Origin of the sequence: Streptomyces sp. SN-593, assembly GCF_016756395.1 — a bacterium.
Taxonomy (GTDB): domain Bacteria; phylum Actinomycetota; class Actinomycetes; order Streptomycetales; family Streptomycetaceae; genus Actinacidiphila; species Actinacidiphila reveromycinica.
Genome location: NZ_AP018365.1, coordinates 57,672 through 169,882 on the forward strand (window position 1 = coordinate 57,672; position 112,211 = coordinate 169,882).

106 protein-coding genes, 1 pseudogene and 1 riboswitch (1 of these 108 only partly in view) are annotated in these 112,211 nt (G+C 75.3%); of the genes and pseudogenes, 55 read left to right on the forward strand and 52 right to left on the reverse strand.

Annotated elements, in window-relative coordinates:
- Positions 1-90: 90 nt before the first annotated feature.
- Positions 91-1,119 (reverse strand): L-threonine 3-dehydrogenase, encoded by a 1,029-nt coding sequence (gene tdh / locus RVR_RS00240; RefSeq protein ID WP_202231830.1) that lies wholly within the window; start codon positions 1,117-1,119, stop codon positions 91-93.
- Between the two features lie 96 nt (positions 1,120-1,215).
- A complete protein-coding gene (locus RVR_RS00245; protein WP_202231831.1) occupies positions 1,216-2,565 on the reverse strand; it encodes an aspartate aminotransferase type Ic in 1,350 nt (449 codons plus the stop codon).
- A gap of 286 nt (positions 2,566-2,851) precedes the next feature.
- On the opposite strand from RVR_RS00245, the gene RVR_RS00250 reads away from it, so the two are divergent.
- From RVR_RS00250 to RVR_RS00270, 5 genes are all read left to right on the forward strand, one after another.
- The gene (locus tag RVR_RS00250) at positions 2,852-3,019 is read left to right on the forward strand and encodes a hypothetical protein (protein WP_202231832.1); all 168 of its coding nucleotides are present in this window, start codon (positions 2,852-2,854) and stop codon (positions 3,017-3,019) included.
- A 139-nt stretch (positions 3,020-3,158) separates the two neighbouring features.
- Positions 3,159-3,557, forward strand: coding sequence for a PPOX class F420-dependent oxidoreductase (locus RVR_RS00255; protein ID WP_202231833.1), 399 nt, complete (start codon positions 3,159-3,161; stop codon positions 3,555-3,557).
- 563 nt (positions 3,558-4,120) lie between these two features.
- Entirely contained in the window at positions 4,121-7,477 is a 3,357-nt protein-coding gene (locus tag RVR_RS00260) for a lectin (RefSeq protein ID WP_237404481.1), read from the forward strand.
- A gap of 310 nt (positions 7,478-7,787) precedes the next feature.
- Positions 7,788-8,900: a PP2C family protein-serine/threonine phosphatase gene (locus RVR_RS00265; protein WP_202231835.1), complete on the forward strand. Its 1,113-nt coding sequence runs from the start codon at positions 7,788-7,790 to the stop codon at positions 8,898-8,900.
- Positions 8,901-8,958: 58 nt separating this feature from the next.
- A complete protein-coding gene (locus tag RVR_RS00270; protein WP_202231836.1) occupies positions 8,959-9,951 on the forward strand; it encodes an aminoglycoside phosphotransferase family protein in 993 nt (330 codons plus the stop codon).
- A gap of 98 nt (positions 9,952-10,049) precedes the next feature.
- Here the strand turns inward: RVR_RS00270 and RVR_RS00275 are convergent, their stop codons facing one another.
- Entirely contained in the window at positions 10,050-10,457 is a 408-nt protein-coding gene (locus RVR_RS00275; RefSeq protein WP_202231837.1) for a RidA family protein, read from the reverse strand.
- Positions 10,458-10,677: 220 nt separating this feature from the next.
- Here RVR_RS00275 and RVR_RS00280 point away from each other — a divergent pair, with 220 nt between their 5' ends.
- From RVR_RS00280 to RVR_RS00290, 3 genes are all read left to right on the forward strand, one after another.
- On the forward strand, positions 10,678-11,700 hold the full coding sequence (locus RVR_RS00280) for a zinc-dependent alcohol dehydrogenase family protein (RefSeq protein WP_202231838.1): 1,023 nt from the start codon (positions 10,678-10,680) through the stop codon (positions 11,698-11,700).
- 194 nt (positions 11,701-11,894) lie between these two features.
- Complete coding sequence (locus tag RVR_RS00285; RefSeq protein ID WP_202231839.1) at positions 11,895-12,743, forward strand: DUF3626 domain-containing protein; 849 nt, start codon at positions 11,895-11,897, stop codon at positions 12,741-12,743.
- A gap of 947 nt (positions 12,744-13,690) precedes the next feature.
- A complete protein-coding gene (locus RVR_RS00290; RefSeq protein ID WP_202231840.1) occupies positions 13,691-16,939 on the forward strand; it encodes a hypothetical protein in 3,249 nt (1,082 codons plus the stop codon).
- Positions 16,940-17,023: 84 nt separating this feature from the next.
- Here RVR_RS00290 and RVR_RS00295 read toward each other — a convergent pair whose 3' ends face one another.
- Entirely contained in the window at positions 17,024-17,827 is an 804-nt protein-coding gene (locus RVR_RS00295) for an RICIN domain-containing protein (RefSeq protein ID WP_202231841.1), read from the reverse strand.
- A gap of 835 nt (positions 17,828-18,662) precedes the next feature.
- Positions 18,663-19,244, reverse strand: a complete 582-nt coding sequence (locus RVR_RS00300) for a TetR/AcrR family transcriptional regulator (protein WP_202231842.1) — start codon at positions 19,242-19,244, stop codon at positions 18,663-18,665.
- A gap of 80 nt (positions 19,245-19,324) precedes the next feature.
- On the opposite strand from RVR_RS00300, the gene RVR_RS00305 reads away from it, so the two are divergent.
- Positions 19,325-20,137: an oxidoreductase gene (locus RVR_RS00305; RefSeq protein ID WP_202238273.1), complete on the forward strand. Its 813-nt coding sequence runs from the start codon at positions 19,325-19,327 to the stop codon at positions 20,135-20,137.
- Positions 20,138-20,242: 105 nt separating this feature from the next.
- Here RVR_RS00305 and RVR_RS00310 read toward each other — a convergent pair whose 3' ends face one another.
- Together RVR_RS00310 and RVR_RS00315 are read right to left on the reverse strand one after the other, a co-directional pair.
- Positions 20,243-21,094: a helix-turn-helix transcriptional regulator gene (locus tag RVR_RS00310; RefSeq protein ID WP_202231843.1), complete on the reverse strand. Its 852-nt coding sequence runs from the start codon at positions 21,092-21,094 to the stop codon at positions 20,243-20,245.
- 254 nt (positions 21,095-21,348) lie between these two features.
- Complete coding sequence (locus tag RVR_RS00315) at positions 21,349-22,896, reverse strand: MFS transporter (protein WP_202231844.1); 1,548 nt, start codon at positions 22,894-22,896, stop codon at positions 21,349-21,351.
- Positions 22,897-22,995: 99 nt separating this feature from the next.
- Between RVR_RS00315 and RVR_RS00320 the strand changes: the two genes are divergently transcribed.
- The gene (locus tag RVR_RS00320) at positions 22,996-23,616 is read left to right on the forward strand and encodes a TetR/AcrR family transcriptional regulator (RefSeq protein ID WP_202231845.1); all 621 of its coding nucleotides are present in this window, start codon (positions 22,996-22,998) and stop codon (positions 23,614-23,616) included.
- Between the two features lie 81 nt (positions 23,617-23,697).
- Here RVR_RS00320 and RVR_RS00325 read toward each other — a convergent pair whose 3' ends face one another.
- The gene (locus RVR_RS00325) at positions 23,698-24,459 is read right to left on the reverse strand and encodes an SDR family oxidoreductase (RefSeq protein ID WP_202231846.1); all 762 of its coding nucleotides are present in this window, start codon (positions 24,457-24,459) and stop codon (positions 23,698-23,700) included.
- A 190-nt stretch (positions 24,460-24,649) separates the two neighbouring features.
- On the opposite strand from RVR_RS00325, the gene RVR_RS00330 reads away from it, so the two are divergent.
- Positions 24,650-25,525: a helix-turn-helix transcriptional regulator gene (locus RVR_RS00330; protein WP_202231847.1), complete on the forward strand. Its 876-nt coding sequence runs from the start codon at positions 24,650-24,652 to the stop codon at positions 25,523-25,525.
- 132 nt (positions 25,526-25,657) lie between these two features.
- Here RVR_RS00330 and RVR_RS00335 read toward each other — a convergent pair whose 3' ends face one another.
- The 3 genes from RVR_RS00335 to RVR_RS00345 all read right to left on the reverse strand — a co-directional run bounded on the left by RVR_RS00335 (position 25,658) and on the right by RVR_RS00345 (position 28,979).
- Positions 25,658-26,473, reverse strand: a complete 816-nt coding sequence (locus RVR_RS00335; RefSeq protein ID WP_202231848.1) for a VOC family protein — start codon at positions 26,471-26,473, stop codon at positions 25,658-25,660.
- 413 nt (positions 26,474-26,886) lie between these two features.
- The gene (locus RVR_RS00340; protein WP_237404482.1) at positions 26,887-27,720 is read right to left on the reverse strand and encodes a hypothetical protein; all 834 of its coding nucleotides are present in this window, start codon (positions 27,718-27,720) and stop codon (positions 26,887-26,889) included.
- Positions 27,720-28,979, reverse strand: a complete 1,260-nt coding sequence (locus RVR_RS00345; protein WP_202231849.1) for a VWA domain-containing protein — start codon at positions 28,977-28,979, stop codon at positions 27,720-27,722. Before RVR_RS00345 ends, RVR_RS00340 begins: the two co-directional genes overlap by 1 nt.
- Positions 28,980-29,193: 214 nt before the next feature.
- Between RVR_RS00345 and RVR_RS00350 the strand changes: the two genes are divergently transcribed.
- From RVR_RS00350 to RVR_RS00370, 5 genes are all read left to right on the forward strand, one after another.
- Positions 29,194-29,928, forward strand: coding sequence for a DUF4232 domain-containing protein (locus RVR_RS00350; RefSeq protein ID WP_202231850.1), 735 nt, complete (start codon positions 29,194-29,196; stop codon positions 29,926-29,928).
- Entirely contained in the window at positions 29,925-30,605 is a 681-nt protein-coding gene (locus RVR_RS00355; RefSeq protein ID WP_237404483.1) for a class F sortase, read from the forward strand. Before RVR_RS00350 ends, RVR_RS00355 begins: the two co-directional genes overlap by 4 nt.
- Before the next feature lie 95 nt (positions 30,606-30,700).
- Positions 30,701-31,189 carry an RNA polymerase sigma factor gene (locus RVR_RS00360; RefSeq protein ID WP_237405189.1) on the forward strand — a complete coding sequence of 163 codons (489 nt, stop codon included), beginning with the start codon at positions 30,701-30,703 and terminating at the stop codon, positions 31,187-31,189.
- Positions 31,173-32,075, forward strand: coding sequence for a DUF4232 domain-containing protein (locus RVR_RS00365; RefSeq protein WP_202231851.1), 903 nt, complete (start codon positions 31,173-31,175; stop codon positions 32,073-32,075). The genes RVR_RS00360 and RVR_RS00365 overlap by 17 nt, the downstream gene beginning before the upstream one ends.
- Positions 32,076-32,487: 412 nt before the next feature.
- Positions 32,488-33,564: a PP2C family protein-serine/threonine phosphatase gene (locus RVR_RS00370; RefSeq protein ID WP_237405190.1), complete on the forward strand. Its 1,077-nt coding sequence runs from the start codon at positions 32,488-32,490 to the stop codon at positions 33,562-33,564.
- Here the strand turns inward: RVR_RS00370 and RVR_RS00375 are convergent.
- The 3 genes from RVR_RS00375 to RVR_RS00385 form a co-directional block, all read right to left on the reverse strand.
- On the reverse strand, positions 33,521-34,231 hold the full coding sequence (locus RVR_RS00375; protein ID WP_202231852.1) for a ribonuclease H family protein: 711 nt from the start codon (positions 34,229-34,231) through the stop codon (positions 33,521-33,523). The two genes, RVR_RS00370 and RVR_RS00375, sit on opposite strands and share 44 nt — an antisense overlap.
- A 135-nt stretch (positions 34,232-34,366) precedes the next feature.
- Complete coding sequence (locus RVR_RS00380) at positions 34,367-35,734, reverse strand: NAD(P)/FAD-dependent oxidoreductase (RefSeq protein WP_202231853.1); 1,368 nt, start codon at positions 35,732-35,734, stop codon at positions 34,367-34,369.
- A gap of 169 nt (positions 35,735-35,903) precedes the next feature.
- A complete protein-coding gene (locus RVR_RS00385) occupies positions 35,904-36,866 on the reverse strand; it encodes a quinone oxidoreductase family protein (protein WP_202231854.1) in 963 nt (320 codons plus the stop codon).
- A gap of 210 nt (positions 36,867-37,076) precedes the next feature.
- Here RVR_RS00385 and RVR_RS00390 point away from each other — a divergent pair, with 210 nt between their 5' ends.
- On the forward strand, positions 37,077-38,282 hold the full coding sequence (locus tag RVR_RS00390) for an IS110 family RNA-guided transposase (RefSeq protein WP_202231855.1): 1,206 nt from the start codon (positions 37,077-37,079) through the stop codon (positions 38,280-38,282).
- Between the two features lie 105 nt (positions 38,283-38,387).
- Entirely contained in the window at positions 38,388-39,002 is a 615-nt protein-coding gene (locus tag RVR_RS00395) for a MarR family winged helix-turn-helix transcriptional regulator (protein ID WP_202231856.1), read from the forward strand.
- A gap of 113 nt (positions 39,003-39,115) precedes the next feature.
- Here RVR_RS00395 and RVR_RS00400 read toward each other — a convergent pair whose 3' ends face one another.
- Entirely contained in the window at positions 39,116-40,108 is a 993-nt protein-coding gene (locus tag RVR_RS00400) for a quinone oxidoreductase family protein (RefSeq protein WP_202231857.1), read from the reverse strand.
- A gap of 136 nt (positions 40,109-40,244) precedes the next feature.
- On the opposite strand from RVR_RS00400, the gene RVR_RS00405 reads away from it, so the two are divergent.
- Together RVR_RS00405 and paaK are read left to right on the forward strand one after the other, a co-directional pair.
- The gene (locus RVR_RS00405) at positions 40,245-40,997 is read left to right on the forward strand and encodes a CGNR zinc finger domain-containing protein (RefSeq protein ID WP_202231858.1); all 753 of its coding nucleotides are present in this window, start codon (positions 40,245-40,247) and stop codon (positions 40,995-40,997) included.
- Positions 40,998-41,261: 264 nt separating this feature from the next.
- On the forward strand, positions 41,262-42,578 hold the full coding sequence (paaK, locus tag RVR_RS00410) for a phenylacetate--CoA ligase PaaK (RefSeq protein ID WP_202231859.1): 1,317 nt from the start codon (positions 41,262-41,264) through the stop codon (positions 42,576-42,578).
- 158 nt (positions 42,579-42,736) lie between these two features.
- Here the strand turns inward: paaK and RVR_RS00415 are convergent, their stop codons facing one another.
- The 3 genes from RVR_RS00415 to RVR_RS00425 all read right to left on the reverse strand — a co-directional run bounded on the left by RVR_RS00415 (position 42,737) and on the right by RVR_RS00425 (position 44,685).
- On the reverse strand, positions 42,737-42,988 hold the full coding sequence (locus RVR_RS00415) for a DUF6480 family protein (protein WP_202231860.1): 252 nt from the start codon (positions 42,986-42,988) through the stop codon (positions 42,737-42,739).
- Positions 42,989-43,174: 186 nt separating this feature from the next.
- A complete protein-coding gene (locus tag RVR_RS00420; protein WP_237404484.1) occupies positions 43,175-44,365 on the reverse strand; it encodes an SPFH domain-containing protein in 1,191 nt (396 codons plus the stop codon).
- A gap of 89 nt (positions 44,366-44,454) precedes the next feature.
- On the reverse strand, positions 44,455-44,685 hold the full coding sequence (locus RVR_RS00425; RefSeq protein WP_202231861.1) for a hypothetical protein: 231 nt from the start codon (positions 44,683-44,685) through the stop codon (positions 44,455-44,457).
- Between the two features lie 360 nt (positions 44,686-45,045).
- Here RVR_RS00425 and nhaA point away from each other — a divergent pair, with 360 nt between their 5' ends.
- Entirely contained in the window at positions 45,046-46,962 is a 1,917-nt protein-coding gene (nhaA, locus tag RVR_RS00430) for a Na+/H+ antiporter NhaA (RefSeq protein ID WP_202231862.1), read from the forward strand.
- 273 nt (positions 46,963-47,235) lie between these two features.
- Here nhaA and RVR_RS00435 read toward each other — a convergent pair whose 3' ends face one another.
- Positions 47,236-47,463: a DUF6296 family protein gene (locus RVR_RS00435; RefSeq protein ID WP_202231863.1), complete on the reverse strand. Its 228-nt coding sequence runs from the start codon at positions 47,461-47,463 to the stop codon at positions 47,236-47,238.
- 93 nt (positions 47,464-47,556) lie between these two features.
- Here RVR_RS00435 and RVR_RS00440 point away from each other — a divergent pair, with 93 nt between their 5' ends.
- Positions 47,557-48,432 carry an NAD-dependent protein deacetylase gene (locus tag RVR_RS00440; protein ID WP_202231864.1) on the forward strand — a complete coding sequence of 292 codons (876 nt, stop codon included), beginning with the start codon at positions 47,557-47,559 and terminating at the stop codon, positions 48,430-48,432.
- Positions 48,433-48,490: 58 nt separating this feature from the next.
- Here the strand turns inward: RVR_RS00440 and RVR_RS00445 are convergent, their stop codons facing one another.
- From RVR_RS00445 to RVR_RS00460, 4 genes are read right to left on the reverse strand one after another with little or no spacing between them, the layout of a single operon-like run.
- Positions 48,491-49,120, reverse strand: a complete 630-nt coding sequence (locus tag RVR_RS00445; RefSeq protein WP_202231865.1) for a response regulator — start codon at positions 49,118-49,120, stop codon at positions 48,491-48,493.
- Complete coding sequence (locus tag RVR_RS00450) at positions 49,117-50,655, reverse strand: sensor histidine kinase (protein WP_202231866.1); 1,539 nt, start codon at positions 50,653-50,655, stop codon at positions 49,117-49,119. Before RVR_RS00450 ends, RVR_RS00445 begins: the two co-directional genes overlap by 4 nt.
- 7 nt (positions 50,656-50,662) lie before the next feature.
- Positions 50,663-51,460, reverse strand: coding sequence for an ABC transporter permease (locus tag RVR_RS00455; RefSeq protein WP_202231867.1), 798 nt, complete (start codon positions 51,458-51,460; stop codon positions 50,663-50,665).
- Entirely contained in the window at positions 51,457-52,404 is a 948-nt protein-coding gene (locus RVR_RS00460) for an ABC transporter ATP-binding protein (protein WP_202231868.1), read from the reverse strand. Before RVR_RS00460 ends, RVR_RS00455 begins: the two co-directional genes overlap by 4 nt.
- A 671-nt stretch (positions 52,405-53,075) precedes the next feature.
- On the opposite strand from RVR_RS00460, the gene RVR_RS00465 reads away from it, so the two are divergent.
- Positions 53,076-53,975 carry a (2Fe-2S)-binding protein gene (locus RVR_RS00465; RefSeq protein ID WP_237404486.1) on the forward strand — a complete coding sequence of 300 codons (900 nt, stop codon included), beginning with the start codon at positions 53,076-53,078 and terminating at the stop codon, positions 53,973-53,975.
- 171 nt (positions 53,976-54,146) lie between these two features.
- Positions 54,147-55,220 (forward strand): Nickel transporter NicT, encoded by a 1,074-nt coding sequence (gene nicT / locus RVR_RS00470; RefSeq protein ID WP_202238278.1) that lies wholly within the window; start codon positions 54,147-54,149, stop codon positions 55,218-55,220.
- An 81-nt stretch (positions 55,221-55,301) separates the two neighbouring features.
- Here nicT and RVR_RS00475 read toward each other — a convergent pair whose 3' ends face one another.
- From RVR_RS00475 to RVR_RS00505, 7 genes are all read right to left on the reverse strand, one after another.
- On the reverse strand, positions 55,302-56,132 hold the full coding sequence (locus RVR_RS00475; protein WP_202231869.1) for a putative protein N(5)-glutamine methyltransferase: 831 nt from the start codon (positions 56,130-56,132) through the stop codon (positions 55,302-55,304).
- A gap of 190 nt (positions 56,133-56,322) precedes the next feature.
- On the reverse strand, positions 56,323-58,857 hold the full coding sequence (locus tag RVR_RS00480) for a glycoside hydrolase family 2 protein (RefSeq protein ID WP_202231870.1): 2,535 nt from the start codon (positions 58,855-58,857) through the stop codon (positions 56,323-56,325).
- A gap of 206 nt (positions 58,858-59,063) precedes the next feature.
- A complete protein-coding gene (locus RVR_RS00485; protein WP_202231871.1) occupies positions 59,064-59,957 on the reverse strand; it encodes a hypothetical protein in 894 nt (297 codons plus the stop codon).
- The gene (locus RVR_RS00490) at positions 59,954-61,375 is read right to left on the reverse strand and encodes a DUF58 domain-containing protein (protein WP_202231872.1); all 1,422 of its coding nucleotides are present in this window, start codon (positions 61,373-61,375) and stop codon (positions 59,954-59,956) included. Before RVR_RS00490 ends, RVR_RS00485 begins: the two co-directional genes overlap by 4 nt.
- Positions 61,372-62,388 (reverse strand): AAA family ATPase, encoded by a 1,017-nt coding sequence (locus RVR_RS00495; protein WP_202231873.1) that lies wholly within the window; start codon positions 62,386-62,388, stop codon positions 61,372-61,374. The genes RVR_RS00490 and RVR_RS00495 overlap by 4 nt, the downstream gene beginning before the upstream one ends.
- A 151-nt stretch (positions 62,389-62,539) precedes the next feature.
- Complete coding sequence (locus RVR_RS00500) at positions 62,540-63,067, reverse strand: hypothetical protein (RefSeq protein WP_202231874.1); 528 nt, start codon at positions 63,065-63,067, stop codon at positions 62,540-62,542.
- Positions 63,064-64,053 carry a DUF4129 domain-containing protein gene (locus RVR_RS00505; RefSeq protein WP_237404487.1) on the reverse strand — a complete coding sequence of 330 codons (990 nt, stop codon included), beginning with the start codon at positions 64,051-64,053 and terminating at the stop codon, positions 63,064-63,066. Before RVR_RS00505 ends, RVR_RS00500 begins: the two co-directional genes overlap by 4 nt.
- Before the next feature lie 167 nt (positions 64,054-64,220).
- Between RVR_RS00505 and glsA the strand changes: the two genes are divergently transcribed.
- From glsA to RVR_RS00530, 5 genes are all read left to right on the forward strand, one after another.
- On the forward strand, positions 64,221-65,606 hold the full coding sequence (gene glsA, locus RVR_RS00510; protein ID WP_202231876.1) for a glutaminase A: 1,386 nt from the start codon (positions 64,221-64,223) through the stop codon (positions 65,604-65,606).
- Positions 65,607-65,716: 110 nt separating this feature from the next.
- Positions 65,717-66,814, forward strand: a complete 1,098-nt coding sequence (locus RVR_RS00515) for a baeRF3 domain-containing protein (RefSeq protein WP_202238279.1) — start codon at positions 65,717-65,719, stop codon at positions 66,812-66,814.
- A 174-nt stretch (positions 66,815-66,988) separates the two neighbouring features.
- Positions 66,989-67,423 carry an XRE family transcriptional regulator gene (locus RVR_RS00520; protein WP_202231877.1) on the forward strand — a complete coding sequence of 145 codons (435 nt, stop codon included), beginning with the start codon at positions 66,989-66,991 and terminating at the stop codon, positions 67,421-67,423.
- A 186-nt stretch (positions 67,424-67,609) separates the two neighbouring features.
- Positions 67,610-68,182 carry a ParH-like protein gene (locus RVR_RS00525; protein ID WP_237404488.1) on the forward strand — a complete coding sequence of 191 codons (573 nt, stop codon included), beginning with the start codon at positions 67,610-67,612 and terminating at the stop codon, positions 68,180-68,182.
- The gene (locus RVR_RS00530) at positions 68,175-69,419 is read left to right on the forward strand and encodes an MAB_1171c family putative transporter (protein WP_202231878.1); all 1,245 of its coding nucleotides are present in this window, start codon (positions 68,175-68,177) and stop codon (positions 69,417-69,419) included. The genes RVR_RS00525 and RVR_RS00530 overlap by 8 nt, the downstream gene beginning before the upstream one ends.
- A 100-nt stretch (positions 69,420-69,519) precedes the next feature.
- Here the strand turns inward: RVR_RS00530 and RVR_RS00535 are convergent, their stop codons facing one another.
- A complete protein-coding gene (locus tag RVR_RS00535) occupies positions 69,520-70,092 on the reverse strand; it encodes an SRPBCC family protein (protein ID WP_202231879.1) in 573 nt (190 codons plus the stop codon).
- A gap of 223 nt (positions 70,093-70,315) precedes the next feature.
- Between RVR_RS00535 and RVR_RS00540 the strand changes: the two genes are divergently transcribed.
- Positions 70,316-70,780, forward strand: coding sequence for a universal stress protein (locus RVR_RS00540; protein WP_202231880.1), 465 nt, complete (start codon positions 70,316-70,318; stop codon positions 70,778-70,780).
- Positions 70,781-70,906: 126 nt separating this feature from the next.
- Here the strand turns inward: RVR_RS00540 and RVR_RS00545 are convergent, their stop codons facing one another.
- Together RVR_RS00545 and RVR_RS38505 are read right to left on the reverse strand one after the other, a co-directional pair.
- Positions 70,907-71,539 (reverse strand): winged helix-turn-helix domain-containing protein, encoded by a 633-nt coding sequence (locus RVR_RS00545; RefSeq protein ID WP_202231881.1) that lies wholly within the window; start codon positions 71,537-71,539, stop codon positions 70,907-70,909.
- Between the two features lie 108 nt (positions 71,540-71,647).
- Complete coding sequence (locus RVR_RS38505) at positions 71,648-71,776, reverse strand: hypothetical protein (protein WP_272933049.1); 129 nt, start codon at positions 71,774-71,776, stop codon at positions 71,648-71,650.
- Positions 71,777-71,940: 164 nt separating this feature from the next.
- Here RVR_RS38505 and RVR_RS00555 point away from each other — a divergent pair, with 164 nt between their 5' ends.
- Complete coding sequence (locus RVR_RS00555) at positions 71,941-72,081, forward strand: hypothetical protein (protein ID WP_202231883.1); 141 nt, start codon at positions 71,941-71,943, stop codon at positions 72,079-72,081.
- 44 nt (positions 72,082-72,125) lie between these two features.
- Here the strand turns inward: RVR_RS00555 and RVR_RS00560 are convergent, their stop codons facing one another.
- Positions 72,126-73,364 (reverse strand): acyl-CoA dehydrogenase family protein, encoded by a 1,239-nt coding sequence (locus RVR_RS00560; RefSeq protein ID WP_202231884.1) that lies wholly within the window; start codon positions 73,362-73,364, stop codon positions 72,126-72,128.
- Between the two features lie 216 nt (positions 73,365-73,580).
- Between RVR_RS00560 and RVR_RS00565 the strand changes: the two genes are divergently transcribed.
- From RVR_RS00565 to RVR_RS00590, 6 genes are all read left to right on the forward strand, one after another.
- Positions 73,581-74,228, forward strand: a complete 648-nt coding sequence (locus RVR_RS00565; RefSeq protein ID WP_202231885.1) for a TetR/AcrR family transcriptional regulator — start codon at positions 73,581-73,583, stop codon at positions 74,226-74,228.
- Between the two features lie 120 nt (positions 74,229-74,348).
- Positions 74,349-75,587 (forward strand): Mur ligase family protein, encoded by a 1,239-nt coding sequence (locus tag RVR_RS00570; RefSeq protein ID WP_202231886.1) that lies wholly within the window; start codon positions 74,349-74,351, stop codon positions 75,585-75,587.
- A gap of 86 nt (positions 75,588-75,673) precedes the next feature.
- Positions 75,674-76,402, forward strand: a complete 729-nt coding sequence (locus RVR_RS00575) for a type 1 glutamine amidotransferase (protein WP_202231887.1) — start codon at positions 75,674-75,676, stop codon at positions 76,400-76,402.
- A 170-nt stretch (positions 76,403-76,572) separates the two neighbouring features.
- A complete protein-coding gene (locus tag RVR_RS00580) occupies positions 76,573-77,598 on the forward strand; it encodes a 6-phosphofructokinase (RefSeq protein ID WP_202231888.1) in 1,026 nt (341 codons plus the stop codon).
- Positions 77,599-77,811: 213 nt separating this feature from the next.
- Positions 77,812-78,792: a cytochrome c oxidase assembly protein gene (locus RVR_RS00585; protein ID WP_237404489.1), complete on the forward strand. Its 981-nt coding sequence runs from the start codon at positions 77,812-77,814 to the stop codon at positions 78,790-78,792.
- Between the two features lie 85 nt (positions 78,793-78,877).
- The gene (locus RVR_RS00590; protein ID WP_202231889.1) at positions 78,878-79,852 is read left to right on the forward strand and encodes a hypothetical protein; all 975 of its coding nucleotides are present in this window, start codon (positions 78,878-78,880) and stop codon (positions 79,850-79,852) included.
- Between the two features lie 152 nt (positions 79,853-80,004).
- On the opposite strand, the gene RVR_RS00595 is transcribed toward RVR_RS00590, so the two are convergent.
- Positions 80,005-80,718, reverse strand: coding sequence for a TetR/AcrR family transcriptional regulator (locus RVR_RS00595; RefSeq protein WP_202231890.1), 714 nt, complete (start codon positions 80,716-80,718; stop codon positions 80,005-80,007).
- Between the two features lie 202 nt (positions 80,719-80,920).
- Here RVR_RS00595 and RVR_RS00600 point away from each other — a divergent pair, with 202 nt between their 5' ends.
- Both RVR_RS00600 and RVR_RS00605 read left to right on the forward strand, forming a co-directional pair.
- Positions 80,921-82,462, forward strand: coding sequence for an MFS transporter (locus tag RVR_RS00600; protein ID WP_202231891.1), 1,542 nt, complete (start codon positions 80,921-80,923; stop codon positions 82,460-82,462).
- Between the two features lie 174 nt (positions 82,463-82,636).
- A complete protein-coding gene (locus RVR_RS00605) occupies positions 82,637-83,683 on the forward strand; it encodes an NAD-dependent epimerase/dehydratase family protein (RefSeq protein WP_202231892.1) in 1,047 nt (348 codons plus the stop codon).
- A 233-nt stretch (positions 83,684-83,916) separates the two neighbouring features.
- Here RVR_RS00605 and RVR_RS00610 read toward each other — a convergent pair whose 3' ends face one another.
- Complete coding sequence (locus tag RVR_RS00610; RefSeq protein WP_237404490.1) at positions 83,917-84,708, reverse strand: DUF1707 SHOCT-like domain-containing protein; 792 nt, start codon at positions 84,706-84,708, stop codon at positions 83,917-83,919.
- 238 nt (positions 84,709-84,946) lie between these two features.
- On the opposite strand from RVR_RS00610, the gene RVR_RS00615 reads away from it, so the two are divergent.
- Positions 84,947-85,801, forward strand: coding sequence for a TIGR02452 family protein (locus tag RVR_RS00615; RefSeq protein WP_202231893.1), 855 nt, complete (start codon positions 84,947-84,949; stop codon positions 85,799-85,801).
- A gap of 62 nt (positions 85,802-85,863) precedes the next feature.
- A complete protein-coding gene (locus RVR_RS00620; protein WP_202231894.1) occupies positions 85,864-86,418 on the forward strand; it encodes a YbaK/EbsC family protein in 555 nt (184 codons plus the stop codon).
- A gap of 99 nt (positions 86,419-86,517) precedes the next feature.
- Here the strand turns inward: RVR_RS00620 and RVR_RS00625 are convergent, their stop codons facing one another.
- The 7 genes and pseudogenes from RVR_RS00625 to RVR_RS00655 all read right to left on the reverse strand — a co-directional run bounded on the left by RVR_RS00625 (position 86,518) and on the right by RVR_RS00655 (position 91,977).
- Positions 86,518-87,261, reverse strand: coding sequence for an urease accessory protein UreD (locus RVR_RS00625; protein ID WP_202238283.1), 744 nt, complete (start codon positions 87,259-87,261; stop codon positions 86,518-86,520).
- A gap of 257 nt (positions 87,262-87,518) precedes the next feature.
- On the reverse strand, positions 87,519-88,196 hold the full coding sequence (gene ureG, locus RVR_RS00630; protein WP_202231895.1) for an urease accessory protein UreG: 678 nt from the start codon (positions 88,194-88,196) through the stop codon (positions 87,519-87,521).
- Between the two features lie 180 nt (positions 88,197-88,376).
- Entirely contained in the window at positions 88,377-89,081 is a 705-nt protein-coding gene (locus tag RVR_RS00635; protein WP_202238284.1) for an urease accessory protein UreF, read from the reverse strand.
- Between the two features lie 6 nt (positions 89,082-89,087).
- A complete protein-coding gene (locus tag RVR_RS00640) occupies positions 89,088-90,827 on the reverse strand; it encodes an urease subunit alpha (RefSeq protein WP_202231896.1) in 1,740 nt (579 codons plus the stop codon).
- A 166-nt stretch (positions 90,828-90,993) separates the two neighbouring features.
- A pseudogene (locus RVR_RS37235) lies at positions 90,994-91,302 on the reverse strand (urease subunit beta); the annotation flags it as partial.
- A gap of 13 nt (positions 91,303-91,315) precedes the next feature.
- Positions 91,316-91,618, reverse strand: coding sequence for an urease subunit gamma (locus RVR_RS00650; protein WP_202231898.1), 303 nt, complete (start codon positions 91,616-91,618; stop codon positions 91,316-91,318).
- An 80-nt stretch (positions 91,619-91,698) separates the two neighbouring features.
- A complete protein-coding gene (locus RVR_RS00655) occupies positions 91,699-91,977 on the reverse strand; it encodes a type II toxin-antitoxin system Phd/YefM family antitoxin (protein ID WP_202231899.1) in 279 nt (92 codons plus the stop codon).
- 57 nt (positions 91,978-92,034) lie between these two features.
- Here RVR_RS00655 and RVR_RS00660 point away from each other — a divergent pair, with 57 nt between their 5' ends.
- From RVR_RS00660 to RVR_RS00670, 3 genes are all read left to right on the forward strand, one after another.
- Positions 92,035-92,730 (forward strand): ATP-dependent Clp protease proteolytic subunit, encoded by a 696-nt coding sequence (locus RVR_RS00660; protein ID WP_202231900.1) that lies wholly within the window; start codon positions 92,035-92,037, stop codon positions 92,728-92,730.
- 6 nt (positions 92,731-92,736) lie between these two features.
- Positions 92,737-93,111: a hypothetical protein gene (locus RVR_RS00665; protein ID WP_237404491.1), complete on the forward strand. Its 375-nt coding sequence runs from the start codon at positions 92,737-92,739 to the stop codon at positions 93,109-93,111.
- A 409-nt stretch (positions 93,112-93,520) separates the two neighbouring features.
- A riboswitch (cyclic di-AMP (ydaO/yuaA leader) is annotated at positions 93,521-93,646 on the forward strand.
- A gap of 3 nt (positions 93,647-93,649) precedes the next feature.
- The gene (locus RVR_RS00670) at positions 93,650-94,147 is read left to right on the forward strand and encodes a C40 family peptidase (RefSeq protein ID WP_202231901.1); all 498 of its coding nucleotides are present in this window, start codon (positions 93,650-93,652) and stop codon (positions 94,145-94,147) included.
- A 16-nt stretch (positions 94,148-94,163) separates the two neighbouring features.
- Here RVR_RS00670 and RVR_RS00675 read toward each other — a convergent pair whose 3' ends face one another.
- Both RVR_RS00675 and RVR_RS00680 read right to left on the reverse strand, forming a co-directional pair.
- Positions 94,164-95,051 carry an ABC transporter permease gene (locus RVR_RS00675; RefSeq protein WP_202231902.1) on the reverse strand — a complete coding sequence of 296 codons (888 nt, stop codon included), beginning with the start codon at positions 95,049-95,051 and terminating at the stop codon, positions 94,164-94,166.
- Positions 95,041-95,967: an ABC transporter ATP-binding protein gene (locus RVR_RS00680; RefSeq protein WP_202231903.1), complete on the reverse strand. Its 927-nt coding sequence runs from the start codon at positions 95,965-95,967 to the stop codon at positions 95,041-95,043. The genes RVR_RS00675 and RVR_RS00680 overlap by 11 nt, the downstream gene beginning before the upstream one ends.
- Positions 95,968-96,049: 82 nt before the next feature.
- Here RVR_RS00680 and RVR_RS00685 point away from each other — a divergent pair, with 82 nt between their 5' ends.
- Positions 96,050-96,769, forward strand: a complete 720-nt coding sequence (locus RVR_RS00685) for a TetR/AcrR family transcriptional regulator (protein WP_202231904.1) — start codon at positions 96,050-96,052, stop codon at positions 96,767-96,769.
- Between the two features lie 117 nt (positions 96,770-96,886).
- Here RVR_RS00685 and RVR_RS00690 read toward each other — a convergent pair whose 3' ends face one another.
- The 3 genes from RVR_RS00690 to RVR_RS00700 all read right to left on the reverse strand — a co-directional run bounded on the left by RVR_RS00690 (position 96,887) and on the right by RVR_RS00700 (position 99,487).
- On the reverse strand, positions 96,887-98,080 hold the full coding sequence (locus RVR_RS00690; protein WP_202231905.1) for a permease: 1,194 nt from the start codon (positions 98,078-98,080) through the stop codon (positions 96,887-96,889).
- 151 nt (positions 98,081-98,231) lie between these two features.
- The gene (locus RVR_RS00695; RefSeq protein ID WP_202231906.1) at positions 98,232-98,912 is read right to left on the reverse strand and encodes an ADP-ribosyltransferase; all 681 of its coding nucleotides are present in this window, start codon (positions 98,910-98,912) and stop codon (positions 98,232-98,234) included.
- Positions 98,913-99,058: 146 nt separating this feature from the next.
- Positions 99,059-99,487 carry an ATP-binding protein gene (locus tag RVR_RS00700; RefSeq protein WP_202231907.1) on the reverse strand — a complete coding sequence of 143 codons (429 nt, stop codon included), beginning with the start codon at positions 99,485-99,487 and terminating at the stop codon, positions 99,059-99,061.
- Between the two features lie 285 nt (positions 99,488-99,772).
- Here RVR_RS00700 and RVR_RS00705 point away from each other — a divergent pair, with 285 nt between their 5' ends.
- Together RVR_RS00705 and RVR_RS00710 are read left to right on the forward strand one after the other, a co-directional pair.
- A complete protein-coding gene (locus RVR_RS00705; RefSeq protein WP_202231908.1) occupies positions 99,773-100,627 on the forward strand; it encodes a helix-turn-helix domain-containing protein in 855 nt (284 codons plus the stop codon).
- On the forward strand, positions 100,624-100,875 hold the full coding sequence (locus tag RVR_RS00710) for a DUF397 domain-containing protein (RefSeq protein ID WP_202231909.1): 252 nt from the start codon (positions 100,624-100,626) through the stop codon (positions 100,873-100,875). Before RVR_RS00705 ends, RVR_RS00710 begins: the two co-directional genes overlap by 4 nt.
- Here the strand turns inward: RVR_RS00710 and RVR_RS00715 are convergent.
- Positions 100,847-102,067, reverse strand: a complete 1,221-nt coding sequence (locus RVR_RS00715) for an 8-amino-7-oxononanoate synthase (RefSeq protein WP_237404492.1) — start codon at positions 102,065-102,067, stop codon at positions 100,847-100,849. The two genes, RVR_RS00710 and RVR_RS00715, sit on opposite strands and share 29 nt — an antisense overlap.
- A gap of 120 nt (positions 102,068-102,187) precedes the next feature.
- Between RVR_RS00715 and bioB the strand changes: the two genes are divergently transcribed.
- Positions 102,188-103,432, forward strand: coding sequence for a biotin synthase BioB (gene bioB, locus RVR_RS00720; RefSeq protein ID WP_202231911.1), 1,245 nt, complete (start codon positions 102,188-102,190; stop codon positions 103,430-103,432).
- Positions 103,425-104,729, forward strand: coding sequence for an adenosylmethionine--8-amino-7-oxononanoate transaminase (locus RVR_RS00725; RefSeq protein WP_202231912.1), 1,305 nt, complete (start codon positions 103,425-103,427; stop codon positions 104,727-104,729). Before bioB ends, RVR_RS00725 begins: the two co-directional genes overlap by 8 nt.
- Positions 104,730-104,850: 121 nt before the next feature.
- Here RVR_RS00725 and RVR_RS00730 read toward each other — a convergent pair whose 3' ends face one another.
- A complete protein-coding gene (locus RVR_RS00730) occupies positions 104,851-105,783 on the reverse strand; it encodes an SDR family oxidoreductase (RefSeq protein WP_202231913.1) in 933 nt (310 codons plus the stop codon).
- A 240-nt stretch (positions 105,784-106,023) separates the two neighbouring features.
- Here RVR_RS00730 and RVR_RS00735 point away from each other — a divergent pair, with 240 nt between their 5' ends.
- Positions 106,024-106,902 (forward strand): helix-turn-helix transcriptional regulator, encoded by an 879-nt coding sequence (locus tag RVR_RS00735; RefSeq protein WP_202231914.1) that lies wholly within the window; start codon positions 106,024-106,026, stop codon positions 106,900-106,902.
- A gap of 88 nt (positions 106,903-106,990) precedes the next feature.
- On the forward strand, positions 106,991-107,722 hold the full coding sequence (bioD, locus tag RVR_RS00740) for a dethiobiotin synthase (protein WP_202231915.1): 732 nt from the start codon (positions 106,991-106,993) through the stop codon (positions 107,720-107,722).
- 105 nt (positions 107,723-107,827) lie between these two features.
- Here the strand turns inward: bioD and RVR_RS00745 are convergent, their stop codons facing one another.
- Together RVR_RS00745 and RVR_RS00750 are read right to left on the reverse strand one after the other, a co-directional pair.
- Complete coding sequence (locus tag RVR_RS00745) at positions 107,828-108,199, reverse strand: fic family toxin-antitoxin system, toxin component (protein WP_202231916.1); 372 nt, start codon at positions 108,197-108,199, stop codon at positions 107,828-107,830.
- The gene (locus RVR_RS00750) at positions 108,196-108,432 is read right to left on the reverse strand and encodes an antitoxin (RefSeq protein ID WP_202231917.1); all 237 of its coding nucleotides are present in this window, start codon (positions 108,430-108,432) and stop codon (positions 108,196-108,198) included. The genes RVR_RS00745 and RVR_RS00750 overlap by 4 nt, the downstream gene beginning before the upstream one ends.
- A gap of 165 nt (positions 108,433-108,597) precedes the next feature.
- Between RVR_RS00750 and RVR_RS00755 the strand changes: the two genes are divergently transcribed.
- From RVR_RS00755 to ctaD, 4 genes are all read left to right on the forward strand, one after another.
- Positions 108,598-109,020, forward strand: a complete 423-nt coding sequence (locus RVR_RS00755) for a GNAT family N-acetyltransferase (protein ID WP_202231918.1) — start codon at positions 108,598-108,600, stop codon at positions 109,018-109,020.
- Positions 109,021-109,497: 477 nt separating this feature from the next.
- Positions 109,498-110,856, forward strand: a complete 1,359-nt coding sequence (locus RVR_RS00760; RefSeq protein ID WP_202231919.1) for a hemolysin family protein — start codon at positions 109,498-109,500, stop codon at positions 110,854-110,856.
- Positions 110,853-111,869, forward strand: a complete 1,017-nt coding sequence (locus RVR_RS00765) for a hemolysin family protein (RefSeq protein WP_202231920.1) — start codon at positions 110,853-110,855, stop codon at positions 111,867-111,869. Before RVR_RS00760 ends, RVR_RS00765 begins: the two co-directional genes overlap by 4 nt.
- Positions 111,870-112,116: 247 nt before the next feature.
- Positions 112,117-112,211, forward strand: partial view of an aa3-type cytochrome oxidase subunit I gene (ctaD, locus tag RVR_RS00770; RefSeq protein ID WP_202231921.1) — the 5' portion only. Its footprint extends 1,642 nt past the window's final position; only the first 95 of its 1,737 coding nucleotides appear in the window; its start codon is at positions 112,117-112,119; its stop codon lies off the right edge, out of view.

Below are 112,211 nucleotides of genomic sequence, written 5' to 3' on the forward strand. Positions count from 1 at the left end.
GGGTGCAGGGGCTGGTGCGGGGGGGCGGGTCCCGGCGCTCGGCTCTCGGCTCTGGGCTCTCGGCTCTGGGCCGGGGCCGGGGTCGGGGGGTCAGGCGGTCCAGTCGAGGATGACCTTGCCGCAGCGGCCGCCCGCCGCCTCGTCGAACGCCTCCTCGAAGTCCTGGTACGGGTAGCGTCCGGTGATCACCGGGCTGAGGTCGAGGCCGCCTTCGAGCAGCACGGACATCGCGTACCAGGTCTCGTACATCTCCCGCCCGTAGATCCCCTTCAGGGTGATCATCGAGGTCACGACGCGGGCGACGTCAACCGGGAACTCCTCCGAGGGCAGCCCGAGCAGGGCGATCTTGCCGCCGTGGGTCATGTTGGCCACCATCGTGCGCAGCGCCTCGGGGCGGCCGGACATCTCCAGGCCGACGTCGAAGCCCTCGCGCAGCCCGAGCGCGCGCTTCCCCTCCTCGACACCGGAGGTGCGCACGTCCACCGCGAGGCTCACCCCGACCCGCTCGGCCAGCCGGAGCCGGTACGGGCTGACGTCGGTGATCACCACGTTGCGGGCGCCGGCGTGGCGCGCGACGGCGGCGGCCATGATGCCGATCGGCCCGGCGCCGGTGATCAGGACGTCCTCGCCGACGAGCGGGAAGGACAGCGCGGTGTGCACGGCGTTGCCGAACGGGTCGAAGATCGCGGCGACGTCCGGGTCCACCGGTACCCGGTGCACCCACACGTTCGCGGCCGGCAGGGTGACGTACTCGGCGAAGGCGCCGTCCCGGCCGATGCCGAGGCCGACGGTGCTGCGGCACAGGTGCCGGCGGCCGGCCAGGCAGTTGCGGCAGGTGCCGCAGACCAGGTGGCCCTCGCCGCTGACCCGGTCGCCCGGGGAGATGCCGGTCACGCCGGGTGCCACGTCCACGACGTCGCCGACGAACTCGTGCCCGAGCACCAGCGGGGTGCGCACCGCCTGTCGCGCCCACCCGTCGTACGCCCGGATGTGCAGGTCGGTGCCGCAGATGCCGGTGCGCAGCACCTTGATCAGCACCTCGCCGGGGCCGAGGACGGGCTCGGGCACGTCCGCGAGCCACAGGCCGGGCTCGGCCTTCGCTTTCACCAGTGCTTTCACGGCGGGCTCCTGGACCTCGCGGGGATCGCCGCGACACGTCCGCCGTGGCGGTCCCACCTTGGCCGTCCGCGCGGCGCCGGGTCCATCGAGGGTTTCTTAAGCCCGACCCAAGCTGGGCTTCATGATCCCCGCGGTGCGGGCCGGCGCGGCGCGATCAGGCAGGGCCCCGCCGGTCCGCTCACGCGTGTGCGGCGGCCGGTGCCCGTACCCGACCAGCCGGACGCACACCGCCAGGCCGCGCAGTGCCTGTTCCAGTTCCGGCAGGGACGGGTAGCTGGGGGCGATGCGGATGACGGCGTCGCGCGGGTCGTCGCCGTAGGGGTGGGTGGCGCCGGCCGGGGTGAGGGCGATACCGGCGTCGGCGGCGCGGCGCACGACCTCCTTGGCGCAGCCGTCGGGCACCTCCAGCGTGACGAAGTAGCCGCCGTCCGGGTCCGACCACGTGGCGAGGCCGGTGCCGCCGAGGCCGTCGCGCAGGCAGCGCTGCACCGCGTCGAACTTGGGCCGCAGCAGGGCGCGTTGGCGTTCCATGTGGGCACGGACGCCCTCCGCGTCACGCAGCAGGAGGGCGTGCCGAAGCTGGTTGACCTTGTCGGGGCCGATCGAGCGCTTGGCGCTGTGGCCCAGCAGCCACGCGACGTTCGCGGGCGACGCGCCGAAGAAGGCGACGCCCGAGCCGGCCGCGGTGATCTTCGAGGTGGAGCCGAAGACGAGGGCGCGGTCCGGGTGGCCGCTCGCCGCGCAGGCCGCGAGGAGGTCGGCCAGTTCGGCGGGCCGGTCGGTGAGGTGGTGCACCGCGTAGGCGTTGTCCCAGAAGATCCGGAAGTCCGGGGCCGCGGTCGGCATGGCGGCGAGCCGGGCGACGGTCGGCGGGGCGTAGGTCACGCCGGACGGGTTGCTGTACCGGGGCACGCACCAGATGCCCTTGACCGCCGGGTCCGTGGCGGCGAGCCGCTCGACGGCGTCCATGTCCGGACCGCCGGCGTCCATCGGCACCGGGAGCATCTCGATCCCGAACCGCTCGCACAGTGCGAAGTGCCGGTCGTAGCCGGGCACCGGGCAGAGGAACTTCACGGTGCCCTGGTCCACCCAGCGCGACGACGCGCCCGGCAGCACGCCGAGCAGCGCGTGCACGAGGCAGTCGTGCATCAGCTCCAGGCTGGAGTTCCCGGCGGCGATGAGCTGCGGCACCGGCACCTGGAGCAACTCCGCGAAGATCTCGCGCAGTTCGGTCAGCCCGGCGAGGCCGCCGTAGTTCCGCACGTCGGTGCCGTCGGCCGCGTGCCGGCGCTTCCCGGGCAGGGCGAGCAGCCCGTCCGACAGGTCCAGTTGCTCGGGCGACGGCTTCCCGCGCGTCAGGTCGAGCCGCAGCCGGAGCGCCTTCAGCGCGGCGTACTCCTCCCGGGCGCGCTCGAACTCACCGGCCGGTGTCAGGGTGCTGGTCATCTCGACGGTTCCTCGGTGGTGCGGAGGCGGACGGGTCGGGTTCGGGTCGTCGGCCCCCACCCTCGCAGAGGCCCGCACCGGCGGGCGAGCCGTTTTCCGGGCCGGTACGGCGCGGACGGCGGGCAGGCGGTGCGCGGCTGCGGGCAGGCCGGTGGGGATGCGCGGCTGCGGGCGGCGGCGCGGCGGATCGTGCGGGGCTGCGGGCGGGCCGGTGGGCCGGTGGGCATGAGGGCCGCCGCGGTCATACCGTGGGAGGTGTACCCACTTCCACCGGGAGGTGAGCGGGATGGACAAGCCCGCGGACAAGGACAGGAAGGCGCGGCAGGCCGCGAAGGACGAGCGCCGGGAGGACACGGGCGCCCAGGAGGCGCGTGAGGCGCCGGACCGCGGTGACGAGGAGCTCGTCGAGAACGAGGACCACTCGATGGAGTCGCTGAGGCGCGACGACCGCTGAGGGCGCGGCGCCCGCGGCGCTCGCCGCGGCGCGCCGCCGCTCCCGGCCCGGCGGCCGGCCCGAAGACGGCCATGGCGGCCGAGGACGGCCGGGGACGGCCGGGGACGGCCGGGGCGGAACCACCGAACCAGAGGCAGCGATGAGCGACACCCGTTCCCCGTTCGCACGCTTCGCCCGGCAGAAGACGATCCTGCTGACCACGTACCGACGCGACGGCACACCGGTCGGCACCCCGGTGAGCGTCGCCGTCGACGGGGACCGCGCGTACGTCCGCACGTTCGGCGCGGCCTGGAAGGTCGGGCGGCTGCGGAACGACCCGCGCGTGCGGATCGCACCGTCCACCGTCCGGGGCCGGCCGACCGGACCCGCCCTGGAGGCGCGCGCGAGGCTGCTCGAAGGCGCGGAGGCCGACCGCGCCGCGAAGGCGCTCGCCCGCAAGTACCCCTTCATGCACGGCGTCCTGGTCCCGTTCGTGCACCGTCGCAAGCACTGGGCGACCCTGCACTACGCCCTCACGGCGCCGGAGAGCGGCGCGTAGGGCCTGTCCGGCGGATCGTGCCGGTCGAGCTCGCGGCGCCCGGTGCCGTGCATCGCGGGGCGGAGAAACATCCTCGTACCGGGTCGTACGTGGGTGATTCGGCACCGCAGGGAGGTGCGGTGCCGGGCGCCGTGAGCCCGGCAGGATCCGCCGGACAGGCCCCAGGGCCGTAGGGCGGGAACACGCCCCGCCGGCCCGCCCGGCCGCGCACCGCGAGGGGCGCGCGGACGACCGCGACACGCGGTCCGACCTGAGCCGGAGCACGCGGCGCGCCGCCTTCCGGGCGCTGCGCGACACGCCCTGAGGGGGCGCGCGGGGCGGGCGCGACGTGAGTGAAGATCGCTCCGCGGTCATTGACACGCCCTCAGGGTCCGCGCTCTACTCATGCCTCGTGCAGATTGGCAACGTTGTCAGTTTGTGGAAACGACGCCGCTGTCGATCGAGGACGCCATCCGTCCCTGGCACACCCCTGTGTGACGCACGTATCGCGGAGGCAACCGATGGTCCCAGGACGGCGCCCCGACGGGTCCCGTTTCACCAGCAGATTCCGTCATCGCCTCGCCGTGGTGTCCCTTCTGGGCATCGCGGCGCTCCCGATCCAGTCCCTCGCCGGCGCCGAGGCGGCGTCCGGCCCGCAACTCGTCGCGGACCCGGCGGCGTTGATCAACCCGCTGATCGGCACCTCGGGTGCCGTCAACACCTTCCCCGGCCCGGACATGCCGTTCGGCATGATGCAGTGGGGTCCGGACACGACCCCCGACCGGACGCAGGGCGGCGGCTACGAGTACAAGGACAGCAAGATCTCGGGCTACAGCCTGACCCACGTCTCCGGTCCCGGCTGCGACGTCGCGGGCGACGTGCCGATCCTGCCGGTGACCGGCGCGCTGACGGGCAACCTGTCCGACCTGTCCTCGCAGTTCAGCCACGACGACGAGCAGACGGGCGTCGGCTACTACGGCGTCACCGACTCCGCCGGGATCAAGACCGAGTTGACCGACACCACCCGGGCGGGCCTGGGCCGCTTCACCTTCCCGGCCGGTGCCCAGTCCAACCTGCTGCTGAAGCTGAGCAGCGGCGCCTCGCAGGTGGACGGCACCCGGGTGCAGGTGGTCAGCGCCAACGAGGTGAGCGGGTCGGTCGACAGCGGCCACTTCTGCGGTGCGTCCAACCGCTACACGCTGCACTTCGACATCAAGTTCGACCAGCCGTTCACCGCCAGCGGCACCTGGGTCGGCAGCACCGTCAACCCCGACGCCACCAAGCTGAGCGAGGGCCGGCCGCAGCAGACACTCGCCACCCACGCCGACACCCCGCTGCACGAGCAGCACTTCACGGTGCCCGGCACCGCGAGCCCGAAGATCCACCCGAGCGGGAGCTCCGGCTCCTCCTCGTCGGCCTCCCCCTCGGCCTCCCCGTCGGCGAAGGGCGGCTCGGCAGCGCAGGACTCCGCCACCCCGTCGGCGGCGAACCCGCCCGTGACGGGCGCCAACGGCATGTACCTCACCTTCGACACCGCGAAGAAGTCGACCGTGACCGCGGCCGTCGGCATCTCCTACACCAGTGACGCGGGTGCCGCCTCGAACCTCAAGTCCGAGGTCAAGGGCTGGAACTTCGATGCCATGCGGCAGGCCAACCACACCGCGTGGAACGCCGTCCTGGACAAGGTGCGGATCGGCGGCGGCAGCCACGACCAGCAGGTGCAGTTCTACACCGCGCTCTACCACGCGCTGCTGCACCCGAACGTCTTCTCCGACGACGACGGCCAGTACATGGGCATGGACGACCAGGTCCACCAACTGGCCAAGGGCCAGAAGGCCCAGTACGCCAACTACTCGGGCTGGGACACCTACCGCTCCCAGACGCAGCTCATCGCGATGGTCGCGCCGCAGCAGACCGGTGACATCGTCACCTCGATGCTCAACGGCTACGACCAGACCGGTCTGCTGCCCAAGTGGGCGTCGAACAACGGCGAGAGCTACGTCATGGTCGGCGACCCGGCCACCTCGATCATCGCCGACGCGTACGCCTTCGGGGTGCGCAACTTCGACACCGCGCACGCGCTCTCGGCGATGGAGCACGAGGCGACCGTGCCGAACCAGGACCGCCCGGGCGAGGCGGTGCGCGACGCGAAGGGCTACCTGCCGCTGGACGGCACGTACTCCTGCTGCAACTTCTACGGCCCGGTCTCGACCCAACTGGAGTACGACAGCGCGGACTACGCGCTCGCGTCCTTCGCCAAGTCGCTCGGCAAGACCGCGGACTACACGAAGTTCGCCACCCGCGCGCAGGACTGGATGAACGTCTTCAACCCGCAGACGGGCTACCTCCAGGCCAAGAACTCCGACGGCCAGTTCGCCGGCGGCTTCACCCCGGGCACCTCGAACGGCTTCGTGGAGGGCACGTCGGCGCAGTACACGCCGATGGTGCCGTTCAACCTCCAGCAGCTTGTCACCGCGCGCGGCGGCACCGCGGCCTACGGGTCGTACCTCGACGGCCTGCTCGACGACATCGCGAACCCGTCGGGCACCAACGCCGACCTGAGCAACGAGCCGAGCCTGGAGATCCCCTGGGAGTACAACTACCTGGGGCAGCCGTGGAAGACGCAGGCGGCCGTGCGCGAGGCGCAGCAGGACCTCTACTTCAACGCGCCGGTCGGCTCGTTCGGCAACGACGACCTCGGCGCGATGAGCTCCTGGTACGTCTGGTCGTCGCTGGGCATGTACCCGGAGACGCCGGGCACCGACACCCTGGTGCTGGGCAGCCCGGTCTTCCCGGTCGCGAAGGTGACGCTCGGCAGCGGCAAGCAGGTGGCGATCAACGCCCCCCAGGCCGCCACGAACGCGCCGTATGTGCAGTCGCTCGACGTCAAGGGCAAGGCGTGGCAGCAGTCGTGGCTGACCTTCGACCAGTTCGGGAAGGCGGGCACGCTCGACTACTCCCTCGGCACGTCGCCGAACACCAGGTGGGGCGCGGCGGCCGGCGACGTCCCGCCGTCCGACACCACCGGCGGCGGGCGGGTGCTGGCCGCGACCGGTCCCAGCAGCGACGGCCTGATCGTGGCGCCCGGCGGCTCGGGCGACGCCACCTTGCAGCTCACCAACCTCGGCGACAAGGCGGTCACCGCGGACTGGACGGCCACCGCGCCGTCGGGGGTCACGCTCGGCACCTCCTCGGGCACGGTCACGGTGCCGCCCTCGGGCAGCGCGCAGGCCCAGGTCCCGGTGACCGCGGGTGACTCCGAGGGCACGTACGCCGTGTCCTTCGCGGTGACCGACCACAGCGGCGGCGCGGCCCTCGCGAACGCCTCGCTGCGGGTGTCGGTCGCCAAGCCGGGCGAGCTGTGGCCGTACGAGACGAACGAGGGCGTCTACCCCGACGCCGCGCACTTCTCCGGCGGATTCGACGACGGCGGCTGGGCGTACTCGCAGGACGCGCTCGCCGCGTCCGGGGTGACCAGCGGCGCGAAGGTCAGCGCCGACGGCCTCGACTACACCTGGCCGACCATCGCCTCGGGGCAGCCCGACAACCTGGAGGTGGCGGGCCAGACCCTGCCGCAGCCGGCGGGCACGCAGGGCGCGTACCTCGGGCTGCTCGGAGCGGCGGCCAACGCGCCGACCGACGGCAGCGGCGTGCCGGGCGCGCTGACGGTCACCTACACCGACGGCAGCACCACGAAGGCGACGGTGACCTTCTCCGACTGGACCCTGAACGGCGGCGGCAGCAAGCCGGTCGCGGGCGACACCACGGCCGTGACCACCGACTACCGCAACACCGCCAGCGGCGGGAAGGACGGCGTCAAGGCGTACGTCTTCGCGGTGAAGGTGCCGCTGGACGCGTCGAAGACGGTGGCGTCGGTGACGCTGCCGGTGACCGGTGCCTCGGGCACCGTCCACCTCTTCGCGGTCAGCTTCGGCGGATGACCGGACGCACGGTGTCCGGGTGATCCGACCCGGACACCGTCGGACGCCGGGCGCGCTCCCTTCCTCAGGGGCGCGCCCGGGCGCGTTCCGGCCCGCCCCCTCACGGCCCCCTCCTCACGGGCCCCTCCTCACGGGCCGGACCCGGCCGGCTCGCAGCGCCTTCCCCCTCCCCCACCGGCCGGCCCCGGCCGTGCCGGGCTTGCGGGGGTGCGACCAGCGGCTACGGTGGATGGGCGGATGCCTGTCGCGGGCACCGCGCGGGGCAGCGTGGTGTGGCCCCGGCGACCAGGCGCCATGAGGAGCACGGGCGATGGCGGTGCGGGCCGGATCGGCGGAGGCGTCCCGGATGCCCGGAACGCTCGCCTCGGTCGCGCTGGTGGCCGGCGCCCTCCTCGACGCGGTCGGTCCCGAGCCCTACGTGGGGCTGCCGCTGCTCGCCGCCGCCCCGCTCGTCTCCGCGGCCACCCTCTCCTTCCGTACCAGCGTGGTGTTCGCGGTGCTCGCCGCGCTCGCGTCGGTCGGACTGGACTTCGACCAGGAGCGCGCCTGGCTGGCGAGCCTGGTGGACCTGGCGGTGGTGACCGTGGTCGGGGTGATGGCGCTGGTGGTGAACGTGCTGATGGGCCGGCAGGTCAACGACCTCGCCCGGGCCACGGCGGTCGCGGAGGCGGCGCAGCGCGCGGTGCTGCCGCAGCCCCCGGCGCGGGCGGGGCCGCTGGCGGTGGCGTCGACGTACTCCGCGGCGCAGGCCGAGGCGCGGATCGGCGGGGACCTGTTCGCGGTGCAGGAGACGCCGTTCGGGGTGCGGATGATGATCGGGGACGTGCGGGGCAAGGGCATGCAGGCGGTCGGCGCGGTGTCCGTGGCCGTCGGCGCGTTCCGGCAGGAGGCGGAGCACGCGCCGAGCCTGCCCGAGCTGGCGCGCCGGATGGACGAGGCGCTGGCCCGCAACGCCGCCCGGGAGGGCGCCGACCAGCCGGCCGAGGAGTTCACCACGGCCCTGCTCGCCGAGGTGCCGCCCGACGGGAGGCGGCTGCTCGTGGTCAACCGCGGCCATCCCCCGCCCTACCTGGTGGCCGACGGGTCGATCGAGCCGCTGCTGCCGGCCGTGCCGGCGTTCCCGCTGGGCATGGGGCTGGCGCCGGCGCCGGCGGACGGGGACGTGCCGCCGGCCGACTGGTGGCCCCTGCCGCCCGGCGGCACCGTGCTGTTCGTCACCGACGGCGTCACCGAGGCGCGCAACCGCAGGGGCGTCTTCTACGACCCCTGCCGGTCGGGGCTCGCCGGGCGCCGCTTCGCCGAGCCGCGGGCCCTGGTCGACGCGCTCACCGAGGACGTGGACCGGTGGACCGGGCACACCCGGCAGGACGACATGGCGGTGCTCGCGGTGACCCGTGTCGCCGCGCCGCCCTCCGGCCCGTGAGCGCTTCGGCGGCGGAAAAGCCGTTGCGGGCGGTCCGGCGGCGCGCCACCATCCCCGGATGACCGGGAACGTGGACGACGACGGCGCAGGCGGTGGCGGGGAGGTCGGCGGTGTCGGCGGTGTCGGCGGCGGGGAACCGTCCGGGGACGGTGCGCCGGGACGTGACGGGCGGGCCGGGATCGACGCGGAGCTGGTCCGGCGGCTGATCGCCGCGCAGTTCCCGCGGTGGGCCGACCTGCCGGTGGCGCCGGTGCCCGTGGACGGCTGGGACAACCGGACCTACCGGCTGGGCGACACGATGACGGTGCGGCTGCCGACCGCCGAGGGCTACGTGCCGGCGGTGGACAAGGAGCACCGGTGGCTGCCGGTGCTCGCCCCCGCGCTGCCGCTCCCGGTGCCGCGGCTGCTCGCGCGGGGCGAACCGGGCTGCGGCTACCCCTACCCGTGGTCGGTGCGCGGCTGGCTGGAGGGCCGGACCGCGCGGCCCGAGCGGATCGCCGACCTCACCGCGTTCGCGGTGTCGCTGGCCGGGTTCCTCCGCGCGTTGCGACGCGTCGACGCCACCGGCGGCCCCGCGGCCGGCGCGCACAGCTTCCACCGCGGCGCGCCGCCCGCGTACTACGACGGCGAGACCCGCCGGGCGCTGGCCGCGCTGCGCGGCCGGATCGACACCGGCCGGGCGGAGCGGGTCTGGGACGAGGCGCTCGCCTCCGGCTGGGACCGGCCGCCGGTATGGTTCCACGGCGACATCGCCCACGGAAACCTGCTGGTCAAGGACGGCCGGCTGGCGGCGGTCATCGACTTCGGCACCTGCGGCGTCGGTGACCCGGCGTGCGACCTCGTCATCGCGTGGACCCTGTTCGACGGCCCCGCCCGGGCCGCGTTCCGCGCCGCCCTCGACCTCGACGACGCCACCTGGGCCCGGGCCCGCGGCTGGCTGGTCTGGAAGGCCCTGATCAGCATCGCCGAGCACCAGGCCACCGACCCGCCTCAGGCGGCCGAACACCACCGCGCCCTGGCCGCCCTCCTCGCCGACCCCGCCACCCCCTGACGCCGGCCGCACCCGACCTCCGGCGCCCCCGCCCGCCGCGCTTTCCGGGCCTGTCCCGCTGAGCGTGCCGGGCCCGCCACGCCTCGGGGCCCGCCGGATCAGTCCAGCGCCGCGGTGAGGTCGACCTCGACCAGTTGCCCGGCGAAGCCGAGCCGGGTGACGCCGAGCAGGGTGCTCGCGGTGGTGAACGCCGGGCCGAGCGCGGAGGCGGTGAGGCGTGCCCACGCCGCACCGAGGTCGGCCTGCTCGTCGGTGCACACGTAGACGACCGACCGGACCACGTCCTGCGGTCCGGCGCCGACAGCCGCCAGGGCGGCCAGACAGTTCGCGACAACCTGGTCGATCTGGGCGTCGAGCGACCCGGCGCCGACCACCGAGCCGTCCGGTGCGAGCGGGCACTGCCCGGCGAGGTGGGCGGTGCGGCCGGCCTCGACCACGGAGACGTGGTGGTAGCCGGGGGTCGGGTGGAGGTGGTCGGGGTTGATGCGGGTGATCTTCCTGCTCATGGCGGCGAGTGTGGCGAACGCGGGCGTGGCCCGCACCCGGTTTTCGCCCCTCCTCCGGAGCGCCGGGCGCGGGGCGGCCGCTCGAATGCCCCGGCGCGGCCGGGCCCGGGCCCGGTGCCGGGCGGTGGAGGGGAGGACGTACGCTCGGCCGGAGTGATCGCGGCGGGCTGGGTCCGCCGCGGCGCCGATCCCGTCGCGAGCAGAAAGCAAGGTGTGCATCATGCGCGGTGCCGTCCTCCACGCCCCCGGTGACGTGCGTCTGGACCAGCGCGAGGACCCGGCCGTCGTCGCCCCCACCGACGCGGTCATCCGCACCGTGGCCGCCTGCGTGTGCGGCTCGGACCTGTGGGGGTACCGCGGGGTGGACCCGGTCACCCGGCCGACCCCGATGGGCCACGAGTACGTCGGCGTCGTGGAGGAGGTCGGCGCGGACGTCGAGCTGGTGCGGCCCGGCCAGTTCGTCGTCGGGTCCTTCTTCGCCTCCGACAACACCTGCCCGAACTGCCTCAACGGCTACCAGAGCAACTGCCTGCACCGCCAGCCGCTCGGCGCGATCGGCTGCCAGGCCGAGTACGTGCGCATCCCGCTCGCCGACGGCACCCTGGTCGCCACTCCCGGTACGCCGGACGACGCGTTCATACCGAGCCTGCTGGCCTGCTCCGACGTCATGGGCACCGGCTGGTACGCGGCCCTGGCCGCCGAAGTCGGGCCCGGGAAGACCGTCGCGGTCGTCGGCGACGGCGCGGTGGGCCTGTGCGCCGTGATCGCCGCGAGGGAACTCGGCGCGGAGCGGATCGTCGCCATGAGCCGCCACGCGTCCCGGCAGCGCCTGGCCACGGAGTTCGGCGCCACCGACGTCGTCACCGAGCGCGGGGACGAGGGGATCGCCCGGATCAGGGAGATGACCGGCGGGATCGGCGCCGACGCGGTCCTGGAGTGCGTCGGCACCGAGCAGGCCATGGCGCAGGCGCTGCGCTCCGCGCGCCCCGGCGGCAACGTCGGCTTCGTCGGGGTGCCGCACGGCGTCGCCGTGGACGGCCGGGAGCTGTTCAACTCCCACGTGGCGCTGCGCGGCGGCCCCGCCCCGGTCCGCGCCTACCTGCCCGACCTGGTCGAGCGGGTACTGGACGGCCGGATCGACCCGGGCCGGGTCTTCGACCTGGACCTGCCGCTGGAGCAGGTCGCCGAGGGGTACCGCGCGATGGACGAGCGGCGGGCGATCAAGGCGCTGCTGCGGCCCTGACCAGTAGGTTCCCGCCGCCCGTCGCCCCCGTCTCGGTCAGCTCCGTGGGGCGGCGGGGCGGCGGGTGGCGGTCGGGGCGCGGCGGTCGGGGCGCGGGTCCGGGTGCAGCGCGGGGCGTACGGCGAGGGGCGTACGGGGCCCACGACGGGCAATTCGCTTGCGCCCCTCCCGTGACGCCCCGGCACACTGCGGGGATGACGATCAGCCACCTGCCGCACGCACCCGCACGGCGGGCCCTGCGGCACGTCGAGGCACGGTCGGCCGGCGGCCCGGTCGACCCGCTGCTGCGGGTGACGCTCAACTTCCACCCGGACCGGGCGCACCGGGGCCGGCACATCCTGGCCGGGCTGGCCGCCGACGGCGTCTACCGGTCGCAGTTCACGACGGGCACCGGTAACGGCGGCCTGACGGCGTACCCCGGCGGCGACCGGTGGCGCTGGGAGAGCCGGATCTTCGGCGGGGCCTACGACGAGGCGCCGCCCGAGCACCGGCCGGTGTACGGCGCGCTCGACTTCCGCCGCCGCACCACCGGCGGCGCGCCGCGGTTCGGCTCCGCGCACTTCCGGCTGACCGCGGCGGCCGTCGCGCGCACCACGTTCTGCTACCCCGACAGCTTCTGCGAGCCCTCCGACTTCGGGGTCGCGGGCCGTATGGCGCTGGTGGCGCTCGCCGAGGCGGACCGCAAGGACGCCCTGGACGACTACGTGGAGGCCCACGTGCACGGCCCGGTCCTGCTGGAGCGGGACGTCGAGGCGCTGGTGCTGGACGCCTGCCACCGCGGTACCGAGGTGGAGGAGCTGGCCAGGGCGCTGCCCTGCCCGCTGGAGTGGCACGCCGGCTTCCGGCTCACCGTGGCGGAACTGCGGCGCCGTCCGGACTTCCGGGGACCGCGCATCGTGGAGCTGGGGGCGCGGATCGCGGTCGGCGGGCGGCTCGACCCGTCCGTCGTCGCGGCGGCGGTCGCGCGCGGCGAGCACGACCCGCAGGACCTGAAGAAGGTCTGGCACTGCCTGGCCCGGTTCGGCGCCCCGGCCCCGCGGTAGCTCGGGGCGCGGCCCGCGGGCCGGTCCCATAGGGCCCGGACGGGCCGGACAGCCCCGGACAGCACGGACGGCCCGGACGTCCAGGACGGCCAGGACGGCCAGGACGGCCAGGACAGCACGGTGCGTGCTGACGCGGCGCCGACCACCGCATGACCAGCGGAGGACCGCGTGCGGGACACCGCCGAACACCTCCACGATGCCCCCCGTTGCCGCCCTCCGCGCGGTGCCGCGTTGATAGGATCGGGTCGAAGGCAAGGCGTCGGACGCGGGGGGCGGTTGCGGGCCTGCCGATACCGTGCGCCCACTGCTGGAGACCGGTACGCCCGCAGCCGTGACACGAGGGGGAGCGGTGGTGGCACGGTCGGGTGGAACCCGGAGGGCACCGGTGCGGGCGATGATCCCGCCGATCGGCCGCGGTGGCGTGCCCGGCGGTCCGGGTGCCTCGGGCGGCGAGGCCGTCCCGCGCGGCGGACGGGTGGCTCCCGACCGCACGGCCCGCGGACGGGCGTCGTCCCTTCCCCCGACAGTTGCATCCTGGCGGTGTGCCGCCCGGGGCCGTTCGGACCCCGCACCCCGGTGGCTTCGCCGACTCCGGTGCCGGCGACCGTGCTTGCTGCCGCCGGGCGGCCGGGCCGCCGGAAGAAGGCAGAGGGCCGCGCCACCCGGGCCCCGCGGGCCGGAGCAGCGCGCGGGCCTCGCTCCCGGCGGGGTGCCCGTCGCCGACACGGCCGGCGGGCGAAGGGAGTTCACGGCGGTGAACACCTCGGCGGATGGACGGCTCCGCTCCCCCGCGCCGCCGGTACACAGGGAACAGGCGGGGGAGGCCGCACCGTTGCGCCCGGTGTGACCTGGGTGGCGGCGGGAAGTCATACACCTGCGTTACTGTGCGAATCACGTGATGATCGGGTAATGGGTACATGTCGGCGAGCAGGATGCGGTGACGGTTGGTGAGACGGTGGATCGGCACGCGCCCGCGCCGGGGGGCGGACGAGGGGCGGCGGGAGCGGGCGGGGGCCGCGGGCGCGGCACCCGGGTCCGACGCGGCGGGCGGACCGGAGGCGGTGGACCCCGACAGCATCCACGTCGAGGAGATCGACGGCGTGCACGTGGTGCGCACGGTGGGCGAACCCGCCCCCGACCCCATGTCGATCGCCGAACTCGGCTACGCCATGGCCGCGCAGGACGGCACGACCGTCACGATCGTGGTCGGCACGCAGAGCGGGCGCGCCTGGACGGGCCTGGAGGAAGTGCTCGACGGGCAGCGGCGGGGATCGTTCCGCGAGGTGCTGCTGGTGCTGTCGTACGCCGCCACCGCCCACGGCGACCAGCCCGCCGTGGCGCGCCGGATCGTCGAACGGTGGGGCGTGCGCGTGGTCGCGCCGGACGGCGCGGCGCTGCTCGTCCCGGGCGGGTCGCTGTTCGTGCCGAGGCGCCCGGACGCGCAGGGCGCTCCGGGTGAGGGCGGCGGCGCGGCCGACCGGGGACGCGGCTGGTGGCGGTTCACGCCCGAGGGCGAACCCGAGCCGCTGGGGCGGCAGTTGCCGGCTCCGTCCTGGCAGGCGGAGCTGGACCGGCTGGCGGGCACCGTGACGGGCGAGACCGCGGTCCACCGGATTCCGGCCGGGATCGCGCTGCGCCCGCTGGACGCGCCGGCACCGCTGCCGGGCGACCTGGCGTTCGCCGTGCCGGTCGGCCCGGACCGGCCGGTGGTGCTGGTGGGCGCGCCCGGCGACGAGGTGGAACTGACCCCGCCCGACGTCGTGAGCGCCCTCGCGCTGCTGCCGCCCGCGCTCCGCACGGTGATCCGGCTCGCGCCCGGCGGCAACAGCGACCTGCTCGCGGCCGGCCAGTTGGCCGCCGACACCTTCGCCATCGAGGTGGAGGTGCTGACCGGCGCGCCCCTGATGACCGACGGGCTCACCCCCGACGGCGACACGCACCAGGTGCGCACCGTCCTGATCGGACAGGACGGGACGCCGGCGTGGCGGCCCTTCGTCGAGGCGGTCGTCTGCCGTCCGCGAGGCGACGGCCCGCCGGTGCCGCCGCTGCTGCTGCGCTGGCAGCCCCCGCTGCGCGGTGTCGGCACCGCGCGGACCGGGGTGCTGCGGCTCTCCGAGTCCTGGCAGGTCGCGGTCACCCGGGCCGGGCTGCGCGTCACCCGGATGAGCGCCACCGCGCCCGCGCTCGCCGAACGCCCGGTCGACGCCGATGCGCCCGCGATCGAACTGGGCACGCCGGGGCGCCCGATCGGCCCCGAGGCGCTGCCCGCCCTCCGCACACTGCTGGCCGCGCTGAGCGCCGAGGTGCGCGAGCGCGCGGTGCTCCACCTCTACGGCGACTGCGGCACCGAGCAGGCGCGCGAACTCAGCCGGGTGCTGACCGAACACGGCGTCAAGCGGCTGCGGACCAAGCCGCCCCAGCAGGTCCCGCGCCGCCCCCTTCCGGCGGCGGCGTCCCCCCGGGCCCTGGCGCCGGGCGCCCCCGCGGCCGCGCGCACCGCGCTTCCCGGCGGGGCGGTGCAGCCCTCGGCGGCCCCCGCGCCGTCCGGCCCGCACCGCCCGCCCCTGCCCGGCGAGCCCGTCACCACCCCGGCCGAGCTGCCGGGCCCTTCTCAGGGACCTCGTCGGCCGCCCGCGGCCCGTACGGCTCCCGGGGGCCCGGTGGACGCGGCCGCGGGCCCCGCCCTCGGCACGCGGGACCCGAACCGACCGGTCCCGGCGTATCCCGGTGCCGCCGTCCCGCCCGCCGATCCCGGACCGTACGGTGCCGCGTCGGCCGCACGAACGGGCGTGCCAGGGGCGCCTGTTCACCCCGAGGGTGCCGCTCCGGGCGGTCCGGCGGGCCCCACCGCCCTCCCGGGCCCGCGAACCGCGGCGTCGGGCCCGGCCGTTGCCCCGGCGCCGTCCGGGACCGACGGCCCGGCGCGCGTCACCGACGGGGAAGCCCGACGAACTGCCGCGCCCGGCATACCCGTTCAGCCTCCGGCCGCACCCGCGCCGTCCGGCCCGGGCGGACACGGCGGACCGGGTGGGCCGGGTGGACCGGGTGGACCGGCGGGTGCCGACGGGCCGCGAACGCCCGTGCCCACGCCGCCCGTCGCTCCCACGACCGCTTCCGCGGGACCGGGCACCGCGCCCGCCGACGCGTCCGTTGGCCCCATGCCCGTGGGGGCGGCCCCATCGGGGAGCAGGGACGGCGTCTCCGGCCGGCCCGACGCGACGGCGCAGCAGCGGACGGGCACCCCGCCGGCCCCGGCCCCGGCCCCGGCCTCCGCCCCGGCGGACACCGCTCCCCCACCGCCCGGCGGGACCGGTGAGCCGCAGCGGCCCGCGGCCGCCGAAAGCGGCGGTACGAAGCCGGCGTTCGTGCCGCCGGCGATGCGGCGGCCGGTGCTGATGCCGTCGTTCGGGCTGGGGCACCGCAGTTCCGCGGCCGAGCGGGACGCCTTCCGGGCGCTGGTGCCGGACGACGTCTGGCGCCGGCAGGAGGAGGCGGTCGCACGGATGCTGGGCCCGGCGGCCACCGGGAAGATGGCCGAGTGGGCGCCGAACCCCGTGGACGTCCTCGCCGTTCACCTCTACCTCACCGTGGCGGACGGCCCGCTCGGGCACCGCGCGCTCGGCGCAGCCCTGCGCGCGGGTGACCGGCACGTGCTGCCGTACCTCGCGTGCCTCGCGTCCGGGCTCGGGCGCATGGTCCCGTACCGGGGGCCGGCGTTCCGGAGCGGCGACGCGCTGGCGCCCGAGCGCACCGCCGCGGGCCGGCTGCTGCGCGCGCCCGGCCCGGTCAGCGCGCTGACGGCCAACCTGCGCGGTCCCTCCGCCACGACGCGCTACGCCGTCTGGTCGGAGAACGGCCGGCGGGTGCGCCTGGAGCGCGGCGGGGCGCAGGGGGACGGCGGCGGCACCGGGGCGGCGGACGAGGTGGTCTTCGCCCCCGGCGCCACGTTCCGTGTGCTCGGGGTGCACGAGGTGCGGGGCACCGAGGTGGTGCTGCTGCGCGACGCGTCGGCCGGCGTGGGCCCGGTCCCGGCGCCGGGTGCGGGTCCGGCACCGGCGCCGGGCGGGGTGGCCGAGCAGGACCGGGCCGCGCTGGCCGCCCTCACCGAGGCGCTGGAGGAGGGCGTGCCGTCCGGCAGCAGGGGGCGGGTCCGTCAGTGGCCCGCGCGCTGTGCCGGTCCGGCCGGCTGGGAGTGACGGCGGACGGCCGCCGGACGGAGGGCCGGCGCCCGACCGTCCGGCGGCCGTCGCGCGGCCGGGGCCGTCCGCGCCCTCATCCGTTCACTGGAAGCGCCAGCGGAAGTCGTCCTGGGTGTTCGTGCCGCACACGTCCTGCTCCAGCCGGGCGTCCTCACGTCCGGTGCCGACGCCGGGGACGTCGAGGCACAGGCCGCTGCTGAGGTCGCGGATCCAGTAGGTGCCGTCCGGGCGGGGGTCCAGCCACCACAACTGGTTGTCGTTCGTCGTGCGGTCGCAGGCGTACTCCTCGACGGGCGTGCCCGCCGGCTCGGCTCCGTAGTTCGGCAGGTCCATGCAGAGCCCGTCCTTGTGGTTGACGATCACGAACAGGCTGGCGCCGTTCGGACCGCCGCTCTTGGACGCCACCTGGAGGTCCCACAACTGGTTGTCGCCGGCGGTGCCGTCGCAGTCGTACTGGTTGACCGGGCCGTCGCTGGTCCCCTTGCCGTAGCCGGGGACGTCGGCGCACAGGCGGGTGGTCACGTTGACGATCAGCACCTGGGACGCGCTCGACGCGGCGTTCGCCAGGGCTCGCGCGTCGGCGGCGGTCGGCGCCTTCTTCGTCGCCGCCGGCTTGGACGTGGCCTTCGGCTGTGTCGTCTTCTTCGCCTTGGCCGCCGGCGAGGGCGTCCCGGTGGTGGCGGTGCGCGGGGTGGCGGAGGGGTGTGGGTGGGCGGACGCCTTGCCCGACGCGTGCGCCGGTGGCTTCGCGGTGGGTGAGGTGGTGGTGGGGGCCATGACCGGGATCGTCTGCGGGGGGATGTCGTTGCTCTGTGCGGCGGGGGCCGGGTCGTGGTGACGGAAGCCGCTGACCGCGAACGGCAGCGCGGCGCCGAGTGCCACCACGACGCCCACGGTGGCCAGGAGGGGCAACGACCGTGCGGCAGGTCCGCGTTGACCGGGCCGCCCGCTCCCCGACCCGCTCGCCGGTCCGGCCGCCGGACCGCCCACCGCACCGGTCTCGGGTCCGCCCGCCGCACCGCTCGCGGATCGGCCCGGCCCGCTGCGGGCGGGTCGGCCGGCGGCACCGCCGAGGAACCGACGCGGCGTGGCGGAGCCGGCTCTGCCCGCAGGTCCCGCCGCGGCGGCCCGGGGCGGTTTCTGCGGGCCCGCCGGCTCCGCCACGCCGGGCGACGCTCCCTCGCCGGGCGCTTCTCCCCCGCCGGACGGTTCCTGCGCGCCGGAGGGCTCCTGCACGCGGGACGGTGCGCCCGCCGCCTCCGCCGGAGCGGCGCCGCCGCCCGACGCCGTCCGCACGGGCACGGCCGGTGCGGGCACCGCCCTGGCCGGGGCCCGGCCGGCGGGCGCGGCCCGCCCCGGTGCGCCGGGAGCGGGTCCGTCCGGGGCCGCGGGCAGCGCGACCGCCCGGCGGACGGCCACCGCCGGGGCCTCGTCGTCACCCTCCGGCACGGGGCCGTCGTCGTCGGGGTCCCGGGGGGACCGCGAGGTGGGCATGCGTCGTCTCCGTAAGGTCTTCAGGCGGCCCGGGCGGGGCCGTACGGCGCTGGTTACGGCCATCTCACGGCCGACTCGGCGTCATCTTCCCCCACCGCGGGCGGTCCGGGCCCGGGAAAAGCCGAACTCCGTTCCGCGCGCGGGGCGTTCGGTGCGTGCCGCTCCCAACGGACCGGCTCGCGCACCGAATACGACGCGCCTTCGCCGGACAGTACGCCCGGCGCGCTCAGCCTATGGCGGCGGGGTACCGCAGCCCGTCGAAGAGCAGTCGGGTGATCCGCTCGGCGTCCTCGCGCCAGGCGCCGGTGGCCCGCAGGTTGCAGACGCCGCCCATCGCGCGCAGGACCGTGAGGCCGTCGGCGTCGGCGCGCAGGGTGCCGCTCGCGCGGCCCGCCGCGAGGAGGCGGTCGAGGCAGTCGGCCATCTGCGAGCGCGCGTCGTCGAAGACCGGCGAGTCCGTCGCCATGATGCCGGCCAGCGCCCCGGCCATGCCCTTGCCGACGGCCGCGTGTTCCACGAGCAGCAGCAGGAAGCGGTGCAGGGCCTCGGCTGGCGCGGACCGCTCCAGGAGCGTGTCGGGCGCGGCGCACAGCTCGGCGACCTCCTGCCGGTAGACCTCCTCGACCAGCGCCTCCCTCGTCTCGAAGTGCCGGTAGAGCGTGCCGACGGCGACGCCGGCGCTGCGGGCGATGTCCTCGATGTGCGCGTCGGCGCCCCCGTCGCCGGCGAGGAAGGCGTCGCGCGCCGCGGCGAGCAGGGCGTCCCGGTTGCGCCGCGCGTCGGCGCGCAGCGGACGTGACGAGGGCAACACGGCCTCCTAAGGTGAACCTGGTTCATGATAATTTCCGGAGTCCGGTTCACTTTATCCGAGGAGCAGCGGCCATGACCATGTCCGACAACGGGAACAGCGGCCTCGAACGGCATCCCGGGCCCAGTGGCCCGGACGGCCTCGACGGCCTGCGGGTGCTGGTCACCGGCGCCAGCCGCGGTATCGGGGCGGCCACCGCGCGCCGTTTCGCCGAGGCGGGCGCGCGGGTGCTCACCGCCTCCCGCACCGCCCCTCCGGAGGGCTTCCCGGGGACCCACCTCCCCGCGGACCTCACGACCGGGCCGGGTGTGGCGGACCTCGCCCGCCGGGTGCTCGACACCGTCGGCGGGGTGGACGTCCTGGTGGACAACGCGGGCGCGACGACCGGGGCAGTGCCCACGCTGGAGCGCACCGACGCGTCCTGGCAGGCCGACCTCGACATCAACCTGCTCGCCGCGGTCCGCCTCGACCGGGCCCTGGTGCCGGGGATGGTGGAGCGCGGCTCGGGCGTGGTCGTGCACGTCTCCTCGATCGCCAGCCGCGTCCCGCAGCCCTCGGACGCCTCGTACGCGGCCGCCAAGGCTGCGCTGAACGCCTACAGCCGCGAACTCGCCACCGCCGTGGGCCGGGACGGGGTGCGCGTGGTGTGCGTGCTGCCCGGCTTCGTGGTCACCGAGGGGTCGGACGCGCACCTCCAGCGGCTGGCCGACCGCCGGGGCACCGGTCTGGCCGAGGTGCGGCAGCAGATCGTGGACCACCTCGGCGTGCCCATGGGCCGCCCGGGCGACCCCGGGGACGTCGCGGAGATGATCGCCTTCCTGGCCTCCCCGCGCGCCAAGTGGATCACCGGCGCCGAGTTCCGGGTGGACGGCGGCATCATCCCCGCGGTGTGAACGCCCCGCGCAGCCCCCACCCGGCACCCGCCCGGCACCCGCCGCCCCGCCCGCTCCGGCCGCCCCCTCCGCCGGGGTCGACGCGAGGCGCCCGCCCCGCCGGGGTCAGCGCGAGGCGTCCATCCGCTGGGTGCCGACGACCGACAGCAGGCGCAGCGCCTCCTCGTCCGACGAGCCGGGTTCGGCGGTGTAGATCACCACCTGCTGGTCGCGGTCGGCGATGTCCAGGACGTCGCAGTTGACGGTGAGCGGGCCGACCAGCGGGTGCTGGAACGTCTTGCGCAGCATCGGTTCCGGGGCCACCTCGTGCAGGTCCCACAGCCTCCTGAACTCCTCGCTCCCGGTGAGGAGTTCGTCCACCAGTCCGGTGACCTCGGGAGCGTCGGGGTAGCGTGCGGCGGCGGCGCGCAGCCGCCGCGCCGAGGAGCGGGCGAACAGCCCCGCGTCGGAGACCCCGTACAGCCGCGGCCCGCCCTCGTCCGGGCCGAGGAAGAGCCGGCGCACCAGGTTGCGGTCGCGCGGCGGGCGGGCGGAGAAGTCCTCCATCAGGGCGGCCGCGAGGTCGTTCCAGGCCAGCACCTCTCCGGTCGCGGACGTGACGATCGCCGCGGCCTGCGGCAGCCGCCGCAGCAGGTCCAGGACGCTGCGGCGGACCTCGCGCGGGGGCCCGGCCGGCCGTGACCGCGGGGCGCCGGCGAGCTGGTGGAGGTGGTCGCGCTCGGCGTCCGACAGCCGCAGGGCGCGGGTGAGACCGGCCAGCACCTCGCGCGACGGCCGCGGGGCGCGGGCCTGTTCCAGGCGCGTGTAGTACTCCGTGGAGATGTACGCCAACTGCGCCACCTCCTCGCGGCGCAGCCCGGGCGTGCGCCGCCGCGACCCGGCCGGCAGTCCCACGTCGGCGGGGCCGATCCGCTCCCGCCTGCTCCGCAGGAAGTCGGCCAGTTCTCGTCGGTCCATGGCCCCAGTGTGTGCCGTGGGCGCCGCACGGGCCAGGTACCGCCGGTGCCTGGCTGCGCTCCGGCCGACGGCGCACCCCCGCACTCCCCCGCCGCTGTGCCGGACGGCCGGGCCGCGCGCGCCGGCCGGGGCCGGACGGGCGCCGCCTTCGAACGGGCGCCGCCGCCCGGACGGCGGACCCGGCCGGGAACGGGCCCGGCCGGGAACGGACCCGCTTCGGAGGAACCGGAGAGCCCCCGGGAGCGGGGCGCGCCTCAGGGGCGGCTCGGCTCGGGGGGCGGCTCGCTCAGGTCGATCGAGGACGACGCGAACTCCCCGGCGAGCCCGAGCGCCTCGTCCTCGCGCACCTCCGCGGCCGTGATCGTGCTGCCGCCGCTGGCGGCCCGCGGGACGCCGAAGGCCGCCATCAGCGCGGCGACCACGAAGAACAGTCCGCCCAGGCCGAACGTCCAGACGTAGGCGCTCTCGGTCGGCAGCGTGACGGACCCGGTCGGCAGCCGGTGCGTGGCGACCTGGCTCGCCAGGATGGTGACCACGAGCGCGCTGCCGACGGCGCCGCCGACGGTCCGCATGATCGAGTTGATGGAGTTGGCCACCCCGGTCTCGTGGGCGCCCACGTTCAGGACCAGGAGCGCCGGCATGGACGCGTAGGCGATCGCGATGGCCGCGTTGCAGATGACGACGCCGATGACGACCTCGGCGGTGGTCGCGTGCAGCACCGCCAGCAGCACCATGCCGACGGCGCCGATGGCGCAGGCGAGCAGCAGGACCAGCCGCGGGCCCGTGCGCGCCACGAGCCGGCCGGCCAGCGGCCCGGTGCACATCGAGACGATCGCGCCGGGGAGCATGAAGACGACGCTCGTGCGCAGGATCGACGCGTGGAAGCCGTACCCGGCCACCGCGTCCTGGGTCTCGACGAAGTAGGTGACCCCGAGGAAGACGCTGAACATCGCGAAGCCGATACACAGCGCGGCCAGGTTGGTGGCCAGCACGGGGCGGCGCGCCAGCAGCTCGTAGGCGACCAGCGGTTCGCGGGTGCGCCGCTGGAGCAGGACGAAGCCGACCAGCACCACGACGGAGGCGGCGAAGAGCCCGATCACCCGGACCGAGCCCCATCCCCACGCGTGACCCTGGGACAGCGGCAGGAGCAGGCAGACCAGCCCGAGGCCGAGCACCAGCGCGCCGCGGTAGTCGACGCGCCCGCCCTGGCCGGGCACCCGCGGGATCGCGCGCGCGGACAGCCCGAGGACCACCACGGTCATGCCGACGCACAGCCAGAAGATCCGCCGGTAGTCGGCGTCGCCCTGGGTCAGCAGGCCGGTCGCGACCAGCGCGATGCCGCTGCCGACGCCCAGCGCCGAGGCGGTGACCGCCATCGCACCGGTGAGCTTCTCCCTGGGCAGCGTCTGGCGCAGCACGCTGATCGCCAGCGGGAACAGGCCGAAGCTGGCGCCCTGGAGGACCCGGCCGAGGATGAGCAGTTCGATGCTGTGCGTGACGGCGGCCAGCAGGCTGCCGGCCAGGGTCACGACCAGTGCGGCGAGGATCACCCGCCGGTGCCCGAAGGCGTCGCCTATCCGGCCGAGCAGGGGTGTGACGGCGGAGGCGGTGAGCATCGTCGAGGTGGTGACCCATCCGACGGCGGTGGCCGAGGCGCCCAGTTGCGTGCCGATCTCCGGCAGCACCGGCACCACGAGCGTCTGGATCATCGAGAGGAGGAAGACCGCCGCCGCCATGGTCACCACGACGAGGCGCTCCGGGACCGCTGCCGCGGCCCCGGTCGAGGTCCGTTCATGAGGCATGGCTCCACCATAGCCAGCGGACTCGACACATGTCGATTATTGCCGACACCCGTGGAGAACGTCCTCGGTGGCACGCCTGGGAGGTCATAAGCTGGCGGTATGGCAGCAGACACCACCGGCGGCACGGTGCGGCGCCGCGACCGGCCGAGCAAGGGCGCGCTGCGCGAGGAGCGCATCCTTGACGCGACGCGCCGGCTGGTCACCGAGCGCTCGATGGCCGACATCACCATCGACGACATCGCCGCGGCGGCCGGGATCTCGCGGACGAGCTTCTACTTCTACTTCCCGACCAAGCAGGCGGTGCTCGCCGCGCTGATGGAGCAGGTCTGGGAGCGGTTCGGCCAGACCCACGGGTGGTTCGCCAGCAGCGGCCCGACCCGCGCCGACCTGCTCGACCAGCTTCGGCGCGTGGCCGAGATGTGGCAGGAGAACAGCAAGGTGCTCGCCTGCGCCATGCCCGGCGGGTTCGCCGTCGGCTACCGGCCGCTGGAGGAGTTCGTCGGCCGGGCCAAGCAGCGCTTCGTGGACGGGCTGGCGGAGAAGATCCGCCGGGACCGCGCCGCCGGCCTCGCCCCCGAGGGCGTCGACGCCGCCGTGCTCGCGCGCATGGTGGCGGTCGTCCGCGACCACCGGATCTCGGAGATCACCGACCTGCCCGAGGAGCAGCGGGAGGGCGCGCTGGACGAGCTGGCCACGGTCGTCCTGCGGATGATCTACTGACCCGCGCCCGCCCGGTCCCCGTACGCCGGGCGCCCCGCCCGCCCCGTGGTCGGGCCGGCCCGCGCGGCGCTCCCCTCCTGCTCAGTCCTTGCGGCCCAGAAGCGTCGACAGCGCCCGGGAGCGCTGCGCCACGAGGTCGTCGTAGGTGCCCTCCCGCTCGGCCCAACGGTGCATGCGGACCTTCTCGACCAGGATCTCGTGCGGGGTGGGCTCCTGGGCCAGCAGGGCCATGACCTCCGCGGCGAAGGCGTCGAGCGGCAGCGCCTGCGGGTTCACCTGCTCCTGGTCCGAGGTGGCCACCGCCGGGGGGACGAGTTCCGTGACGCCGACGCCGGTGCCGGCGAGCTGGGCGCGCAGCGCCTCGGAGTAGGCGTGCACCGCGGCCTTGGAGGCGGCGTAGGTCGGCATCGGCGGGAAGGGCAGGAAGGCGATGCCCGACGTGACGGTGACGAAGGTGCCGGCGCCGCGCCCGACCAGATGCGGGGTGAAGGCGTCGACGACCCGGATGGTGCCGAGCAGGTTGGTGTCGACCGTCGCCTTCGCGGCCTCGAAGTGCGCGGGGTCGCGCAGGTCCTCCAGGAGCATGACGCCCGACATGGTGACCACGGTGTCCAGCTCGGGGTGCAGGGCGAGCACGGCGTCGCGGGCGGCGGCCACGGAGGCGTCGTCGGTCACGTCGACCTCGAAGGTGCCGAAGCCCTCGGCCGACAGGTCGGCGAGCGCCTGCGCGTTGCGTCCGCCGACGGCCACGGTGCTGCCGGCCGCGGCGAACCGCCGGGCCAGTTCCCGGCCGATGCCGGAGGTGCCGCCGACGATGAGAACGGTGCGGTGGGCGAGATCCACGAGATGTCCCTTCGATCCGGGGCTGCCGCGGCGTTCCGGCCGGCGGTGCCCCTCCTCAGATGATCCCCGTCCGTTCCGGACGGCGACACCGCAAGTCTCGGCGGAGCGCGCGGGGCGGGGCAGAGCCCCGCTCTTCCCTGGTCCTGACAGGGCCCCCTTCGGCGGAGCCGCGGCGCACTACGGTGGCGGTATGAAGGACGGCGACTCCGAGAACCGGCTGGGCGGCTACCTGCGCGCCCGGCGCGAGCTGGTCACTCCCGCGCAGGCGGGGCTGCCGCCCGGCGGCAACCGGCGGGTGCCCGGCCTGCGCCGCGAGGAGGTCGCCCTGCTCGCCGGGATCAGTGCCGACTACTACCTCAGGCTGGAGCGGGGCCGGGACAAGAACCCCTCGGCGCAGGTCCTGGAGTCGCTGGCGCGGGTGCTGTGCCTCGACGACGTCGAGCGGACGTACCTGCTCGGCCTCGCCGCGGCCCGTCCCCGGGCAGCGCGGCGCAAGCGGCCCGAGCACGTGCCGGCGCGGGTGCACCACCTCCTCGCGCACCTGGACATCCCCGCGTTCGTGGAGGGCCGGGCCTTCGACGTGCTGGCGTCCAACGCCATGGCCGTCGCGCTGTCGCCGCGGCTGCGTCCCGGGGAGAACCGGCTGCGCTCCCTCTTCCTCGACCCCGAGGAGCAGGCGTTCCAGCAGGACTGGACGAAGGCCGCCGCCGGCTTCATCGCCGCGCTCCGCACCACCATCGGCGACGACACCGACAACCCCCGGTTCGTGGAGGTCGTCGGCGAGCTGGCGCTGTCCAGCCAGCGGTTCCGCACCCTGTGGGCGCGGCACGACGTGCGCGACCTGGCCGGCGGCACCACCACCGTGGTGCACCCCGTCGTCGGGGAGCTGCGGCTGCACCGCGACAAGCTCCCCGTCGACGACGTCATCCTCGTCGTGTACTACCCCGACAAGGACAGCGAGAGCGACGAGAGGATGGCGCTGCTCGCCGCGCTCGCGCGGTCGGCCTCCGAGGGGACCGCCGGGCCCCCGGCCGCTTCCCCCGCCCCGGACCCGAAGGCGCCCTGATTCCCGCGCCCGCGGCTGCGGGCGGCGGTCAGGGAGGACGCCGGTCGGGGGCCCTGGGCGGGCGGGGCTCCGGACGGCTCCCCCGGTGGGCACGGCTCCCCGGTACCGGCGGGCGGTCAGGCGGGGCGGCGGTCAGGCGGGGCGGCGCGCGGTGGTCACGGTGAACAGCCCGCCGTCGGGGTCGCGCAGCTCGGCGTAGGCACCCGCGTGGGTGGTGCCCCGGCCGACCAGGTGGCCGCCCAGGCCGAGGGCGGCGGCCACGCACGCCTCGGTGTCGCGCACCGGGAACTGGACGTCCCAGTGCGGCCGGACGGTGGGGTCCGGGTCTGCCTCGACCGCGCCGGAGCCGAGCCGCGCGACGACCGCGGCCCGGCTGCGCACGACGACCTCCTCGTGTTCGTAGTCGACGGTGCAGCCGTCCGGGGTGCCGTCGGCCCACTGGAGGACGCCGCCGTAGAAGATCGCGGCCTCGAAGGCGTCGCGGGTGCGCAGCCGCAGCACCACCGGCCCCTGGTCGTGCCAGGTCTCCCAGCCGGCGGGCAGCCGTCCGTCCCACACACCGAAGACGGCGCCGTCGCGGTCGGCCGCGACCAGCGCGCGGCCGGAGGCGAACGCGACCGGGCCGAGCGCGACGGTGGCGCTGCGCTCGCGGATACGGCCGGCGGCTTCGTCCACCTGGGGGACGAAGAAGAACGGGGTCCAGCCGACGGCGATCTGGAGGTCGGCGGCGAGCGCGCCGATGCCCGCGACCGGGCGGCCGTCGCTGAGCGCGACCGCGAAGTGGTCCCCCAGCGTGGTGTTGCGGAACTCCCAGCCGAGCACGCTGCCGTAGAACTTCTCGGCCGCCTGGAGGTCGCGTGCGGTGAGGTTGGCCCAGCAGGGAGCCCCGCGGGGCGCGTCGGGGGCGGTCGCGGTGGCGGAGGGCGCTGGTGGCTGCTCGCTCGTCACTGTGGTGTCGTTCCGTTCGTGGGACTGGGCGCTGCCGGGACGGGACCGGGTGCGTCGCCTCGCCTTCCCCGGTACGGCGTGGTCATGCCTCGCGGTGCGCCCGGGTTCCCGGATCGCGGGCGGACCGTGGGCGCGGCCGGTCGGCGCCTGCGCGCGGCCGGGGCCCGTCCAGGACCCGCCCGCGTGCAGGACGTTACCGGCTCCGGGCGGTGCGTGACCGCTCGGGGTGGGTCCGGCCGGCGGTGCGGCAGGGCGCCGGGGCCGAATACGCCGAGGGCCCGCCGTCCCGGGCGGGCCCTCGGCGGGTGGCGGGGGCGCGGTCGACCGGACGGGTCAGCGGTGCGGCCGGCCCGGGTCCCGCTGCGCACCGCCGACCCGGGCCGCGGGCGCCCGTCGGGCGCCCGCGCCGCCGCTCAGTCGCCGTACCCGTTCGGTTCCCGCGGCCGCTCCGGGCGGTCGTACGCCGGCGGACGGGGCGGGGCGGGCGGCCGCAGCGGGCCGCGGGCGAGCCGGTGGCCGCCGAAGGCCAGCAGCACCGCGAGCAGGCCGCCGCCCCCGGTCCACAGCCAGCGCGGCGACCACCAGGTGCCGGCCCAGCCGCCCGAGGGGGCGACCCGCGGGCCGTTGGCGGTGACCACCGGGGCCACCGAGCCGTCGACCGCCTGGCTGCCGGCGGTGCCGTCCGACGTGGCCTCGACGGCGGCCTGCACCGGCTGGCCGAGGTCGGTCGAGGGCAGGTCGAGCACCGTCACCCGGACGTAGTACGCGCCGCGCAGCGGGTCGTTCGCCCACGGCTCGGACCAGGCGCGGATGGTGCGCAGGTGGCAGACCAGGTCGACGGACGCCGCGGAGGCGGCGGCGGTGACGGTCTGGGCGCCGTAGCGGCAGGACTGGTGGCGGCGCAGGCCGTCGTAGACGTCGACCTGCCAGGTGGACGCGCCGTGCCGGGTGGAGGTGGTGGGGAAGGTGACGGTGGCGTGCACGGTGACGTGCTCGCCGGTGTCGGCGGGGAACTGCCAGTACAGGTAGTCGCCCGCGGAGGCGTCGGCCGTGGCGCGCACGCCCTGGTCGACGACGGTCGCGGTGCGGAAGTCGGTGCCGGCCTGGGTGGGTGGCGCGTCGGAGCCGGTGGCGGTGGGCGTGGGGTCGGGGCCGGCGGAGTCGTCGGCCGCGGCCGGTCCGGTCAGTGCGGTGAGCGCGGCCGCCGCCAGCAGGGTGGCGGTGCCCAGGAGCCGTACGGTGCGCATCAGCGGGTCCCCCCGGTGTTCATGCGCCAGCGGGCGGCCCAGCCGGTGAGCAGGCCGGCCACGGCGCCGGTGACGGCGAGCAGGCCGAGCAGCCACCATCCGCGGCCCAGGCCGAAGAAGGCGACGTCGGAGGGCTGGTCCGGGCTGTGCACGAGGTCGATGGACAGCTCGACCGGCAGCCCCGGGGTGGTCTTCACCGAGGCGGGCGCGGAGAAGGAGTTGCCGACCTGGAGGCACACGGTCTCGGCCGGGGTGTCGTCGTCGGCCTCCGGCTTCGGGTAGCGGATGCCGGCGGAGACGGCGTCGGTGCGTCCGGTGCCGCTCTCGTCGTCGCGGACGATCTCGCGGCCGTGCAGGGTGACGCCGCGCAGCAGCACGCCGTAGTCGGCGTTCACCGATCGGTCGTCGGAGACGGTGGCGGAGGCGCGCAGTTCCTGGCCGGGGCTGACCTCGACCCGGTACCAGCGGTTCTGGGAGAACGTCTCGCGGTCGGTGTACAGGCCGCGCTTGAGCACGGGCGCCGCCTCGCAGGTGCCGGCGCCCTGGACGGCGGTGGGGGTGACTGCGGTGTCGGTGCTGCGCTTGACCAGCTCCGTGACCTTGGTGGTGAGCTGCTGGCGGTGCTGGACGGTGGTGTAGGTGCCGCCGGTGGCCTCGGCGATGCAGCTGAGCTGGCTGCGGGTGTGGGTGTCGGGCACCAGCCCGAGGGTGTCGATGGTCAGGTCCACGCCCTGGGCGGCGATCTGCCGGGCGACGTCGCAGGGGTTGGCCGCGCAGGTGTCCTCACCATCGGTGATGAGCACCAGGCGGTGGGTGCCGTCGCCGCCCTGGATGTCCTTCGCGGCGGCGAGCAGGGCGGGGCCGATCGGGGTCCACCCGGTGGGCTGGAGGGTGGCGACGGCGCTCTTGGCCTGGTCGCGGTTGAGGGCGCCGACGGGGTAGAGCTGCTTGGTGTCCTTGCAGCCGGTCTGCCGGTCGTTGCCGGGGTAGTTCGCGCCCAGGGTGCGTATGCCGAGGTCGACGTCCTGGGGCGTGGAGTCCAGCACGTCGTCGAACGCCTGCTTCGCGGCGGACATCCGGGACTGCCCGTCGATGTCCTTGGCGCTCATCGAACCGCTGACGTCCAGGACGAGTTCGACCTTGGCGGTGGCCCCGGGGACCGGCTCCCCGGCGTGGGCGGTGGCCGGCACGAGGCCGCAGGCCAGTGCGGCCGTCAGCCCGCAGGCCGAGCCGACGGCCAGTAGCTTTCGGATGATCATCGGAGGATCGTAGTGAAGGGTGGGCCGATTCCCGAAGTCGGCTGGTCAGCACGGGCGTTGGGGCGGCCGGGCGGACTTTTACCTTTCTTTGCAACCCGGTCGGCGGCCGGGTCGTCTCTGCTCCCGATTCCGGACGACGGGTTCCGCGAGTCGCCCGGGGAAGCCCCGGGCGGGGCCTCGCCGAGAAGACATCCGGGAAGACAAGGAGCAGGACATGCGCAAGAGTTCACTCGCCGCGGGGGCCGCGGTGTTCGCGGCGGCCGTGCTGGGCGGGGCGCCGGCGATGGCGTCCTCACCCGTCGACGACGCGTCCGGCACCCCGATGTGCGGCACCTCGCAGCTCAGCGCCGCCCTCGGCGGCGGCGACGCGGGCGCCGGGAACCTCTACCGCTACCTGGTGATCACCAACACCGGCTCGACGACGTGCCACCTGACCGGGTATCCGGGCCTGTCGATGCTCGACGCGAACGGCCGGCAGATCGGCCAGCCCGCCACCCGCGACGCCCGGACCTACGCCGCGGTCGTGCTCCGGCCCGGCGCGGCGGCCAGCGACACCATCCACACGGTCAACCACCAGGGCACCTGCCTGCCGGCGTCCACGAAGCTGAAGGTCTACCCGCCGGGGAACACCGCGTCGCTGACCATCCCGGGCGCGATCACCGACTGCTACAACACCTTCGCCATCACCCCGCTGGCGGCGGGCAAGGGCGGGAACGACGGCGGTACCCCGACCACCCCGCCCTCCACGGCTCCGACCGCCGCGCCCTCCGCGGGCACCGGCGGCGCGCAGGTGCCGACGGTGCCCTCGGGCGCCCCCGACACGGGCCTGGCGGCCGTCTCGCACAGCAGTGACTCCACCGCGCTCGCCGCGACCGGCGCGGGTGTGGCCGCGGTCGGCGTGGCCGGCATCGCGGTGGCGCTGCGCCGCAAGGTGCGGGACGGCCGTTGAGCGCCCCGGCCGGCGTGACCGCCGTTCGCCAGGGCGCCGCCGGCCGCCGGACCCGCCGCGGGAGCGCCCTGTGCGCCCTCGCGGCGGGCCTGGCGCTGCTGTGCGGGTGCCAGTCGACCTCGCCCGCGCAGACCCCGTCCGACGGCGGGTCGGTGAGCCCGGCCGCCCCGGCCACCGCCTCCGCCCCGGCTCCGGCCGCGTCCGCGCGGCCGATGGCGCGTTCGGTGCCGTCGCGGCTGCGCATCCCGTCGATCGGCGTCGACACCTCCGTCATGGCGCTGGGTCTGGCGTCCGACGGCGAGGTGAAGGTGCCGCCGATCGCGAAGGACTCCCCCGCGGGCTGGTACGACGGCTCGCCGACCCCGGGCCAGCTCGGCCCGTCGGTGCTCCTCGGCCACGTCACGGTGGGCGCGTACGGCGACGGGGTCTTCCTGCACCTGGACCGCCTGCGGGCGGGCGACTCCGTGGCGGTGACCCGCGCGGACGGCTCGGTGGCGACCTTCGCCGTCGACCGCGTGCAGACCGTCGCGAAGTCCCGTTTCCCGACGTCGTCGGTGTACGGGAACGTGGACCACCCCGAACTGCGTCTCATCACGTGCGGCGGGACCCGGATCAGCGGGGGCGGCGGCTACCCGGACAACGTGATCGTGTACGCCTCGCTGGTCTCCGGGTCGTGAGCCGGATGGCGCCCGCCGGTCCGGCCGGGATGACCGGACCGGTACGGTCGGCGGAGCCCGCCGGGCAGGCACGACGACGAGCGAGGGGAGCGACCATCCGGTCTCAAGAGCGCGCGGCCTCCGAGCTGTTCGCGGCCCTGTACCCGCGGCTGGCGGGCTGGGTGCGCAAGCTGGTGGACGACGACGGGACCGCGCACGAGATCGCCGCCGAGGCGTTCACCAGGCTCTGGGCCCGCTGGACGAAGGTGGAGGAACCCAGCGGCTTCCTGTACGTGACCGCGGCGAACCTGGTGCGCGACCACTGGCGCAAACTGGAGCGCGAGCGGCGCGCGCTGCGCCGGGTGAAGACGGAGGAAGCGGTGAAGCAGCAGCCGGAGGCGGCCGACCCCACGGTGCGGATGCTCGTGCAGTCGCTGCCGGAGCGGCTGCGCGACCCGGCTCTGCTCTACTACTACGCGGACCTGCCCGTCCGCGAGGTGGCGGCCCTGCTGGGCCGCCGGGAGGGCACCGTCAAGGCCGACCTGCACGCCGCCCGCGAACTGCTGCGCGCGAAGCTCGGGGGGAACCATGACCGGATTTCCTGACGGCCCCGAGCTGCCCCCGGACGGCTCCGGCACCCCCGCGGATTCCGGCGGGCCCGACCGCCGCGACGAGGGCTCCGACCCCGTGGAGCGGCTGCTGCGGTCCCCGGGCGGCTATCTGGCGGCCCCGCCCGGCACGTTCGAGCGGGTCCGGCGCCGGGCCGCGCGGCGGCGAAGGGCGCGCGCCCTGGCCGGCGGCACCGCGGCCGCCGCCGTCATCGCCGGCGCGCTGTTCCTGACCGGGGTGATCGCTCCCGGCGGAGACGGCACGGTGGTGGGTCCGCCGGCCGACCGCTCCCTGGCCAGCGGGGTTCCCACCCCGTCCGGCCGCCCGACGCCCACGCCCGGCACCCCGAGCGCCACCGGCGGGCAGAGCACGCACACCCCCGCCGGCCGTCCTTCGGCCACGCCGTCGTCCGGCGCCGCCTCCAGTGCACCGGACGCCACCCCCACCACTCCCCCGACGTCGGCGGACACCGCCCCGATGTGCACCGCGGCACAACTGTCCGCGGGCCTGGGCGGCAGCGACGCGGGCGCGGGCAACCTCTACCGCTACCTCGTGATCACCAACAAGAGCGCCACCACCTGCCGCGTCGCCGGCTACCCGGGCCTGTCGCTGCTCGACGCGAACGGCCGGCAGATCGGCCAGCCCGCCACCCGCGACGCCCGCACGTACGCCGCGGTCGTGCTCCAGCCCGGCGCGGCGGCCAGCGACACCATCCACACGGTCAACCAGCAGGGCACCTGCCTGGCCGCGTCGGCGCAGCTGAGGATGTACCCGCCGGGCAGCAAGGCGTCGCTGACGTTCGACGGCCAGGTCACCGTCTGCGACGACACCTTCGAGATCACGCCCTTCGTCGCGGGCCGCACGGGCAACCCGCCGTCCTGAACGCGCCGCTCGCTTCGCACACGGGTACCGCATACTCCTGTGCGCACGGGCGCGCGGTGCGCGAAACTTTGACCAGGGCCACCGGACCGCGGGGCCCGGCCCGACGACAGGATGTGCGGATCGGCGGGCCGGCGGATGCGCGCGGGCCGACCGGGCGGACGGGGAAGGCGAGGTGAGCGCGCTGCGAGGATTCCGGGCCGAGCGCCGTGCTGCCCCCGGGCACCCGCGCGCCCCGCGCACGTCCGGCGGCATGCCCGGCGAGGGGGCCGCCGGCCTCATCCGCCCCGACCGCGCCGTGGACGCCGATGACGACGGCCCGGACCTGACCGACGCCCAGGGCAGCAGCCGCCTCCCGGTCGCCCTGGAGCGCCCCTCGGCCCCCCTGCCGCTGACGGTGCTGCCGTACGCGGTGATGGCGCTGGTGGCGCTGGTGGACGGGATCGGCGGGCAGAGCGTGGGCGCGCTGCCGCTGGTCTCCCTCGGCCCGGCCTTCGCCGGCCTGGTGGGTTCCTGGCAGCGCACGGCGGTGATCGGGGCGCTGGCGGTGGCCGTGGTGTGCGCGCTCGGCGAGGTCGACGGCCTGTTCGCCGAGCGCCGCGGGTTCGCCGCGATCGGGGCGGTGGTCGGCGTGACGGTCGCCGCGGTGATCGCCGCGGTCACCCGGCAGCGGCGCGAGGAGGAGTTGGCGAACGTCCGGTCGATCGCGGAGGTCGCCCAGCGGGTGCTGCTTCGGCCGGTGCCGCGCAGCGCCGGCCGGTTGCGGGCGGCCGTGTCGTACACCTCCGCCGTGACCGAGGCGCGGATCGGCGGCGACCTGTACGAGGTGGTGCCCACGCCCGCCGGGGTGCGGGTGGTCATCGGCGACGTGCAGGGCAAGGGACTGGAGGCGGTGGAGACCGCCGCGGTGGTGGTGGGCGCGTTCCGGGAGGCGGCCCACGACGAGGAGACCCTGGAGGGCGTCGGCGACCGGGTCCGGCGGGCGGCGGACCGCACGCTGCGCGGGGAGAAGTTCGTGACTGCGGTGATGGCGGAGATCGATCTGCGGGGCCGCACCACGCTGCTGAACTTCGGCCACCCGCCGCCGATGCTGCTGCACCCGGACGGGCGGGTGGACTTTCCCGAGCCCCCGCAGTACGCGCTGCCGCTCGGGCTGGGCCTGCGGCCGGACGACCTGCCGCCGCCGTTCGAGGTGGACTTCCGCCCCGGCGACCAGTTGCTGCTGTACACCGACGGCGTCACCGAGGCGCGGGACCCGGCCGGGGCCTTCTACCCGCTCGGCGAGCGGGCGTACCTGCTGCTCGCCGAGCGGGACCCGCAGCGCGCGCTGGAGGCGCTGCGGACGGACCTGATCGCGCACGCCCGCGGCCCGCTGCACGACGACGCGGCGATGCTGCTGCTGCGCTACCGGGAGCCGCGGGCGGCGATCGGTCCGGCTCCCGACCAGGTCAGCGGCACTCCGGATGGCCCCAGCCGTCCGGGGTCTTCGTGATCGGCTCGCCGGCGGCGTAGGGGCGCCCGCAGCTACGGCAGGTGCCGGCGTACCTCGCCTTGATGGTCCGGGCCGATCCCCCGCCGGCCGATCCGCCGCCGGCCGGGGCGGAGCCGGACGACGCGCCGCGCGCGCCGGACCGGGAGCCGCCCTTGGCGGGCTTGCGGCTGCTCGCGGGCGCGGGCGGCGGCGCCGGGGACCCCGCGGCACTGCCGGCCGGCTGCTGGGCGACGGCGGCCTGGCTGGCGGCCCGGTCGGCGAAGTCGTTGAGCCGGTCGCCGTCGACCTGGTGCGCGGGCACGTACCGGAACTCCACGGTGCGGCCGGCGAGGAGGGCGTCGATGCGGACCACCAGCTCCTGGTTGGCCACGGGCTTGCCGGCGGAGTTCTTCCACCCGTTGCGCTTCCAGCCCGGCAGCCAGGTGGTGACGGCCTTCATGGCGTACTGGGAGTCCATCCGGACCTCCAGCGGCACCGAGGGGTCGGCGGTCGTCAGCAGCCGTTCGAGGGCGGTGAGTTCGGCGACGTTGTTGGTCGCGGTGCCCAGCGGGCCCGCCTCCCATCGCTCGGGCTCGCCCGAGCCGTCTGCCATGACCCAGGCCCAGCCGGCCGGGCCCGGATTTCCTTTGGACGCGCCGTCACAGGCGGCGGTGATGCGGTCTGCCACGCTCCGATCATGCCATCCGGCGGGGGCCGCGCGGACCCGGGCCGGTCAGCCGCCCCGTGCCGACCGCCCTTCGCGGCCGGCACGGGGCGGGCCCGGGAGGGGCTCCGGCCCCCGCCTTCCGGGCCGGGGCGGGGCTCACTCCTGCTGCAAGTGGCCCGCCGCGGCGTGCTCGCGGACCTGCTCGGGCGTCAGGTAGGCGTCGGTGTACTCGAAGTCGCGCATCGCGGCCGGGGTGCGGGCCAGGAAGCCGATCCGCACGAAGTCGTCCCCGGCGACCGCGTTGAGCAGCCAGTTGGTGAGCACGCGGGTCTTGGCCACGTTGGTGCGCAGCGCCGACCAGTGGTAGCCGCGGGCGGCGGCCTGCGCGGGCATGCCGCGCAGCTCGACGCCGAGCGGCTTGGACACCGCGTCGCGGCCGCCGAGGTCGACCACGAGGCCCAGGTCGTGGTGCACGTAGGGCTTGAGCGGGCGGCCGCGCAGCGTCGCGATGACGTTGTCGGCCACGGCGCGGCCCTGGCGCATGGCGTGCTGGGCGGTGGGCGGGCAGACCGAGCCGTCCTCGTCCTTGGCGAGGTCGGGCACGGCGGCGGCGTCGCCCAGCGCGAAGACCCCGGAGCGGCCGGGCACCGTCATCTGGGCGGTCACCGCGAGGCGGCCGCGCACGGTCTCCGCGTCGAGCGTGCCGATCAGCGGGCTCGCGGTGACGCCGGCGGTCCAGATCAGCGTGCGGCACGGCAGCACCCGGCCGTCGGTCAGGGTGACCTCCTCGGGGCCGGCCTTGGCGACGGACACCCCGAGCGAGACGTCGATGCCGCGGTCCCGGAGGATCTTCTGCGCGCTCAGGCCGAGCTTGTCGCCGAGCTCCGGCATCAGCTTCGGTGCGATGTCGATCAGGTGCCACTTGATCTGGCGCGGGTCCAGCCGCGGGTAGCGGCACAGCGCGTTGCTGGTCAGCCGCTGGAGGCAGGCGGCGGTCTCGGTCCCGGCGTAGCCGCCGCCGACGACGACGAACTGGAGCCGGGAGGCGCGCTCGGCCTCGTCGTGGCTGGCGTCCGCGAGGTCGAGCTGTGCGATCACGTGGTCCCGGATGAACGCGGCCTCGGCGAGGGTCTTCATGCCGCGCGCGTTGTCCGCGAGTCCGGGGATGTCGAAGGTGCGGGTGACGCTGCCAGGTGCCAGCACGATGTGGTCGTACGGCTCGTTGACGACCTCGCCGGTGACCTTGCGGACCACGCAGACCTTGGCCTTGGTGTCCACGCCGACGGCGCCGCCCGGGATGATCCGGGTCCGGTACCTCCGGCTGCGGCGCAGCGACACCGCGATGGACTGCGGGGTGAGGATGCCGGAGGCGACCTGGGGGAGCAGGGGCAGGTAGAGCTGGTAGGAGAACGGCGTCACCAGGGCCAGGTCGGCCTCGTCGGAGCCGAGTCTGCGCTCCAGCCGCCGTACGCATTCCACCCCGGCGAAGCCGGCGCCCACCACGAGGATCTTCGGTCGTGCCACGATAGCTCTTCCCTTCTGCGGCCCGGCTGCTGTCCTTGACCATGCGCCTGCCCGCGGATCGCGGCCTCGCACCTCTGTCCTACCGCGAGGGCCGGAGGGCCGCCAGCCGAGGGAAGGGGACGGGCCGGGGGGCGGCGGCGCGGCGGGCGGCGGCCGGGCCGGGCAGCCGCTACGCGGTGGGCGTCAGCACCAGGCGGCGGCCGGGCTCGACGGGCGCGGTCCAGGCCCGCTCGACCTCGGCGAGCGGCACGGCGCGGGCCGCGGCACTGAGCGTGCCGGCGGCCAGTTCCTCGATGAGGGCCGGCAGTTCGGCGACGATGCCGGCCGCGGTGAGGGACCCCTGGCCGCTGCCCATGATCCGCAGGTTGGCCGCGCGGAGCACGAAGGACGGCAGGGTGATGTCCGCCCCGGCCGTGGAGCCGATCTGGATCCAGTCCAGCGCCGCGCTGCGGTCGGTCCTGCGGGTGAGCAGGGCGGGGATGGCCAGTTGGGTGGGCGCGCCCCAGGTGTAGTCGATGACCACGTCCACGTCGGCGGCGGCCTCGCCGAGGCGGGCCGCGGCCTGCTCGGGGTCGCCGGCCAGGGTGACCAGCGCGGTCGCGCCCAGGTCGGTGAGCGTCTCCAGCCGGCCCGCGTCGCGGCCCGCGGCGACCACCCGGGACGCACCGAGGTGGCGGGCGATCTGCACGGCCATCTGCCCGGCGTTGCCGGTCGCGCCGAGCACCAGCACGCTCTGCCCGGGCGTGAAGGAGACCCGGCGGCGCAGCGCCACCCAGGAGGACATCGCGGGGTTCATCGCGGCCGCGACCACCACCGGATCGGCCCCGTCCGGCAGGGGGACGGCGCGGCGCGGGTCGAGGAGCGCCTGATCGGCCATGGTGCCGGGTGCGTCGTCGTCGGCCACGAAGTACGCCCGGCGGCCGTCGGGCAGCCGGCCGACGGCGTCGACGCCGGGGATCAGCGGCAGGCGGCCGTCGCTGGTGTAGTGGCTGCCGTTCGCGCCGGAGCGGACCCGGGGGTGCAGTCCGGCGGCGAGCACGTCCACGAGGACCTGGTCGCCGGTCGGCTCGGGCGTGGCGAACTCCTCGTAACGGGGCGGGTGGTCGAACGATCGGACGACGGCGGCGCGCATGGCAGTTCCCTAAGAATGGTTGGCGGTCCGGGAGGACCGGGTATGGCTGATGGGGTTCTGCCGTTGATGGCTCCGAAGGAATGGCCGCCCGGTCCTCCGGGACGCTCCGACCACTGATTGAGAACTGCGGCCATCGCTGGTTAGGGACCTGTCGGCGGAGTGTTCTTCGGGCCACGGAAGTGCTGGTCACGGTGGAATGGAAGCGACGGGTTGAGCACTCGACAGGGCCGGATATGGGTCGGCATCGACGCGGGCAAGGGGCACCACTGGGCGGTGGCCCTGGACGCAGACGGCGAGACGCTGTTCTCGACGAAGGTGATCAACGACGAGGCCCAGATCCTCGCTCTCATCGAGACCGCCCGAGAGCGGGCCGACGAGATCCGCTGGGCGGTGGACATCTCCGGCCGAGCTTCCACGCTCCTGCTGGCCTTGCTGGTCGCCCACGGACAGAGCGTGGTCTACGTGCCGGGCCGCACGGTCAACCGGATGACCGGCGCGTACAAAGGCGAGGGGAAGACCGACGCCAAGGACGCGCGGGTCATCGCCGATCAGGCACGCATGCGCCCGAAGGGCTTCGCCGTTTTGGACACGCCTCCTGAGCTGGTCACCAGCCTGAGGGTGCTGACGAACTACCGGACCGACCTGATCGCCGACCGCGTTCGGCTGATCAACCGGCTTCGCGATCTGCTGGTGGGCATCTGCCCGGCCCTGGAGCGGGCCTTCGACTACTCCGCGGCCAAAGGCCCGGTCGTCATGCTGACCGAGTACCAGACCCCGGCTGCCCTGCGCCGCATCGGCGTCAAGCGTCTGACGACCTGGCTCGAACGCCGCAAGATCCGCAGCGCCGCCGACGTCGCCGCCAAGGCGGTCGAGGCCGCCCAGTCCCAGCAGATCGCACTGCCCGGCGAGAAACGGTCGGCGAAGCTGGTCTGCGACCTCGCCCACCAGCTCCTGGCCCTGGACGAGCGGATCAAGGACAACGACCGGGAGATCCGTGAGACCTTCCACACCGACGACCGCGCCGAGATCATAGAGTCCATGCCCGGCATGGGGCCCATCCTGGGCGCCGAGTTCATCGCCATCGTCGGCGACCTGTCCGGCTACCGCGACGCCGGCAGCCTCGCCTCGCACGCCGGCCTCGCCCCGGTCGCACGGGACTCCGGCCGCCGCACCGGCAACTACCACCGGCCCAAACGCTACAGCCGGCGCCTGCGCCGGGTGTTCTACATGGCTGCCCAGTCCGCGATGATGCGGCCGGGCCCGTCCCGGGACTACTACCTCAGGAAGCGAGGCGAGGGGCTGCTGCACACTCAGGCCCTGCTCTCGCTCGCCCGCCGCCGAGTCGACGTGCTGTGGGCGATGCTGCGTGACGGAAAGCCGTTCACCTCCGCCCCACCGGTCACACAAGCGGCTTGACTTCGTCATTGAGATTCCTTCGGGGCGGGGTGGGCGCCACGCAGTAGTACGTGGCACCAACCAAATTAGTTGGTGCCACGTACTACGTCAAGCTACGATGGCGGCATGCCCGACGACGACGCTCGCACCAGCGCATCGAAAGCCCCCACCGCCTCCACACCGGCACCCACACCCGCCGCACCCGCACCCGTCGCGTCGGCTGCCGCGCACGCGGCAGGCAGCGCGGACGGGGCGCCGGGCGGAGGCGCGGCAGCCGACAGGGGCGAGGACGGGGAGGCGGGCGGCGGCGGGGAGGGCCAGGTGACCGACTTCGGGATCACCGACAGCTTGGTGCAACTGTCGTTCCTGGTGCAGGGGACGCTGGGGAAGGTCGCGGCCGAGCACGGACTGTCGGTGGTGCAGTTGCGCCTGCTCGGAGTGCTCCGCGACCGCGAGCCCGGCATGCAGGCCCTCGCGCGGCACCTGGGGCTGGACAAGTCGAGCATGACCGGCCTGGTCGACCGGGCCGAGCGGCGCGGCCTGGTGCGCCGCACCACCTCGCCGCACGACGGGCGCGCCGTCCTGGTGTCGCTCACCGAGGAGGGCCACCGCCTCGCCCGCGCGGGCGCGGAGGACGCGGGCCGCCGCATCCAGGCCCTCACCGCGCGTCTCAGCGACGGGCAGCGCGCCGAGCTGTCCCTGCTGACCAGCACCGTCCTCGCCGGTACCTCGGAACTCTGACCGGCCCGGCGACCGCGTCGCGGGGCGGGGCCGGCGCCTCGGGGCGGGCGGGAGACCCGGGCCCGCCCGCGCGGAAGCCCGGCGGCCTCTCGCCGGGCCGGACCGGCGGCCATTCAGTCCTGCGCGGTGAGCACGATCTTGCCCCGGCTGGCCCGCTGTTCGAGCAGCGCGTGGGCGCGGGACGCCTGGTCGAGCGGGAAGGTGGCCTCCACGGGGACCCGATAGGTGCCGGCGGCCACACCGGCGGCGATCTCCCGCAGGTCGGGGCGGGGGTCGTAGCCGTGCTCGACGAGGCCGGTGAGCTGGAAGCCGTGGACGGACGCGTTCTTCGGGTAGAAGTCGCGGGTGTCCACGGTGCTGGGCCGCAGCGCCACGTTGGCCAGGGCCACCACCCGCCCCCCGAAGCCGACCTGGCGCAGGCTCTGCGCGAAGACGTCGCCGCCGACCGCGTCCAGGACGACGTCGGCCCCGCGCCCGCCGGTCAGCCGCAGGACCTCCTCGACGGCCGCCTCGCCCGGGAAGGCCGACGTGTCCAGGGCCTCGTGGGCGCCGAACCCCGCGGCCCAGCCCGCCTTCCCGGCGCTGCGCGCGGCGGCGATCACCCGGGCGCCGGTGTGCGCGGCGATCTGCACCGCGGCGGTGCCCACGCCGCTCGCGGCGGCCTGGACGACGACGGTCTCGCCCTCCTTGAGGCGCGCGAGCCGGTGCAGGCAGTACCACGCGGTGACCCAGGCGATGGGCATCCCCGCGGCCGCGTGCGGGTCCACCCCGTCCGGCAGCGGGACCACGCGGGTGGCGGGCACGGCGGCGAGTTCGGCGTAGAACCCCGGGGTGGCGCCGCCCATGGCCATCACGCGCGAGCCGGGCGCGAGGCCGGTCACGCCCTCCCCCACCGCGGCGACGGTGCCGGCCGCCTCCAGGCCGAGGACGAGCGGGAGCGGTCGGGCGCGGTGGTAGGTGCCGGCGCGGGCGAGGGCGTCGGCGCGGTTGACGCCGGCCGCCTCGACCCGGACCAGGACCTCGCCGGGGCCGGGCACGGGGTCCGGGACCTCGACGGGGGTGAGGACGTCCGGGCCGCCGAACGTGTCGATCCGAACCGCGCGCATGGGCCAGCCACCTGTCTCGTGTCGGCGTCGGGGCGCCGGTCGGTGCCGGGGCGAACGCGCCGGGCCCGGCCGCGCCGGTGAGGTCACCCCACTCTGCGACACCGCTTCAAAGAGTGTCAACTGCTACCTTCGGAGCATGGTGACAACGGGTTCGGCGGGTGAGGCGGCAGGTGGGGCGGGCGTGTCCGGGGTGCCGGACGCGGCGAGCGGCGAGAGCGGGCCGGGGTTCCGCTTCGTGGGCGGCCGGGTGTGCCTGGACTTCGTGGCCACCCTCGGCAAGCGTCACACGGACCCGGTGGAGCGGCTGCCCGACCCGGCGGCGCTCGCCCGGTGGTTCGCGGAGGCGGGGCTGCTGCCGTCCGGCACGGCGCCGCCGCAGGTCGGCGCCCCCGGGCTCGCCCAGGCGAGGGTGCTGCGCGAGGCGCTGAACCGCCTCGTCCGCGCGGCGATGGCGGGCCGGCCGTACGGCAGGACGGACATCGCCGTCGTCAACCGGGTGGCCGTGCTGCCGGACCTGGCACCGCAACTCGCGGGGGGCGAGCGGGCCCCCGGCGCGGGCGGTGCGGACGGCGTCGGGGGCCGGGTCTCCGGCGCGGACGACCCGCGGGTGCGCTGGCAGCACCGGGGGCCGGTCGCGGGGGCGGCGCTGGCCACGGTGGCACGCGACGGTGTGCTGCTGCTCGGCGGGCCGGTCGCGGCGCGGGTCAAGGAGTGCGGCAACCCGGCGTGCTCGCTGCTGTTCGTGGACGACTCCCAGGCCCGGCGGCGCCGCTGGTGCTCGATGGAGCGCTGCGGCAACCTCGCGAAGGTCGCCGGGTACCGCGCCCGGGCGCGCCGCGGCGAGGCCGCGCGCCCGGCGGCGGCCGGCGAGGGCGGGCCCCCGTCCTGACCGGAGCGAAGGGCGGGCCCCGGCCCCGGGCGGGACGCGGGCGGCCGCGTGCGGGGACCCCCGTACGGCGGCATTCGGGGACCCGCGTACGGCGGCGGGTGCACGCGGGTCGGGGGCTCCGGGGCGCGGATCAGGGCGGAGATCGGAGCCGGGATCAGGGCGGATCCTTGACAGCGGGAGCCGTTGCTGATTCGTTGGCTCCGAGGTCGAACCGAACGATCGGTCGGTCGGTGCGGAGGGGCCCGGAGTGCGAGGGAGAGTGGCATGAGCGGGAGCGTCCCGGACGAACTGCTGGACCCTGCGGAGCGGATGGGGCCCGACGAGCTGGCCGCGCTCCAGCTCAGCCGCCTGCAGGCGACGCTGCGCCACGCGTACGACCACGTGGAGCCGTACCGGCGCAAGTTCGACGCCGCCGGGGTGCGGCCCGAGGACTGCCGGAGCCTGGCGGACCTGGCGCGCTTCCCGTTCACCACGAAGGCGGACCTGCGGGCGGCGTACCCGTTCGGGATGTTCGCGGTGCCGATGGCCGAGGTCCGGCGGCTGCACGCGTCGAGCGGGACCACCGGGCTGCCGACCGTGGTCGGGTACACCGAGCACGACCTGTCCGTGTGGGCGGAGGTGGTGGCCCGCTCGATCCGGGCCGCCGGCGGCCGCCCCGGCCACAAGGTCCACGTGGCCTACGGCTACGGCCTGTTCACCGGCGGCCTGGGCGCGCACTACGGCGCCGAGCGGGCCGGCTGCACCGTGATCCCCGCGTCCGGCGGGATGACCGCCCGGCAGGTGCAGATCATCCAGGACTTCCGGCCGGAGATCATCATGATCACCCCCTCCTACATGCTGACGCTGCTGGAGGAGTTCGAACGCCAGGGCGTCGACCCGCGCGGCACCTCCCTGCGGGTGGGCGTCTTCGGCGCGGAGCCGTGGACGGAGGGGATGCGGGCCGAGATCGAGGAGCGGTTCGGCATCGACGCGGTGGACATCTACGGCCTGTCGGAGGTGATGGGCCCCGGGGTGGCGCAGGAGTTCGCCGAGGGCAAGGACGGCCTGCACATCTGGGAGGACCACTTCCTGCCGGAGGTGGTCGATCCCCTCACCGACGCCGTGATGGCGCCGGGCGAGAGCGGCGAGCTGGTGTTCACCTCGCTCACCAAGCAGGCGCTGCCGGTGATCCGGTACCGCACGCGGGACCTGACCCGGCTGCTGCCGGGCACCGCGCGCCCGGCGATGCGCCGGATGGAGAAGGTCACCGGCCGGTGCGACGACATGATCATCCTGCGCGGGGTGAACGTCTTCCCCAGCCAGATCGAGGAGATCGTGCTGCGCACCCCGGCGGTCGCCCCGCACTTCAGGATCGAGCTGACCCGGCCCGGCCGGATGGACCACATGGCGGTGCGGGTCGAGGCGCGGGTCGGCGCGGGGCCCGAGCAGCGGGCGGCGGCGGCCGCCGCGATCGCGCGCGGCGTGAAGGACGGCGTGGGGGTGACGGTCGATGTCACGGTGGTCGAGCCGGAGACGCTGGAGCGGTCGGTCGGCAAGATCCAGCGGGTCAAGGACCTGAGGGGCCTGCGCGGCGGGTCGTGAACGGCGGCCGCGGCGCGGCCCGGCCGCACCCCGCGCCGTCGGGCCGCGGTACCCCGTCGCGGGCCGCCGCCCCGCCGCCAGCCCGCCGCCCCGCCGGGAGCTGTCGCCGCGCCGGGGGCCGTCCTCCCGCCGGAGCCGTCGCCCCACCGGGGCCGTCGTCAGCCGGACGGCCAGAAGATCATCTGCACCGCCCAGCCGAGCAGCCCGGCGACGAAGAGCACGACCACCGCCATGATCAGGGCGATCGGCAGCGCGCCCCAGCCCCGGCTGAGCGGTTCGCGCTCCGGGCCGTCCAGCCCCGAGATGCCGGATTCCGCCGGCGGCGTCTGGCCGGGCCGCGGCCGGGCGTCCCCACTGACGCTCAGCCCTTCGTCGGCCACGTGCGGGTTGGTGTGGGCAGTCGTCGCCATCTCGGCACTCCGTCCGGTCGGGCCGTCCACGGGGAGGCCCCGGGAAGATTCCGTACGGAGGCCGCATACCCCATGAAAATCTGACGAATCACCCGTTGTGTCGGACCGTCCGACCCCGGACGGGCGCGGCGCCCGCACACCCCCGTGGAGGGGGCGGGCGGGCGCCGCACGTGCCGCGGAACCGGCTCAGTCGATCGAGACCGGACCGTCGGAGGAGGACGCGGACCCACCGCGCCCGCCCTTGGCGTCGGCCTGCCCGCGCAGGGCCAGCCCGGCGCCGGGCGCCTCACCGCCCTGCTCGCCGCCGAGGTTCTTGCGGACCGAGTCCAGGATGGTCAGACCCTGGCTGACCAGGCCCGCCGCGATCTCGCTGAGGCCGTCCGCGCCGTTGAGCACGTTGACGTTCGCTCCGGACAGGCCCGCCGACGCCTCCTTGACGATCTGCGGGAGCTGGTCGATGAGCATCCGGTCCAGCGCCACGCGGTCGTGCGACGCCGCAGCCGCGGCCTGGATCCGCATCCGCTCGGCGTCGGCGACGGCCAGCACCCTGATCCGCTCGGCCTCGGCCTCGGCGGGCTTGACGACCTCCGCGACCAGTTGCTGCTGGCGCAGTTCGGAGGCGCGCAGCGCCAGCTCGGTCTGCGCGGCGAGCACCTCCTGCTGGGCGTGCGCCTGGGCGAGGGGGCCGGCCTGGGCGGCCTGGGCCTGCGCCCGGTCCACCTCGGCGTTGTACTCGGCCTGTACGACGGCGGTCTGCCGCGCGTACTCGGCCTGGTTGCGCGCCGCGACCTGCTGCGCCTCCACCGACGCCTGGGTGGCCTGGGCCTGCGCGATCTGCGCCTGCCGCTGGATGGCGGCCTTGTGCGGCGCCGACATGGCGTCGATGTACCCGGTGTCGCCGTCGTCGATGGACTGGATCTGGAGCGAGTCCACGGTCAGGCCGATCTTGGCCATCTCCGACTTGGAGGTCTCCAGCACCTCGGTCGCCAGCTTCTGGCGCTCGGTGACGATCTCCTCCACCGTCATCGAGCCGATGATCGAGCGCAGGTGGCCGGCGAAGATCCGGCCGGTGAGTATCGCCATCTGGTCCTGGTCGGACAGGAAGCGCTGCCCGGCGTTGACGATGCTCTCGTGGTCGTTGCCGACCTTGAACGCGATGACCGCCTTGACCGTCAGCCCGATGCCCTGCCGGGTCACGCACTTCTCGGAGACCTCCGCCTCGCACATGGCGAGGGTGAGGAACCGGGTCTTGCGGAACACCGGGAGGACGAACTTGCCGTGGCCGGTCACCACCCGGAAAGGAGCGCCTCCCAGTCCCCGTCGGCCGCCCGAGATGAGCATCGCCTCATCGGGCGCCGGTACGCGATATCCCAACATCCATGATCTCCTTCTGTGCGCGGCTCAGCCGGTCCTTCGTGTGCGCACGTGCGCGGGACGCGCGGTACGTGCACGGTGACGTGCACGGCTCAGCCCGCCGGTGTGTCGACTCCGTCGAGCCACTCGATGACATCGACCTGGCGGCTGCCGCGGGATTCCACCACGAGCACGGTCGTGCCCTTGGGCAGTGGTTCGTCCGACCAGGCGAGAAAGGCTTCGGAGCCGCCTCGGACCCGCACCAGCACCTCGCCGGGACCGGCGGGTCCACGCGTGCCGATCAGCAGTTCCCCCGTGCAGCCGATCACGGCATCGTCTGCCATCCCCGGCCGCCCCCTCGTCGTCGTGGTGCGAATTCCGACCGTGGCCATCCTCCCACCCGGGACCCGTCAGGGATCACCGGCGGTCGCTACGGAATACGCCTGGCGCGGCCCGGCGGTTCCACCGGATCGTGGCGGGGATCACGCGGGGGCTGCGGCGCGGACGTGCGGGGTACGGCGACCGGACCGCACCGGCGGAATGATCGGTGCGCGCCGGCGGTTCGGGAGACTGCGGCACCGGCGGCACCGGTGCGGGCCCGGAGCGCGGTGCGCGCGTGCCCGGCGGCGCGCGGTTCGGGCGTGCCCGGCGGTGCCCGGACGTGCCAGGGTGGGATCAGCGCAGTTCACACAGTGGGAGGCTGGATGTTCCGGGGCTTCACGGCTCCCTTGCCGGATGAGGACGATCCGGACCGCAGCGAGCGGGACCGCGACAGCACGGCGTCGCCCTGGGCGTACATCCGCACCGAGACGGGCAGCGCCGCGGTGCTGCTCGCCGCGACGGTCGCGGCGCTGGTGTGGGTGAACGTGGCGCCGGGCGACTACGCCTCGGTGTGGGCGACCCGGCTGTCGGTGCAGTGGGGCGGCCACGGGGTCGACCTCGACCTGCGCGAGTGGGTCAACAGCGGTCTGATGACGCTGTTCTTCCTGGTCGTCGGGTTGGAGGCACGGCGCGAGTTCGACATGGGCGAGCTGCGCGACCGGCGCCGGATCGCGCTGCCGCTGCTGGCCGGGGTCTGCGGCATGGCGGTGCCGGTGGCGATCTACCTCGCGGTGAACTCCGGCGGGGACGCCCGGCACGGCTGGGGCACCGCGATGTCCACGGACACCGCCTTCGCGCTGGGCATGCTGGCACTGCTCGGCTCACGCTTCCCGCGCCGGCTGCACACCTTCATCCTCACCGTCGCGGTGGTCGACGACTTCGTGGCGCTCGCGGTGATCGCGGTCGCCTACAGCGAGCACATCGCCTGGACGCCGCTTGCGGTCGGCCTCGGGTTCCTGGTGGCGGCCGCGGTGGTCCGGCGCGCGGGGGTGCGGCGCGGCGGCCCGTACGCGGTGCTGGGGATCGGGGCGTGGACGGCGTTCGTGCACTCCGGGGTGGACCCGGTGGTCGTCGGCCTGATCATGGGCCTGCTGGCGTTCGCCTACCCGGCGCCGCGCGAGGCCCTGGAGCGGGCCAGCGGCCTGTTCCGGTCCTTCCGCGAGCAGCCCACTCCCGAACTGGAGCGGGAGGCGCGGCTGGGCCTGGCCTCCGCGCTGTCCCCCAACGACCGGCTCCAACGGCTGTGGCACCCGTGGTCCAGCTACGCGATCGTGCCGCTGTTCGCGCTCGCCAACGCGGGGATCGAGATCGACGGGTCGCTGCTGTCGCGGGCGTTCACCTCCCCGATCACGCTCGGCATCCTGCTGGCGTACGGCGTCGGCAAGCCGGTCGGCATCGTGGGGTCCACGGCGTTGGCCAGCCGGCTCAGCCGCGGCCGGATGCGCCCGCCGGTCGGCTGGGGCGCGGTGGCCGGCGGCGGCACCATCGCCGGGATCGGCTTCACCGTCTCGCTGCTGATCGCGACGCTGGCGTTCTCCGGGCGGCAGCTGGACGAGGCGAAGATCGGCGTGCTGAGCGCGGTGGTCTTCGCGATGCTCAGCACCTCCGCGGTCGCGCTGGCCACCTCCCGGCTGCCGGAGGCGCGGCGGGCCAGGGCGCTGCTGGGCACCGCGCAGTCCGTGGTGGACCTGGCCGAGCCGGTCGACCCCGAGCGCGACCACGTCCGCGGACCGCTGGACTCGCCGGTCACCGTGGTCGAGTACGGCGACTTCGAGTGCCCGTACTGCGGGCAGGCCGAGGACGTGGTGCGCGAGCTGCTCGCCGACTTCGGCGACGTCCGCTACGTCTGGCGCCATCTGCCGCTGACCGACGTGCACCCGCACGCGCAGCTCGCCGCCGAGGCGTCGGAGGCGGCCGCGTTGCAGGGCGGGTTCTGGCAGATGCGCGACCTGCTGATCACCAGTCAGGACGAGCTGGGCGTCAAGGACCTGGTCCGGCACGCCGAGCGGCTCGGGCTGGACCTGGACAGGTTCCGGCACGCGCTCAAGGCCCGCAAGGGCGCGGCGCGGGTCGCGCGGGACGTGGAGTCGGCCGACCTGAGCGGGGTCTCCGGCACGCCGACGTTCTTCATCAACGGCCGCCGGCACCACGGCGCGTACGACATCGCGAGCCTGTCCGCTGCCGTGGTGGCCGCGCGCGACCGCGCGGTCCTCGTGGACGGCGTGGGCCGCGACGCGTGAGCGGCGGCGGGGCGGCGGCCCGGCGACGGCAGCGGGTCCGGGAGGGCGGCGCGGCCGTGGGGACGGCCCCGCAGGGCCTCGGCAGGCGCCGGGCGGGCGACCGGGCGGGCAGCCGACCGGTCGGGGTGACGGCTCTCCCCCGCCCGGGGAACGGCGAACGGACGCGGCCGCGGCTCACGGACGGTCCGGCGCACGGCCGGGCCGGGCACAGCGGACGGCCGGGCCGGGCACGGCGCCCTCGCCGCGTCCCGCCCGGCCGTCGCCGGTGCCGGTTCAGGCCGCCCGGACCGCGTGCGGGGGCACCGGCTGCTGGTGGCCGCCGCTGGCCATCATCCGCACCTCGCCCTCGGCGCTGATCTCGGCCCGCACGATGCCGGTGTCGTCCTCGTAGACGGGGTAGCCGCCCGCGCCGGACGCGTCCGTGCGGTGAACGAGGACGACGTCGTCCTCGACCGCGGGCGCCTGGAATATCAGCTCGTAGACCGCGGGGTACTCGTCCATGGGCACACACCTCCCCAGGGGCAGTACTCCATCATCGCGCGGATCGCGCGGTTCCGCCTCTCGGGGCGCGCCGCGCGGACGTACCCTGCTGGCGTGGACACCGGTACCGAACCCCTGGAGCAGACCAGCGCGGCCGGGCAGGCCGCGCCGCTGGACGCGCTCGTGCCGCTGGCCGCGCGCGGCGGCGTGGTGGTGCTGAGCGGTGCCGGGCTGTCCACGGAGTCGGGCATCCCCGACTACCGCGGCGAGACCGGCCGGCGGCGGCGCGGCAGCCCGATGACGTACCAGGAGTTCACCGGCAGCGCGGACAACCGCCGCCGGTACTGGGCGCGCAGCCACGTCGGATGGCCGTCGATCGCCGGTGCCCGGCCCAACGCGGGCCACCGGGCGGTCACGAGGCTGGTGGCGGCCGGGCTGGTGGCGGGGGTCGTCACGCAGAACGTGGACGGCCTGCACGCCGCCGCGGGCACGCCGGACGCGGTGGAGCTGCACGGCACCCTGCACACGGTGGTCTGCATGGACTGCGGCGCCCGCGCCCCGCGCGCGGAGCTGGCAGACCGGCTGGACGCGGCGAACCCCGGGTTCCGGGCGCTGACCGCGCGGATCGTCGCCGACGGCGACGCTGAGCTGCCCGCCGACCATGTGGCGGCCTTCCGCCCGGTGGACTGCGCCGCGTGCGGCAGCGGCGTCCTCAAACCCGACGTGGTGTTCTTCGGCGAGCAGGTGCCGCTCCCCCGGGTCCGGGCCAGCTACGCGCTGGTGGACGCGGCGTCCCTGCTGCTCGTGGCCGGGTCCTCGCTGACGGTGATGTCGGGGCTGCGGTTCGCGCGCCACGCGGCGAAGCAGGGCACGCCGGTCGTGATCGTCAACCAGGGCGCCACCCGGGGCGACGACCTGGCGGCCCTCCGCCTCGACCTCCCGCTCGGCCCGGCCCTCACCGCGCTCGCCGACCGGCTCGCGCCCGGCTGACCGGACGCGCGGTGCGGACCCGGGGGTGGGCCGGAGGAGCCACGTCACCTCCTCACTGTCAGGTGAGCAGACCGGTGCGGTAGGCGGCGGCCACCGCCGCGGCGCGGTCGCGGACGCCGAGCTTGGCGTACAAGTGCAGCAGGTGGGTCTTGACGGTGGCCTCGCTGATGAACAGGTGCCGGGCCGCCTCTCGGTTGGTGGTGCCCGCCGCGACCAGCCGCAGCACCTCCAGCTCGCGGTCGGTGAGGGTCTGCGCGGGCGCGACGGGCTCGCGCACCCGGCCGATGAGCTTCTGCGCGACGGTGGGCGCGAGCACCGGCTGCCCCTGGTGGGCGGCGCGCACCGCGCGGACGAGTTCGTCGCGCGGCGCGTCCTTCAGCAGGTAGCCGGTGGCGCCCGCCTCGATCGCGGGCAGCACGTCGGCGTCGCTGTCGTACGTGGTGAGCACCAGCACGTGGACGGCGGGGGCACGCTCGCGCAGCAGGCCGATCGCCTCGACACCGCCCATTCGCGGCATCCGCAGGTCCATCAGCACCACGTCCACGCCGAGCGCGAGCGCCCGGTCCACGGCCTCGGCCCCGTCGGCGGCCTCGCCGGCGACCTCGAAGTCCGGGTCGCCGTCGAAGACACCGCGCAGGCCGTCCCTCACGACGGGGTGGTCGTCGGCGACGAGCAGGCGAATGGTCACAGGCCATTGTCCACGACGCCCGCCGTTCCGCCGCCCGCGCGGGTGTCCACGGGGCCGGACCGGCCGGCTTCACCACGACGCGGCGCGGGCGCGGTTGAGGGAAGCGGCGCGGGCGGCGGGTGGGGTACGGAGGACGGCAGGGGTGGCCGCTCGATCCCGGGCGGCATCGCGGGAGCCGTGGCCGGTCCGGGCAGGGGTGCGAGCGCGGGGACACCGGCGCTCAGCACCGTCCCGTCGCCCGGCGCGCTCTCGATCGTCAGCGAGCCGCCGACCTGGCGCAGCCGCCGGCGCATCGCGGTGAGCCCGAACCCGTGGCCGTCGGCGCGCTGTTCCGCGCGCTCGCGCGCATCGGCGTCGAAGCCGGCGCCGTCGTCGAGGACGTCGAGGACGACGACCTCGTGGGTGTAGGTGAGGGTCAGCCCGGCGCGGCGGGCGCCGGAGTGCTTGGCGATGTTGGCCAGCCCCTCCTGCGCGGTGCGGAACAGCACGACCTCCAGCGCGGGGGGCAGCGGCACCGCCTCGCCGCTCACCTCGACCCGCACCTCGATCCCCGAGGTCTCGGTCCACTGCTCGGCCAGGCCGCCGATGGCACCGGGCAGGTGGGCCGCGGTGTCCAGCGGCCCGGGCCGCATCGCCTGCACCGAGCGGCGGGCCTCGGCCAGCGACTCCCTGGCCAGCCGCCGGGCCGTTCCCAGGTGCCGCCCGCGGCGCTCGGGGTCGTCGTCGAACCGGTCCGCGGCCTCGAGTTGGGTGACGATGCCGGTCAGGCCCTGCGCGATCGTGTCGTGGATCTCGCCGGCCATCCGCTGCCGCTCGTCGAGGATGCCGGCCTCCCGGGCCTGCGTGATCAGCTGCGCCTGGAGGCCGGCGTTCTCCTCCATCGTCTCGTGCAGCCGCCGGTTGGCCTCGGCGAGTTCGTCGATCGTCCGCATCCGCCGCAGGCTGCGCTGGTCGTCGGCGATGACCTGGTGGACGACCACGCCGGCCAGCACCATGTTGACCACCAGGAGCGCGGCGTAGGCGCCGATGACACGGCCGTGCAGGTTGCCGGCGCCGCCGATCTGGCACAGCGCCATCGTCGCGGCGGTCACCGCCACGGCCGGCGGGCGCAGCCAGGTCGGCAGCACACCGGCGTGCAGGTAGCCGGTGAAGGCGAAGAACCCGTAGAACGGGCTGAGCAGGGCCAGGGCGACGATGAAGGCGGTCAGCCCGGCGTGGTAGGCGATCGCCCGACCCCGGCGCCGGGCGGGCGCCGGGTAGGGCACTTCCATGCGCCACATCCACAGCGCGGCGCCCGCGGACAGGACCGGCTGCCCCCACAGGTGCGCGCGGTCGTGTCCGCCCAGCGCCTCCGCCAGTGCCAGGGCGATCAGCAGGCCGCCGTAGGGCAGGTAGCGCTGGACCGGGAAGGACTCGTCGCCGGGCCGTGGTGCGTCCCGCGAGCCGGACCCGGTGGCCCCGGACCCGGCGGCCCGGGCGCGCCGTCCGGCCGGCTCCGGGACGGGGGCGGGCCGGGGCGCGCGCTTGGCGTTCACGGCCCCATCATTCCCAACGGAAGGAGCGCACCGCCACCAGGCTGCCGAGCACGGTGTACCCGGCCAGGACCAGCAGGTGCTGCCACAGGGCGCCGTCGCCGGACCACGCGGCCGTCACCGCGCCGAACGGGACGTAGGCGCCGGCCCCCCGCAGCGTGGGCGGCATCTCCGCGACGGGGAAGTACAGGCCGCTGAAGAAGAAGTTGACCACCATGACGGGCACGCCGCAGCCGGTGGCCGCGCTCGCGGTGGGCGCCAGCGCGGCGACCACCAGGCCGAGGGCGAGGACGGCGGTGCTGCCCAGCACGAACGCGGCGGCCACGGTGCCCGGGTCGGACGGCGGCGTGACGTGGAAGGCCAGCCGGCCGACGGCGACGACGAGGACGACGCCGGCCACGATCAGCACGGCCACGACGGCCAGCAGCGCGGCGAGCATCCCGGCGACGGGCACCGGGCTCACCGACATCCGCCGCAGGACGCCCTTCTCGCGCAGGGTCGCCATGATCGTCGGGAGCATGACGCAGCCCAGGAAGAGCGGCACCATCCCGGCGATCGTCGGCACGTAGACGTCGATGACGCTCCTGCCGCCGAGCGCGGCGGTGTCCTTCGTGAAGGCGGGGATGTTGCCGAAGAGGACCACCATCCCCAGCGGGAGGAGCAGCCAGAAGACGGCGGCGGGTTCGCGCAGCAGCAGCCTGCCCTGGGTCACGGTCAGGGCGCGCAGGCCCCGGCGGGTCGTCCGGGGTGCGGAGGCAGCGGCGGGGGCGGCCGGCGCGGAGGGGGTTGCGGGTGCCGTGGCGCTCATCGGGAGGTCCTTGCCTGTGCGGGGCGGGTGGTCGGGGAGGTGGCGGCGCCGGAGCCGGTGAGCGCGAGGAACGCGTCGTCGAGGGTGGCCTGTTCGACCCTCAGGTCCGCGGCGATGACGCGGCGCCGGGCGAGCAGGGAGGTCACGGCGAGCACCAGGTTCGCGTCGCCGGTGACCTCGATCCGCCCGCCGTGACGGGTCAGGCCGGTCACCTCGGGCAGCGCGCGCAGGACCGCGTCGTCGAAGTCGTCGGGGAGCCGGAAGCGCATCCGCTGGCCGCGGTCGCCGCGCGCCGCCAGGCCCGCCGGGGTGTCCACGGCGACCACCCGGCCGGCGTCGATCAGCGCGACCCGGTCGCACAGCCGCTCGGCCTCCTCCATGAAGTGGGTGACCAGTACGACGGTCACACCGGAGTCGCGGACCTGCTCGACCAGGTCCCAGGTGGCGCGCCGCGCGTGCGGGTCCAGGTCGGTGGTCAGCTCGTCCAGGACGACGGCGCGGGGACGGCCGACCATCGCCAGCGCGATGGCCAGGCGCTGCTTCTGCCCGCCGGAGAGCTTCCGGTAGCGGGCGGCCGCCTTGTCGCGCAGGCCGAGCCGGTCCAGCAGCTCGCCGGTGTCGGCGGGCCGGCGGTGGAAGGACGCGAACAGGTCGAGGATCTCGCCGACGGTGAGCCTGTCCGGCAGTCCGCACTCCTGGAGCTGGACGCCGAGCACCTGGCGCAGCGCGTCGCGCTCCCGGGAGGGGTCGAGGCCGAGCACGGACACGGTGCCGGCGTCCGGGACCCGCAGGCCGGACAGGCACTCCACCGTGGTGGTCTTGCCGGCGCCGTTCGGACCGAGGATGCCGAAGACCTCGCCCTCCCGGACCGTGAACGACACGTCGTGCACGGCGGTGACCTCGCCGTAGGTCTTGCGCAGGCCGTCGACCTCGATGACCGTCATTCGTACGCCTCTTCCCGTGGGCCGCTGCGGTGCGGGCGGCGGGTGTCCGCCGTCGTGCAGCAGCGTCCCGCCGCGGCGGGTGCGGGCGGATCGACCACCGGGGCGCGGCCCGGCGGCGATGGGTGGACCCAGGGCATCCACCGATCGGTTGACACCCGCGCCCGGGGCCGGCGGCAGGCGGCAGGCGGACGACGGCTCGCGCGCGCCGCCTGCCGTCGGCCCGGCGAACACCAACGGCATCGCCCTGCTTGCGGCCGACCCCGCGGCGGCGCTGCGCCGGGTGACGGTGCCCACGCTGGTGGCCGGGGTGGGCTCCGACCGGCTCTACCCCCGGCCCGGCAGCGGGAGGCGGCCGCGAGCATCGCGCGCCGACCGGATGCGGACGCTCCGGTCGCCGTGCGGGCACGACGGCTTCCTGATCGGGGTGGACCAGGTGGCGGCGCTGGTCCGCGAGTTGACGGCCGGAACGGCGGTGCGGACCCGGGGGGTGGCCGGCCGCCACAGGGTGCGGCGGGGGTGCGTGACCCGCGGTGACGTGCGCGTCCGCCCGCCCGTGGGCCGCCCGTCCGTGGACATGGCCCGCCCCGGCCGGGGCGGGACGGTGGGGGACGCCGGGAGGCGGGTTCCACGTGTCCGTGCGGCGCCCGCCCGCGCCGCCGCATCATGGTGGCGTGGTGCACGAAGACGAGGTGCGGGCGGCCCTGGCGGAGCTGGGGCCGTTCTTCGCGGTCGAGGCGGCCGAGGCCGTGGGAGCGATCGGGACGGACGGCGCTGCCTCCGGCGGCTGGCGCTCCATGGCGGAGCTGGCCGACGGAAGCGACGTGTCGGCCGCCCGGGTGGCCGCCGTCCGCGAGGTGCTGGCACGGGACGGCGGACAGCGGGCGGACGCGGTCGAGGAACGGGTGGCCGCGTCGGTGGCCCACCTCGGCCTGGTGGCCCGGCTGCTCTCCCCTTACCTGGCCCTGGCGGTGCTGTACGGGCGGGTGCCCGAGCGGGTACGGCTCCGCGACCTGCGCTGGCGGCCCGTGCTCGGCGGGCCCTACCCGCTGGCGCTGCCGCCGCTCGCGGACCGCGGCGCGTCGGCGCCCTGCCCCCGGGACGCGGGCGGTGCTCCCGCGGCAGGCACGGCACCCTCCCCTGCCCCTGCCCCTGCCCCTGCCCCACACGGAGCCCGCCCCGGGGCGCCGCGCGCGTGCCCCGGGCCGTGGACGGACCTCGACGCGGTCGCGGACGCCTTCGCGGACACGGTCTGCGCGGGTGCGGTGGCGGAGGTCGGCGGCGCCTTCAGGGGCTTCCGCGTGGCCGCGCCCATCCTGCGGGGCAACGTCGCGTCCGCGGTGAACGGCGCGGCGCGGACGATCGGCGCGGCCCGCCCGGAGGCCGCCGCGCGGGCCCGCGCCCTGGCCGGGCTGCTGCTGGAGCGCGGCCCGCTGCGCGGCGCCGGCCGGCTCGCCCCCGAGGGGGCCTTCCGGCGGCTGAGCTGCTGCCTGATCTACCGGGCGGCACCAGGCGGCCGCGGGGCTCTGTGCGGGGACTGTGCGCTCTCGCATGTGCCGGTGCGCCCCCGATGAAGCAGGTCGGGGCGGTGGGGGCATGACGGCACCGCCTTGTTGCGAGTAATTTGCAACAAGTAACATGTCGCACCGAGGTGTCCCGCCCCCATCGCAAAGGACGCAACGTTGACCTCCACCATCGAGACCCCCTCCGCTCCGGGGTCCCGTCTGCACCGCATATCGGCGTCGATGACGCGCGCCGAGTGGACCCGGCTCGGCGGCATGGCCGCGTTCATCGTGGCGCTGCACGTCATCGGCTGGTTCACGCTCGCGGTGATCGTCGCGCCGCACCACTACCGGACCGGCACCGGCGTGTTCGGGGTGGGCATCGGCGTCACCGCCTACACGCTCGGGATGCGGCACGCCTTCGACGCCGACCACATCGCGGCCATCGACAACACCACCCGGAAGCTGATGGGCGAGGGCAAGCGCCCGCTGTCGGTGGGCTTCTGGTTCTCCCTCGGCCACTCCTCGATCGTCTTCGCGCTGGCCTTCCTGCTCTCACTGGGCGTCAGGTCGCTCGCCGACCCGGTCGAGAACGACAACTCCGGGCTGCACGACGTCACCGGCTGGATCGGCACCACCGTCTCGGGCACGTTCCTGTACGCCATCGCGCTGGTCAACCTGCTGATCCTGGTCGGGATCTGGAAGGTCTTCCGGCGGATGCGGCACGGCGAGTTCGACGAGGCGGCGCTGGAGGACCAGCTCAACAACCGCGGCTTCATGAACCGGCTGCTCGGCCGCCTGATGAAGTCCGTCACCAACCCGTGGCAGATGTACCCCATCGGCCTCCTCTTCGGGCTGGGCTTCGACACCGCCACCGAGATCGCGCTGCTCGTCCTGGCCGGCTCCGGCGCCGCCTCCGGCCTGCCCTGGTACGCGATCCTCTGCCTGCCGGTCCTGTTCGCCGCCGGGATGTGCCTGCTGGACACCATCGACGGCTCGTTCATGAACTTCGCGTACGAGTGGGCGTTCTCCAAGCCGGTCCGCAAGGTCTACTACAACCTCACCATCACCGGCCTGTCCGTCGCGGTCGCCCTGATCATCGGCACCGTCGAACTGCTCGGCCTGATCTCCGACAAGGCCGGCCTACACGGCGCCTTCTGGGACTGGGTCGGCGGGCTGGACCTGAACATCATCGGCTACGTCATCGTCGGGCTGTTCTTCCTCACCTGGGCCGCCGCGCTCCTGGTGTGGAAGTACGGCAACATCGAGGAGAAGTGGTCCAGCGGCCTGCGCACGGCCGACAGCCCGACGGATTAGTCCCCGCCCCGCGCCTCCCGCGTACCGCCCGCCCGCGGTGACGGGCGGGCGGTACGTCCGCGGCGGGGCGGCCGCCTTCGGTCAGGGGCGGGTGGCGAGGACGACCGTGGCGTTCATGTCGTCGTCGTGGGCGGTGTCCGCGGTGAGGCCGCAGGCGCGCAGGGCCCGCAGGGCGCCGGGCACCTGGGCCCGGCTGGTCTCGGACAGCATGGTGCCGCCGGGGGCCAGCCAGGTGCCGGCCTCGCGCGCCACCCGGCGCAGCAGGTCGAGCCCGTCGGCGCCGCCGTCGAGCGCGAGCGGCGCCTCATGGTCGCGCGCCTCGGAGGGCAGCAGCGGGATCTCGCGGGTGGGCACGTACGGGACGTTCGCGGTGAGCACGTCCACCCGCCCGCGCAACGCGGCCGGCAGCGGCGCGAACAGGTCCCCCTCGTACACCTGGCCGCGCGCGGCCGCGAGGTTGCGGCTTGCGTACCGTACGGCCGCCGGGTCCAGGTCGGCGGCGTGCAGTTCGACGCCGGGCGCGGCCGCGGCGAGCGCGGCGCCGACTGCTCCCGACCCGCAGCACAGATCGAGTACCACCGCACCCGGGCGCAGCAGCGCGGCCGCACGGGCGACGAGGAACTCGGTGCGCCGGCGCGGTACGAACACGCCGGGGCCGACGGAGATCCGCAGCCCGGCGAACTCGGCCCAGCCGACGACGTGTTCGAGTGGCAGTCCGCCGGCGCGCCGCTCCACCATCCCGGCCAGCTCCTGCGGGGAGCCGGCGGCCGCGAGCAGCAGGCTCGCCTCCTCCTCGGCGAAGACGCAGCCGGCGGCGCGCAGCGAGGCGACGATGTCGTCCATCCGCGGCCAGACCGGTCGCGGTGGCCGGACCGTGGTGTCGGGGCGGGCTTCGAAACGGGGTTCTGGCATGGGCGTGGTGCCTTTCGGGAAGCGCGTGCCCTCCCGGGCCGTGCCGTCGCGCGTGACGCCGAGGTCAGCGCGCGCGGCCGTGCGGGGGGAGCGACCGGTGTGTCCTGCTGGGGTTGACCGTTCCCACCTCCTCGGCTCGTCACGGGGCGCGCGGCCGGCCGGACGGACCGGCGGCGCCGCGCCGACCAACTTACCGCACCACCGCCGCGTTGACGGTGTGCAGGACGGCGGCCGCGGCCTCGACGGAAGGGTCGCTCCAGCCGCGCACGGTGATGGTGGCGCTCTCGCCGGGCAGCAGGGTGGTCAGGCCGCGGTCCGCGGTGGCGTCCGGGGCGAGCCGGTCGGCCTGGAGCAGCAGGTCGCGCAGCAGCGTGCGGGCGGTGACGGTGACCTCGACCGCGGGCACGGCGTCCTGCGGGCCGTCCGTGCGCACGACCAGGTCCAGGTCCCACCGGGGGGCGGGGTAGGCGAAGTCCTTGTCCCGGGAGGGGAACCAGTAGGCGCGCAGCGGGTCGGAGGCGGGGGCGGGGGCCGTTTCCGCGGTCGGGTCGGCGTCGGTTCCGGCGTCGGTTCCAGTGTCGGCGGGGGCGGTGTCAGCGGCGGCGTCGGCGGTGAGGAGGTGCGTCGTGCTCCCCGCCTCCGGCCGCAGCTCCCGTGGCACCGGCAGCTCGGCGACGGTGCGGGCGTCCGCGGTGAACGGCACCCGGGCCTCGGCGACCACCTCCCCCTCCACCGTGACGCGGCGCAGCAGCACGCTGCCGGACCACGCCCGCCCCGCCTGGTTGACCGCGGCGAGCACCAGGCCGCCGTCGCGCTCCTGGAAGGTCAGCAGCCGGTCGGCGTAGAGCCGCTTCAGCTCGTGGTAGAGCGGCTTGGGGCGCCCGTCGCCGTCGATGGCCGCCCACGAGGTCACCGGCCAGCAGTCGTTGAGCTGCCAGACGATCGTGCCGGCGCAGCGCGGCCAGTGCGAGCGCCAGTGCTCGATGCCGGTGGCCACGGCCCGGGCCTGGTTGACCTGGGTCAGGTAGTGCCAGGTGTCGAAGTCGGCCGGCACGGGGAAGTGCCGGGCCAGCCCGCGGTCGAGCTTGCCGTTGCCGTCGGCGGCCTTCTGGTGGTGGAGCATGCCCGGCGAGTCGGCGGCGAGCGGCTCGTCGGCGAGCGAGCGGCGCACGGTGGCGTGGGCGGGCGGGGCCTGCCAGCCGAACTCCGCGACGAACCGCGGCACGCTGTCGCGGTACTCGGTGTAGTCGGTCCGGTTCCAGACGTCCCAGGAGTGGGCGGTGCCGTGGCCGGGGTCGTTGGGGTGGTGCCGCCAGGAGCCGGACCAGGGGCTGCCGGCCCAGTAGGGACGGGTCGGGTCGGTCTCCGCCACGATGCGCGGCAGCAGGCCGAGGTAGTAGCCCTCGCCCCAGGACTCGCCGGCGAGTTCCGGCTCCCACTCCCAGTCGCGGAAGGCCCACAGGTTCTCGTTGTTGCCGTTCCACAGCACCAGCGAGGGGTGCGGGGCGAGGCGGGCGACGTTCTCCCGCGCCTCCGCCTCCACCTCGGAGCGCAGCGGCTGCTCCTCGGGGTAGGCGGCGCAGGCGAAGAGGAAGTCCTGCCAGACCAGCAGCCCCAACTCGTCGCAGGCGTCGTAGAAGTCGTCGCTCTCGTAGATCCCGCCGCCCCACACCCGCACCAGGTCGACGCCCGCGTCCGCCGCCTGTTCCAGCCGGGTGCGGTAGCGCCGGGCGTCCACCCGGGTGGGGAAGGCGTCGTCGGGGATCCAGTTGACGCCGCGCACGAACAGCGCGGTGCCGTTCACCCGCAGGGTGAACGCCGATCCGTGCGCGTCGGGCGAGGTGTCCAGCTCCACGCTGCGGAAGCCGATCCGCCGCTGCCAGGTGTCCAGCGGGTCGGCGCCGTCCAGGACGGTCACCTCGCAGTCGTACAGCGGCTGGTCGCCGTGGCCGCGCGGCCACCACAGCCGGGGGTCGGGCACCTCGCAGTCGACGGTGAGGCGGTCGGTGCCGGGCGCGGCGACGGCCTCGGCCACGGTGTCGCCGACCCGCAGGCGCACGGTCAGCGGGCGGTCCGCGCCGGAGGCGGTGCGCTCCAGGTCGATCCTGGCCTCCACCCGGCCGGTGCCCGCGGCGACGGTGGCCAGCGGCACCACGCCGGCCAGCCGCGCGGTGGACCAGCGCTCGACCCGCACCTGCTTCCAGATCCCCGCGGTGACCAGCGTCGGCCCCCAGTCCCAGCCGAAGGAGCAGGCCATCTTGCGCAGGTACTGGAACGGTTCGGGGTAGGAGTTGGGGCGCTCGCCCACCAGCGCGCGGACGCGTTCGGCCTCGGTGTAGGCGGAGGTGAAGGCCACCGCGAGCGAGGCCCCGCCGGCGGCGGAGGCCCACTCGGTGACGTCAAAGCGGTAGGCGCGGTGCATGTTGCGGGTCTCGCCGAGCACCCGCCCGCCGACCTTGACCTCGGCGACCGTGTCGAGCCCGTCGAAGACCAGGTCGGCCCGCTCGTGGCCGGTCCCGGCCAGGGGCGGCAGCGCGGTGGCGTACGTCCAGTCCGCGCGGCCGACCCACGCCACCTCGGTCTCGTTGCGGTCGAGGTAGGGGTCGGGGATCGTCCCGGCCGCGAGCAGGTCGGTGTGCACGCAGCCGGGCACCCGCGCGGGCACGCTGCCGCCGTCGGGGAGCCGCAGCTCCCAGCCGTCGGCGACCGGCGTGATGTCCTTCATTGCTGCTCCCCTGGCTGCTGGTGACCGTGCCGGCGGCTGCCGCCGCGCCGGCGCCGCCCGAGGGCAGCGCGGGTTAAACGGTAAAGCACCCGGGCCACCCGGCGACAGGGGGGAGGCGGTGAACAGCCACTCCCCCACTGAACCGATCCAGCTCGCCCGCCCGCGACGTGTGGGGCCGCGGCGCGCTCACGGGCGGCGGGGTGCGCTCACAGGTGCCGGGGGCGGTGCCCGCCCCGTTCGGGGTCGGTCTCCCGCGCGGACCGGCCGGAGCCGCCCCGGTGGCGCAGGGCCAGCGCGAGGCAGGCGGTCGCCGCGGCGACCGCGGGGGCGGCGGCCAGGCGGGCCCACGCGGTGTCCGCGAGCGGCACCTCGGCGGCGAGCAGGACCAGCGCGGCGGCGGCCGCCGTCGCCGCCGCGGTCCCGGGGTCGGGGCGCCCGGTGGGCGCGGTGACACCCGTCGTCCAGGCGTCGGTGAGCAGCAGGTATGCCAGCAGCAGCGCCGCCACGCAGGCGACGAGCCACAGGGGCGGATCGGTGGCCGCGGCGAGGACGACCGCGCCGGCCGCGAGGAGCGTGCCGCGGCGCCGCGGCGCCAGCGCGGGCCACCGCATCGACGTCTGCGCGGGCCGCTCGTCCACCATCGGGCTCGCCCACCAGCCGAGCCCCGCGGCCAAGGCCACCAGCACCATGACGAGCTTCGAGGCGTGCGCGACCGCCGGCGGGTCGCTCGCGGCCACCACCAGAGCGGTGCCCACGCACCGCACGGCAAGGGCGGCACGGCGTCCGCTCCCCGCGGTACGGCTCTTGGCCGCACCGTCGGCCGCCGCTCCGTCGGTTGCCGCTCCGTCGGCCGCCGCTCCGTCGGTTGCCGCTCCGTCGGCCGCCGCTCCGTCGGTTGCCGAGGCGTCGCCCGCCGCGTCCTCGGCCACCGCCCCCTCGCCCGCCGGGACGTCGCCCGCCGAGGCGTCGGCCACCACATCGCTGCCGGCCGGGACGTCGCCGGCCGAGGCGTCGCCCGCGGTGAGGCCGCCCGCCGGGTCGCCGCCCTGCCCACCGCGCCCCGCCGGGCCGCTGCCCTGCCTCCTGCGCACAGACCTCATCGGGAACCTCCGGGGAGGCGGGTGCGCAGCAGCGGTGCCAGCGCGAGGTCCAGGGTCCGGCCGGGCCGGTGGGCGACGAGGGCGATGCCGCGCTCGGTCAGCGCGAACCGGATCGCCTGCCGGTCGGCCCGCCACAGCCGCAGCGCCAGGGCCGCCCGCGCGTCGCCGGGCTCGACCGGCGGGTCGCCCGAGGGGACCTCCACCACGACCATCGGGTGGGCGCCGGACCGGATCTGGTGCAGCGTGTCGAGGATGTGCTGGTCGGCGAGCGGGGTGACGACGTAGACGAGGGCGCCCTCGGGCAGGGCGGGCGGCGGCAGGCGGAGCGGCCCGGCACCGCGTCGCCCGAGGTCGGTGCGGACGTCGAGCACGCTCTCCACGATCCGGTAGAAGTACCCGTCACCGCCGCCCGGCCGCAGCCAGCGGACCGTGCCGCCCACCGCCACCACACCCACCCGGTCATGGGACCGCAGATAGGCGCGCACCAGCCCCGCCGCGACCCGGAACGTCTCGTCCAGCGTGGACGACCCGGTCACGGGATCCCGCAGGTCCCCCAGGGCGTCCAGCACCACCACCGTGTCCGCCGCCCGCTCCGCCGCGAACTGGTGCAACTGGACCGACCCCCGCCGCGTCGTCGCCGACCAGTTGATCCGCCGCTGCCGCTCGCCCCGCACATACGGATGCACCCCGACCACCTCCACCCCCTCCCCCCGCACCGGCGCCGTGTGCTCGCCCCACCGCGCCGGCAGCCGTACCGGGACCGGCGTCAGCCCCGCCGCCACCGGCAACGGGAACACCTCGACCTCCCCCAACCCCACCCGCACCGTCCGCCGTGCCACACCCCCACCGTCGTACACGTCCACGTCCACCGTCCCCAACGTCCAGCGCCCCCACCGCTCCGCCACCAACCGCAACTCGATCCGGCCGCGGCCGACCGCCAGCGCGTCCAGCCGCACCCCCGGTCCGAGCGTCACCCCGGGGTCCAGCCGGCCCACCACGCCGTCGTGGGCCACCGCGATCCGCGCCACCACCGGCTCGCCCTCGAAGCAGCGCCGCACGTCGACCGTCACCTCGGTCTCGATCCGCCGCGGACGGGGGCCGGACGGCAGGGACAGCGCGAGCAGCGTCAGCGGGACGGCGGCGAGCGCCAGCACCCAGGCATGGCCGCTGACCAGGGCGGCCGCCAGGCCGACCGCGGCCACCGTGCTCCAGCCCAGGGCGCGCTCGCCGATCCGCCAGCCGCGCGGCGGGTCGGGCGGGGCCTGGGCGGTGCCGGCCTCCGCCGCCCGGCGGCCGCCGAGGGCGCGCTCGACGGCGCGGGCACGCCGGTCCGACGGGTCAGGGCGCGCGGCGGCGTCGGCGCGGGGGCCGGGGCCGGCGGGGCGGTCCGGTGCGGCGGGGCGCGGGGAGCCGGTCATGAGGGTGTGGCGATCGCGGTCCGGGGCAGGGTCCGCGGCGCCGGCACGGACGCGACGATCTCCCGGACCACCTCGTCCGCGTCGATCTGCCGCACCCACAGTTCCGGTCTGAGCGTCACGCGGTGGGCCAGCGCGGGCACCGCAACCGCCTTGACGTCCTCGGGGGTCGCGTAGTCCCGCAGCTCCAACATCGCCCGGGCGCGGGCGAGTTGGACCAGCGCGAGGCCGCCGCGCGGCGACGCGCCGACCTGCACGTGCTGGTGCGAACGGGTCGCGCCCACCAGCGCCACCACGTACTCCAGCAGGTCGTCGTCCACCTCGACCCGCTCGACCGCGGCCCGCATCGCCAGCACCTCGCCGGGCCCCGACAGCGGCCGGAGCCGGGCCTCGGGCGCGGCGCGCGCCACCCGCGCCCGCAGCATCCCGACCTCCTGGTCCGCGGCCAGGTAGCCCATCCGCACCCGCAGCAGGAACCGGTCCAACTGCGCCTCCGGCAGGGTGTACGTGCCCTCGTACTCGATCGGGTTCGCGGTGGCGACCACCACGAACGGGTCGGGCAGCGCCCGGGTGCTGCCGTCCACCGACACCTGCGACTCGGCCATCGCCTCCAGCAGCGCGGCCTGGGTCTTCGGCGGCGTCCGGTTCACCTCGTCGGCGAGCAGCAGGTGCGTGAAGACCGGTCCGGCCCGGAAGACCATCTCGCCCGACCGCTGGTCGTAGAAGGGCGCGCCCGTCACGTCGGAGGGCAGCAGGTCGGGGGTGAACTGGATGCGGCGGAAGTCCAGCCCGAGCACGGTGGCGAACGACCGGGCCAGCAGCGTCTTGCCCAGGCCGGGCAGGTCCTCGATCAGCACGTGGCCGCCCGCCAGGATGCCCAGCATCACCAGCGCCAGCGGCTCCGGCTTGCCCACGACGGCGCCGCGCACCTCGTCCAGGACCTCGCCCGCCCGCGCCCCGGCCTGCTGCGGGGTCAGCGCCACGACATCCTGGGCCGGCGGTTTCTCACTGTTCACGACGGGGTTCCTCGCTTCGCTTCACGACGACGGGACGGGAAGGGCCGGGGACGGACGGCCCGCGCGCACCACCGGCACGCCGCGTCCGCGCCGCGACCCGGGGCCCGGACCGGGCGGGACCGCGTGGCCCGAGTGCCGGGCGGCGCGTGCGTCACAGTGCTTCGAGCCGGTCGAGCAGCGCGCCGAGCACGGGTTCGGGCAGCTCCGGCCGCGGCGGAGGCCGGGAGGGGTCGATCCACGGCCACAGGCCCGCGCCGACGAGTTCGGCGGCCCGCCGCGGGGCGTGCGCGAGGTCGACGCCGTGCCGCTCGGCGAGCCGGGCGGCGAAGAGCCGCTGGAGGTGCGGCCGCAGCGTGGTGGCGAAGTGGACGGCGCCCTCCTCGCCGAGCGAGCGGTCCACGATGCGCTGCCACGCGCCGAGCGCCGGGGCCCGGGTGCCCAGCATCCGTACGGGCCTGCGGTAGCCGCTGTCCTGGGCGTCGCTGCCGGCGACGTAGCGGACGACGCCGAGCCCGGCGACGACGAGCACGGCCAGCGCGGTGCCGGCCGCGGCGACGCCGTCGGCGAGGCCGACCAGGACGACGGCCGCGGCTCCGCCCGCGGTGAGGCCGGCGGCCGTCGCGCGGGAGGAGGCCGGCCGGTCCGCGGCGGCGGCGCGGCGGGCGGAGCGCGCGGTCACGAGGCGCTCCCCGCCGCCGCGGCGGACCCGGCCCCCTCGGCGGCGCGCCGTTCGAGCTGTGCGGCGATCCTCGCGAGCGCGTCGGCGGCGCGACGGCGGTGGCGGTCGTCCATCGCGTGGGTGGAGTAGCGCGCCTCGCGGAACAGGTCGGTCAGCTCACCCGCGGCCGGGCCGCTGAGCAGATCGCCGGCCGCCGCCCGCTCCAGCAGGTCCTGCGGGCTGTCCGAGGCGTGCCGGGCGACCCCGGACGCGGCGAGCGAGGTCTCCATGGCGGCGTAGCAGGCGATCACCGCGGCCCGGGCGTCGCCGGTGTCGCGCAGGGCGCGGCGGCCGGACCTGACGGCCTCGGCCAGGACTTCCTCCTCGTCGTCGATGACGCGGAACAGGCCCTCGGGCAGAGGCCGTTCCGGGCGCCGCAGCATCCGCAGCAGGGTGATCGCGGCGAGCGTGACGGCGACCGCGGCGGCCGCGATCAGCAGGCCGACGACGAGGTGCGGCAGCCAGCCCGGCAGGTGCGGCCCGCTGTCACCCGTGTGCCGGTGCGCCGGCGGCGGGGAGGCGTCGTTCACGGTGCCCGCCGGCGGCTGCGGGGTCGGTGCGGGCCGGGGCGCGGGCCGGCCGTGGAAGTCGTGCAGGGCGAGCAGCAGCACCGGCACGGCCACCGGTGCGACCGTCAGGGCGCGGCGGGCGACGTCGGCCAGCCGCTGCTGGGCCGCGGTGCGCCGCTCGTCGTAGCGGGCGAGCCGGTCGCGGTAGCGGCGGTGGGCCGCGATGGAGGCCACCAGCCACAGCGCCGCGACGCCGAAGGCGGTGCCGTCCCCGCCGAGCGGTCCGCGGCCCTGGGCGCCTACGCCGCCGTCCGGGCGCAGCAGCAGGGCGGCGGCGCCGGTGCCCGCCACCACGAGCACGGCCAGGGCCGCCCGGCCCCCGCCCCACCCGGTGGTTCGGGCCGCCGTTCCCGGATTCCGGCCGTTCGACCGTGCCAAACGCAACGCCTCCCCCTCGCGCCCGGCAGCTTCGCACATCGCTCCCGGGCGTGTCACGGCCGGGGGGTGCGGGCCGGAGGGGCCGACGGCGGAGGGCGGGAGGGGGTGGGCCGCGGTGCCCGCTCCCCCGCGTTGCGGAGCCGCCGCGCCGCGCCAAGCATGGACCCATGGCCGACACGGCGCCGTTGGACGTGATCAGCGCGGGGCTCGCCGAGGTGCACCGGCAGTTGCTGCCGGTCACGGACGGCGAGGTCGCGTCGTACATCCCCAAGCTCGCGCTCGCCGACCCGGGCGACTTCGGGTTGGCGCTGGTGAGCATGGACGGCCACCGGTACCGGGCGGGGCGGGCGGACGTGCCGTTCTCGATCCAGTCGGTGTCCAAGCCCTTCGTGTACGCGCTGGCGCTGGCGGAGCTGGGGTTGGACGAGATGCACCGCTTCGTGGGCAACGAGCCGAGCGGGGACGCGTTCAACGCGATCAGCCTGGAGCGCGGCACCGGCCGCCCGGCGAACCCGATGATCAACGCGGGCGCCGTCGCGACGACCAACCTGGTGCCCGCGAGCAGCCCGCAGGAGCGGTTCGGACGCATCCTGGACGGCCTGAGCGCCTTCGCCGGACGCCGGCTGGACGTCGACGAGGAGGTCTACCGCTCGGAGTCCGCGACCGGCGACCGCAACCGGGCGCTGGCCTACCTGATGCACGCGGCCGGTTCGCTGTCCGTCGAGCCGCAGGCCGCCGCGGAGACGTACTTCCGGCAGTGCGCGGTCCGGGTGGACACCGTGGACCTGGCCGTGATGGCGGCGACGCTGGCCACCGGCGGTGTCAACCCGGTGACCGGCGAGAGTGTGGTGCCCGAGCCGGTCGCGGTGCAGGTGCTCTCGGTGATGGCGACCTGCGGGATGTACGACGGCGCCGGCGACTGGCTGGTGCGGGTCGGGCTGCCGGCCAAGAGCGGCGTGTCGGGCGGGCTGACCGCGGCGAGCCCGGGTCGGTTCGGCATCGCCTGCTACAGCCCGCCGCTGGACCCGACCGGCAGCCCGGTGCGGGCGGTGGCGGCGCTGCGGGAGATGTCGCGGCGGTTCGGGATGCACCTGATGCACGTGCCGGCGCCGGGCCCCGCCACGGTGACGGCGTGCACGACGGCGGAGCGCTGGCTGTCCGGCGCGCACCGACCGCCGGCCGAGCGGGAGGCGCTGGCGCGGGAGGGCCGGCGGATCGCGCTGGTGGCCGCGCGCGGCGAGCTGGACTTCACCGCGGTCGAGCGGGTGCTGTGGGCACTGGCGTCGGTGGCGCCGAGCCGCCCGGGCTGGCTGGTGCTGGACCTGGCCGAGGTGCTGTGGGTGCGGCCGCCGGCCCGGGCGATGCTGGAGGCGGCGATGGAGCGGGTCACCGCCGCCGGCCACCGGGTGTGCGTGGTGCCGGGGGCGCGGGCGTACGGCCACGGCGCGCTGGCGCTGGGCGCCCAGGTGTGCGGGAGCCGGGCGGAGGCGATCGCGTGGGCCGAGGACGGACTGGTCGGCGAGTCCGCTGGGCTGCGGAACCCGACCGATTGATATATCCAGGTAGGGACGGAATTGTCAGAAGCGGAAGACTACCGGAAGACGACCAGACGGTTCGGGGCCGCGTCTTCGCAAGCCGCCGGAAAGGTCATCCCATGCCCTCCATGCACCAGCCGCTGACTCCCGCCGCGCTCGCCGACCTGCGCCGGCCCCGCAAGTACCCGGCGGTGTCGGTGCTGCTGCCCACGCACCGCCGCGAGCCGGACAACGCCCAGGACGCCGTGCGCCTGCGCAACCTCCTGGAAGAGGCGAAGAACGCGGTGCACAGCGACCCCGAGGTCGCCCGGGCCGACCGGATCGACGTGATCGGCCGCCTCGACCAGGCGCTGGCCGAGGTGGACCTGGTGTACGCCGAGGAGGGTCTGGCGATCTTCGCGGCGCCCGGCGAGCACCACGTGTGGTCGCTGGAGCGCTCGGTGCCGGAGCGCGTGCTGCTGGCGCAGACCTTCCTGACCCGCAACCTGGTGGCCGCGTACGCCGCGAGCCGGCCGTTCTGGGTGCTGGCGCTGTCCGCGGACACGGCCACGATGTGGAGTGGCGGCCGGCAGCACACGCCCCACCAGGAGGAGGGCCCCTTCCCGGTGCGCCGGACCCCGATCGACTTCGATCCGGAGCGCCAGGAGCGGATCGGCGACACCCCGAGCACCTTCAACGACGAGGAGACCCGGATCTTCCTGCGGGAGGTCACGGACGCGGTCGTGGCCGTGCAGGCGGCGGATCCGCGCCCGCTGTACCTGGTGGGCGAGCCGGAGGCGATCAGCGCGCTGGACGAGGTCGGCCCGGTGGCCCGGGACGCGGTGGCGCACGTCGGGCACGGCGGGCTCGCCGAGGGGCCCGGCGAGGCACTGGCCCGGGCCGTCGCCGACTCCGACCGGGAGCGCGACGAGCGGGCGGTCGCGGCGGTGCTGGACGACCTGGACCGGGCCCGCGGCCGCAAGGCGTTCGCCGGCGGCGTGGACGAGGTGTGGCAGTCGGTGACCGAGGGCCGGGCGTCGCTGGTGGCGATCGAGGACGGGTACCGCACCACGGTCCGCGACGACGGCGACCACCTGGTGCCGGCCGGCACCGGCGAGCGCGGCGCCCGCGACGACATCGTGGACGAGATCGCGGAACAGGCGCTGGACACCGGGGCGCGGGTGCGCTTCGTGCCCGACGGCCACCTCGCGGACTCCGGACGCATCGCGGCGGTGCTGCGCTACTGACCGCCCGGGCACGTGCGCGGCGTCCGGCTCGGCCCGGGACGGTTCCCGCCCGGGTCCGGTCCGGGTCCCGCCCAGTCCGCTCAGCGTCAGAAGGTGTCCGCTCGCCGGTGCCAACTGCCGCCCCGCACCTATACGATGAGATTCCGGTTCGCGGCGGGGCGGTGGAATCCACAGATGGTTGACGGGGACGGGTCGGCGCCCGGGGCGACGACCCTCGCGGAGAAGATCGACGCGCTCTTCCGCGTGGTGCGCCGACCCGACCGGGAGGCGTACACCCACGAAGAGGTGGCAGGCGCCTGCCGGGACGCGACCGGGGAGAGCTTCTCGACCACCTACCTCTGGCAGTTGCGCACCGGCCGGCGGACCAACCCGACCAAGCGCCACCTGGAGGCGCTCGCGCAGTTCTTCCGGATTCCGGTCGCGTACTTCTTCGACGACGAGCAAGGGGCGCGGATCGCCGCCGAGTTGGAACTGCTCGGCGCCCTGCGGGACGCCGGGGTGCGCAGCGTCGCACTGCGGGCGGTGAACCTCTCCGCGGAGGGCATGGGCACGATCAGCGACATGATCGACCTGATCGCCAGACGCGAGGCGGAGCGGAACTCCCCGTAGCGCCGCGCGTTCCCGGGCAGGGGACGCGGCGGACGGGATGCAGCAGAGTCCGGGACGCGGAAGTCCCGGAACACGGCCGGACGTTCCGGAACCGGACCGGATGTTCCGGCGTTCTGGGATCGGGCGCGACAGCGGGTACGGGCGGCGCGGGAGCGGCGGTCGCAGGCGGCGATGGGGGTGATGCACGTGAGAGCGCGGGTTACCACACATGACGTGCTGTGGGACAAGTACCGGCAGGCCATGGGCGACATCGACCTGCCCAGGCCGTTCGACGAGGTGGCACTGGTCGCGCGGCTGGCCGAGCGGCGCGGGCGGCCGATCGAGCTGATCCCGGTCGACGCGCTGCCGAACCTGCCGTGCGGGCTGCTCATGGTCACCGACCACGCCGACTGCATCGTCTACGCGACGGACACCAGCGCGCTGCACCAGCGGCACATCCTGCTCCACGAGGCGGCCCACCTGGTGTGCGGGCACGACCGCGTCGCCCCGGCGCCGGCGAAGCGGCCCGCCGCGGACGGGGACGTCCCGTCCGGGGCCCGCACGCTCCTCCCCCACCTCCCGGACGCGCTGGTCCGCCGGGTGCTGGGCCGCACCGTCTACACCGAGCCGCAGGAGCAGGAGGCGGAGCTGCTCGCGTCGCTGATCTGCTCGCGCGCGGCGCGCGAGGCGCGCACCCCGCCGCTCGCGGAGGGCCAGCAGCGCCGGCTGGGGTCGATGTTCGGCGCGGCTCCCGCCCCCCGGGGCCGGGCACGTGGTTGACACCGGGACGTACTCCGCGGGGGCGCTGTTGATCGCCTTCGCCTGCTACCGGATGGTGGTGGTCCGGCGCGGCGGCCCCGACCCGGACCCGGCGAACCGCTACGTCGCCTGGTTCGCGATGTCGATGGGCGCGGCGCTGCTGGTACTGGCGCCGGACACGCTGGAGGCGCTGCACCGGTCGGGTCCGGCGGCGCCGCGCGCGGGGGCGCTGCTGGGCACGGAGCTGAAGATGTGCTCGCTGACCGCGCTGGCCCTGATCGCCCGGGCGCTGGCCGAGCCGGACCGGCCGCAGCGGGAGACGGAGCGGCGGTCGGCCCGGCGGGCGCTGGCGGCCGGCGTCCTGCTGGCCGCCCTCTACCTGCCCGCGGGCGTGCGCGAGCACCACGGCAGCGGGTACGTCACCGGCACCGCGGCCCGCTGGCTGCTGGCGGGCTACGACCTCCTGTTCGTGGTCTACGCGCTGCGCTGCCTGGCGCTGTTCACCACCCTGCTCGGCCGCCACTCCCGCGGCCTGCCGCCCAGCGCGCTGCGCACCGGGCTGCGGCTGATGCGGGCGAGCGGCGCGGTGGGCGCGGCGTGGACGATGCTGCTGCTCTGGGACGCCGTCCAGGTGCTGCGCTGGGGCCGGCAGGACACCGCGGAGCACCCGGCGGGGGCGGTGCTCGCGCTGCTGTGCGTGCTGCTCGCGGTGAGCGGGGCGACGGCCACCACCTGGGGGCGGGCGCTGGCCGCGCCGTTCCGGCTGGTGCGCGCCGCCCGCTCCTACCGGGCGCTGGAGCCGCTGTGGTCGGCGCTGTACGAGGCCCACCCGGGGATCGCGCTGCGACCGCCCCGGGAGGAGGGGCGGCCGGCGCTGCGGGACATGCAGTTCGCGCTGTACCGGCGGGTGATCGAGATCCACGACGGCCGGCTGTCGCTGCGGCCGTACTACCCGGCCGACGCCCGGGCGTGGTTGGCCACCCGGGCGGCGAACGCCGTGTCCGGCGGCCCGGGTCCGTCCGCCACGGCGGCCCTGCCGCCCGGCTGCGCGCCCTCGGACGCGGTGACGGAGGCGGCGTCGCTGGCCGCGGCCGTGGAGGCGCGCCGCGCGGGCCTGCAACCTCCGCCGCGGCGCCCGGGGTTGGCGGCCACCGCCCTGCCGCGGACCGGGACGATCGACGGGGACGTGGCGTGGCTGACGGTGGTCGCGCGGAACTTCGCGGACATCACCGGGCCGGACGGCCGGGTCCGGACGTGAAAGAGCCCCGGCCGGGACGGGGGGACCAGGCCGGGGCAGTCGGGGCGTGGCGGCGCGGGCACCGGATGTTCACCGTGTCGCCACATGTTTAGTTTAACACTCAATGAGCGTAGTCGAACCCGGTGGGCGCCGACGAGGCGCGCATCGGTGTCGCGGCGGGCACGTCCGCCTCCTCGGCCGGCGCCGGGGCGGCCGTCTCGGCCCCGCCCGCCGTGGCCGCGGCCAGCGACTCGGCGGCGGCGCGGCCCTCGCCGAGCAGATCGCGGAACTTCAGGCCGTCGGCGGGCAGGTCCCGCCGCCACGCCATCGCCACCAGCGGCGCGAGCAGTACGAGGGCCGCGCTCAGCGAACTGGTCACCGACAGCCGCACCATGGTGCCGTCGGCGTGCGGAAGGAGGTCGAACCCGTAGAACGGGACCTGCGTGCCCAGCGGCCCCCACATCCGCTGGCCGCGGAACGCTATCCGGCGCCCCGGCTCGAAGTCCGCGCAGACCAGCCGGTGCGAGCGGCGCCGCCCGGGGAAGCGGTAGCGGTAGACGGCGTCCACCCCCGGTTCGACGTACCCCGGTTCGACCGAGGACACCCCCGAGCTCCACAGGGCGAGGTTGCGGGCGTCGGCGAGAAAGTCGAAGACCTCCGTAGGTGTACGCCGCACGAACACGTTCGTGGACACGCAAGGCATCGCAAACCTCCCCGGTAGCGGCGTGGACGGCCGCCGTGCGCGGGCGCGGACCGTCAGGGACGGTTCGCGTGGCGGTCGGGCGTACGCCTGCTTCACTCCTCTTCCACAGCGTGCCCCGCAAAACCGCACATGTCGTGGCAATAGGGCCGATCGAGTGAGAACGCTGCGTGCACGGGGGTGATCAACCAGTGCCTCGGGCCGATAGCCTGACCTGGTGGAAGAGCAGAAACTGCCGGCACGTTTCGAGCGCGGCACCGACGGACCGAAAGTGATCGTCGCCGGACTCGACGGCTCGGAGTCGTCCTGGCGGGCCGCGGCGTACGCCGGCGGACTGGCCCGACGGCAGCACGCCCTGCTCGCCCTCGTCTACGTACAGCCGTACATCGCCGGCGGCGCCGCGCTCGGCGTGCCGGTCTCGGAGGCCGACACCGGGGTCGCGGAGCAGTTGCTCGCCGAGATCCGCGACTCGGTGGAGCGCACCCGCGGCGCCTTCTCGGTGCGCTGGGAGTTCCACACCTTCCGCGGCGACCCCTACAACGGACTGGCGATGGCCGCCGACCAGTTGACCGCCGACGCGGTCGTGGTCGGCGCCTCGGAGCGCGCCGGGCACCGGCTGGTCGGCTCCGTCGCGGTGCGCCTGGTGAAGTCCGGCCGCTGGCCGGTCACGGTGGTGCCGTAGGGCCTGTCCGGTCGGCGGCCGCCGCGCCGTCGTCCCCGCCCGCGCCGCCCGCGGTTCGGGTCCCGGTCGCACGCGCAGGTGCGGCCGGGACCCGGACGACGTCGTCCTCCCGCCCCCCGGGTGCGCTCAGCGGGCGGCCTGAGCCGGCGCGTACTTGTAGCCCACCCGGCGGACGGTGACGATGCTGCCGCGGTGCTCGGCGCCCAACTTCCGCCGCAGCCGCGCGATGTGGACGTCCACGGTGCGGCCGTCGCCGACGTGGCCGTAGCCCCACACGGTGGTGACGAGCTGGTCCCGGGAGTGCACCCGGTGCGGGTGCGCGACCAGGTGGGCGAGCAGTTCGAACTCCAGGTAGGTCAGGTCCAGCGGCCGGCCGTCGACGGCGGCGGTGCGGCGCTCGCCGTCGATCGACACCGGCGCGGCGGGCAGCGACGGCCCGCCCCGCTCCTGTGCCCGCGGCGCGACCTGCTCCGGCTCGACGACCTGCGCGGTGGCGTACGGGTGGGCGTCCGCGGCGGTCAGCGGCTGCTCGACGCCGGCCCGGTCGGCCGGGACCAGCACCAGGTAGCCCACCATCGGGGCGCCGCCGGCCACCGCGGGCAGCACGTGGCCGGGGGCCGGCAGCCAGGTGGCACCGGGCGGCAGGAAGTCGGGGGCGGGCGGGACCTCGTCGGGCCGGACGGCGCGCAGCCGCTGCCGGGCGGCGGGCGGCGCGGGGACGGCGGCGGGCGCGGACGGGATGTGCGAGAGGTTCGACATGGTTTCGGCTCTTTCGCGCGAGGGGTCGGAAAGGACTTCCGTCTGCGCGGTACCGGAAACGTGCTGGTGCCGACGGCGACCGGCGCTCGGGCCGGAGGCGGTGCGAGGTCAGCGGGCGACGTGGTTCCGCGCGGGGATCGCGCGGCAACACCAGCGGTCGAAGTGGTGCTCCTGCCGGGACGGCCAGAAGGGCTCGAGGTCGTCGCGACCCGTCCCGGTGTGAGTGATGCTGGCCATGCCCCTATTGAACCAGACCTGGAGCCCCGGGTGTGAGAGTCCGGCAGGGTCCATGACGTGTCCGCGGTCACGCCGATCGCGGACACGCCCCCGCCGGGCGCCCCCTGCGGGCGGTCGCCGTGCCGCCCGGGGCTACGCTGAGGCGTCGAGTTGAAGGAGTCGCCATGCAGATCCACCACGTGCTCACCACCCTGGCGGTCAACGATTCCCCCGGGCCCGGGCCGGTGATGCGCACCTTCATCGTGGTGTCGGTCGTCGGCGCCGCCTTCCTGGGCTGGTTCCTGCTGCGCGGCTACCGCGACTGAGGACCGCGGCCGGCCCGGGGACCGCTCCCCGGGCCGGCTCCGGCTCAGCGGATGGGCACCCCGGCGAGGGTGCGGGCGATGACGAGGCGCTGGATCTCGCTCGTGCCCTCGAAGATGGTGTAGATCGCGCTGTCGCGGTGCATGCGCTCCACCGGGTACTCGCGGGTGTACCCGTTGCCCCCGAGGATCTGGATCGCCTGCGCGGTGACCTTCTTGGCCGTCTCGCTGGCGAACAGCTTGGACATGGAGCCCTCGGCCGAGGTGAACGGCCGGCCGGCGGTGGCCATCCAGGACGCGCGCCACACCAGCAGCCGGGCGGCGTCGATCCGGGTGCGCATGTCGGCGAGTTGGAACGCCACGCCCTGGTTGTCGATGATCGGGCGCCCGAACTGCTCGCGGCCCCTGGCGTATTCGAGGGCGTACTCGTAGGCCGCGCGGGCGGTGCCGACCGCCATGGCGCCGACCGCGGGGCGCGACGCCTCGAACGTCGCCATCGCCGCGTTCTTCACCCTCTCCCTGCCCTCGGCGTCGCCGGACCTCGCCCGCTCGCGGGCGCGGGCCAGCCGCTCGTCGAGCTTCTCCTTGCCGCCGAGCAGGCAGTCGCCGGGCACCCGGACGTCCTCCAGCACGACCTCGGCGGTGTGCGAGGCGCGGATGCCGTGCTTCTTGAACTTCTGCCCCTGGGACAGGCCGGCGGTGCCGGGCGGCACGATGAAGGAGGCGTGGCCCCTGGTGCCGAGTTCGGGGTCGACCACGGCCACCACCACGTGCACGTTGGCGATGCCGCCGTTGGTCGCCCACGTCTTGGTGCCGTTGAGCACCCACTCGTCGGTGGCCTGGTCGTAGACCGCGCGGGTGCGCATCGAGCCCACGTCGGAGCCGGCGTCCGGCTCGGAGGAGCAGAAGGCCGCCACCTTCACGTCGGAGGCGTCGCCGTACATCTGCGGCACCCAGGTGCCGATCTGCTCCTCGGTGCCGTTGGCGAGCACCCCGACCGCGGCAAGGCCCGTGCCGACGATGGACAGCGCGATGCCCGCGTCGCCCCAGAACAGCTCCTCCATGGTCATCGGGATGCCGAGACCGGTCGGGTCGAAGAACTGCTGGGCGTAGAAATCGAGCGAGTAGAGCCCTATCTTGGCGGCCTCCTGGATGATGGGCCAGGGCGTCTCCTCGCGCTCGTCCCACTCGGCGGCGGCCGGGCGCATCACGTCGGCGGCGAAGCCGTGGATCCACTCCCGCACGGACTGCTGTTCGTCGTTGAGTTCGAGCGTGAAGTCGCCCATCGTCCCCTCCACGTACTTGTTACTTGCGGTAACAGCAGTCTGTTACCGTGCGGTAGGGAATGTCAACTCGCAGACCGCGCGGCGGTCGAGCGCCCCCAGGGTGTTACGTTGCGCGCATAAAGCCGCAGCACACGAGCACTGCGGACGCGTGGAACACACAGCGAAGGACACCTGCGCCCGGTCACACGAGCGCGGCCAGCGACCGGGAGGCACACCGTGGAGACCGGGCATCGGCAGGACCAGCGGACCGCCACGCAGCGGCGCCGCAACGAGCTGCTGGAGGCCGCCGACCGCGTGGTGCTGCGCGAGGGCCCCGAGGCGTCGATGAACGCCATCGCGGCCGAAGCCGGCATCACCAAGCCGATCCTCTACCGCCACTTCGGCGACAAGTCCGGGCTGTACCGGGCACTGGCCAAGCGGCACACCGACGCGCTGCTGGCCACCCTGCGCGCCGCGCTGGACTCCCCCGGCGACCGCCGCGACCGGGTCGAGGCGACCCTGCACGCGTACCTGTCGGCGATCGAGGCCCGCCCGCAGGTCTACCGGTTCCTCATGCACCCGGCCGAGACGCCCGCGGCCGACGGGGAGAAGGGCTTCGACGTCGGCCGCCACCAGGCGCCCCTGCTGCGGCGGATGGGCGAGGACCTCGGCGACGTGATCGCCGAGCGGCTCGACCTCGGGCCCGACACCCGGCAGGTGGCCCGCGTGTGGGGGCACGGCATCGTCGGGATGATGTACGCCGCCGGGGACTGGTGGCTGGGCGAACAGCCCTGCTCCCGGGACGAACTGGTGCGCACCCTGGCGGACCTGCTGTGGGGCCGGCTCACCCTGGCCGGCGACCGGGCCGGCAGCCGCGGGTTGTGACCCGCGTGCCGCCCGCGCCGGCCCGCGGCCGAAGGGCGCACCGACCGCCGCGGCGGTCAACTCCCCCGCCGGGAAGTCGATAGGCTGACACCGGGCGCAAGTCGAGGAGGAAACAACAGGATGGCAGGCAACTCTGAGCCGCTGACGCCGCGGGCGAAGCTCGCCGTGACGGCGGGCAGGGCCGCGGCGGCGGTCTCCCGGGTCGCGGGCAAGGGCAGTGGATCGGTGATCGGCGGCAAGGTCGCGCTGAGGCTCGACCCCGACCTGCTCGCGCGCCTCGCCCGCCACCTGGACGTCGTGCTGGTGTCGGCGACCAACGGCAAGACCACCACGACCCGGTTGCTCGCCGAGGCGCTGCGCGCGGGCGGCCCGGTGGTGTCCAACGCGCTCGGCGCGAACATGCCGGCCGGCATCACCTCGGCCCTGGCCGGCGGCTCGGACGCCCGGTTCGGCGTGATCGAGGTGGACGAGAAGTACCTCGCCGGAGTGGCGCGGGACGTCACCCCGAAGGCGATCGCGCTGCTCAACCTCTCCCGGGACCAGCTCGACCGGGCCGCCGAGACCCGGATGCTCGCCGAGAAGTGGCGCGAGGGCCTGGCCGGCTCCGAGGCGATCGTCGTCGCCAACGCCGACGACCCGCTGATCGTCTGGGCCGCCTCGTCCAGCCCGACCGTGGTGTGGGTGGCAGCCGGGCAGGCGTGGAAGGACGACGCCTGGTCCTGCCCCTCCTGCGGCGGGGTGCTGCAACGCCCGTCGGACGACTGGTTCTGCGGCGAGTGCGGCTTCCGCCGCCCGACCCCGACCTGGGCGCTGTCCGGCGACCACGTGGTCGACCCGTACGGCGTCGCGTGGCCGATCCACCTGCAACTGCCCGGCCGCGCCAACAAGTCCAACGCGGCGGTGTCCGCGGCGGTCGCCGCGGCCTTCGGCGTCGACCCCAAGGTCGCGCTGGAGCGCATGTACAAGGTGCAGGCCGTCGCCGGGCGCTACGACGTGGTCACCTACCAGCAGCGCCAGGTGCGGCTGCTGCTGGCGAAGAACCCGGCGGGCTGGCTGGAGACGTTCTCGCTGATCGACCAGCCGCCGGCACCCGTGGTGCTCTCGGTGAACGCGCGCGGCGCCGACGGCACCGACACCTCCTGGCTGTGGGACGTGGACTACACCCGGCTGGCCGGGCACCCGATCATGGTGCTCGGCGACCGCCGGCTGGACCTGGCGGTCCGCCTGGAGGTGGCGGGCCTGCAGTTCCGGGTCTGCGCCGACCTGGACGAGGCGGTGCGCTCCGCGCCGCCCGGCCGGATCGAGGCGATCGCCAACTACACCGCCTTCCAGGACCTGCGCCGTAAGGTCGGAAACTGAACGGGCAGCCGGGCGCGGCGCACGACCCGTGGTCGCCGCAGGCCCGACCCCAGGCCCGATCCCGTCAGCGGACCCGAGGAGAACGCATGAGTGATTCCAGCCTTCGCCTGGTGTGGGTCTACCCCGACCTGCTCAGCACCTACGGCGACCAGGGCAACGCGCTGGTGGTGGAGCGGCGCGCCCAGCAGCGCCGGGTCCCGGTCACCCGGGTCGACGTCCGCTCCGACCAGCCGATCCCGACCTCCGGTGACATCTACCTGCTGGGCGGCGGCGAGGACCGGCCGCAGCGGCTGGCGGCCGAGCGGCTGCGGCGCGACGGCGGGGTGAACCGGGCGGTGGCCAACGGCGCGATCGTCTTCTCGGTCTGCGCGGGCTACCAGATCCTCGGCCACGAGTTCGTGAACGACCTGGGCCGGCCCGAGCCGGGCCTGGGCCTGCTGGACGTGGTGAGCACCCGCGGCGAGGGCGAGCGCTGCGTCGGCGACGTGCTGGCCGACATCGACCCGCGGCTGGGGCTGCCGCCGCTGACCGGCTTCGAGAACCACCAGGGCGTCACGCACCTGGGACCCAGCGCCCGCCCGTTCGCCCAGGTGCGGGTCGGCCGGGGCAACGGCACCGGCGACGGCACCGAGGGCGCTTTCAACGACACCGTGTTCGGCACCTACATGCACGGCCCGGTGATGGCCCGCAACCCGCACATCGCCGACCTGTTGATCAAGCTGGCGCTGGACGTCAACGCGCTGCCCCCGGTCGACGACCAGTGGTACGACGCGCTGCGCGAGGAGCGGATCGCCGCCGCCGTACAGCCCGCCTGACCCGTGCCGCCGGGGTTTCGGCGGTCTTTCGCCCTCCCTTCCGGGTGGTGTCCGGTACCTGAACCGACGGAATCGACCGCCCGGGAGGGCCGGGGCGACGGGTAAGCTGGGCGCGATCCATCCGGACGACGGGGTCCGGCCGCCCGGTTGAGTTGCAGGAGTAACGAGCGATGCGAATTGGTGTCCTGACCAGCGGCGGCGACTGCCCCGGGCTGAACGCCGTCATCCGGTCCGTGGTACACCGCGCCGTGGTCGACCACGGTGACGAGGTCATCGGCTTCCACGACGGGTGGAAGGGGCTGCTGGAGTGCGACTACCGCAAGCTCGACCTGGACGCGGTCAGCGGCATCCTCGCGCGCGGCGGCACCATCCTCGGCTCGTCCCGGGTCCAGCCGGCGCACCTGCGCGGCGGTGTGGAGCGCGCCCGCGGCCATGTCGCCGACCTCGGCCTGGACGCGATCATCCCGATCGGCGGTGAGGGCACCCTCAAGGCCGCCCGGCTGCTGTCGGACGCGGGCCTGCCGATAGTCGGCGTGCCCAAGACGATCGACAACGACATCGCCTCCACCGACGTGACCTTCGGCTTCGACACCGCGGTCACCGTCGCCACCGAGGCCCTGGACCGGCTGAAGACCACCGCGGAGTCGCACCAGCGGGTGCTGATCGTGGAGGTCATGGGCCGGCACACCGGGTGGATCGCGCTCCACTCGGGCATGGCGGCCGGCGCGCACGCGATCGTGGTGCCGGAGCGCCCGTTCGACGTGGAGGAACTGGCCGACGTGGTCGGCAAGCGCTTCGAGGCCGGCAAGAAGTTCGCGATAGTGGTCGTCTCCGAGGGCGCCAAGCCCCGCGAGGGCACGATGGACTTCACCGCGGGCGCCACCGACGTCTACGGCCACGAGCGCTTCACCGGGGTGGCCAACCAGCTCTCGGTGGAGTTGGAGGAGCGCCTGGGCAAGGAGGCCCGCCCGGTGATCCTCGGTCACGTCCAGCGCGGCGGCACCCCCACGGCGTACGACCGGGTGCTTGCGACCCGCTTCGGCTGGCACGCGGTCGAGGCGGTGCACAACGGCCGGTTCGGCATGATGACGGCGCTGCGCGGCACCGACATACACCTCGTCCCGCTGGCGCAGGCGGTCGAGCACCTCAAGACGGTGCCCGTCGAGCGGTACACCGAGGCCGAGTGCGTGCTGTGAGCCGGCGGTGCCCGCCCGCCGCGGCCTCCCGCTGAGGCCCGGCGGCCGGACACCCGGCCCGCTGCTCCGCCCCCGGGCCGCCCCAGCCCGACCCGCCCCTGCCCTGGACGTCCTCCCGGACCTCCCCGGCTCGCCGATGACGCCCCCGGTCGGATCGCCGACCGGGGGCGGTTCTAGTCTGGTGCGGGCACATCGGGTGAACAGGAGTGGCAGATGGATCACGGCGGTTCGGCGTTGCTGGCCATGCCGGGAATGCCGGGGATGGGCGCGGACCTGCCGCCGTTCACGCTCGGCCGCGCGCTGGCCTTCGGCGGCGACCCGTTCTTCCTGGTGCTGTGCGTGCTGCTGCTGGTGCTGTACGGGTGGGGCGTGCTGCGGCTGCGGACCCGCGGCGACCGTTGGTCCCCGGGCCGCACCGTGTCCTTCGCGGTCGGCGTGCTGACCGTCGGCCTGACGATGTGCACCAAGCTCAACGACTACGGCATGGCGATGTTCAGCGTGCACATGGTGCAGCACATGGTGCTCAGCATGCTCTCGCCGATCCTGCTGCTGCTGGGCGCGCCGGTGACGCTGGCGCTGCGGGCGCTGCCGACGGCCGGGAAGGGCCGCACTGGCCCGCGCGAGCTGCTGGTGAAGGTGCTGCACAGCCGCGTGGTGCGGGTGGTCTCGCACCCGGCGTTCACCATCCCGCTGTTCGTGGCGAGCCTGTACGGGCTGTACTTCACCCCGATCTTCGACGACCTGATGCGCAGCCAGGCCGGGCACATCGCGATGATGGTGCACTTCCTGGCGGTCGGCCTGGTCTTCTTCTGGCCGATCATGGGCGTGGACCCGGGCCCGAACCGCCACGGTTACGTGATGCGGATGCTGGAGCTGTTCGCGGGCATGCCGTTCCACGCGTTCTTCGGGATCGCGCTGATGATGGCGAGCCAGCCGATGGTGACCACCTTCAAGCACCCGCCGGCCTCGCTCGGCGTGCACGCCCTGAGCGACCAGACCGCCGCCGGTGGCATCGCCTGGGCGTTCAGCGAGATCCCGTCGGTGGTCGTGCTGGTGGCCCTGCTGTTCCAGTGGTACACCTCCGAGAAGCGACAGGCGCGCCGCAGCGACCGGGCCGCCGACCGCAACGGGGATGCGGAACTCGTCGCGTACAACGCCTATCTGGCGTCGTTGGAGGCACGCAGCCGCGGTTGACCGGAAGGGGGGCCCGCGCGTGGGCGGACAGGTGAGGGTGTCGCAGGGGGCACTCGAGCTGCCCGGGGGGGCCACCGTACGGTTCATGCGGACGCTCAGGCTGCCGGAGACCGGGACCCATCCGCTGCCGCCGGGCCTGGGCGCCTTCCCGCTGCGGTCGGTCGCGGACTACCCGGACCGCGCGCCTGAGCAGTGGCTCGACCGCGGTGGCGTACTGCTGCCGGTGCTCCAGCGCGAGGCGGTGTGGCTGGGCTTCTCCGCGGCGGCGCCGGTCGCCCTCCAGGTGGGGGCCGGCGCGGCGTGCGCGGTGTCGGGGCGCCCCTGGAGCGACCGGTTGGCGCAGGACCCGCAGAACTACGTGGTGCTGCCCCGGCAGCCGTGGCTGGACGGGATCAGCTCCGGGCACGGCACCATCCGGCAGTTCGTGGCGACTGCGCCGGGCCCGGACCCGGCCACCGAGGTGCCGGAGCCGCCCGGACAGGGGTGGTGCGGTGTGCAGTTGCAGGTCTTCGAGCTCCGTCCTCACGCGAGGGCGCGGTGGCAGGCCGCCCAGCGGGCGCGGGCCGGGCGGGAGAGCGACGTGGCGGGGTGGGGTGCGGCCGGGGTGGTACGGCCCGGTGACCGCTCCGGTCCGGTGCCCGGCGTGCCGTTGGCGGCGCCCTCGGCGCTGCCGGGCGAGGCGGTGCGGGTGGACGCCGCCGTGACGGGGCTCGGCGCGGGCGGCCGGATGCGCCAGGAGGTCTACCGCGATCCGCGGCCGCTCGACGACTGGCAGGCTGAGCCGTCCGCGCGGGTGTGCGTGCACCTGGTGTCGGCGGCGCGCTGGCGGTCCATCACCGGGGAGCCGGCCCCCGCCTCGCCGGTGGACCGGGCCGCGTACGCCTCGGCGGGGCTGCCGTGGTACGAGCACTACGCTGCGGACTCGGCGGACTCGGCGGACTCGGCGGACTCGGCGGACTCAGCGCATACGGCGCCGGTCTCCTCCGATCCACCGCCGGCGGCGGCAGGCCCCGGCGAGGGTCGCGGCCGGACGGCCGACGGGGGGTCGGCGGCCCGGTGACCCGGTAGCCCTTGTGGCCCGGTGGCCCGCGCACCGTGATCGGCCGACCGGGCACGGCACCGGGTGGAGGGGAAGCCTCGGCCGGACAGTCGGCCGTGCACGGCACCGGCGGGCGCGGGCCGGCGCGCGCGGGTCAGCGGGGCAGCGGGGGGTCAGCGGGCGGCGGGAATCCGGGCGGCGAGACCGGCGACCAGGAGGTCGAGGCCGAACTCGAAGCGCTCGTCCGCGACGTCGCGGACGAGTTCGTCGATCATGTCGTGCACGGTCGGGAACCGTTCGACGGGCAGGGAGGCGTAGTAGGCGCGGGCGGCCGCGTGGGTCAGGTCCTCGCCGGACCGCCCCGCCGCCGCTGCCGCGCCGGCCCGGGTCGCCTGCTCCGCCGTGTAGCCCGAGATGTAGAGCGCCAGCATGTCGGCGCCGTAGGCGCAGTCCCGATCCGACAGCCCGGCGCCGCGCAGGATCGCCAGCAGGCATTCGGTGGCACGGACGTAGTTCGGCCCGAGCGGCACGCCGATCTCGGCGAACAGCCGCGCCAGGTCGCCGTGCCGGGCGAGGATCCGCCGCCCTTCCCGCATCACGTCCTTCAACTGCCGCTGCCACTGCGCCGGGTCGGGCTCGGGGAGGTCCAGTTCCCCGATCACCTGGTCGAGGACGAGCCGGACCAGTTCCTCGCGGCCGGAGACGTGGGCGTAGAGCGAGGCGGGACCGGTGCCGAGGTCCTGGGCGACCCGGCGCATGCTCAGGGCCTCCATGCCCTCGGTCTCGATGACCCGCAGGGCGGCGGCGACCAGCGCGTCCTGGCTGAGGGCGCGGCGGGGAGCGGCCTTGCGCGTGCCGGGCCACGGCGGGACGGGGATGTCGGTCACGGGCGGCTACCTCCGGCGCGGTGTGGGGCTGCGACCACCACTGTATTTGACGCGAACACCGTTCGCTTGTAGAACAGTGTTCGCTACGACGAACACCGTTCGCCGACGGCGTGCACCGGCGACGGACCGTACCGGCACCGCCGGTCGCACCCGCGCGCCGACCGCCCGCACCCGACGCCCCCCTTGAGCGAAAGGCCGCCGCATGACCAGTCCCGTGGAAGCCGCAGAGCCCGACCGCGCACCGGCCCGCAGCGACGCCCCGCCGCCGTTGCCCCTGACCTCGCCCTCGTCCCCGCCTTCGTCCCCGTCTTCGTCACCGTCGCCGTCGGCCACCCGGGCGGGCGGCAGGCTGCGCTGGCTCGGCCTCGCCGCCGTGCTCGCCGTCGAGGTGATGGACCTGCTCGACACCACGATCGTGGGCATCGCCTCCCCCTCGATCCGCGCCGACTTCGGCGGCAGCTCGACCCAGATCCAGTGGATCACCGCCGCCTACACGCTCTCGTTCGCGGTGCTGATGATCACCGGCGCGCGGCTCGGCGACATCGTCGGCCGCCACCGGATGTTCCTGCTGGGCGTGGCGGGCTTCGGTGCGTGCTCGGCGCTGTGCGCGTGCGCGGTCTCGCCCGGGATGCTGATCGGCACGCGCGCGGCGCAGGGCGCGTTCGCCGCGATGGTGCTGCCGCAGGGGATCGGCCTGATCCGGGAGGTCTTCCCGGCCGCCGAGGCGGGCCGCGCGTTCGCGTTGTTCGGACCGGTGATGGGCGTCTCCGCGGTCGGCGGCCCGGTGCTGGGCGGCTACCTCACCGACGCCGATCTCCTGGGCACCGGCTGGCGCGCGGTCTTCCTGATCAACGTGCCGCTCGCCGTGGCCGCCTTCCTCGTCGGGCTGCGCGCATTGCCCGCGAGCCGCGCCCCGCGCCGGACCCAGCTCGACCTGCCCGGGGTCGTCCTGGTCAGCGCCGCCGTCCTGCTGCTGGTCTACCCCCTGGTGGAGGGCCGCGACCTGGGCTGGCCGCTGTGGTCCTACGCGATGATGGCCGCCGCGCTCCCGGTGCTGCTCCTGTTCGCCCGGCGGCAGCGCGCGCTGCGTCGCCGCGGCCGTTCCCCGCTGGTCGAGCCGAGCCTGTTCCGGCACCGGGGCTTCGACGGCTCGCTCGCGGTCGGCGTCGTCTTCTTCGGCGCGATGTCGGGGCTGATCCTGATCCTGACGCTGTTCCTCCAGTACGGCCTCGGGGACAGCCCGTTGCGGGCCGGCGCCACCACGATCCCGATGGCGCTCGGCACCGCGGTGGGGGCGACGCTCTCCGGGGTGTGGCTCGGCGCGCGGTTCGGGCGCCTGACCGTGCAGGGCGGCCTGGTGCTCACCGCCGCGGGAGTCGGCGCGCTGGCCCTGACCGTCCACGGGACCGGCGGCACCCCGACCGGCTGGCAGCTCTCCCCCGCGCTCCTGGCCGCCGGGATCGGGCTGGGCATGGTGATGGCCCCCTTCTTCGACATCGCGCTGGCCGGCGTCTCCGACGACGAGACCGGCTCCGCGTCCGGCGTGCTCAACGCCGTGCAGCAGCTCGGCGGTTCGATCGGGGTGGCCGTCCTCGGCACCGTCTTCTTCTCCCGCGCGGCCCACGGCACCTCCCCCGCCCGGGCGACGGCCGCCGCCGCGCAGACCGCCCTCTGGATCGCGGCGGCCGCCCTGGCCGTCAGCACGGCCGCCGCGTTCCTGATGCCGCGTCGCGCCCATCACTGAGCGGTGCCGGACGGAGCCGTACCGCACGGAGCGAGGTGGCCGGAGGGGGTCGGGCGGGTCGGTGGCTCCGCGGAGCGGGAAGGCGGGCGAACCCCCGGGGATTGTGCCGAGGGCGAATCCGCGCACGGCGAAACGCACTGGTCCCACTCGGCCACCCCGCCGTAGCGTCGGCGCATGACTGGTACCGCGTTCGTCCTCGGGGCTTCAGGGCAGATCGGCAGGCGAGCGGTGCACGCGCTCGCCTCTGACGGGTGGGAGGTGGTCGCGGCGTCGCGGGGCGGCGGCTCCGACGCCGGCTGGCCGCCCGGGGTGCGTACGCTCCGCGTCGACCGCGCGGACACCGCCGCGCTCGCCGGCGCCCTGGGCGACGGGGTCGACGTCCTGCTCGACTGCGTCGCCTACGACGCCGGCCACGCACGGCAGTTGCTCTCCCTCGCCGACCGGATCGGCTCGGCGGTGGTGGTCTCCAGCGCCGCGGTGTACCGGGACGCCGAGGGCCGCAGCTTCGACACGCAGGAGGAGCCGGACGGCGCGCCGCGCTTCCCGGTGCCGCTGCCCGAGACGTGGGCGACGGTCGACCCCGGGCCGGCGACGTACGGCACCCGCAAGGTCGAGCTGGAGCAGACGCTCCTCGCGGCGGCCGACCGGCTGCCCTGCACGCTGCTGCGGGCCGGGGCGATCCACGGGCCCCACAGCCCGCTGCCGCGCGAACTGTACTTCGTCAAGCGGGCGTTGGACGGCCGCACGGTGCGAGTGCTGCCCTACGGCGGCCGCAGCCGGTTCCACCCGGTGCACGTGTCGAACATCGCCGAACTGGTCCGGCTGGCCGCGCGCCGGCCGGGCGCACGGGCGCTGAACGCGGGCGACCCCGCGGTGCCGACCGCCGCGGAGATCGGCGACGCGATCGACGCGGTGCTGGGGCGTACCAGCGGCACGGTGCTCGTGGACGGGCCGCCGCCGGCGCCGACGGTGGGCGCCCACCCGTGGGCGCTGCCGTACCCGATGGTGCTGGACATGGCGGCGGCCGAGAGCGAGTTGGGCTACCGCGCCGTCACCACCTACGAGGACTCGCTGCCGGAGACGGTGGCCTGGCTGGCGCGGGGGCTGGCGGAGGGCAAGGACTGGAAGGAGGAGTTCCCGCGGGTGGCGCAGATGTCGGCGGCGGCCGACGACTGGTTCGACTACGCGGCCGAGGACGCCTGGCTCGACACGCGGGGTTGAGGTCCGCGGCCGGTCGCGGGCCGGGGCCGGGCGACCGTCCGTCCCCGGCGCTCGCTTCCGGCGCCCGCCCCCAGCCGTCGGCCGAGCCCCGGGGTGCTCATCCGCGCGCGGGCGCACCGGGTGTCAGGAGCCCTCCTCGGGCGGACCGACTCCAGGACGTCTGCCCGTGGGTCCGCGTCCGGCCTCCCGGCGCACCGGCCGGGGCCGCCGGGCCCGCCTGCCCCCGCCCTCGCTCAGGCGTCGCGGCCCGAGTCGTCGCGGCCGGAGTCGTGCCGGGTTCCGCGGCCCCGGCCGGGTCCCGCCCCGAAGCCCGTGCCACGGCCCATGCGCCGGTCCATGTGCCGCCCCATGAACTCCATCCGGGCCTCCATGTGGCGGCTCAGGTGCTCCATCCGCTCCTCCATATGCCCGCCCATGTGGTGGCCGACCCACCAGGCCCACTTCGACCCGCGCGTCACCCGCACGTGGCCGAAGACCGAGCGCCCGGTGATCCGCACCACCGGACCGTCGGTCTCCCCGCCCTCGCGGCGCCCGACCTGGGACCGCTTCCCGAACAGCGCGGACCCGGCGTCGTAGACGTTCGCGTTGTCCGGGACCAGGATCTCGACCTTGCCGAAGAGGGAACTCGCGTCGATGACCACCTCGCGGCGGGTGAACATCGCCTGCCGCAGGTCGATGACGATCGCGCCGAAGCGGGCGCGCGCGGTGGTGTGCGGGGGCACCGGCCACTGGCCCGAGCGCCGCACCTTCGCGAAGAGCGCCTCGATGGGCGCGCTGTCGCCGGGCGAGGCCAGGGACTCACCGGGGCTCACCGAGGGCAGGTCGGCGGTGACCGGGGCGAGTTCACCGCGGGTACGGGCGGAGTAGACCGCCTCCAGCCGCTCGGAGTGCTCGCCAACGTCGATCCGCCCCGCGGCCAGCGCGTCGCCGAGGAGCGCCGCGGCGTGGTCCCGCTCGTCGTCCGAGACCCGCAGGTGCGCGTCGCCGGCCGTATCGTCCGGCTTCCGTGACGACCGTTCGGACACGAGGCGACCTCCTGGGGGGGCGGGAAGGAACTGCGTTCACGATATATCGCGTCTCGCGGGCCGTGCAAGGCAACAGCGCGACACGGCCCGGGCGTTGTCGGGGCCCGCCGGTCCCGGGCCCCGGGCCGGGTCGGGGTCGTGCCCTGCCGTGCCGTGCGCCCACGCGCTGCGGCCAGGTCCCGTCGCGCCCGGATAACCGATCGCGCGGGCCCGGGAGTCGACCGTACCGTGCCGGCACATGAGCGCACGACTGCGGAGCATCGCCCGGGAGAACGAGCGGATCGTGGCCGAGGGCGGCTACACCGGGCCGGACGGCCGCCGGGTGGACCTGGCCGGCCCGGTGGCCCGGGCCGCCGACGGCACCGCCGTGTACGGCCCCGGGCCGGTCGCGGTGCCGGACACGGCCTCCCGCGGCCCGGGCACGCGGTGCGCCGTCACCCCCGAGAGCAGCACCGAGGCGGTGCGCCGGCTGGTCGCCGAGGGCGAAGGCCCGGTCGCGGTGCTCGACTTCGCCTCCGCCCGCAACCCCGGCGGCGGGTACCTGCGCGGCGCCCAGGCGCAGGAGGAGGCGCTGTGCCGTGCCTCCGCGCTGTACCCCTGCCTGCTGCGCGCCCCGGAGTACTACGCCCACCACCGCGAGGTCCGCGACCCGTTCTACAGCGACCGCGTCATCCACTCCCCCGGCGTGCCGGTCTTCCGCGCGGACTCCGGCGCCCTGCTGGCCCGGCCGTTCACCGCGGGTTTCCTCGCCTCCCCGGCGCCGAACGCGGGTGTGATCGCGCGTACGATGCCCGAGCGGGTACCGGAGGTCGGTCCGGCGCTGGCGGTGCGCGCCGAACGCGTACTGGAGGTGGCGGCCGCGCACGGCTACCGGCGGCTGGTGCTCGGCGCGTGGGGCTGCGGGGTGTTCCGCAACGATCCGGCCGTGGTCGCGGGCGCCTTCGCGGCGCTGCTCGGCCCGGGCGGGCGGTTCGCGCCCGTGGTGGACGAGGCGGTCTTCGCGGTGCTGGACCGGCGCGCGGACTCCCCGACCCGGGCGGCGTTCTCGGCGCTGTTCGCCCCCGGCGCCCCCGGCTCCCCGGCCACGCCGTGAGCCGGCGGCGGCGCCCGCGCGCGGGACCGGAACGACCAGGACGAGCACGAGTGAGCGGGGCCATGAGCGAACAGCACACGCAGGAGCAGGGCGCACCCGGGCAGGACACGGCCGGCGGGAGCCACGGGACGTACGACCGGCTGGTCGCGCTGCTGGACGAGCAGGGCGCGCGGTACCGGGTCCTGGACCACGAACCGGAGGGCGCCACCGAGGTGGTGAGCGCGCTGCGCGGCAACGCCCTGGCCCAGGCGGCGAAGTGCATCGTCGTGATGGTCAAGGTGGGCAAGAAGGTGACGCGTTACGTCCTGGCCGTGGTGCCGGGCGACCGCCGGGTGGACCTGGGCGCGGTGAAGGCGCTGCTGTCGGGGACGTACGTGTCCTTCGCGTCGCGGGACATCGCCGAGCGGCTGGCCGGCAGCGTGAGCGGCACGGTACTGCCGTTCGCCTTCGACGAGAAGCTCGAACTGGTCGTCGATCCGGGCCTGCTGGACCACGACGAGATCTTCTTCAACGCCGCCCGGCTCGACCGGTCGCTGGCGCTGAGCACGAAGGACTACGTCCGGATCGCCGCGCCGCGCCAGGAGCCGATCGCGGCGGCGCCCGAGGCCACGGCCTGAACCGCGGGCGGAGGGGCCGTCCGCGGGTGCGGTCGGGGCGCGACCCGGTCACGGGGGGCTGATGGTGCGCCGGAACCCGGCGACGCGGGCGCCGGGCCGTCAGCCGGGCTGGAGGCGTCGCAGGTAGCCGTCGAGCAGGTTGCGCAGGTGCCGGCCGTCCGGGGCGAGCGCGGTGACGAGCACCGCGGGGCCGGCCAGCGGGGTGAGGGCGGCGCGGCCGTGCCCGGCGGGCAGGTCGGCGAGTTCGGCCGAGCACTCGCCCAGGTCCGGTGCGACCAGCAGCAGTTGGCCGACAGCGCGGTGGCCGCCGAGCACGGCGGGACCGTCCCAGCCGGGTGCGGCGCCCGGCCCGAAGGCGAGTTCCTGGTCGAGCAGCGGCTGGCCCGCGAGTGTCACGGTCAGCCGTGCGGACAGCCGCCCGCTCGGCTCGCCGTGGCGGCCGAGAATCTGCTCCTCGCGCAGCACCAGGCGTGCGTCCGGGGCGAGGTCGACCCGGGTGGAGGCCCGCAGGTCGCTGCCCCGGGCGGCGATCAACGGTTCGGGCAGCCATTGCAGTTCGGCGTCCGCCCCGACCGTGAGCCGTACGTCGTAGCGCGCCTGTTCGCCGCCTCGGCCGGGCAGCGACACCGTGGCCGCCGACGCGCCGACGGTCAGCCGCGCGCCGGGCGCCGCCTCGGCCTCGATCCGCAGCCGGTCGCCGCCGAGCGGAGCCGTCATCGCCCCGACCACGGTCACGCGGGCGCCCGGGCCGCCGGTCGGACCGGTCCTGCGCAGGGCCAGCGGTCCGTCCCCCGCCAGCAGGGGCAGCGCGGTGCCGCCGCGGCCGTCCGGCTCGGCCCGCATCCGGGCGACGGCCGTCACCGCGCGCGCGGCGGCGCCCGTGCCTGCCGCGCCGCCCGCCGGCGCGCCCGCGGGCGTTGTCGCGGCGCCGGCCGTAGTCGCAGTGCCGGCCGCGGCCGCGGTGCGGGCCGCGGTGCCGGACTCCCTCGCGGTCGCGGCCGCTGCCGTGTGCCCGGGCGCCCTCGTGGGCCCGGCCGCCCTCAGGGGCCCGGTCCCGGTCACCGGCCCGGCCGCCGCGATGTGCCCGGGCCCGGTCCGCGTCACGTACGGACCGCCGACCACTCCGCGAGGCGCTCGCCGACCCACCCGGCGATCGGGTCCACCCCGCCGGGCTGCCGCACCGCGGTGAACACCACCGGCAGCGGGCCGCGTTGGGCCTCGGCGTCGACGGCCATCCGCCGCAGGTCCACACCGACGTACGGGGCCAGGTCGGTCTTGTTCACCACCAGCAGGTCGGCCGTCGTCACTCCCGGACCGCCCTTCCTGGGGATGTCGTCACCGCCCGCCACGTCGATCACGAACACCTGCGCGTCCACCAGGCCGCGCGAGAACGTCGCGGTCAGGTTGTCGCCGCCGGACTCGACCAGCACCAGGTCCAGCGGGCCGACCGTCTCCTCCAGTTCCTCGACCGCCTCCAGGTTCGCGGAGATGTCGTCCCTGATGGCGGTGTGCGGGCATGCCCCGGTCTCCACGGCCACGATGCGCTCGGGCGGCAGGACGGCCTCCCGCAGCAGGAAGTCGGCGTCCTCGCGGGTGTAGATGTCGTTGGTCACCACGCCGATCGACACGGTGTCGCGCAGCGCCCGGCACAGCGCGGCGACGGTCGCGGTCTTCCCCGACCCCACCGGGCCGCCGAACCCCACGCGCAGCGCCCGCTCGCCCTTCTCCGCGGACGCCGTGTACCGCTCGGGAAACACCTCAGGATGGTCCAGGTGCATGCTCCACCGCTCCTTCACTCGTGATCGTTCCACCCCGGGTCGGGGTTCGCAGCGCCCGCGACGCCGGTCCGCACGCGGGCGGCCTCACCGCCGGCCGGCTCGACTGCCGCGTGCGCGCGGGCCCGTCGTCCCGCGCCCCGGCCGGGGCCGGACCCGCGCGCCCCGCCCGCGCACGGGCCCTCATGACGCGAACAACCGGGTGGGCCAGACGGCGTGCGCCTCCGCGCCGAGGTCGAGCAGCGGCGCGGACGCGGCGGGCAGGACGTCGAGCCCCTCGTCCAGGGCCCGGCGCGCCACGGCGTCGGCGGCGCACGCCACCGTGTCCACCTCGCCGGCGAGCCGTCCCAGGACCGCGACCGCGTGGAACGGGTCGAGGCCGAGCAACCGCACCGCGGCGAACGCCGGCGTGCTCACGCAGTCGTACGCGCCCGCGTACGCCGCGTCCCGTGGCGCCAGCCCCGCCGCGGCCGCCGCCACGCCGAGCACGACCGGCTGGTGGGCGCCGCGCGGACGGAGCACGGCCAGGTCGTCCAGCGCGGGCGCCGGCCACACGGCCCGCGCGGCGCGCAGGAGTTGGCGGCCCAGCCGCCGGGAGACCGCGCGCAGCGCCGCCGACGGTGTGCGCGCGTCGGCCGCCGCGTCGAGGCCGAGCGGATCGGCCCCGGCGGTCGCCGCCGCGGCCAGTGCGGCGGCGACCGGTCCTGTGGTGTGCAGCCGGCCCCGGCAGAACTCCGCGAGCGTGCTCGCGTCCGTCACCCTCCCCTCGGCCACGGCGGCCTCCACGCCGCCCGAGTGGGCGTGGCCGCCGGCCGGGAAACGGCCGTCGGCGAGCAGCAGCAACGCGGCACGCGTGCCGGGTCCGTCGGTGCCACGGTCCGTCGCCATCATGCCTCAGAAGAGGAAGTACCGCTGGGCCATGGGCAGTTCGGTGGCCGGCGCGGGCTCCACCGGCTCTCCGTCGATGCGCACCGTGAACGTGTCGGCGTCGACCTCGACCCGCGGCAGCGCGTCGTTCTCCCGCATGTCCGCCTTGGTGACCGCGCGCGTGCCGCGGGTGGCGGTGAACGGCTTGGCCAGGCCCAGCCGTTCGGGCAGCCCGTCGTCGATCGCCCCCTGGGTGACGAAGTTGAGCGAGTTCGCGGCCGGCGCGGCACCGACCGCGCCGAACATCGGCCGGGGCAGGACCGGTTGGGGTGTCGGGATGGACGCGTTGGCGTCGCCCATCTGCGCGTACGCGATCTGTCCGCCCTTGATGACCAGGTGGGGCTTGACCCCGAAGAAGGCGGGCTGCCACAGCACCAGGTCGGCGAGCTTCCCGGGCTCCACGGAGCCGATCTCGTCGTCCATGCCCTGGGCGACGGCCGGGTTGATCGTGTACTTGGCGACGTAGCGGCGCGCCCGGTGGTTGTCGGCGGGCCCGTCGCCGGGCAGCGCGCCGCGGCGGCGCTTCATCACGTGGGCGGTCTGCCAGGTGCGCATCGCGATCTCGCCGATGCGGCCCATCGCCTGGGAGTCGGAGCTGATGATGCTGATGGCGCCGAGGTCGTGGAGCACGTCCTCGGCGGCGATGGTGGAGGGCCGGATGCGGGACTCGGCGAAGGCGAGGTCCTCCGGGACGGCCGGGTTGAGGTGGTGGCAGACCATCAGCATGTCGAGGTGCTCCTCGACGGTGTTGACGGTGTGCGGGCGGGTCGGGTTGGTGGAGGACGGCAGCACGTGCGGCTGCGAGACCACCGTGATGATGTCGGGGGCGTGGCCGCCGCCCGCGCCCTCCGTGTGGTAGGCGTGCACCCCGCGTCCGGCGATCGCGGCGAGCGTGTCCTCGACGAAGCCGGCCTCGTTCAACGTGTCGGTGTGGATGGCGAGTTGGGCCCCACTGCGCTCGCACACCCGTAGGCACGCGTCGATCGCCGCCGGGGTGGCGCCCCAGTCCTCGTGGATCTTGAACCCGACCGCGCCGTCCCGCAGTTGCCGGTGCATGGCGGGCTCGTCCACGGTGTTGCCCTTGCCGAGCAGCCCGATGTTCACCGGATACGCCTCCAGCGCGGCGAACATCCGCGCCAGGTGCCAGCCGCCGGGGGTGATCGTGGTCGCCTTGGTGCCCTCGGCCGGGCCGGTCCCGCCGCCGACGAGGGTGGTGACGCCGGAGGCGAGCGCCTGGTGGACCAGGGTCGGCGAGATGAAGTGGACGTGGGCGTCGATGGTGCCGGCGGTGAGGATCGCGCCGTTGCCGGCGATGATCTCGGTGTCGGGGCCGATGACGAGGTCGGGGTGGACGCCGTCCATCGTCTCGGGGTTGCCGGCCTTGCCCAGCGCGGTGATCCGGCCGTCGCGGATGCCCACGTCGGCCTTGACCACACCCCAGTGGTCCAGCACGACGGCGCCGGTGATCACGGTGTCGGGGGCGCCCTCGGCGCGGGTGGCACGGCCCTGGCCCATGGACTCGCGGATGACCTTGCCGCCGCCGAACACCGCCTCGTCGCCGGCGGTGCCCGGGCGGCCCTCGGTGCCGGGCCCGCCGGAGAGGTCGCGCTCGACCTCGATGAGCAGGTCGGTGTCGGCCAGCCGGATACGGTCGCCGGTGGTGGGCCCGTAGAGGTCGGCGTATACGGCCCGGGACAGTTCAGGCACCGTCGGCTCCGTTCGGCGAGGGGGCGGGACGCGACCCGGAGTGCGGGGCGGCGTCCGACCCGGTGGCGTGGTCGGCCGGGGCGTCCGGACGACCGGTGGCCGGGCCGGCCACGTCACTCGGCGCGCCCGCGGGGTCGGCCGGGGAGCCCGGACCGGTGGCGGCGGGGGCGTCCAGCGGTCCGGCGGTCTCGCCGCGCAGCCCCGCCACGACCCGCCGGCCGGCGATGGGCACGAGTTCGACCTCGGCCGGGATGCCGGGCTCGAAGCGGACGGCGGTGCCCGCGGCGATGTTGAGCCGCAGGCCGTGGGCGGCGGCGCGGTCGAACCGCAGACCCGGGTTGGCCTCGGCGAAGTGGTAGTGCGAGCCGACCTGCACCGGCCGGTCCGCGGCGTTGAGCACGGTGAGCCGGGTGACCGGGCGGCCGACGTTGATCGGCACGCCGCCGGCGGCGGGGAGGACCTCTCCGGGGATCACGGACGCCGCCCCCTCAGACGATCGGCTGGTGGACGGTGACGAGCTTGGTGCCGTCGGGGAAGGTGGCCTCGACCTGCACCTCGGAGATCATCTCGGGGATGCCGTCCATGACGTCCGCCCGGGCCAGCACGGTCCGGCCGGACTCCATCAGCTCGGCCACCCCGCGCCCGTCGCGGGCCCCCTCCAGGATGTGCGCGGTGATCAGCGCCACCGCCTCGGGATGGTTCAGCCGCACCCCGCGGGCGCGCCGCCGCTCGGCCACGTCCGCGGCCACGTGGATCAGCAGCCGCTCCTGCTCATGGGGGGTCAACCGCACAGCCGCACCTCACAGTCATCGGGCTGGTGAGGTTACGTCGGGACGGTTTCGGGAGCGTTAACGCCTGTTACGGGCGCCGGTCACCCCGGCTGCGGCCCGCGGTGCTCGGCGGCGATGCCGAACCGCCGGCGTTCGCCCGTGGCGGACGCGGAGCCGCGCACCGTGGAGACCGTGCTGATCACCCGGTCCTCGGCCTGCTCGTCGAGCTCCCGCAGTCTTTGCAGGTCAGCGGCGGACACCAGGCCCACCAGCGGCTTGCCGTGCCGGGTCAGCACCACCTGCTCGCCGCCGTAGACCACGCGGTTGATCAGTTCGGCGAGCTGCGCACGCGCTTGTGTCACCGGGACGTCATGGGTCATGCTCCCCATCATAACGAGATGTACGTCCTGTACATTTTGACCTGACGGAGGTGTGCGATGACCGACCGCCCGACACCCACGGCCCGCTACGTGCTGCCGGAGTTCACCGAGCGCAGCAGCAACGGCGTCCGCACCATGGACCCCTACTCCAAGCTGCTCCAGGAGCGCATCGTCTTCCTGGGCACGCAGATCGACGACACCTCGGCCAACGACGTGATGGCCCAGCTCATCCACCTGGAGAGCGCGTCGCCCGACCAGGACATCAGCATCTACATCAACTCCCCCGGCGGCTCCTTCTCCGCGATGACCGCCATCTACGACACGATGCAGTTCGTGACCTGCGACGTGGCGACGGTGTGCATCGGCCAGGCCGCGTCGGCGGCCGCCGTCCTGCTGGCGGCCGGCGCGCCGGGCAAGCGGATGATCACCCCGGGCGCGCGCGTCCTCATCCACCAGCCCTCGATGGGCGACGTGGTGCAGGGCGACGTCTCGGACCTGGAGATCCAGGCCAACGAGATGCTGCGCACCCGCGACCAACTGGAGGCCCTGCTGGTCCGGCACACCGGGCAGACGGCGGAGCGGGTGGCATCGGACCTGGAGCGCGACACGATCTTCGACGCGGAGGCAGCGGTCGCGTACGGCGTGGCGGACCTGCTCACCACCAGCCGCAAGACGGGCGCGGACCTGGGCGGTCCGGGCAGGCGCGGCACCGGCCCGGGCGGGACGGGCGCGCGCGGCACCGGCCCGCGGTGAGCCGGCGTGGCCGCCGAACTCCCGCCGCTGCCCGCCCTGACCCGCTCCGAGGGCGAACTCGTCGACTGCTACCTGGAACTGGTCGACCTGATGGGCCGGATCAACCCCTCCCGCACCACCGACACCTACACGGCGCTACGGGCCGCACAGGCGCTCGTCGGTCGGGCGGTGGCACTGCGGGACGCGCTCACGGTGATGCACCTGCGCGGCGAGACGGACCTGCACCACACGACGCTCGGCCGCGCCCTGCGGGTGCTGGACGGGGAGCGGCGCGCCGCGCGGGTCACGGTCGCCCCCGCGCCGACCGAGGGCGCGGAGGGGCGGGACGGCCCCGGCGGCTCGGGCGGCTCGGGCGGCTCGGGCGGACCCGCCCACCCCTGACCCGACCCGCCGACGCTCACCATCCGTCACCGGTATGCGCGACACGGCCGACCTGGTGGGTCAGCCCATCGGCGTAGCGGAAGCCGCCGCCGCAAACGGGTGCGCGATTGCGCGTGTCGACTGGACATCCTCCGTCGCCGCCCCCGTCCGTGCAGTTCAGGCGGTACGGCGGCGCCCGGCCGGCGGACGGCGGACGCGAGGGTCCACCCGGACGGCGGAGATGTGACGAAGCTCACATCGCGCGTTTCTGTCCCGGCGCCGCCGTGTCGTATGCGTAACGATCCGTGGTGACGACAAGCCCCCGCCGCCGTGGCGGGGCGGTCCGTGCGGATGCCCAGTCCTGCCGACGCGCGGATGCCAGGTCGACACGAGTGCAGTGGCAGGAGCGGAGGACCCAGCACGACGGGTCGGTCCGCGCCCGCCGGACCCGGCGGGCGCCGGAGCACCCTTGGGGTGAAGCCGCTGCATGCGGCCGGGCGTCTTCGCCAGCCCGAACCCGACAGGTCACCCTTCGCAGGCTGATGACGAAGGGTTGCGCATGTGTACGCCCAACCGCATCTGCTTCCGGCCGGCCGCTTCCCGGCTCTCGCGGCTCGGAGCCGCCTCCCTGCTCACCGCGGCGGCCGTCGCCGTCCCCAGCCTGCTGCCCGGCGCCGCGCAGCGGGCGGACGCCGCCACCCTGGCGGCCAAGGCGCTGAGCGTCGCCGCGTCGAAGAAGGGCTCGCCCTACCAGTGGGGCGCGAGCGGGCCGTCCCGCTTCGACTGCTCGGGCCTGACGCTGTACTCGTTCAAGCGGGCGGGCAAGCAACTGCCGCGCACCGCCGCCGCGCAGTACAACGGCACCACGCACATCTCGGCCGGTTCACGCCGGGTCGGCGACCTGGTCTTCTTCCACAGCGGCTCGTCCGGCTCCTCCGTCTACCACGTGGGGATCTACGCGGGCGGCGGCAACATCTGGCACGCGCCCAAGACCGGCACCACCGTACGGCTGGAGCACATCTGGTCCAGCGCCGTCTGGTACGGGCGGGTGAACTGACCGGGTTGACGGGGCGTCATATCGCCGTGGCCCTGCCCCAGCCGCGGGCGACCCGCCACGCGGCCACCGCGCCGCCGACCAGCGCCACGGCCAGCAGCACCGCGATGCCGGTCAGGGTGCGGCCGGTGTCGCCCGCGGCGGCGTGCCGCAGGCAGTCGGCGCCCCAGTACCCCGGCGAGGCGGGCGCGACCGCGCGGACCCAGCCGGGCAGCGTGGAGATCGGGACCAGCGCGCCACCGAGCGTGGTGAGCAGGAAGGCGCCGATGTCGAGCACCGCCGAGAGCTGGCCGTAGCTGCCGGCGAGCAGGCCGACGGCGCTGCCCATGCCGAGCAGGGCCAGACCCCACACCGCGCAGGCGACCACCAGCAGGCCGGGGTCGGCCACGGGCATGCCGAACACCACGACGCCGAAGCCGAGGACGACCACCTGCTGCGCGGCGAGCACGCCCAGTACCGGTACGGCCTTGCCGACCAGCAGCTCCACCGGCCGCACCGGGGTCACCCGCAGCCGGTCCCAGGTCCGCCAGACCCGCTCGGAGAGGATCGAGCTGCCCACGATCGACAGCGCGAGCAGGGAGAACATCACCAGCGAGCCGATCACCGCCTGCGTGGTACCGGCCGCTCCTCCCTGGGCGGCCTGGTAGAGCGGGCGCATGGCGAGCAGCATCATCAGCGGCATCACCAACCGGCCGATCAGCGGGCCCGGTTCGTTGAGCAGCACCGCGGTGTTGTGCCGGATCAGCACCCCCGTGCGCAGCAGACCGGGGCGCGGCTCGGCGCGGGCCGAGCCGCGCGGCTCGGCGCCGGCAGCGGCGGGCGGCTGCGCGCGGGCCCCGGCGTACGGCTCCGGGTCGGTCCGCGCGTGCGGATCGGTGGGCGGGCGCGACCCCGGGTCATGCCGCATCGGACACCTCCTGGCGGCCCGGCGCGGCGGCGGCCAGCGCCGCGTACAGGTCGTCGAGATCGGGGCGGCGTACGTCCACCGCGGTGGGCGCGCAGCCGGCGCCGAGGATCGCCGCGAGGTCGGCGGGCGGGTTGCGGGTGGCGACGCGCAGGCCGTCCGGGCCGAACGGGCGGGTGCGGGCGCGCAGTTCCTCGGGCAGGTCCGGGCGCGGGGCGGACGGGTCGAGGGTCACCCGGATCTCGCCGGGCAGGTCCCGGGTGAGCGCGGCACGCTCCCCCCGGGCGACCACGCGGCCGTCCCGCGCCACCGCCAACGTGGCGTCCAGGTCGACCAGTTCGGGCAGGTAGTGGGTGGTGTAGACGACGGCGGCGCCCGCTGCCGCGCGGGCCCGGACCGCGGCGAGCAGGGCGGCGCGGGTCTCCGGGTCGGCCCCGGCGGTCGGTTCGTCCAGCAGCAGCACCTGCGGGGCGCCGACCAACGCGGCGGCGGCCTGGGTGCGGCGGCGCTGGCCGCCGGAGAGCACCGCGCAGCGGCGGTCCAGCACGTCGCCGAGCATCAGCTCCTCCGCGACGGACTCCACGCAGCGGCGGACGGCGGCGCGGCGCAGTCCGACCAGGCCGGCGAAGAGCCGCAGGTGCTCGCGGACCGTCACCGTCGGGTACAGCGCGAGCTCCTGCGGGGCCACCCCGAGCAGGGCCCGGGCGGCGCGCGGGCGGTCGTGCACGCTGATCCCGCAGACCTCGACCCGGCCGGAGTCCGGGCGGACCAGCCCGGTGACGACCTCGACGAACGTGGTCTTCCCCGCTCCGTTGTGCCCGATGAGGCCGGTGATCTCGCCCGGGCGCACCCGCAGGTCGAAGCCGTCGAGCGCCGCACGCCCGCCGTACCGCTTGCGCAGGCCCTCGGCTGCGAGCACGCCGCCCCTCCCCTCGGTCTCCATCGCGGACCACCACCCCGTTCCAGTTGATCTACACCGTATAGATCTACAGTGTAGAGGCATGAGCGGGAAACGGGAAGAGATTCTGGACGCGGCCCTGGCGATCGCCGACGCGCGCGGGTTGGCCGGGGTGTCCATGCGGGCGGTCGCGCAGGCGGTCGGCGTCACTCCCATGGCCCTGTACCCGCACGTCAAGGACAAGGCGGGCCTGCTCGACGCGATGCTCGGGCGGCTGCTGGCCGGGGTGAGCGAGGCCGCTCCGGAGCTGGCGGGCGCCCAGGACTGGCGGGTCAGGCTCCGCGCGTTCGCCGACACCGCCCGGGGTCTGTCGATCGGCCATCCCTGGGCGGTCACCCTGCTCTTCTCCCGGCCCGCCGTGACGCCCGACGCCGTCTTCACCGTCGACCAGCTCTACGGCGCCCTGCTGGACGCCGGGGTGCCGCCCTCCCAGGTCCCGCGGCTGGAGCGGCTGGTGAGCACGTACGTCCTCGGCTGGATCGCGTCCGAGTCGGGCGGCCGGTTCGGTCCGGGCACGCCCGATCCGCGCGGCGAGCGGGGGAAGCTGCCGGAGGGCGGCCTGCCCGCGCACCTCGCCCTCGCGGACTGGCTCGACCCGCCGGTGGACTGGGACGCGGAGTACGCCGCGGACCTCGATGACCTGGAGCGGCTGGTGGAGTCGGTGGCCCGGCGCGGGGCGTCCACCGCGCAGCGGGCGCCCGGCACGGGGGAGGACGGTGGCGGGGACGAGGACGGCGGGGGCCGTACGGCGGCGGGCGGCTGAACCGGCGCCGCCAGATCGGCTGTCAGGGGCGCCCCCGCCCGGCGGGCGCGGGCGCTCGGCGTGGGTGCCGCCCCGCCCGGCGGACCCGAGCGTCCAACGGCACGGGGCTCCGGCTCCTCAGTGCCCCGGCCCGGAACGGCCGGAGCGGCCGGAGGGCTCGCCCGCCCCGCCCGCGCCGCTCTCCGGCGCCCCACCCATCATCCGGAGCATCTCCCCGCCGCCGGTGCGCAGGAAGCGCACCAGGAGCACGGCGGCCAGCAGGAGGAACGCGATGTTGAGGTAGGTCGTGTAGTTCCACCGGACGCCCTCGGTGGGGACCTTCGCGTCGGCCTGGTCGGGGACCAGGCCCAACCCGCCGAAGAGGAGTTCCACGACGTAGCCGGCGACCACCATGGACCCGTAGAAGGTCCACAGGACGAACAGCGTCATGCGCGCGCCGTAGTACTTCCGGTAGATGTTCAGGATCGGCAGGATCAGCAGGTCGGCGAAGATGAACGCGACGACGCCGCCGAAGCTGATGCCGCCCTTCCACAGCACCACCGCCAGCGGCACGTTGCCGATCGAGCAGACGAACGAGGCGATCGCGACGGCCGGGCCGACCAGCGGGCCCCACAGCTTGGACGCCAGCGGATGGCCGGAGAAGAAGAACTCCCGCCAGAACGTGTCCGGTACCCATGCCGCGATCGCGCCCGCGACCAGCAGGCCCACGACCAGGTCGCGCAGGATCGCGGCCCACTCCATGACGAAGACGTGCGCCGTGGCGGTGAACCCCTCGCCGGACAGCAGCCGGCTGCCGAAGGAGCCGTCCGCCCGCACGGACATGTCCATCGCGGCATGGCCCTCCATCGACCCGGCGACCCCGCGCTCGGCCTGCTCGCGGGCCGCCCGCAGCAGCGCGTCGCGCAGGAAGAGCCGGAACAGCACGGCGAGCAGCACGATCATCACCGGTCCGCCCACGAACTCCGCCACCGTGAACTGCCAGCCCATCAGCAGCGCGAGGATCACGCCGAGTTCCACGACGAGGTTCGTGGAGGCGATCTCGAAGGCCATCGCGGCGGTGAAGTCGGCGCCCTTGCGGAACAGCGAGCGCGCCAGTGCCACCGCCGCGTAGGAGCACGACGACGACGCGATGCCGAGGCCGGCCGCGACGGCGAGGGTGGCCGGGCGGTCGTCGCCCAGCAGCGAGACCACCGTGGACTTGCGGACGACCGCCTGGACCACGGCGGACAGGGCGAAGCCGAGGATCAGCGCCCAGGTGATCTCCCAGGTCATCGAACCGGTGATGGACAGTGCGTGCAGTACGGCGTGCATGGGGCGAAGCCTTCCCCGCCGGGCCCTCGCGAAGGCCGGGCCCGGCGGGACCGTCCGGACGGCCCTGCGGAACGGCGGGCGTCAACCTGCCGGCGCCAATCCGTCGGCGTCAGACCGTCGGTGTCGATCTGTCGACGTCAGACCGTCCGCCTCAGCTCGCCGGGGCGAGTGCGGGGCCGACCGGCTCGGGCGCGGGCACGAGGCGCCAGGGCACGTAGAAGGGGTTGCGGACGCAGTCGGCGAGCACCTCGCTCTTCGTCGCCTTGTCCACCGGGCAGGCGCCCACGACGAAGCGGCGGTCGATGCCGCCGGCGAAGGCCACTTCGTGCTGGCCGGCCCACTTGTGGGTGTCGCCGATCGTGGCGTTGACGTCGATGCCGCCGGGCGCGTCGACGTAGTAGTTGTAGGCGGACTTCCACTGCTTGTAGAGGTCGTGGTCGTAGCTGGTGCTGACGAAGGGCGAGGGCTGGTTCACCTCGACGTAGGCGGCCAGGTCGTACTGCCCGTCCTGCGGGGCCTTCGGCTGGAAGCCGTCGTGGAAGACGACGGCCGGCGCGCGTCCGTCCGCGCGGTACAGCTCGCCGCAGGTGGTGCGGTAGGTCGGCGGGTCGGGCACGATGCGCTCCACGTCCACGCTGCGGTCGGCGGCGGCGTAGAGCGGGTCGTGGACGGCGGGACACATCGCGGCGGCGGGCGCTTCGGGCGCCGCGCTCGGAGCCGCTGCGGCGGCTGTGGCCGCCGTTGCCGCCCCGGAGGGCGTCTGGGTGGCGAGCACCGCGGTGAGGGTCAGCACGCCGGCGGCCGCGAGCGACCGGACTCGGTTCATGATCATGCCCGTAGCGTGCCGGTCGCCCTCCCCCACTCCGTCGAACGTCACCCGATCGTAGGCGCGTCCCGCGTCCCGCGTCGCCGACCGGCCGTCGGCGACCAGGCGTTGACGAGCGGGGCGGACGTTGGGACGGCCGCCGGGACGGATGATCAGAGGACGCGGACGGGCCAGGGGACCATGGTCCACACGGTCTTACCGCCCTCGCAGGTGGGCACGATGCGCAGCGTGCCGCCGGACTCGGCGACGAGGTGGCGGACGATGGCCATGCCGCGGCCGTTGTCCTGCTGGACGGCGCCGGGCAGCCGTTGCGGCCAGCGCGGGTGGGAGTCGGTGACACCGATGTGCAAGTGCTCGCCGTGCTCCAGGCGGATCTCCACGGTGAAGTTGGGCGAAAGGCCCGACGTGTGCAGTACGGCGTTGGTGGCGAGTTCGGAGACGACCAGCCGTACGGCGTCCAGGGTCGGCGCCTCGGGCGGCAGGCCCCACTCGGCGAGCCGTGCGCACACGTAGGCCCGGGCCGCGGAGACCGACGCGGGGTCACTCGGCAGGGTGACGGATGCTTCCTGAAGGTCAGCCATGGTGACGCTGTTCCCTTTCCCGCCGGCCCCGGGCGCCGGTCCGCACGGGGTTCCGTACGGCCGGGTCCGGATGCGGCTGATTCGCGCCAGAGTGTCATCCATCGTGCAGCCAATACGAGGCCGCGGGCACCCAATGCATATATCTGTCGCTCAAAACGGTGAACTCTGCTACGTGAGAACGCATTTGGTCGGCACACTGTCGTATCGCGGAGTTCGCGACGGACGACGCGTGCACGATGGCCCCATGGCCACGGCACCACTTCAGCCCAGGAGGCGCGAGAGACCATGGAACGAGTTCCCGCCGTACGCCGGCGCCGGCTCGGCGAGGAGCTGCGCCGGCTGCGCGACCTGACCGGACTGACCAGCGAGGAGGCCGCCCGGCTCGCCGGCTGGCACCAGTCGAAGGTCAGCCGGATCGAGACCGGCCGCAGCAGTGTCAGACCCGAGGACGTCCAGGTGCTGCTGGACGTGTACGCGGTGCACGACCGCGACCTGCGCGACCTGCTCGCCACCCTCGCCGGGCGCGGCTACCAACGCGGCTGGTGGCACGACTTCCGCGACGTGCTGCCCACGGAGTACCGCGACTTCATCACCCTGGAGACGGGCGCGTGCCGGGCCCGCTCGATGGAGAACAGCGTGGTGCCGGGCCTGCTCCAGACCCCGGCCTACGCCCGCGCGCTGACCCGCGACGTGATGCCCCACCTGAGCGCGCGCGAGGTGGACGCGCTCGTTGACGTGCGGATAGCCAGGCAGGCCGTCCTGCGCCAGGACCGCCCGCTGGAACTGTGGGCGGTCCTCGACGAGTCGGTGCTGCGGCGCTGGGTGGGCGGTCCCGAGGTGATGGCGGAGCAACTGCTGCGGCTGCGCGAGGCGATGGAACTGCCGCAGGTCCGGTTGCAGGTCCTCCCCTTCACCGCCGGCGGACACCAGGGGGTGACGAATTCTTTCGTCATCTTCTCATTTCCGCGCATTGCCGATCTCGACGTGGTGGTTGTCGACCATTTGACGAGTAGTCTCTACGTCGATCGGAAAGAGGACATCGCGGCGTACGGAGCAGCGTTCGCCCGATTGAGTGGTCGTGCTCTTCACAGGGAGGATTCGGCTGAGATGATCAACCGCATCCATAAGGAGCTTTCATGACGACGCTGCCCCGTTTCATTTCCTCCAGCGAGTCGCTCGGCGACGTGAGTTGGCGACGCAGCAGCCACAGCACCGCGGCGAACAACTGCGTCGAGGCCGCCAGACTCCCGTCGGGAATGACGGCGGTCCGCGACTCCAAGGACGTGCGCGGACCGGCGCTGTTGTTCGCGGCGCCGGCCTGGAGCGACTTCGTGCGGGACCTGGCCGCCGGCGGCCCGCTCAGTGCGGTGGAGCCGTCCGCGCGATGACGTCGACCGCGCGGTGCACCTGGGAGCCCGACAGGTCGCAGCGCGCGGTCAGCCGCAGCCGGGAGACGCCGTCCGGCACGGACGGCGGGCGGAAGCAGCCCACCGCCAGGCCCTCCTCCCGGCAGCGCGCCGCCCACGCGAGGGCGCTGTCGGGCGAGGGCGCGCGCACCGACACCACGCAGGCGTCCGGTGCCGTGGCGTCCAGCCCGCGCTCGGTGAGCAGCCGGTGGAATTCCCGGGCCACCTGCCGGGCGCGCGTAGCCCGTTCGGGTTCGCGCTCCAGCAGGCGCAGCGCCGCCAGCGCCGCGCCCGCGGCCGCCGGGGCGAGGCCGGTGTCGAAGATGAAGGTGCGGGCCGCGTTGACGAGGTGCTCGATCACGACGGCCGGGCCGAGCACCACCCCGCCCTGGGCGCCGAAGGACTTCGACAAGGTCGCGGTGCACACCACGTCCGGCGCGCCGGCCAGGCCGGCGCCGTGGGCGCTGCCGCGGCCGCCGTCGCCCATGGCACCCAGCCCGTGGGCGTCGTCGAGCAGCAGCGCCGCGCCGTACGCGCGGCAGGCCGCGGCCAGTTCGCGCAGCGGCGCGGCGTCCCCGTCGACGGAGAAGACCGCGTCGCTGACCACGAGCGCCGGACCGCCGGAACCGGAACCGGGGCCGGCCGGGGACGCCGGGGTCGCGCGGGCCCCGAGCGCCTTGCGGACCGCCTCGGGGTCGGCGTGCCGCACGACCTCGGTGGTGGCCCTGGACAGCCGGCACCCGTCGATCAACGAGGCGTGGTTCGCGGCGTCGGACACCAGCAGCGTGCCGGGACCGGTGAGCGCGGTGACCGCGGCGAGGTTGGCGGCGTACCCGGAGGCGAAGACGAGGGCCGCCTCGAAGCCGGTGAACGCGGCGAGTTCCGCCTCCAGTTCGGCGTGCAGCGCCGTGCTGCCGGTGACCAGGCGGGAGCCGGTGGAGCCGGCGCCCCACCGCAGGCAGGCGTCGGCGCCCGCCCGGACCACCTCCGGATGGCGGGTCAGGCCCAGGTAGTCGTTTCCGGCCAGGTCCAGCAGCGCCGACTCCGCCGCGCGGGGCCGCAGTTCGCGGCGCAGGCCGGCGGCCCGCCGCGCCCGGTCCTGGGCGGCGATCCATCCGAACGGGCCGTCGGGGCGTTCGTCGGGGGGCCGGTGCTGCTGAGATCCGCTGTCCACGCCAGCAACGTACTCGGTGGCGGGCCCCGGACCGGGTGTGGTGATGCACACATACCAGGCCGCCGATGTTGTGCGGCGCGCCATTGGCCGGGCCCGCCGCCGTACGCGAGGATTGCGGGCATGGATCTGCTGACGGCACTGGTGGACAAGGGTCTGCGACGCGAGTCGCCGACGCGGGACGAGGCACTCGCGGTCCTCGCGACCTCCGACGACGAACTGCTGGACGTGGTGGCGGCGGCGGGCCGGGTGCGCCGGGAGTGGTTCGGCCGCCGGGTCAAGCTCAACTACCTGGTGAACCTCAAGTCCGGCCTGTGCCCGGAGGACTGCTCGTACTGCTCGCAGCGCCTCGGCTCGAAGGCCGACATCCTCAAGTACACCTGGTTGAAACCGGACGAGGCGGTCGCGGCGGCCACGGCGGGGGTCTCCGGCGGCGCGAAGCGGGTCTGCCTGGTGGCCAGCGGGCGCGGGCCGACCGACCGGGACGTGGACCGGGTCTCCCGGACCATCGAGGCCATCAAGGACGGCAACGAGGGCGTGGAGGTGTGCGCGTGCCTGGGCCTGCTCTCCGGCGACCAGGCCGAGCGGCTGCGGGCCGCGGGCGCGGACGCGTACAACCACAACCTCAACACCTCCGAGGGGACGTACGCGGACATCACCACCACGCACACCTACGCCGACCGGGTGGACACGGTGCGGCAGGCGCAGGCGGCGGGCCTGTCGGCGTGCTCCGGGCTGATCGCGGGGATGGGCGAGAGCGACGCGGACCTGGTGGACGTGGTGTTCTCGTTGCGCGCGCTGGACCCGGACTCGGTGCCGGTCAACTTCCTGATCCCGTTCGAGGGCACCCCCCTGGCGAAGGAGTGGAACCTCACGCCGCAGCGGTGCCTGCGCATCCTGGCGATGGTGCGGTTCGTCTGCCCCGACGTGGAGGTGCGGCTGGCCGGCGGGCGCGAGGTGCACCTGCGCAGCATGCAGCCGCTCGCGCTGCACCTGGTCAACTCGATCTTCCTCGGCGACTACCTGACGAGTGAGGGGCAGGCGGGGCAGGCCGACCTCGACATGATCGCGGACGCGGGCTTCGAGGTGGAGGGCGCGGACACCACGACGCTGCCCGCGCACCGGCGCGGCGGCGAGGCGCCCGCGGGCGCCGGTGGGGATGCGGGTGCGGGCTGCGGCGCGCACGACACGGCGTGCGGGTCCTGCGCGCACGACGGCGTGCCGGCGCAGGCGGCCACGGCTACGGCTACGGCTACGGCCGCTCCCGTCGCCTCCTCCTCGGGTTCCGCCTCCGGCACGGGTGCCCGGACGGACCTGGTGGCCGTGCGCCGGCGCGGCGCGGGAACGGACTTGCCGCCCAATGCCTGAGCCGCTCCCCGTCGACGTGCTGCTGGACCTGGACCGGCGGCACGTCTGGCACCCGTACGGCCCGATGCCCGGCCGCCAGGAACCGCTGGTGGTCGAGTCGGCGTCGGGCGTACGGCTGCGGCTGGCCGCGCCCGCGCAGGGCAGGACCGAACTCGTGGACGGCATGGCGTCGTGGTGGTCGGCGATCCACGGCTACCGGCACCCGGCGCTCGACGAGGCCGCCCGCGCGCAGTTGGACCGGATGAGCCACGTCATGTTCGGCGGGCTCACCCACGAGCCGGCGGTGCGGCTGGCGGCGCGCCTGGTCGAGATCACGCCGGCCCCGCTGCGGCACGTCTTCCTCGCGGACTCCGGCTCGGTGTCGGTCGAGGTGGCGCTCAAGATGTGCCTCCAGTACTGGCGTTCGCTGGGGCGGCCGGGCAAGCGGCGGCTGCTGACGTGGCGCGGCGGGTACCACGGCGACACCTGGCAGCCGATGTCGGTATGTGACCCGGACGGCGGTATGCACCATCTTTGGTCCGGTGTGCTACAGGAGCAGGTCTTCGCGGACACCCCGCCGCCGGGGTTCGACGCCGAACCGTCTGAGGAGTACGCGGCACACCTGCGCGAACTGATCGGGCGTCACGCGGACGAGCTGGCCGCGGTCGTGGTGGAGCCCGTGGTCCAGGGCGCGGGCGGGATGGCCTTCCACTCCCCTGCGTACCTGCGGGTGCTGCGGGAGGCGTGCGACGAGCACGACGTGCTCCTCGTCCTCGACGAGATCGCCACCGGGTTCGGCCGTACCGGGCGGCTGTTCGCCGCCGAGCACGCGGGGATCTCGCCCGACGTCATGTGCGTGGGCAAGGCGCTCACCGGCGGGTACGTCTCCCTGGCCGCGGCCCTGTGCACCTCCCGGGTGGCCGAGGGGATCTCGCGCGGCGAGGTGCCGGTGCTCGCGCACGGCCCGACGTTCATGGGGAACCCGCTCGCCGCGGCCGTGGCGAACGCCTCGCTGGAGGTGCTGCTCGCCCAGGACTGGGCGACCGAGGTGAAGCGGATCGAGGCGGGGCTGCGCGAAGGACTCGCGCCCGCGGCCGGGTCGCCCGGGGTGCGCGACGTCCGCGTGCTCGGGGCGATCGGGGTGGTCCAGCTCGACCACCCCGTCGACGTGGACGCCGCCACCCGCGCCGCGGTCCGCGCGGGCGTGTGGCTGCGCCCCTTCCGCGACCTCGTCTACGCCATGCCGCCGTACGTCACCGGCGACGACGACGTCGCCCGGATCGCGGCCGCCATCGTGTCCGCCTCCGCCGCCGGCTGACCCGGCGCGCACTCCGGCCCCGCCCCGCCCCGCGCGCCCGTGCCGGGCCCGGTGACCGTACCGCCCGCCGGCGCGGGCGGTACGGTGACGGCGGGCCGGGCGGCGCTCGGCGGACGTCGGTTCAGGCGGAGGGGAAGTCGGTGGCGGGGGCGTCGGCCGCGGTGGCGTCGAGGTCGGCGCGCAGCGCCTCGACCTTGGCGGTGGCGTACGCGTGGGCGTCGGAGCCCAGGATCTGGCGCAGCGGTCCGTCGGTCGCGGCTCGGCGGATGATCGCCGCCGCTCCCTTGACGGGGTCGCCGAGCTGGTGGCCCTGCAGCCTGATGTGGTCCTCCACCATGGCGCGCACGGCCGGGTAGTGCGCGGACGTCTGCGCGGGCAGCGCCAGCGAGTCCGGTGTCAGGAAGGACGTGCGGAAGTAGCCCGGCTCGACGAGGGTGACCTTGACGCCGAACTCCTCCACCTCGGCGGCCAGCGCCTCGGTGAGCCCTTCCAGCGCGAACTTGCCCGCGCAGTACAGGGCCCAGCCGGGCACCGCGGTGAGGCCGAGCACCGACGAGACGTTCACGACGCGGCCTCCGCGCTGCGCCCGCAGGACCGGCAGCGCCGCGCGCAGCACGTTCCACACGCCGACGACCTGGACGTCGAGCATGTCGCGCACCTCCTTGTCGCCGGTCTCCTCGACCGCGCCCAGGAAGCCGTAGCCCGCGTTGTTGACCACGACGTCCAGGCGGCCGAAGCGGTCGACGGCCCGGCCCACGGCGTCGGCGACCTGGTTCTCCTCGGTCAGGTCGACCGTCAGCGGCAGCAGGCGGCCGGTGTCGGCGCCCTCGCCCAGGGCGGCGGTCAGCCGCTCGGCGGACCGCGTGGTGGCGGCGACGCTGCCGCCCTGGGCGAGTACCTGCCGGACCAGTTCGAGCCCCAGGCCGCGGGACGCGCCGGTGACGAACCACGTTCCGGGCGCGCCGGAGGTGCCGGATACCGGGGCGGCAGGGGCAGCGGACGGGGCGGCGCCGGAGGCGGGGGCGGGAGCGGGGACACGGGCGGGGGAAGTCATGGCGATCCTTCGAGGTGCGGAGTGTGCGGAGTGTGCGGAGTCTGAGATGCGGAGCACGGAGTGGAGCCGGGCGCCGGCCGGATCGGAAGCGCGATCCGGCGCCGACATCCAATGTGGGCCCGTTCCACGGCCCCGCGGCCGTCATGATCGGCCCCACCGGACCTGGGCCCGGGCTGACCAGGACGGACAGACCCACCCGGCGCGCCCGCCGCCGCCGGGGCGTGGGCCACACTGGAACCCATGGCCGCCCTCAACCGCGAACTGTCCGACTTCCTCAGGCGCGCCCGCGCCCAGTGCGACCCGGCGCGGTCCGGCCTGCCGCCGGACGGGCGGGTCCGGCGCGTCCCGGGGCTGCGGCGCGAGGAGGTCGCCCGCCTGGCCGGCGTCTCCGCCGACTACTACGCCCGTCTCGAACAGGGCCGCAGGATCACCCCCTCCCCCGCCGCCGTCGAGGCTGTCGGCCAGGCGCTCGGGCTCGACGCCGCCGGGCAGGCGCATCTCCACGACCTCATCGGGGCCGGCACCGCTCCGGCCCGCACCCGCGCTCCGGGCGTGCAGCGCCTGCGGCCGGGCCTCCACCAGTTGCTGGACTCCCTGGACGGCACCCCCGCCCTCGTGCTCGGCCACCGGGCCGACGTCCTGGGCACCAACCGGTTGGCCCGGGCCCTGTTCGCCGACTTCGACGCCATGCCGGCCGGTGTACGGAACTACGCCCGCTGGCTCTTCCTCGACCAGGACGCGCGCGCCCTCTTCGTCGACTGGGAGGTGCAGGCCCGGGCCGCCGTGGAGAGCCTGCGTCTGGACGCCGGGCGCGACCACGACGACCGGGGCGCCCGGGAGCTCGTCGCGGAACTCAGGGAGCGCAGCGAGGACTTCGACCGCTGGTGGCGCCGGCACCGCGTCCACCAGCGCACCCACGGGTCGAAGCGGCTCCGCCACCCCCTGGTGGGCGAACTCACCGTCGAGTACGAGACGGTCGTCCTGCCCGGCGACACCGGGACGGCGCTGTACCTCTACACCGCCGAGGCCGGGTCGGCGTCCCGCCAGGCGCTCGACCTGCTCGCCTCCTGGACGATGACCCGGGACCCGGGCGACCGCCCGGAGCAGCGCCGCGTGTGACCCCGCGCAGGGCTCCCGCGGGGGCCCGGTTTGTGCGGGGCGGGGGGTGGGCGGGCATGCTGGGGGCTTTCCGAGGGGAGTTGCGGGTATGGCGATCGTCGTGGTGACCGGGACCGGCACCGAGGTGGGCAAGACGGTGGCGACGGCGGCGGTCGCCGCCGCGTCGCTGGCGCAGGGGCTGAGCGTGGCGGTGCTCAAGCCGGCACAGACCGGGGTGGCTGAGGGGGAGCCGGGGGACGCCGCGGAGGTGGCGCGGCTGGCCGGCGAGGTGACGGCGGTCGAGCTGGCGCGGTACCCGGAGCCGCTGGCACCGGCGACCGCGGCGCGCCGCTCGGGCCGGCCGGCGGTGACCCCGGAGGAGATCGCGGAGGCCGCGGCGAAGCTGTCCGCGGTCCACGACGTGGTGCTGGTGGAGGGCGCCGGGGGCCTGCTGGTGCGCTACGACGAGAAGGACTCCACGCTGGCGGACGCGGCGTCGCTGCTGCACGCGGGGGTGCTGCTGGTCGCGCAGGCGGGGCTGGGCACGCTCAACGCGACGGCGCTGACCGCGGAGGCGATGCGCACGCGCAGGATCACCTGCCTCGGGGTGATCATCGGGAGCTGGGCGGCCGAGCCGGGGCTCGCCGAGCGCTGCAACGTGGCGGACCTGCCGCAGTCGGCGGGCGCCCCGCTGCTCGGCGCCCTCCCGCAGGGTGCCGGGGCCCTGTCGCCCGACGCCTTCCGTACCGCGGCACGCGACTGGCTCGCCCCGCAGCTCGGCGGCGTGTGGGACCAGGACGCCTTCGCACGCGTCTACGGGCCGCCCGCCGCCCGGGCGTAGCCCCGGCCCGGCCCCGCCGACCGCGGAGACGGTCCGCCCCCGGCTCCGCGGTCGGGGAAACGGGGGGGCACAGAACGAGCCCAGGGCAGGCGCGGGGCGGTGCCGTCAGCGGGTCCAGGCGCGCAGCTCGCCGGCGATGCGCTCGACGCCGACTCCGCCGTCCTTGATCAACCGGGCCAGGTCGCGGACCTGTTCGGGCGAGGTGGTGACCTTCCGGCCCTCCGCGACGAGGTAGGCGTAGGCGACGGCGGTGGCGAACAGGGCGTTCGACCGCTCCAGGGCCGGGACGTGCAGCAGTAACTGGAGGAGGGCTGCGGCCCGCAGGTGCTCGTCGTCGTAGACGGGGCGGCCGAATATCTCGGCTCGGTGCCGGCTCACGGCGGCGACGAGCGCGCCCCAGTCGGTGACCTGCGGGTCCCCCGGTGTGTTGTGCTCGGCGACCATCAGCAGCCACGCGAGGTCGATCCGCAGGGTCAACGGGCGCCTTCCCCGGTGCGGGGGGCGTCGCCGAACTCCTCTTCGAAGACCGCTTCGTAGCGCTTCATGAAGTCGGCCGCGGCCTGGACGAACGCCCGGCCGTTCTCCCCCTCGTCCTGCCGGACGAGCTCCTCGATGTAGCGGTTCACGCTGATGCCGCGCTGCGAGGCGCGTTCCCGCGCCGTCTCCGCGGTGGCTTCCTCCACCCGCACGTTCAACTGGGTCTTCGCCATGGGTCCACGCTAGCGCTCGGGCGCTAGTAGCGGCAAGAGCACGCTCTCGGCCCGGGCGGGGAACCGTACGGTGGCGATCCGGGACGGTGGCGGTCCGGGACGGTGGCGTGTCTCGTATCGCGGAAACGGGCAGGGCACGGCGGGCGGGGCTGCTTGGCTGGGCGTATGAACGATCTTCGGATACGGTCGGCCGCCCCGGCCGACGCCGCCGCCGTCCTGGCCTTCTGGCAGGTGGCGGCGGAGGGCACCAGCATCAGCGACGACGAGGCCGGGGTGGTCGGGCTGGTCGCCCGGGACCCGGAGGCACTGCTGCTCGCGGAGCGGGACGGGGTGCTGGTCGGGTCGGTGATCGCCGGGTTCGACGGGTGGCGGTGCCACCTGTACCGCCTGGCGGTTCACCCGGAGGTACGGAGGCAGGGGGTGGCGCGGGCGCTGCTGGAGGCCGCGGAGGAACGGTTCCTCGCGGTCGGGGGGCGGCGCGGCGACGCGATGGTGCTGGTGGCGAACGAGCGGGCGCAGCACGCGTGGCGGGCGAGCGGGTACCTGCCGGAGGAGCGGTGGCGGAGATGGACCAAGCGGTTGCGCTAGCGCTGGGCTCGGGCGGACCCGCCCGGGTGCCCTGTCCTGTCGGTTCCGGGACCACCCCTGGTCGGGCCCGGCCGCGCCGCTCCCCCGCGCCCCCTTCCGGGCACCCACATCCCACGGCACCCCACACCCCCACCCGGCCGACCCATACCGCCGACTCCAGGACCACCCCTGGTCGGGGGCCGGCCGCGCCGCTCCCCGCACCCCCACCCGGGCACCCACATCCCACAGCACCCCACACCCCCACCCGACCGACCCATACCGCCGACTCCAGGACCACCCCCGGTCAGGGGCCGACCGCGCCGCTCCCCGCACCCCCACCCGGGCACCCACATCCCACAGCACCCCACACCCCCACCCGGCCGACCCATACCGCCGACTCCAGGACCACCCCCGGTCAGGGGCCGGGCGTGCCCCCGGGAGGGCTTCTCGTGGTGCGGGGAAGGAGGTGGGGGTTGATCATGGGGGCGAGGTGGTGGGATGACGGAGACGGTGCTGGTGGCGGTGGCGCTGCTGCTCACCTTCGTGTGCGGGGTGTTCGTCGCGGCGGAGTTCTCACTGACCACCGTGGAACGCGGCGAGCTGGAGCGGGCGGTCGCGGCCGGGGAGCGCGGGGCGGCCGCGGCGTTGGGAGCCGTGCGGTCGCTGACCGTGCAGTTGTCGGGCGCGCAGCTCGGGATCACCGTGACGGGACTGGTCATCGGCATGCTGGCCGAGTCGTCCGTGGCGAAACTGCTGCGCGGGCCGCTGCGGGCCGCCGGCCTGCCGTCCTCCGCGGCGGCGTCGCTCGCCCTGGTGCTGGGCACCGCGCTGTCCACGGTGGCGTTGATGGTCATCGGCGAACTGGTGCCGAAGAACTGGGCCATCACGCACCCGCTGGCGGTGGCGAGGCGGGTGGCCGCACCCCAGCGGGCGTTCAGCAGCGCGTTCGGCCCGCTGATCCGGCACCTCAACAACACCGCCAACCGGGTGCTCCGCCGGATGGGCCTGGAACCGGCCGAGGAACTGGCCTCCGCCCGCGGACCGCAGGAACTGCGGGCACTCGCCCGGCACTCCGCGAAGGCGGGCGCGCTGGAGCAGGACACCGCCGAGCTGTTCGTCCGGACCATCGGCCTGGGGGACCTCACCGCGCAGAACGTGATGACGCCCCGCGTGCAGGTCACCGCCCTGGAGGCACGCGCCACCGCAGAGGACGTCGCGAACGCCACCCGCGCCACCGGCCTGTCCCGCTTCCCGGTCTACCGCGGCACCCTCGACGCCGTGATCGGCACCGTGCACATCAAGGACGTGCTCGCCGTCCCCGGCGACCGCCGGGCCCGCGTACCGGTCACCGAGCTGCTGCGCGAGCCGATGCTCGTGCCCCACTCCCTCACGGTGGACCGGCTGCTCGACCGGTTCAGCGGCCGCCGCTCGATGGCGGTGGTGATCGACGAGTACGGCGGGACCGCCGGCGTCGCGACGCTGGAGGACATCGTCGAGGAGGTGGTCGGCGAGGTGCGCGACGAGCACGACCCCTTCGAGGTGCCCGACCTGCGCTTCCTGCGCGAGGACCCGCTGGGCCGGCGGATCTACGACGCGGACGGCGCCGCCCGTACCGAGGACCGGCTGGAGCGGATCGGCCTGCACGCGCCCGACGGACCGTACGAGACGCTGGCCGGCCTCGTCGCCCAGCGGCTCGGGCGGATCCCGCGGCGCGGTGACGCGGTCGAGGTGGAGGGCTGGCGGATCGAGGTGACCGACGCGAGCGGGCGGCGGGCGGCGCGCGCCCGCCTGGTGTCGCCGCCGGGGGTTCCCGACGGCGAGGACCCGGCCGCCGACGGTGCGGAGCCGGCCCGGTGACCGCCGTGCAGTTGCTGGTCGGCCTGCTCACCATCGTGGCCAACGCCTACTTCGTCGGCGCCGAGTTCTCGCTGATCTCGGTGCGCAGGGACCAGGTCGAACCGCGGGCCGAGGCGGGCGACCGCCGGGCGCGGAGCGTGCTGTGGGGCCTGGAACACGTCTCGCCGCTGCTGGCCGCCGCGCAACTGGGCGTCACGGCCTGCACCCTGGTGCTCGGCATCGTCGCCGAGCCGGCGATCGCGCACCTGCTGGAGCCGCTGTTCCACGCGGCGAGCGTGCCGGACGGCGCGGTGCACCCGGTGTCGTTCGTGATCGCGCTGTCGGTGGCCACCTACCTGCACATGCTCTTCGGGGAGATGGTGCCGAAGAACGTGGCGCTGGCCGATCCGGTGCGCTCCGCGCTACTGCTGGGCCCGCCGCTGGTCGCGCTCACCCGGGGGCTGCGCCCGCTGATCTTCGCGATCAACGCGCTCGCCAACGCCGCCCTGCACCTGGTGCGGGTGGAACCGCGCAACGAGATCGCCGCGGTGTTCTCCGACGACGAGCTGTCCCGGATGGTGGTGGACGCGGGCGCCGCCGGGTTGCTGGACGAGCGGGCGGCCGCGCGGCTGCGGGACGCCCTGGAGCTGGGACGGCGGCCGGTGGGCGGGATCGTGCTGCCGCCGGACCGGGTGGTGCGGGCCCGGCTCGGTATCACCGCGGAGGGCCTGGAGGCCCTCAGCGCCGAGTCCGGCTTCTCGCGCTTCCCGGTCGCCGACGACGACGGGCGGGTGCTGGGCTACCTCCACGTCAAGGACGCGCTCGACGCCGAGCAGCGCGACGCGCCCCTCCCCCGGTCCGCGCTGCGCCGTATCACCCGCCTCGGCGCGGCCACGCCGCTCGACGACGCCCTCACCGCCATGCGCGCCGGCCGCGCCCACCTGGCCGCGGTCGTGGACGCCGACGGGCACGGCGTCGGCCTGGTCACGATGGAGGACGTCCTCAAGGAACTGGTGGGGCGGCGCCGTTCCTGACCGGAGCCGGTGCCCGGTTTCCCACAGATTCCCGGCCGGCGAACACCCCGCCCGGCGAAACCCTCCCGTCCGGCGGACTTTCCCGTCTGGCGGACTTTCCCGTCTGGCGGACTTTTCGACCTAACCCACTATTGATCAACCCGGCTGACTTGTCGGCGCGGCCGCTTCTGCGGACGACCGGCGCCTTGGCATTCTTTCCGGACGGCCGACCACCGGTCCGTTGGGGTCGAATTCAGGGAGTGATGACGTGACGGCTGGCAGCACCGCGGAGCCGGTCGGAACCGACGAGGAGTACGCGGACGAGCTTCCGGCCCGGGTGAGGCGACCGGGCAGCATCATCGC

Bases quoted from the DNA above. Each gene is read 5' to 3' on its own strand.
- RVR_RS00455 (WP_202231867.1), bottom strand. From the start codon at position 51,460: ATGAGCGCCACGGCACCCGCAACCCCCTCCGCGCCGGCCGCCCCCGCC.
- RVR_RS00580 (WP_202231888.1), top strand. From the start codon at position 76,573: ATGCGAATTGGTGTCCTGACCAGCGGCGGCGACTGCCCCGGGCTGAAC.
- RVR_RS00760 (WP_202231919.1), top strand. From the start codon at position 109,498: ATGACGGAGACGGTGCTGGTGGCGGTGGCGCTGCTGCTCACCTTCGTG.
- RVR_RS00245 (WP_202231831.1), bottom strand. From the start codon at position 2,565: ATGACCAGCACCCTGACACCGGCCGGTGAGTTCGAGCGCGCCCGGGAG.
- RVR_RS00280 (WP_202231838.1), top strand. From the start codon at position 10,678: ATGCGCGGTGCCGTCCTCCACGCCCCCGGTGACGTGCGTCTGGACCAG.
- RVR_RS00255 (WP_202231833.1), top strand. From the start codon at position 3,159: ATGAGCGACACCCGTTCCCCGTTCGCACGCTTCGCCCGGCAGAAGACG.
- RVR_RS00420 (WP_237404484.1), bottom strand. From the start codon at position 44,365: ATGTTGGGATATCGCGTACCGGCGCCCGATGAGGCGATGCTCATCTCG.
- RVR_RS00620 (WP_202231894.1), top strand. From the start codon at position 85,864: ATGAGCGAACAGCACACGCAGGAGCAGGGCGCACCCGGGCAGGACACG.
- RVR_RS00670 (WP_202231901.1), top strand. From the start codon at position 93,650: ATGTGTACGCCCAACCGCATCTGCTTCCGGCCGGCCGCTTCCCGGCTC.
- nicT (WP_202238278.1), top strand. From the start codon at position 54,147: ATGACGCGCGCCGAGTGGACCCGGCTCGGCGGCATGGCCGCGTTCATC.
- RVR_RS00400 (WP_202231857.1), bottom strand. From the start codon at position 40,108: ATGCGCGCGGTTCGGATCGACACGTTCGGCGGCCCGGACGTCCTCACC.
- RVR_RS00705 (WP_202231908.1), top strand. From the start codon at position 99,773: ATGGAACGAGTTCCCGCCGTACGCCGGCGCCGGCTCGGCGAGGAGCTG.
- RVR_RS00560 (WP_202231884.1), bottom strand. From the start codon at position 73,364: ATGGGCGACTTCACGCTCGAACTCAACGACGAACAGCAGTCCGTGCGG.
- RVR_RS00340 (WP_237404482.1), bottom strand. From the start codon at position 27,720: ATGCGCACCGTACGGCTCCTGGGCACCGCCACCCTGCTGGCGGCGGCC.
- RVR_RS00635 (WP_202238284.1), bottom strand. From the start codon at position 89,081: ATGGCGACGGACCGTGGCACCGACGGACCCGGCACGCGTGCCGCGTTG.
- RVR_RS00460 (WP_202231868.1), bottom strand. From the start codon at position 52,404: ATGACGGTCATCGAGGTCGACGGCCTGCGCAAGACCTACGGCGAGGTC.
- RVR_RS00695 (WP_202231906.1), bottom strand. From the start codon at position 98,912: ATGATCATGAACCGAGTCCGGTCGCTCGCGGCCGCCGGCGTGCTGACC.
- RVR_RS00730 (WP_202231913.1), bottom strand. From the start codon at position 105,783: ATGACTTCCCCCGCCCGTGTCCCCGCTCCCGCCCCCGCCTCCGGCGCC.
- RVR_RS00350 (WP_202231850.1), top strand. From the start codon at position 29,194: ATGCGCAAGAGTTCACTCGCCGCGGGGGCCGCGGTGTTCGCGGCGGCC.
- RVR_RS00655 (WP_202231899.1), bottom strand. From the start codon at position 91,977: ATGACCCATGACGTCCCGGTGACACAAGCGCGTGCGCAGCTCGCCGAA.
- RVR_RS00315 (WP_202231844.1), bottom strand. From the start codon at position 22,896: ATGCCTCATGAACGGACCTCGACCGGGGCCGCGGCAGCGGTCCCGGAG.
- nhaA (WP_202231862.1), top strand. From the start codon at position 45,046: ATGTTCCGGGGCTTCACGGCTCCCTTGCCGGATGAGGACGATCCGGAC.
- RVR_RS00660 (WP_202231900.1), top strand. From the start codon at position 92,035: ATGACCGACCGCCCGACACCCACGGCCCGCTACGTGCTGCCGGAGTTC.
- RVR_RS00685 (WP_202231904.1), top strand. From the start codon at position 96,050: ATGAGCGGGAAACGGGAAGAGATTCTGGACGCGGCCCTGGCGATCGCC.
- RVR_RS00310 (WP_202231843.1), bottom strand. From the start codon at position 21,094: ATGGACCGACGAGAACTGGCCGACTTCCTGCGGAGCAGGCGGGAGCGG.
- RVR_RS00435 (WP_202231863.1), bottom strand. From the start codon at position 47,463: ATGGACGAGTACCCCGCGGTCTACGAGCTGATATTCCAGGCGCCCGCG.
- RVR_RS00320 (WP_202231845.1), top strand. From the start codon at position 22,996: ATGGCAGCAGACACCACCGGCGGCACGGTGCGGCGCCGCGACCGGCCG.
- RVR_RS00415 (WP_202231860.1), bottom strand. From the start codon at position 42,988: ATGGCGACGACTGCCCACACCAACCCGCACGTGGCCGACGAAGGGCTG.
- RVR_RS00250 (WP_202231832.1), top strand. From the start codon at position 2,852: ATGGACAAGCCCGCGGACAAGGACAGGAAGGCGCGGCAGGCCGCGAAG.
- RVR_RS00675 (WP_202231902.1), bottom strand. From the start codon at position 95,051: ATGCGGCATGACCCGGGGTCGCGCCCGCCCACCGATCCGCACGCGCGG.
- RVR_RS00425 (WP_202231861.1), bottom strand. From the start codon at position 44,685: ATGGCAGACGATGCCGTGATCGGCTGCACGGGGGAACTGCTGATCGGC.
- RVR_RS00615 (WP_202231893.1), top strand. From the start codon at position 84,947: ATGAGCGCACGACTGCGGAGCATCGCCCGGGAGAACGAGCGGATCGTG.
- RVR_RS00385 (WP_202231854.1), bottom strand. From the start codon at position 36,866: ATGCGCGCCGCCGTCGTCCGATCGTTCGACCACCCGCCCCGTTACGAG.
- RVR_RS00600 (WP_202231891.1), top strand. From the start codon at position 80,921: ATGACCAGTCCCGTGGAAGCCGCAGAGCCCGACCGCGCACCGGCCCGC.
- RVR_RS00575 (WP_202231887.1), top strand. From the start codon at position 75,674: ATGAGTGATTCCAGCCTTCGCCTGGTGTGGGTCTACCCCGACCTGCTC.
- RVR_RS00270 (WP_202231836.1), top strand. From the start codon at position 8,959: ATGACCGGGAACGTGGACGACGACGGCGCAGGCGGTGGCGGGGAGGTC.
- RVR_RS00590 (WP_202231889.1), top strand. From the start codon at position 78,878: ATGCGGACGCTCAGGCTGCCGGAGACCGGGACCCATCCGCTGCCGCCG.
- RVR_RS00365 (WP_202231851.1), top strand. From the start codon at position 31,173: ATGACCGGATTTCCTGACGGCCCCGAGCTGCCCCCGGACGGCTCCGGC.
- RVR_RS00545 (WP_202231881.1), bottom strand. From the start codon at position 71,539: ATGTCGAACCTCTCGCACATCCCGTCCGCGCCCGCCGCCGTCCCCGCG.
- glsA (WP_202231876.1), top strand. From the start codon at position 64,221: ATGGCCGACACGGCGCCGTTGGACGTGATCAGCGCGGGGCTCGCCGAG.
- bioB (WP_202231911.1), top strand. From the start codon at position 102,188: ATGGATCTGCTGACGGCACTGGTGGACAAGGGTCTGCGACGCGAGTCG.
- RVR_RS00725 (WP_202231912.1), top strand. From the start codon at position 103,425: ATGCCTGAGCCGCTCCCCGTCGACGTGCTGCTGGACCTGGACCGGCGG.
- RVR_RS00490 (WP_202231872.1), bottom strand. From the start codon at position 61,375: ATGACCGGCTCCCCGCGCCCCGCCGCACCGGACCGCCCCGCCGGCCCC.
- RVR_RS00305 (WP_202238273.1), top strand. From the start codon at position 19,325: ATGTCCGACAACGGGAACAGCGGCCTCGAACGGCATCCCGGGCCCAGT.
- RVR_RS00345 (WP_202231849.1), bottom strand. From the start codon at position 28,979: ATGATCATCCGAAAGCTACTGGCCGTCGGCTCGGCCTGCGGGCTGACG.
- RVR_RS00625 (WP_202238283.1), bottom strand. From the start codon at position 87,261: ATGCGGGCCGAGCCGGACGGCCGCGGCGGCACCGCGCTGCCCCTGCTG.
- RVR_RS00395 (WP_202231856.1), top strand. From the start codon at position 38,388: ATGCCCGACGACGACGCTCGCACCAGCGCATCGAAAGCCCCCACCGCC.
- RVR_RS00555 (WP_202231883.1), top strand. From the start codon at position 71,941: ATGCAGATCCACCACGTGCTCACCACCCTGGCGGTCAACGATTCCCCC.
- RVR_RS00370 (WP_237405190.1), top strand. From the start codon at position 32,488: ATGGCGCTGGTGGCGCTGGTGGACGGGATCGGCGGGCAGAGCGTGGGC.
- ureG (WP_202231895.1), bottom strand. From the start codon at position 88,196: ATGCACCTGGACCATCCTGAGGTGTTTCCCGAGCGGTACACGGCGTCC.
- RVR_RS00520 (WP_202231877.1), top strand. From the start codon at position 66,989: ATGGTTGACGGGGACGGGTCGGCGCCCGGGGCGACGACCCTCGCGGAG.
- RVR_RS00690 (WP_202231905.1), bottom strand. From the start codon at position 98,080: ATGCACGCCGTACTGCACGCACTGTCCATCACCGGTTCGATGACCTGG.
- RVR_RS38505 (WP_272933049.1), bottom strand. From the start codon at position 71,776: ATGGCCAGCATCACTCACACCGGGACGGGTCGCGACGACCTCGAGCCC.
- RVR_RS00605 (WP_202231892.1), top strand. From the start codon at position 82,637: ATGACTGGTACCGCGTTCGTCCTCGGGGCTTCAGGGCAGATCGGCAGG.
- RVR_RS00475 (WP_202231869.1), bottom strand. From the start codon at position 56,132: ATGCCAGAACCCCGTTTCGAAGCCCGCCCCGACACCACGGTCCGGCCA.
- paaK (WP_202231859.1), top strand. From the start codon at position 41,262: ATGAGCGGGAGCGTCCCGGACGAACTGCTGGACCCTGCGGAGCGGATG.
- RVR_RS00570 (WP_202231886.1), top strand. From the start codon at position 74,349: ATGGCAGGCAACTCTGAGCCGCTGACGCCGCGGGCGAAGCTCGCCGTG.
- RVR_RS00700 (WP_202231907.1), bottom strand. From the start codon at position 99,487: ATGGCTGACCTTCAGGAAGCATCCGTCACCCTGCCGAGTGACCCCGCG.
- RVR_RS00265 (WP_202231835.1), top strand. From the start codon at position 7,788: ATGGCGGTGCGGGCCGGATCGGCGGAGGCGTCCCGGATGCCCGGAACG.
- RVR_RS00405 (WP_202231858.1), top strand. From the start codon at position 40,245: ATGGTGACAACGGGTTCGGCGGGTGAGGCGGCAGGTGGGGCGGGCGTG.
- RVR_RS00480 (WP_202231870.1), bottom strand. From the start codon at position 58,857: ATGAAGGACATCACGCCGGTCGCCGACGGCTGGGAGCTGCGGCTCCCC.
- RVR_RS00585 (WP_237404489.1), top strand. From the start codon at position 77,812: ATGGATCACGGCGGTTCGGCGTTGCTGGCCATGCCGGGAATGCCGGGG.
- RVR_RS00285 (WP_202231839.1), top strand. From the start codon at position 11,895: ATGACGATCAGCCACCTGCCGCACGCACCCGCACGGCGGGCCCTGCGG.
- RVR_RS00750 (WP_202231917.1), bottom strand. From the start codon at position 108,432: ATGGCGAAGACCCAGTTGAACGTGCGGGTGGAGGAAGCCACCGCGGAG.
- bioD (WP_202231915.1), top strand. From the start codon at position 106,991: ATGGCGATCGTCGTGGTGACCGGGACCGGCACCGAGGTGGGCAAGACG.
- RVR_RS00710 (WP_202231909.1), top strand. From the start codon at position 100,624: ATGACGACGCTGCCCCGTTTCATTTCCTCCAGCGAGTCGCTCGGCGAC.
- RVR_RS00735 (WP_202231914.1), top strand. From the start codon at position 106,024: ATGGCCGCCCTCAACCGCGAACTGTCCGACTTCCTCAGGCGCGCCCGC.
- RVR_RS00755 (WP_202231918.1), top strand. From the start codon at position 108,598: ATGAACGATCTTCGGATACGGTCGGCCGCCCCGGCCGACGCCGCCGCC.
- RVR_RS00330 (WP_202231847.1), top strand. From the start codon at position 24,650: ATGAAGGACGGCGACTCCGAGAACCGGCTGGGCGGCTACCTGCGCGCC.
- RVR_RS00485 (WP_202231871.1), bottom strand. From the start codon at position 59,957: ATGAGGTCTGTGCGCAGGAGGCAGGGCAGCGGCCCGGCGGGGCGCGGT.
- RVR_RS00515 (WP_202238279.1), top strand. From the start codon at position 65,717: ATGCACCAGCCGCTGACTCCCGCCGCGCTCGCCGACCTGCGCCGGCCC.
- RVR_RS00275 (WP_202231837.1), bottom strand. From the start codon at position 10,457: ATGAGCAGGAAGATCACCCGCATCAACCCCGACCACCTCCACCCGACC.